We start from the raw sequence: 115,343 nt of genomic DNA, 5'->3' as shown, positions 1-115,343 counted from the left end.
ATAAAACACTTCGTGGGCAGGATGATGGGACCGTTTTGAAAAAAATGCTGCTTTATGAAGATCCAAAGGTATTTGTTTTTAATAAACCAGCTGGGTTGGCTGTACAAGGAGGCTCTGGTTTAACACGTCATATGGATAGTATGCTTGAGGTATGGCGCAATAAAAAAGGTGAAAAGCCGCGTTTGGTTCATCGTCTTGATCGTGAGACGTCGGGTGTGCTTATTGTTGCGCGATCAAGGGGAGCTGCTCAGTCCTTAACTGCTGCTTTTAGAGCGCGAGAAACAAAAAAGACTTATTGGGCGTTGGTTCGGGGCGTGCCTAAAAAAAAGCAGGACAAAATTTCAACGTGGATGGTTAAGGAAATGACTGCACAAGGTGACAAAATGCGTGTTTGTGAACATGGGGAGCCAGATTCACATCATGCGGTTTCTTACTATCGCGTTTTAGATACGCGAGGGCGGGCTCTTTCGTGGCTTGAAATGGAACCCTATACAGGGAGAACACATCAGCTTCGTGTGCATGCAGCCCATATGGATCATCCTATCATTGGCGATACAAAGTATTTTTTTTCTGATAGTAATTGGACATTACCAGGAGGAATTCAAAATCGTCTTCATCTTCATGCACGTCGTATTCGTATTCCGCATCCTTCAGGAGGAATATTGGACATTGTTGCACCTTTACCACCTCATATGGTCCAAAGTTTTAATCTTTTATCTTTTAATGAGAGTGATGCTGAAACCGACTAAACAAACTTCATTTGTTCTTTTTGATTGATACAAATTTTATCTATAAATTTGATAAGATGAATAGGGCATCATTTGAAGAAAGTTTTTGATAAGATAGCTATGAGAAAATTGTGTTTTTGAGTGATGAAATTTTCGAATATCATGGCTTTCTTTCTACAGCTCTTTATCCATATTGATTGTATTGTTATTTTGGATATGATGTATCGTTTAATAATCTGAGTTTATGAAGCTGCTCCTTTGAATTATCTACAGAGGTCATATATTGGGGAGGCGTGTCTGTTGAGGGAGATGAGTTAGATAAAATCTGAAAGATATTTACTAAAATAGTGAAAGCAATTTTAGTTTTTTCATGGGGAATAATGGAGGCATTTTATAGTAATGCTGAGGGAAAGTAGCCTCTCAAAAAATTCCTGTTGTCAAGGATTTTTGTTTTGTTATCAATGTGGTTTGATATGCTTATAGTATAGATTTATGCTTTGTATCTTTGCTTACACAATGAAGCCTTCTTAGCAAAGCTCTCCTTTCAATGACCAATTATTTTTCTACTTACTTAGTTTATCCAAAAGATTATCTTTCATAAAAGAAGAAATAAGTTTTTAGTATCTTAATGCTTCATTGAAGTGAACTCATCACATTGAAAAAATATCTAGACAAAAAATTGGAGATAAAACGTCAGGCGCGTTTTATTGCTCTAGGGAGGGCTTGAACACTTTTGTTTTTTCTAGTGAACAAAAACAGATATTTATTATGGGAACATTCAAAGGGGGGATAAATTGAAATGAGGAGTGACTGATGGGATCATTATTGATTGACGTTAATAACGTCTCAAAAATATATCGCAACATTGACAGAGGAATTGGTTTTAAAAACAAGATATTTTCTCTCCTCAAGCCGGTTTATACAAATCATCATGTGTTAAAAGATATGAGTTTCACCCTCTTTTCAGGGCAATCGTTAGCAATTCTTGGCCCTAACGGAGCGGGTAAATCGACACTGATTAAAATACTTTCTGGTATACAATACGCTGATGAGGGATGTGTTAAAGTCCTTGGTGTTGATCCTTATAAAGCGAAGAAAAATCTGTTCAAGTCTTTGGGTGTGGTCTTTGGTCATAAGAATTGTTTATGGTGGGATTTGCCCTTACGCTACAGTCTGGATATGGTTCAACCATTATATGGTCTTGAACGCGCCTCTTTTACCCGTGATCTTAAAGAGATCGCTGAGTTACTGGGTCTTGAGCATATTATGGATAAGCCAGTGCGGATGCTTAGTCTGGGTGAGAGAGTGAAAAGTGAATTGGCATTTAATCTCTCCTTTAGACCTAAACTGTTGTTTCTCGATGAGCCAAGTATTGGTCTTGATCTTACATCTAAGCATGAAATCAGGGAGCTTCTTAAAAAACTGAAAAGGGAGCGTGGCACTGGGTATATCATCACAAGTCATGATATGGGAGATATTGATGGATACGTTGATGATATTATTCTCTTGCATAAAGGAAAGAAACAGTTTCATGGTAATCTTCACGCGCTTAAAAATGTCATTCCTTCTTTGGTGAGAATAACGTTTTTTTGTGAACACATGGCTGTACCTTCAGCTGTTGTAGAAAAAATTGATGAGATTGCGTTGAAATTATCTACTTCTTTAAAAGATAAGCACTTTAACGCTGAAGAATGCTCGCTGGAGGTTTCGCTGCCCCGTGAGGATTTTGCGCGTTTTGTACGCGAAATTACAACCAAATTGAACTGTACGTTCTCTGTATCCACTCCCTCGCTTGAAGAGATGCTCCGTGTTAAATTTAAAGAATTTATCTAACCACTGCTTTGGTATGTTTCTTTTTGCCAAGAATGGATTACTCACTGTTCTAAGTGATAGAGCAATGTTTTTTACCGATATTATCATTGGGACACTTTCGCCATTTGTTATTCAACTTCTATTATGGAATGCACTTTTCTCTGATACGGGCAACACCATAAATGGCTTTAGCTTTTATGATATGATGTATTATTATGCTTTTGCTTTAGTCCTAGGTCGCTTAAATAATGGTTATAATGTGATTAAGTTTTTCTCTCATCATGTTAAAGAAGGCCAATTAGAAGTATATCTTACAAAGCCCTTTAGTTATATGACACAAATGCTTTTTACTTTTTTAGGGGAGAGTGTATTATATAGCATCCCATTATTGGCTCTTTTTATTGTTAAGCTTGTTTTATCCTATGAAAATATTCTGGGATTGGTCATCGCTTTTCTGTTCTTTTTTCTGGTTGTTATTCTATCACAATTGCTTTGTTTTTTAATCTCTTTTGGAATTGCTTTATTAAGCTTTTGGGTGATTGAGTACAATATATTACTCTCTTTTAGTATTCTTAGTTCAGCGCTTCTTGGGGGTGTTCTTTTACCACCATCTTTTTGGCCGGTGTGGCTTATTCCGCTTATGCAATTTAATCCTTATCGTTTCATGATATCCGCTCCTGCCGAGTTTTTCGCGACGCAAAATTTAGCGTTGTTTCAGCAGTTTATTTTCGGAAGTTTTACTTATATTTTGTGTTTTTTATTCTTAATTTATATCGCTTGGAATAAAGGGATGAAAGCATATAATGGAGCAGGTGGTTGAGATGAAAATCATCCTTCATTTTATCAGTCTGAATATCCGCCGACAGATTGTTTATGGTAAGAATTTGGCTGGGGAGTTTATTCTTTCTCTATGCTATTATTTTATTCAATTCATATTTATTGATAGAGTATCTTCTTTTTCAGGAAAGATCGGTAACTATAGCAGAGATGAAATCCATTTTATCTTTGTTGTCTTTGTTTTACTTGGAATATTTTTGAATATTTTTATTAATTCTATTGAAACGTTTTTTGAAAAAGTAGCGGATGGTAAAATTGAACCATACTTGATAAAGCCCGTTTCAATTTGGTTGTTGATGTTGTTTGGTTGGTGTAAACCTCTTAATTTGATCAAGCTCTTTGTCCTTTATGTTAGTGCCTATTTATTTGTATCATTACCGAATATTTCTGATCTTAAGCTAAGATGGATCTCTTTTGTTGTTGCAATATTTTGTGTTTTTATTGTCAATATTTGTTTTTTTCTGATGTTCAATTTTATAACATTTATTATTAGCCGTAAGATGCCTGTCGAATATTTTCATGAAATGATTTATGAGCTTTCATTTGTGCCAATAGAAATTTATCCTTTAAGCATCGTAAAATGGCTTTTGTTTATGCTTCCCATGGCTTTTTCTGCTTCCTTGCCTGTGTCATTGTTGCTTGGTAAAGGCGAATGGAATATTGGATATCTTCTGTTGAGCGCTTTTCTTTCCATGGTCATGACTTTCATAAGTTATAAGAAAACAATGCGTAAATTTAATGGATTAGGGGGATAATATAAAAGTCATCATGATTATAAAAATAAAAAATTGAGTAAAAATTCTATCGTACTGTAAAATATCGTTATTTATGCTGGCGGTATAAGTCATGTAAAATTTACACATGAGGATTTTTTATTAGACATATTCATGCATAAAATCGGTTGTATTTCTATAGCTATGAGCAAAGAATTTACAATAAAAATCAGAGAGTTAAATTTCTTGGTTTTAGATTAGTTTGAGTTTAGATGGCTGCTTGATGACACAAGCCAATGGTAAGATGGTGTACAATATTAGTAGTGCTTTCTTCTCCGAGCAAAATTTATTTTTGTTGCGTTTATAGTGCTAAAAAATTGTCAAAGATGGGTAATTTTTATATGTGCAGAATGTGGTTATTCGTGCGGATTTTGTTGGTGCATTCAATATATTATTACGTGGATGAGTTTTTGCTTAAACAATAAGAAAATTGACAGAATAAAGCTTTTAAGTTGCCCGATAGAAAGCTAAGAGCTTCGCCAAACAACATGATAGCAATTATCAAGACAACAATCACATAGAGATTTTTCAGCATGCTGAGCAGTCAAAATTCAGTTAATAATTGCTTGGAAATAAAAGGATTCACCAATCCAAGCAGGCAAAAACGATGGCAACGCAACTGAGTTCAATAACATAATTAAATATATTTCTTTGTTTTACTTGTTAACTAATGGAATTATACCTAATTTTATTGTGAATTTCTTATTTTATGTTATGATTTTATTTGATATAAAGATAATTATTATGTACTATTTTAGTGTTATTATAAATATTATTATTTAATTAAATATATACAATATAAACATAATATATTTATATTATTTTAAAAAGTAATTAAATAAGATATTATTTTTTAAAAAATTATTTTCTATTTTTTTAATATTAATAAGCTCATTTTTAAATTTTTCTTAACAATGACAAGAGAAAAATGGAGTTTTACATCCTCTTTACAATAAATAAAAATGATACTTTAATCTGGTTTTGCTCTCTAAGCTTAGAGCTATACAAATGTTATTGCTTATCATTAATAAAACTAATGTGATTGATGGCGTAGAGATTACAAAGGGCTAATTTTTTTTGCATGTAATTCATATCTTTTACAAGACTTTAAAAATAACACAGAAAAAATGAGAGAGGAAGGAATAGTGAACAAGAGTGATAAGCTTTTTCATTTTCTAGTGTTATGATTACTTTTGTATTTTACGGTTCATTCATTGTATGTATGATCAATTCCAAAATTTTTATTTTAAGCTTATAGTGAATCTATATTTTAGTCTGTTATTGAAGTGTTGTCGTGATTGAGATTACAATATCACAGTAGTGAACACTCTGATTTAATAGAGAAGATTGTTTGCTAGCAAATAATCTATCCATATCAACGTTATTTAAATTTTTTTCCAAAATATATATCTATGTTAATTTTCGTGATTGATATCTTTTCTAAGATGAAAAGGGGCATGAGCTGATTTGAATATCCATAAATTTTTCGTATTAACTCAAAAAATATACGATCACATCATTTTACGGCTATTCTAGATTATCATTTTGATAAACTGAATAAGTATAGCGATGCGTCTTACAAATATTTGCTAAAATGCTTTTATTGGACATTATTAAATTTTTATGATTCATATTTTTAATCATTTTATCTTGGTTAGAAAGAAGGTGTATTCATTTTTATTTCTCTATTTTATCTTAGAGTCGTGGAATTATATTAATGTTAGAAAGTTATAATTGTGGAAGACAATGAACTTTATTAAAATTATTCCACGTTCTTGTAGAAACGCATGGCTGTGAAATCGTTGAAATGTGTAATAGCTTATGGCATTAGATTTGGCGCATTCACCAAAGTTATCCCTTATCTTACCTAATTTAGCTTTTTCAATCAAAGAGTTAAGCTGGTGCTTACGCTAATTGTAGCTGGGGCAAATATTTTTTCTCAATCTATCCTAAGGAAAAATTATTTTATAAAAATATTTATTTTACTATATTATACAAAAAAATAAAAATATTATGTGTAACTAAAAAACAACATATTGATATTTTTATATATTATAAAATCATAATAATATTTATGATAATAAAGCTAAATTCATAATAAAAACAATAAAATAATTTTATTTTAATATATTTTTATCATTAAACTACATAATGTAAAGTACAAATAAAATAATTGACAATTATTAAATAAACATGTAACGGATATATTGTAAGTGTAATATAATATAAAAATAACAATTAAAATAAAATTATTAATTAAATTTTGTATTATATTTTTATTATCAGAAGATAAATATACTTTATCGATAGATAACGGAATGTTTTCTATTTAGAGGGGGCGGTAAAGAAAATTTATTTTACTAAATATTGTAATTAGGTGGTTATGATGAAAATATTCAAGCATTGTATAGTATGTTTTGTTGCAGTAGCGATTTTCTTTTCACAGATTTTAAGAGCCAATGCTGATTCTTTAAATGGCAGATTTCAAAATGCTGGTTTTATTTCTGTAATGACACAGGAAAATAGAGTTATTAAAGCTGTTGATATGATTATTAGCCAGTTTGGAGGACAAGGGGCTGAGAAAAATGTCCAAAAAGTTGCGGGTTTAATGGGGTTGGAGACAGCGATTTTTGGTCTCATCGCATATCTTGTATATTTCTTTACTAGAAAGCCACCGAGTCCTAACAGAGAGACAGGTGGAAGAACATTCGATGCTTTTGCTCATAGTTCATGGGCTTTGAATTAAAAGATATTATCCTTGATAAACTTTGAATTATGCTGTTATTGAATGTTTTATATTAAATAAACCGTGATATTTAATCACGGTTTATTTATTTTTTTTAATCTTAATGACCTTGATAAGTTTATCCTTTTATATCATTAAGATATTGTTTTGTGGATGCCTGTATATGGTGCATTAAATTCAGCTAATCAGTTGCTTTTTAAATTTACTTAAATTTTTTTCTCTTCAAAATGCGCATTTGAGCTAAGTTTGTGGTTGATATTTTTTTTATGATGAAAACGCGAATGCATTAATTGAGATATCCATAAACTTTGTATATCAACTCAAAAAATACAAGGTCACACAATCTTACGACTATTTGTGGGTTTTATGTTGATGAACTGAATAAGTATAGCGATGCGTCTTACAAATATTTGCAAAAATGCTTTTATTGGACTCTTTTAATCTCTTTGTGGTTTACAATTCATTTTATCATTTTATCTTAAGCAAAGAGAATGTGGATTCATTTCTATTTCTCTATTTTATCTGAGAAGGGTGGAGTTATACGAATGTCAAAAAAAGTCATGATCGTGGAAGATAATGAGCTTAATATGAAGTTATTTCGCGATCTTGTAGAAGCGAGTGGTTATGAAACCGTTGAAACACGTAATGGTCTTATGGCATTAGATTTGGCGCGTTCATCAATGCCATCTCTTATTCTTGTGGATATCCAGTTGCCAGAGGTCTCTGGAATAGATGTTATTAAACAATTAAAAGAAGATGAAGAACTTCGATCAATCCCCGTTGTTGCTGTAACAGCTTTTGCTATGAAAGGCGATGAGGAGCGAATTCGTGCCAGTGGATGTGAAGAATATATGTCAAAGCCTATTTCTGTTCCTCATTTTATTACAATGGTAAAGCATTTCTTGGACTAAAGCTTGTTAAGTGATGATAGAAAAAATATTGAAAAGCTTATAAGATTGCTAAAGTTGTCGCGTAAAGATTTTTGTGCTTTAGCACGTCGATATATTACAAGTTAGTAAAACAGATTTAAAAAATTGAAACTGAAGTTTTGAATTTTTTCGGTCTATTTTTCTTGCCTTTTATCTTAAGAGAAGAGGTTGTTTTGCATTCTTGTTTTTTCTAATCGGTATAGATTTGTTCCTACATTCATCTAAAAGTCTGTTTTAGCAGTTTTAAAAAGCCCCGTTTTTGTCCGAGGCTTTATGCATTGCAAAAATTGAAATTAACGCTTTGAGAATTGGAAAGAACGACGTGCTTTTGCTTTACCGTATTTTTTACGTTCAACAACACGACTATCACGGGTAAGAAACCCACCTTTTTTCAAGATTGAGCGAAGTTCTGGTTCGTAATAGGTTAAAGCTTTGGAAATGCCATGGCGCACTGCACCGGCTTGTCCAGAAAGACCACCGCCTGCAACGGTTGCAATAATATCAAACTGGGTATCCCTATTTGTTGCAACAATTGGTTGACGAAGAATCATTCTAAGAACAGGACGAGCAAAATATTTGTCAAATTCCTTATTGTTGATCGTGATTTTTCCAGAACCTGGTTTAATCCATACACGCGCAACAGCGTCTTTACGCTTTCCTGTTGCGTAAGCACGTCCTTGTGAATCAAGCTTCTGCACGTGAACAGGAACAACATTTTCATGTGTTTCTGTAATACTTGTTACTATGCTAAGCTCAGAAAGAGAATTAATTTCAGCCATAATCAAGCAATCCTTTTGTTTTTGCGGTTTAAAGCACCAACGTCAAGAGATTCAGGCTGTTGTGCTTCATGTGGATGTTGGCTTCCAGCGTAAACACGTAGATTCTTCAATTGACGGCGACCAAGAGGCCCTCGAGGAATCATGCGCTCTACTGCTTTTTCAATAACGCGTTCGGGAAAACGCCCCTCAAGAAGTTGACGTGCTGTACGTTGTTTGATTCCACCAATATAGCCGGTATGCCAATAATATTTTTTATCCGTATATTTTTTGCCAGTGAGAGCTATTTTATCTGCATTAATGACAATAACGTTGTCACCATCATCAACATGTGGAGTAAATGTAGCTTTATGTTTGCCACGTAAGCGGTTAGCAACAAATGTGGCAAGACGACCCAAAACAAGGTTTTCTGCGTCAATAATAACCCATTTTTTCACCACTTCAGTTGGCTTTTGTGAAAAAGTTGCCATAGAAGTATCCTTTATTAGAACCCTTTTAATATAAGGGAATTTTTACTGTTTTGCGTTGAAAATTGTTACCATAGCGAAATATTTAACGCATACTACTTGCTCTGATATAATGTCTTTTGATTGACGTCAAGAGAAAATAAAAACTTTATAAAACAACATGTTACAAGAAAGGTATTATAATACCCCATTAAAAGAAGTTTGTAGACCATTTAAACTTAAAATGAATGTTGCAAAAGACTATTTTATCTTTAACGCATGATTGTATTTTATCGTTCTTCATTATAAAATAAGAAATAATGCAGTGGTCTCGTTATTTTCTCAATGTTGAATCTTCTGCTTGTGGTCAAGCTTGGTTAGATGCCCTTGATGTTCAAGGGATAAATAACGCGCGCGCTATTTCTCAAAAATTTGGCTTTCCAGATCAGTTAGCTCGAGTACTTTCAGCAAGAGATGTGGATGAAGCTGAGGCTGTTGCTTTTATTAATCCAACATTGCGTACGCTTATGCCTGATCCAGAAAGTTTTAGGGATATGCAATGCGCTGCAGAGCGCATTGTTAAGGCTCTTCTCAATCAAGAACAGGTTGCTGTGTTTGGTGATTATGATGTTGATGGTGCTTGTTCATCGGCACTCATAGCACGTTTTTTTCGTTATTTTGGTATTGAAGTCAAAATTTATATTCCTGATCGTATTGTTGAAGGCTATGGTCCGAATGAACAAGCAATGAGGATGCTTGTGCAAGAAGGCGCTCGGTTAATTATCACTGTTGATTGTGGCGCAAACAGTCCTGATGCCGTAAAAGCAGCGAGGCTTGCTGGTGCTGATGTTGTGATTTTAGATCATCATCAAATGTCAGAGATTCATCAAGAAGCTGTTGCTCTTGTCAATCCTAATCGTCCTGATGATTTTTCTAAACAGGGGCATTTATGTGCAGCTGGCGTTGTTTTTGTTACGTTAGCTTGGGTTCATCATTTGCTGCGGAAAAAACAATTCCAAGGACCGCTGCCTGATCTTTTAAGTATGCTTGATCTTGTTGCATTGGCAACCATATGTGATGTCGTTCCATTACAGGGGGTTAACCGTGCTTTTGTGTTAAAAGGGCTTCAAGTTGCTCGTTCTATGCATAATCTAGGAATAACAGCTTTAACAAAGGTTGCACGAATAGGGGAGCCGCTTAATAGTTTTCATTTAGGTTTTTTATTAGGTCCTAGAATTAATGCAGGAGGGCGCATTGGTGATCAAGCTTTGGGAGCACGTTTGCTTAGCTGTGAGAATAAAGATGAAGCGGACAGAATAGCAGAACAATTAGATCGGCTTAATCAAGAACGCCAAGAAATGGAGAATATTCAATTAGCACAAGCGGAATCCTATATTGCTTCTCTTTATCAAGGTCAAGAAACACCATTGTCACTTGTCATTTCTCATAAAGAATGGCATCCGGGGATTATTGGTATTCTTGCTTCCCGCCTCAAAGAGCGTTTTTTTTGTCCTGTTTTTGCTATTGCTTTGAAAGAAGATGGAAATGGCGTAGGGTCGGGACGCTCAATTAATGGTATAGATTTAGGAGCAATCGTTCGTGAAGCTGTTACACTCAATTTATTAGAAAAAGGAGGGGGGCATAGTATGGCAGCAGGAATTACAATTCAATCAACAAAAATTGAAATTTTTCGAAAATGGCTAGAAGAAAAAGTTTCTTTAATGGTTTCACAGTTGCGTGCAAAAAAATCTCTTAGTATAGATGGTTCTCTTTCTGCTTCTGGTGTTAATGAAGCGCTGTTTGAATTGCTTGAAAAAGCAGGGCCATTTGGGGCAGGGAATGCAACACCTGTTTTTGTTCTTCCCTCTCATCGACTGGTGAATCTATCTGAAGTTGGTAAAGGACATCTTCGCCTCATTGTATCTAATGTTGAAGGAAAAAAACTACAAGGAATAGCTTTTCGTGCTGTAGGGACATCGCTAGGTGATTTTCTTTTTGAAAATATTGGTGAAATGATTCATTTAGCTGGTCATCTTAGTTTGAATTATTGGAATGGAACGATCAATCCGCAACTGCGCGTGATTGACGCAGCTGCAGTGGTTTGAAAGGGATATTTTTTATATTAGATGTCTAGATTAGAAGCAAAAGTAGAGTTTTCTTGTATGAAACGAAATCGTGCTTCTGGTTTTGTTCCCATGAGACTTTCTACAGTCTTTTTCGTTTCTTGCATTTCCACGGCATCAATAGAAACACGAAGCAATGTACGTTTTTGAGGATGCATAGTCGTTTCTTTAAGTTGTTCTGCGCGCATTTCACCCAGCCCTTTAAAACGCCCGATTTCGATTTTAGCTTTTCCAGTAAATTCAGTTTTGAGCAATTCATCCTTATGAATGTCGTCACGAGCATAAGCAACTTTTCCTCCTTGCGATATTCTATAAAGGGGAGGGACGGCAAGATATAAATGTCCCTGATGAATAAGGTCAGGCATTTCTTGAAAGAAGAAGGTAATGAGCAGTGACGCAATATGAGCACCATCAACATCAGCATCTGTCATGATGATAATACGTTCATATCTGAGATCTTTTTCACGATACTTGGAGCGTGTTCCACATCCAAGAGCAAGGATAAGATCGCTAATTGTTTGGCTTGAGTTCATTTTTTCATGTGCAGCACTGGCGACATTTAAGATTTTACCACGAAGAGGTAAAATTGCTTGGTTTGCTCTATTTCTTGCTTGTTTAGCAGATCCTCCTGCAGAATCCCCTTCAACAATGAATAGTTCAGCACCCAAAGCATGGTTCTGGCTACAATCTGCAAGTTTACCGGGCAGACGTAATTTACGGACAGCAGTTTTTCGACTTATTTCTCTATCTTGGCGTCGTCTAACACGTTCTTCAGCACGTTCGATAACCCAATCGAGAAGTTTTGTTGCTTCTTGTGGGGAATTTGCTAACCAATGATCAAAAGGATCGCGGATTGCATTCTCAACGATACGCTGTGCTTCAATGGTTGCTAATCGATCTTTTGTTTGTCCAACAAATTCAGGGTTACTGATAAAGACTGAAAGTATTGCGGCTGTTGAAATCATAATATCGTCAGACGTAATAATCGTTGCGCGCTTGTTTCCTATTAACTCAGCGTAGGATTTCAATCCACGCAAAAGAGCTTGACGTAATCCTATTTCATGTGTTCCGCCTTCTCCTGTAGGAATCGTATTGCAGTAAGATTGCACACAAGAATCACCACCATGCCAAGCGATAGCCCACTCAACGGAGCCATGGCCATTATTGTGTTGTGTTTTGCCAGAAAAAATTTCTGACGTTACTCGATATTCATCTTTTAGTGACGAAAGTAAATAGTCTTTAAGCCCATCGGGAAAATGAAAAACAGCTTTTTCAGGAATATTTTTTGCGCCTTCAAGTATGACGGGATCACAAGACCAGCGAATTTTTACGCCACCAAAAAGATAGGCTTTGGAGCATGTCATCTTATAGATTTTTTCTGGATCAAAAGCTGCTTTTTCACCAAAAATTTCATGATCAGGATGAAAACGAACGCGCGTACCACGACGATTATAAACATCTCCCAGATCTTCCAATCCAGATTGAGGAATACCGCGTGAGAAACGTTGGCGGTACAGTTTTCGTTCTCGGGCAACTTCAACTTCCATATCATCAGAAAGAGCATTGACGACAGAAATTCCTACTCCATGAAGTCCACCTGCAGTTTGATAAGCCTTTCCATCAAATTTTCCCCCTGAGTGGAGTTGTGTCATAATAACTTCAAGAGTCGATTTCTCAGGCATTTGAGGATGATTTTCAACAGGAATACCGCGTCCATTATCTGTAACGGTTATATAACCGTTCCTATCTAATGAGACCTCAATAGAATCTGCATAACCCGCAACAGCTTCATCCATCGCGTTATCAATAATTTCGGCAAATAAATGATGAAGTGCTTTACTGTCTGTTCCACCAATATACATTCCAGGGCGTAAACGTACCGGCTCTAAACCCTCAAGAACTCGAATAGAGAGGGCATTATAGTCATCTTCTTGCGTATCTTTTGCACTTTTTCTTGAAATCATCGCGTTTGATTTCATTGGAGACTGCAGAGTGTTTTCTTTTGTATTTACCCGAGATTGGGCTTTATTTAAAACACTAAAAAGATCCTTTTTGTTATCGCTCATAGCGTTTAACTATCCACCTCATAAAATCAAATATTTATTAAAATAATTTTATGCCTGTTTTTTATTTAAAAATCAATGCACTTAGGAAACATCGATTGTTGGACCAAAAATTTTTTCAAAAGCGTGTTTGAGAGCAATATCAATATCATGCATTGCTACAGGGCAACCTAGATCAAGAAAGCTTGTTACACCGTGGTTTGTAATTCCACAAGGAACAATTCCTGAATAATGGGCTAAATTAGGATTAACATTGATAGAAACTCCATGAAAACTTATCCATTTGCGCACTCGAATGCCAATAGCTGCAATTTTATCTTCGGAAGAAAGATCATTTTGTTTTGATGGGCAATGAGACTGTTTAACCCAGACACCAACGCGATCTTCTCTGCGTTCGCCTTTAATATTAAAGTTGGCAAGCATCTGTATGATCCATTCTTCTAATGCACTAATGAAAGCACGAATGTCTTGTTTTCGGCGTTTAAGATCAAGCATGATATAAGCAATACGCTGTCCTGGACCGTGATATGTAAATTCACCTCCACGTCCTGCTTCATAAACAGGGAATAAATTAGGTGCCAAAAGATCTTTTTTATTTGCACTCGTTCCCGCTGTATAAAGGGAAGGGTGTTCAAGAAGCCAAACTTGTTCATGCGCAGTTTTTGCAAGAATTTTTTCTACACGTTCTTGCATATAACGCAGAGCTTCAGGATACTCAATCAGATGATCGCTTATTTTCCATTCGACGGGTGGATTTTCTAGAATTGCATTAAAATGATGTGATAAGTGATTACGATCTGTATGTTTCAATTCACATGTCATGGGTAATATTTATCTTGATGTTTGAGTTTGTATTGTAATCAATAAAAGTGATTACAGAGTAAGGTATAGAATTGTTGAATAAAAGAGAATACGTTCATAAAATTTTATCTTAAGAAGATTTGCTACGCTTAAAAATCCACGTTCCTTTTACCATCTTCCTGTTGCACCACCACCACCTGATGATCCACCACCACCCCTAAATCCCCCTCCACCTCGAGGACCACCGAATCTTCCACCAGGATATCTGCCACCGGCACTTAAGTTAAGAAACCAAGGTGTGAAGATGATCCCCAGCCAGAGATACTTTTGTGGACCCACTTTTTTACCAAAAATCATTGCAAGAATGGGCAAACCAACGACTATAAAGAGAATGAGAAACATAATTGCATTGATTACCATTTCTTCTTTTTCAGCTTGTTTACGTTGTTCTTCAACGATTTTAGCTTTTTCTTTGATGCGAAAAGTAAAATCAGAATCACTTTCTGTAATAACTTTGATAATTGCATCAACTGCTTCAGCAATTCCTTTTTGATAATTTCCTTCGCGAAAATTAGGAATCATGAAGCTATTAATAATGACAGAGGAAAGAGCATCTGTTAGCTCTCCTTCCAAACCATATCCAACTTCGATACGTGCTGTGCGTTCATTCGGTGCAATGACCAGTAATACACCATTATTGATCTTCTTTTGGCCTAATCCCCATGTACGAAAAAGAGAATTGCTGTACGTTTCTATATCATTGCCCGAAAGAGTAGGGAGTGTTACAAGAACAATTTGATCTCCCGTTTTCTCTTCGAGTGCTGCCAGTTTTTTTGTTAAGTCTTCCTTGGTTGCATTATCGAGCAAATGAGCCACATCATTAACATAACCTGTTAAATGAGGAAATTTTATTTGCGAACAAGCGATACTTCCCAATGCAGCAACTAAATACAGAGAGCAGATAAAAGCCCATAATTTTGGAAATACAATACGTTGCAAAGAGTATCGAAATGATTTCATTAATTAAAATTAACCTTTGGTGTTTGTTGGCTATCAGTATCGATGGTAAAAGTTGGCATAGGTTTAGCATCATGAAACCATAATTTTGCCCAAATCATCGTCGGCATTGTTTTGAGTGCAGTATTGTAGGCACGTACTGTTTCAATATAATCGCGGCGCGCAACGGAAATACGGTTTTCTGTTCCTTCTAATTGTGATTGAAGAGCAAGAAAGTTTTGGTTTGCTTTAAGATCCGGATAGTTTTCAACAACAGCCATAAGTCGCGAAAGTGCACTTGATAAATTTGCTTGATTTTTGAGATATTGCTGCATAATTTCTGGATTATTCAACATATCTGCATTAATGTTGACTTGTGTTGCTTTAGCACGTGCTTCAATTACATTTGTGAAAACACTTTGTTCATGAGCTGCGTAAGCTTTAACTGTTTCTACAAGATTAGGGATGAGGTCTGTACGACGTTGATATTGATTGAGCACTTCACTCCATGCTGCATGTGCTTTTTCTTCATTTGTTGGTATCGCATTGAATCCGCAACCACTTAAAAATGGCACTAACCATACCAAAAAAATAATAATTGAAAATCGTTTTAATATTCTAAACATTGAAGAAGTTTGTACATTTAACATAAAGATGTCTCCACAGATATTTTATGTATTATATAGAGTTTTTTTTCTTGGTGGAAAGTATTTTGAAATTTATAAACAGGCGTATTTATCAATAAATTGATATCTCTCTGCGTTTTAGGTACGCTTAAGTGACTTGTTGATATTAAAATAATAATAGTAATATAGATGTCATCTTATAAAAGATCAATAATATTCATATTAATTATTATTACAGAAAATTATATTATTTTCGTAGGAGTTTTGGGTTTCAAAATGTGCAGATAATAACTGGAAAAGAGAAAAATGTAAGGATCAATTTTATAGAAAAATAGAAGGTCAGGGCAGTTCTTATTTTCCTCCTTTAGAAGTTATGCTTAACGTATTGGATAAAAAGACTTTTTAATTATGTATATCAGCAACTGTAAGGAGAGACAAAGTTCTATGATAGAAAGTGTCCAACAGCAAAGTGAAAAATTTGACGGATTGGCTGATGATTATAATCGCTATCGTCCTCGCTATCCCCTTACTTTATTTAAGACCATGCTCCATCCTTTTAAGAACAAAAAGAATTTGTCCATCGTGGATATAGGCGCTGGGACAGGCATCGCATTAGAGGGGATTGTTAAATTTTTAGGCAACGAGCACCAATATCATGCTATTGATGTATCGGCAGATATGATTAAGCAGGGACGAAGAAAATTTCCGAACGTGCGGTGGTATCAGGGCCGAGCCGAAGACCTATTGCCTCAAATTGGCGAGGTTGATCTTGTCATTGCAGCGCAAGCGTTTCAGTGGATGGATCGTCCCAAGTTGCTTTGTTCTGTTTCAGATCAACTTCGAGTCAATGGTGTCATGGCGGTTATTCAAAATAATCGTGATTTCAAGCATAGCGAATTTCTAGAGGCTTATGAGACATTGTTAGAGAAAATGAGTCCGAATTATTCCCGTTATTATCGTAATTTTGATTTTTTACAGGAAATGAGTGATGGCTTTGGGGTAGATCCAGAAAAGATTTCTTTTCATACGCACAATTGGACGATGATGATCCCATCTGAAGCTTTTATTGGAATGAGCCGCTCTTCAACGCAAGTGCAACGCGCTATTGCTTGCTATGGGGAAGAATATTTGCGGCAATTGGTCGCATTGATAAAGAAATATGAAGTGCAAGGCAATTTGGAGCTTTTGTATCAAAGTGAGCTCTATATGTATGCAGGATAATCCGATATCGATGATTGCTTTTGCTCTTTTAACACATCAGAGTGGGCGGTATTCAGAAAATTAACGCCTTATTAAGTCAGACTTTGAGAGAGAAAGGTTTTTTCTTCAGCATTCACATTGACATCTTATTACCGCTGATTTTCATTGTTCACTTGATATGAGAGAGTTTAAATAGAAAATTTATGCAGTGCATTATAGTATCGAAGCGCTTTTTTTACTGCAGTTTAACAACAGATTATTTTATAAAATAAGAAGAGGTAGATTGAATAGAAATATTTGATAATTCTTTGTTTTTATGATTGTTTTTTGTTATTAAATGAGAGTGTTTTTAATAAATTTTGACAAAAACAACTGAAAAAGTACAAAAAATTATCATAATCAGAAATTTGTAGTAAAAAAGGTAATGGCTTGGAAGCACCTTTAAAAAACAACTCATTTTGAAATTATCTCTAAATTCAGATTCAATATAACAAAAAAGTAAAATATAAATATGCTATATGAAGCATTTCTCTGTTTAAAAGATATAATATAAAACAATATATTAATTATTTTTTTTTGATATAAGAAAACTTCTTTTATTTTTATTTTAAATAACGAGTTAGGCCGATTCTTATGTGGTTTTATTGAAGATGTGTTTTTCAAGGTTTAATCTGGCGCTTTAAATACAATTTTAGAAGTCGCAAATAAGCTCAATTTCTTCTCTGTTGTGATGTGTTAAATAAGTTTTTTAATTTTCTATAGAGTTTGATTTTTGCAATCATGATAGATTGTGACAGCTATCTATTTAAGGTTTTTATAAGTTTAGTAAGAATAGCTTGATAATAAATCCATTGATTTTTTCATCTTTACGCTTCATAAAAGAATAAGCCTGCACCATCCACACTTTCATCTCCCAATGTTGCGACAGCCCTTGACACGGTTCATAAGAGGAGTTTTTAGTCCTTTTTTACAGTTTTATCCATACGCCAATCTCGCTTATGACGTGCAAGCGAATGGTTTTGATTTATTCAACATACACAGATGTGGAATGAGAGAGTTTTAAGATATTCAGCTCTCTCATTTAATATGAAGCATGCTAGATTATGATTATAAATTAAAGCTTTATCTATTTTTGAAATCCATGACTTGGTTGTGTTTGTCAATATTTCATTTTCATTTATCGTAAACTATTCTACTTTTGGATAATAACTCCATTGTAAGGAATACCTTTAAGAAAGCATTCTCGCTTTAAAGAGTCGTTATAGTTTTTTTTGTTTTATAGAAGGATCAATAATGCTAAACGTTATACTTTGATAAAAAAAAAGAAAGTAGATTATGACTATTATACTGAAACCGAGCGAGGTGACGCTTAGTGAGCTTGCAGCTATTTATTTTAATGGTGAAGTGAGTAAACTTCATAATGACACGCATTTAGCTATCGAGAAAGGGGCTCAGCGCATTGCTGAAATTGCTGCTGGAAGTGAGCCTGTGTACGGTATTAATACTGGTTTTGGGAAGTTGGCTTCCATTAAAATTGATGCGGACGATGTCGCTGTTTTACAGAGAAACCTTATTTTGTCCCATTGTTGTGGGGTAGGAGAGCCTTTAGCTGAAAATATTGTGCGTTTGATAATGAGCTTAAAGCTTATCTCTTTAGGAAGAGGGGCTTCAGGGGTTCGTCTAGAATTGATAAATTTGCTGGAAAATATGCTTGCAAAGGGCGTTATTCCTGTCATCCCTGAAAAAGGGTCTGTTGGTGCTTCAGGTGATTTAGCTCCACTTGCTCACATGGCGGCTGTTATGATGGGAGAAGGGGAAGCATTTTTTCAAAATATTCGTATGAGTGGGGCGGTTGCATTAGAGAAAGCGGGATTGTCCCCTATTATTTTAGAGGCAAAGGAAGGTCTAGCTCTTATTAATGGGACTCAAACATCAACAGCCCTTGCACTTGCTGGTCTTTTTCGGGGTTATCGGGCATTGTGTGGTGGATTGTTGGCAGGGGCTTTGACGACAGATGCTATCATGGGATCAACGGCGCCATTTCATCCTGATATCCATATTTTACGAGGACATTATGGGCAGATTGCCGTATCGAAAACATTAGAAAAGCTTGTAGAGGATTCAGAAATTCGTGCAGCACATTTACAGGGGGATGAGCGTGTACAAGATCCTTATTGTATACGTTGCCAGCCACAGGTGATGGGGGCATGTTTTGATATTTTGCTGGCAGCAGCAAAAACACTGATTATTGAAGCAAATGCTGTTACAGATAATCCATTGATTTTAAGGAATGGTGAAGTTGTATCAGGTGGGAATTTTCATGCTGAACCTGTAGCATTTGCTGCTGATCAGATTGCTCTTGCTTTATGTGAAATAGGATCTATTTCTCAACGGCGTATTGCTCTTATGGTTGATCCAGCAGTTTCTTATGGACTTCCAGCCTTTTTAGCACATAATGCGGGTCTTAATTCAGGTTTTATGATTGCTGAAGTAACAGCGGCAGCTTTAATGTCTGAAAATAAGCAAATGGCCCATCCTGCTTCCGTTGATTCAACCCCAACTTCTGCCAATCAAGAAGATCATGTTTCAATGGCTTGCCATGGAGCGCGTCGGTTATTGGTAATGAGCGAAAATCTTTTTACACTTATTGGTATTGAAACGCTTGTTGCAGCACAAGGAATTGAATATCGTGCACCTTTAAAAACAAGTACTTTTTTGCAATCTGTTATGGAATGTCTACGAAAAAATGTTGCTTCTCTTAAGGAAGATCGCTATCTGGCTCCAGATCTTCATCAAGCACATATACTTGTGCGTGAAGGGCACTTATTATCTGTTTTACCAGAAACAATTTTTCCTTCATTAAGTTTTCAATAGTATTTGTTTTAAGGTCAATGCTGAAGGGCGGATATTGAATTTTAAAACTTTCTCATATGAAAATATAGAGGAGCGATACAATATTTGAATTATTTAATAAATCATATATTTATTACTGTATATATCTGATTTTTGTAGTTAACTAGATATTATGTTATTTTATAGAAACTATAAACTTAAAGCACCTATATTTTCTGATTTATATCAGAAATTTTAATATAAGTTAAATAATATCCACGAATTATATATTCGTGATATTATATTTCTATAAATATAAATATAAATTATAATATATGTATTGTATCGAGTAAAAATAAAAGTTTTATTTTATATTATTCTTATTTGTTAATACTTTATGAATTTTATAGTTTATTTTTGATATTTAAAATAAAAAAGGAGAAAGGAATGTTTAAAAGTGCTAAATTATGTGTTTCAATAACAGTTCTTTTTTTCTCTCAAATTCTTGAGATTCATGCAAATTTTAGGAGAGGTAGCTTTCCAGAGGAAGTTTTCATTATGATAGTGGCCCAAGAGAAAGAGCCTCTTATTTCAGCGAAAAACAAAGATTTTATTGCTATATCAGGGCAAATTCCCAGAGGTAATGAGAACGCTATCATCGGACCAACAATCAAAGATGCTCTTTTTATCGTATATTTTTTTTTCATTGGAAAGCTTGTCGTTAAGGCAGCTGGAGTCCTTAAAAGATGGGTTGTAGATAAATTTTCTCATGCTTTTGAAGACTTGCGAGATTCGTATTATCATTGATTGAGCTATTCAATTGGCATAAAAAGTTTGTTTTATGGGCTTAAAGAAAGTTTGCTTAAAGTAACAAAAAATTAATTTTATGCGTAGTTAATGTGTTTGTTATGAATTTTTAGGCTTCTATTTCAGTGCACCGAAATAGAAGCCTAAAAGTTTAGCTTACATTAAGGTTAATTTTCTCTGTAAAAAACTATAGAATACGAAATGAATTAAATGACAATTGTGAAAAAATTCATTATCACTTTATTTGAATAAAATAATACGAAATTGTAGGCTATAAAAGCTGAATAATTCGCAATAAAAGTATTTTTTCATTGTTTAGAGCAAAGTGTTGGACTGGCTGGTCTTCGATGTTTTTTGAAATATATTTGTGAAAGAAACATGAGGCTTTATTTATCATAGAGCTGTTATCGTGGTGTGGATTGTCAGCATTTCAAAAAGTAAGGAAAGAAATGGCAATAAATGAACTGAAACGGGGTATGAGTAAGCGCCAAGTTATTTTTTTAGCTCTTGGTTCTGCTATTGGAACAGGTCTTTTTTATGGGTCTGCACAGGCAATTAAGCTTGCGGGTCCCAGTGTTTTGATTGCCTATTGTATTGCTGGTTTAGCTATTTTTATGGTTATGCGGGCTCTAGGAGAGATGATACTTCATAATCCATTGCCTGGTTCTTTTGCTCGTTATGCGGCAAATTACATATCACCATTAGCAGGTTTTTTAACGGGATGGACATATGTATTTGAGATGATTCTTGTTGGTTTGGCTGATATTACAGCTTTTGCGACTTATATGGGGTTTTGGTATCCTGATGTTGCTCCTTGGGTATGGGCACTGAGTATTACATTAATCATCACAGGCATTAATTTAGCTGCTGTAGAAGTCTATGGTGAACTAGAGTTTTGGCTCTCTTCTATTAAAGTTATCGCTATCATTGCGATGATTATTTTAGGAATAGCAATTATTTTTTGGGGGTGGGGTGAAGGTGCAGATTTTTCTACCGTTACTGTTCATAATTTATGGAAAAATGGTGGACTTTTTCCCAATGGTTGGTTTGGTTTTTTAGCTTGCTTTAGTGTTGTTGTTTTTGCTTTTGGTGGCATAGAAATCATTGGCATGGCAGTTATGGAAGTTCAAAACCCTCATCAAACGATTTCAAAGGCAATTAATTCTACTCCAGTTCGTATTTTGCTTTTTTACGTCATGACGTTAGCTATTTTAATGTCTCTTTATCCTTGGAATGAGATTGGTCTCATGGATAGCCCTTTTGTATCCATTTTTGAAAATCTTGGGATTTCGTATGCAGCAAATATTTTAAATATTGTTGTTGTTACAGCGGCTATTTCAGCAATGAATAGTGGAATGTATGGTGCTTGTCGTATGATCCATGGTTTATCGCAGGAAGGTTATGCTTTAAAAAAGTTTCAATATTTATCAAAAAATGGTATACCAGTTTTTGTTATTTTGATGATCTTCGGTATCTTTCTTCTTGGTGCTGTCCTTAATTATTTTTATCATGAAAAGCTTTTTTTTCTTATTGCCGCAATGGCAACATTTGCGACAGTTTTTGTTTGGATGATGATTCTACTTTCACAATTTTCTATGCGAATTAAGATGCCTAAAGAAGCACAGAATGGTTTAAAATTTCCCATTCCATTTTGGCCAATAGGGTCGATTTTTTCTATTTTATTTATGGTTTTTATTTTTATTCTCTTATGGTATTTTGATGAGACACGACCAGTTTTAATTATAGGTGTTATTTGGATTGCTTGGCTTGTTATTTGTTTCTATGCACTTAAACTTTATAATTTTAAGCAAAAGAAGCTGAATAAAATGTGAATAGAGAAAAAACTCAAAACAAATAGCTGATGTCATCAGGAGAACAGGTGTTTGATTGTTTTCTCTAAAGGTTAGAACAATCTAGATTGAAAAAATCTGCTCGTTATTATTTTGCTTTGGAAGTTTTTGTGAACCATTGTTTACGGTAACGACAAAATCATATAAATATTAGGCGTTTTTTTGATGGTGAGCTGTGCCATCAATATAAGTCTTTCAGGTTAAAATGCCTAACAGTGCAAATAGATTTTACCAGATACATGATTATAGGCAGATATCTTTTTCTAAACGTATTAATGAAGTTCTGTTTCACGAAAGAAGTTATTGTAAGAATTGTTTTTTAGCTCTTTAAAAAATTGGTTGTTTAAATTTTGTTGTTTAGAAAATTACTATTGCTTTTAGAAGCGAAGATAAAGTTCTTTATGTATTTTTTCTCAAAGAGGATTGGCGTTGGTAGAAAATAGTGGATAACAAAGTTACATGAGGCATTGTATCATTGTTTTTACAAAAACTTTAATAAACAGCAGCAAGGTATTACAATAAAATCTCATAGAAGAGTAAATTAAAGAGAACAATGAACGTGTGACAGTTTTACGATTCTTATTGCTCTCACAAGAGGAAGGATCAAACTTATTTTTTTAATATTGATACAAGAGTAATTTTTATCACAAGTGGAGGCGGACAAAATGCACTCCGCAACTGTATTTCGGTGCAAAATTATTCGATATTACCATAAAAGGCGCTCAAGAACACTACAACCAGCAAAAAAATCATCGGAAAGTGGCTTTTTACACGAGAAATCTTCCAATAGCTCTAAACACACACAACAACAATTCTCTCTATCCTTGAGGCAACAGGCAATGTTGATATGGATGTACAATGAGATGCTACGATTATTGCTTCTCATCTGATTTCTGGTCAAGATATCAATGTAATGGGGGAAAGTATGACGATTGTTGGCATGACAGACCATCATATCAGCCATTCACAGACGCATGAAACAGGTTTTGATGGGAATAAATTTGACTTTGTAAGCAGAATTATTGGCGGTAATGGCTATACCTACGAAACGATACCTGCTGGCAGTAACGTTTGGATAGAATGGTAGAGAGTGGCTACAAATCCCATAAATCCCCATACCTGTCTTGGAGATGCGGGTCCAAAATGCCAAAAATTTTATGGCACATCTCATTTAGAACAAAAGCCTTGAATTAGATCATGGAGTAAAAAATGAAACACATCGTAAAATTATTAAGTGCTGTAACTTTGTTAAGTATAGCTGGATGTCAGTTTAATAAGCCTCCTTCAGGATATTTGACTGCTTGGGAAAAACCAGGAGCAGATTTTACAGAGATAGGAAAAGGCTTGTTAGAATGTGGTATGCCAACTCCTTATGATGTCGATCCAGAAAACAGAAAGCAGAGCATCAATGCAAAAGCAACAACTTATGCTTGCATGCTTCAATCAGGTTTCCGCTATAAAGATGAAGAGGTAGCAAGAGCGGGTGGACCATGTTATACTTTTAGAGCCGAAAACTTGCCGATTTGTCGTTCAGGCGCTGTCATCCCGAGGCGCAGTGTCAAGAAGCGCTTGAACAGCCCTTTTTGTAAAAAATATAAAAATGCACCTGAATGCAAACCTTAAGTCTTGCTGTTTGTGACGATCACAATCCCTACCTTCATGTTTCTCATACCCGTACGCGGGGGGCTTAATTCAGCATGTCAATGCTATTTATTTATGGGTACCACAACTGTTGGCGCAATAATATGAAATATCTATTTTGGTTATAATCAAAATATTGATAATAATTATAAGCATATCGTTGATAGATAGATGATTTTAGTAATAATTTTACCGTATTTTTGATATAATAATTATGGCATAATCTTCGGAAAGATAAAAATAATATAGGTTGATAATGTTCATCATTGTTTTGGAAATAAAAAACAGCATGTAAAATAATTTATAGATTGTTTCGTAATATCAAAATTACTCAAGGATAGGAAAATGAAGCAGATTTTAAAATTATTAAGCGGGATAACCTTATTTGTTATGGCTGGATGCTACCCTGAGCAGCCTTCTCGAACAGCTGTAGATGCATGGGAAAAATCAGGTGCTGATCAGCTTGAGATCAAAAAAGCTCTGTTAGAATGTGGAATACAGCATCTTGATGGTCGTCTTGATACAGAAACAAGTACTGATGAGAAATTCAATGCTGAGGAGTCTGTGAATGCATGTATGATCCAAGCAGGTTTCCAAGATAAATTGGGAAGAATGAAGTGGTGTGAGAAATATAAAAATCTTCCAATTTGTCAGCCTGATGCAGTTATTCCTCAGCGAAGTGTAGAGAGGCGTTTGAATAGTCCTCATTGTGAAGAGCATAAAGAACAACCTGAATGTCAACCTTAAGTATTGAGGCTGCTGTAATCAAAAATCCTTCCATTCTTGTTTTTGCATGGGGGGTGGGATTGTTTCTTCAATATCTATATGCTAACAAAAGTCATCTTGCGTGTGAGAAAATATTAGAAGACTTATCAGTCTTTCTATCGTAAATATTGACGGAGGGGGAAATGAAAAAAACATTGAAATTATTGATTGCTATAATTTTATTAAGCTCTGCTGGGTGTATTAGCAAACCTCCCCCATCGACGTTAGAATTATGGGAAAAGTCTGGTGTCAGTAAGTCTATGGTCCAACAAGCACTGTCAAAATGTGGTTGGAAACCAATCTACGCTTCTTCTAAAAATATGGATTCGCGTGCAAGTGATTTTGCAGCAGTTTATGAGTGCATGACTAAAGCAGGTTATCGGTACAAATTACAAGATTCAAAGGGAATCTATTTTTCATCAACGCCGCGAAGTGATTCATTTTTAGTCAATTTAATGGTAGCAGGGTATCAGCAGGTTATGGACAATGATACTTTTGGTGTAACCAATTCGACACAACAAGAGCGAGATTTGATGTTACGTTTTGAAAATGATAAAAAGCGCCAGAAAATAAAAAAAGCTTTGCACAAGTGATCATCAACAGTAGAACGTTAATTTTTAAAGCAATAATTAAATAAAAATATTAAACGGGAGAAGAGAGAAATATAGCTCTTTTGTCTCTAATGTAGTTATATTCATCAGCTACGAGATTGGCAATAGTGTTGTTGTCAGATGATGCTAGCGGAGGATAGTGAGTTGTTGTTTAGAGAAATTTATTCAATATAAAGAATGGCAAATAATAGCTTTGCTAAAATATCTTCTTTAACGATAATAAACAGATAGCTTTCATAGAGCTAATTTTGATGAAATTTTATTTTGGTGTTTTTTAAGTTCAGAATGGTGAGTGTTTTACTGTATTTTAGATTTTATCAAAAGATCTAAAATATTACATTTATTAATTCAAATCATTGATGATAGGGTATTAGGAGAAGTTTTTTATTTATTCAAATTTCTTTGTTAGATATCTAGCATTTTTAATATAGAAATTGTGTACATTAGCTTATACATTAGTGTGCAATTTCTTGTTTTTTTGTTGTAGTTGAAGAGATGATGCGGTTATAGATTTCGTATACTGTATCTTTTTGTTCTGTGTTTTATTAAAACGTTTTAATCGTTTAATCTTAGAAGTTATTCTCATTTTGTTGTATTTTTATTTTTTGGTGGTGAGATAAATTGAATATTATATCTCTTCAAAATTCGCATTTTTTTACGTTTTTTTAAGATTGGTTTTTTGGCCTTTTGTAATTACAGTTTCCAGCGGTTTTTGAGATGCATTCTTTAAAGGGATTTTCATCCTAAATGGTATTTTTAAACTTTTTGTTCTTTCTTTACATAAAACACAAAACATATTATTGAATGCTATGATTTTATCATGAAAAATAAAATAATTTTGTTTGTTTTATTCTTGTTGTGTTTAATTTGTGGTTTATTTTTTTGCCAGCATTTTTTGTTTTTGTTGAAAAAAGAAAGTTTTGAAAAACAATGATAATCAAGGTATCTAACAATCACTTGTATTCGTGCGTTTTTACAGCAGCTATTTTTTCTTTTTTGTTAAATATAAATATTGAGGCACATTCTCATTCATATACATCACTGTCATGTGACAAAAACAAATTACCTTATGAATGCAGTGATGGTTCAAAGCATACAATTAGTGATAAAGTATATAAATTCACGGCGCCTGTTAAAGAAACGAATGGGGAGGATTGTTCTCTCATGTTACCTGCTGCTATAGTAGTGCAGGAGCCAAATACAGTTATTCAGGCAACGCGTGTAGAGGTTGAAGGGACTGCGGGTATAGAAGATATTTATGGTGTTTTTGTATCACGAGGGGGAAAAATTGTTTTGAGCGATTCAGCTTTTAAAAATGTATCAATAGGTCTTAAAGCTGATAATGGAATGATTGAGGTTGATCGTGGAACAATTGAGGCTTTTCAGATTGCTGCTTATGCAGAGAAGCGAGGAGCATCTGTTACGTTAACGAATACAAAAATTAAAGTGGAAGGTTTGGGTATCGGTCAAGAGAGTGCTCTTTTCGTTAGTGCTGATGCGGGTATTCAGATGAAAAGTGGATTTATTGATGTGAATGATGCTGCTGCGCTTTATGTGGGGAGAGGGGGGAGTGCGACTTTAGATGGTGTTACCATTGCTTCAAAATATCAAAAAACAGAAGACAAAGAAAATACAAATGAAAAAATTACACATACAGTTTTCAATGTAAAACATCAGGGTTCTGTTTATGTAAAAAATACGAATATTATTTCTACGGATGTTCATGTTTTAACAGTTGGACAAGATTCTAACACGCCATCCAATAACGGCAGGGAAGGAAATATTTTAATTTCGCGGGTTAATATTGAAGATTCAACAATTAAAGCAATAGGTAACAAACATGGTATGTATTTTGAGAGGGATGAGGAAAATGATGCGTATGAACAGGGGCTTGTCTTTTTGAAAAGGACGATTTTTGAGGTTCCAGATGGGACAGCTGTTCATAGTCATAACAGTCGTATTTATATTGGAGTAACAGAAGGTACAAAAATTTTTGGTGACTTATTATTAACAGCTGAAAAAGGGGGAAGTGTAGCGATTTTGGCTAATTCTTCTTCATTGATAGGAGGGACTCGTGTTGCCGATGATTCTATTGCTGAGCTTTATTTAACAGGGGGATCAAAATGGTTTTTGACAAAAAGAAGAGAGATCGATTTGCAAGTTGCAAACCGTACAAGTTCGTCTATTTCATTTGTGAAAGTTTCTGATAGTTTTATTGCTTTTGAGACTCCAATGTTTCAGGAGTATCAGACACTTCATATTGGGAAGGGAGAAAAAGAAGTTTATAGTGCGCAAGATAGGGCAGATATTTATCTCAATACGCATCTCAGTAGTGATGGTTTGCTCGATAATACAAAAACTGATCGGCTTTTAATACATGGTGATGTTTCTGGAAAAACAACAGTTTATGTGCAATTTTTTGCAGAAAATCAGGGTGAGATAGCAACCGGTGAAAATGCTCATAGTATTTCACTTATTCAGGTTTCTGGAAAAGCGGCAGAGGATTCTTTTCAGTTAAATCGTGCTTATATCGCATTAGAGGGTTTGCCTTACCAATATTATCTTCATGCTTATGGTCCAGCTTCTGCTCTTGGAAATGCACAAACTTCTCAAAGATTGGTTGAAGGAGATGGAGATTTTTGGGATTTCCGCCTTGAAAGTAAATATATTCAGCCTGCTTTAGAGGTGTCTGCTATTCCCCCTTCTGAGTTAAAGGTCAGAGAGGTTGTTCCACAAGTTCCGACCTATCTTTTGTTACCAAATGCGTTGTTTCATGTTGGGCTCATGGATATTAGTCATCAACAAAAGCAGTTGCAAGTTAGGCGGTCTATTCCTCGTAAATTATTAAAAGTTGAAGGGAACTTTGCTTTATCTGTCCACGGTTATGGTGGGAGTTATCGTTATGTCTCAGATCTTTCTACACTTAAATATGGGTACGATGGTCATGTTGATTATAACGCTATAAAAACAGATATTTTGCTCAAAACAATAGAGCGTGCATATAGTACGACATCTTTTGGGATTATGGGAACCTATGGAAAGCTTTCCTTACAACCTCATAACGTGGAACAAAGTCAAAAGAGTACATTTAATAAATGGTCATTTACGGCATATGCTAGTGTGAAACATTACACTGATTTTTATATAGATAGTTTTTTATCTTATGGTTTGTTTAAAGGGGATGTGCGTAGCCGTGTTTGGGGTAAGACGGCGACATTAAAAGCAAATCCTTTGAACGTGTCGTTTTCTGCTGGTAAAGTGTCTATGACAGGATATAAAGATCTTATTTTTGATCCGCAACTTCAGCTTATTTATCAACATCTTCAATTTGATAAGTTTCGTGATATTGATGGATTTGATGTTGAGATGAAAAAAATAGATCAATGGTTTATGCGTGTTGGTGGGCGTTTAAGTAAAACATTTACAGCCTCTGAAAAGGATCGTATCATTTCTTTTTATGGCAATATTCATCTTGCTCATTGTTTTGGTAAAGAACAATTTGTTCATTTTAAAGATGTTTTTCAGTTGAGTTCTTTTGGTTCTTCCTTAGAAGTTGGCTTGGGTGTCAATTCACAGTTTTCTTCTAAAGTTACACTTCACAGTGATCTTAGCTATCAGCATAGGTTAACCAAGGCTGGTTTTTCTGGAGTTCGTTTTTCTGGTGGATTGCGCTATCATTTTTAAGCAATCTTTTTAAAAATAATAAATGTGATTTTCGAAGTCTTGTTCTACTATCGGAATTAAAACCATTGTTTGTGCAGAATTTTTTAATAATGGTACCATGTGCTTTAATAAATATGAAAATATCATGTTGATTTATTTTTATCTACTATAGCATTTCTCAAATGTTTTAAAAAATTTGTCCATCTGATAAACAGATTAAAATGAGAAAATCCTACAATATCGGGGTTCTTATTCAATATGAATAAAGATAAATTATCATTATAAATCAATGTTTTGCCATATGATGCTTAAGGTGTCATCGAGCCATTTGTGGTAATTGCGTGCTTCTTCGTTTGAGTTATGAACAGAGAAAATAAAACCAGGATATCCACCAAATGCTGGTGGAGGTGGTGAAAGATGATTGGTTTCAAAGAAAATGATAGTTCTGGCGGTTTGAGGATGCTGTGCAACCTTATCGAGACCTAAAAATCCAGAAAACCGTCCATGACCACGAAGAGGAATAATATAATTTGCCGCCACTTTTTCAGCTGGGAGTATATCGGGAAGGTCTGGGGTTTGTTCAGCTAAAGCGGCATTCATACAGAGTTTTGCAAATGAAATTCCTGTACCTTGCTCAACAATAAAATGGGAGACACCCGATCCACCTATACGAGCGCCAATCTCAATGATATAAGGTAAATTATGAGCATCTAGGCGTAGCTCTACATGGGCAGCACCTATATTTATACCAAGAGCTTTAACTCCAGAGCATGCAGCCTCACATAAAGCAATAATTAAAGGATCATCTATATCACAGCGTTGACGATAAATTGTTTCTTCAAACCATGGTCCCTCAGGCTGTCCCTTGTCTCCAACGGACAGAACATGTACACCTGCTGTATCAACAAAGCATTCTACGACAAACTCTTTTCCTGGCAAATACTGTTCTACGATTAAACCTACAGGTTTACTTTTATCATTAAAACGTGCCATGTCTTTATGCTGAACATTCCATACGGCTTTAATGAGATCAGAAAGTTCAGCGGAATTTTTAGCTAACATGACGCCTGTACTTGCCCATCCAGAGACGGGTTTAATAACGAGCGGATAGTCTAAGGCATGTGTTTTTGATAGGTCTTCTGGATGATCTATATAAAAGAATCCTGGTGTTCTTAAGCCTGCTTTAGCAAAAGCTTGACGCATGAGATATTTATTTCGGGTTAATGCTGCTACTTCTGGTTCAATACTTGGAGTATTGATTTTTTTTGCAGCCAAAGCTGTCCATAGGATGGCTTCTTCGCGAAGGGTCATAATCCCAGAAATATTGCGTTCTTTTGCTCCCGTTGCAAAAGTGTCTAGAGCTGCCTCTGGGTTATCAAAAACAGGAAGTTGCCAAGTTGAAGTGACTGCTGCGGGGTGTTGAGTGGGAGCGCTTTCAGCGGTATCATAGATCATTATTAATTCGATATTAGCTGCTTGTGCTGCTTCAAATATAAATGGTAGTTTTGCATTGCGCTGGCAAACTAACGCGAGTTTTTTCATTTTGTTTCCTCATTAAATTTGGAATTTTGGGCACGACGTTTCTGTTGCCATGTAGATACCTTTGATGCATCTATAAATAAGAGTGTCATCCCTATAACAACTACAATCATAGCAATTATTTTGATCATATTGAGAGAAGGGCTCGAGCCGATTATCCATTCACATGCAACCACTGCAAAAGGGGATAATACGCCGATAGTATTGGCGTATAATACGCCTCCTTCGGCTAAAACTTTTTGATATAATACGTAAACTGGTGCCGAGCAAACAGTTCCTAAAATCAATATTTTAAATATATCTTCTAACTTAAGATATAAGAGTGGGGCAGGATCAAAAATAAATAATGGCATAAATGATGCGACAGAAATTGTTGTGATCCAAGCCAGTGAGGTGAGCAAAGGTAAATTTTTAAGATAACGTTTAGACAATAAGCCATAAGCAGAGTAAGAAAGTGCTGCTGTTAAAGCAAGAGCTATTCCTATTAGGTTATAATATCCACCTTCTCCACTGTTTATATTAAATGCTATAGCTGCTACACTGACAATTATCACTCCGCTAAACTTCAGCCATGAGAATTTAAGGACATTTGTCAATGCACCTAATATATAAGTAATCCCTGGAATAGTAGCGAGAACCATAGTTAAATCACTGGCTTTGAGCGATTTTAATGCACCAAAGCTGCATACAAAATACAGCGAAAATCCTAACACTGAGAGAATTAAAAAAGAAGGTATCATGGAAAGCAATGGTAGGGATCTGAAAACAGCTTTCTCACGAAATACTGCAATCAGCCATAAGGTGGCTGCGGTGGCAAACAACCTAAGTCCAACCGCATGCATGACGGGTATATTGCTAACCAAATTCTTAGATAATAACCAACTTATGGAAAACAATGCTAGAATAGCAAAGGTAAATAAGAATAACTGTCCTTTTAAGAAACTCAATGATTTAATCCCCTAATAATGTACTGTGCATAAGATGATGTTGAAAAATTAAATCGTGACTTTGAAGTCTGTGGTTTTCCAAGATTATTTTGGATATAATCCTTAGCTCCTGCCAAATAAGCGTCATCTAAATTTAATGCTTCAAGTGCTTCTATATCTGCTATCATCAATATTATTACTTTTTCAAGACGCTCCAAATCAAATTGAAGATAACCTTGATTTGTTTCAATCAATGCTTTGTTCCGCATCAATATTTCAAAAAGCAAGACACCTGTGCCAGCATCGAATGTCATATGCTGATCAGAACTTTTTGGCTAACGAAATATGCGTTCTAATAGAACAAATTCAGTTGTTTCTTTCCAAAATTTTGGATGATTTTGTAGCATAATACGCACTGTAATTAAATCAACTTTAGTTTCTTCTAGAAGACCTGTAAACCAATTTAATTTTATATACAGATTTTTATCCAATGGTCGCGGTCCGGTATGATGTGCATAGTCATGATAATAGCCTCACAAACAGCGAGCATCGTAAAGGTCTTCTTTAGATAAGTTACGATTATGCAATTGATCGAACAGGAATTTACTATCTCGACCGAGTAAACGTTCAGCTTCCACAATTGTTTGCTTATCAATTTTCTTAGCAGTTGCTACAGATTCTGGGAATAGAACAATGCAATTGTTGTCTATCTCCCTCTTGATGCTATTCCCATTTTTATACATTGAAAAGGTGATAGATAATTCTTTGTATATTTTGAGGCGTCAGCAAGATAGGCCGTTTCATGACGATATCCTGTAACTAATTCCAGCTGGAATCCTTCTGGATCAGGTCCATTTGTTGCACGCATTGGAGCCAAGAAAAACAAGGGCGCATCTGGTAATGGGGCTTTGAAAGCAGCCAAAGTGTTATCAAATTTAGGAGGGGTCGTTAAACCGCTGATCATCCACTGATGAAGATCATCAGAAGTGGTTGCTAAAAGTTTTGGAGATAATCCGTCAAGAATATTGGCATGGTGGTTCAGCAGAGTGATCAATTCATTGATCATATTATTATCTGCTGAAGTTGGTTCCTTAATGCTCTCATCTCGTTCTTGGCGCATACGGAATTTGTCAACTAAGTTAACAATGGAAAGAAGCGCTTCAGATTTTTTCATGTTTAGTTGACTTTAGTGAGTGGAGCAAAAAGGCCATTGGCACTTGTCCAAAATTTTCAACAATATTCAGCCTATAGCGATTTGCCGCAACCGATGTTGTGATACAAGCATCGGCTTTTTCAGCCTTACAAAGAACGGCTGCATCAGCATTGCTGTTGGCAAATACTTTGTCATATTGATGAGCTACCAGAGATTGCGGGGCAGGATGAGTCGCTACGGTTTTAATTTCATCAATGTTATTGCGTTTAGCTAAAACCATAAAGTGAGTAGGCATGATAAAGCTGTCAAATAATTGCATATCACTTAAACGGGTAAATATGAGTGTATGCAAATCAGGGTAAGCAGCACAGCTTAAGAGATATCCATCCTTTTTCGGAGAAAGTTCATTAAATGCTTCTTCAAGAGTTGCGTATAAGATAATACGGGATCTAGAGTCAGTGGACAAAATATTTTTATTGTGATTGTTAAGCCACCATTATTCTGCAGTTGCACAGTTAGTATCTGCAGGGACAAGTGTAAAAGCATTATTTTCAGATTACATGATCTCTATTCTTTATAATTATGTGCCTAAATTTAAACTAGTGTAATATGATAGAGTATATCAAGCACAATGCGTTAAGTAATTTAGTGCTTTAAAAATAATGTATATGTGAAAGCAAATTTACGATATAATTTTGTCTGTTCATTATTCTATCATGCCGTAAAACATCGTTGTTTAGGGGAGTGATTGAGCAGGAAAGTTCTATGCAGGGTATTTATTGGATATGTTAGAGAATTATTGGAATGGTTAAGCGAAGGTGAATGACACGTAAACCGCACTGCTCTATCATTTTTTAGATGAGCAGCGTTTTTGAATCTGTTCATATTGATAATACTATTGTAGGTGAATAATAAGCAAATTGGTAAGGCGTGAACATCTTTGCCATAAAACTCAATATATTTAACTTCTTAATTAAGATAATACTTTTAGAAATTGTTTTACTATTATGATTGTATTAAATATATAAAAGGCAATCATCATTGTCTTGTTTGTAAAAGAAACATGAAATATAACTCTTAAGTTAGATTGAGATTGGCAAGATTTTTTTCTTCTTTGGAATCGTTAAGAAGGTCAGATTAAACCTTATTCAAGCTACAGAACCTAAAGAAACAGTCGTTTTTTTTGAAAAGATCAGAGGTAAACAAATATGCGTGAGATTTTGGATCATGTTGATATGCCATTGAATAAGAAGAGTTCTGTTCAAAAGGTTCAAAATCTTTCATGCCAATCACACCCAAAACGGTTTTATAAGCAAGTGAAGATCGCGTTTGAGGAGGCCGGCTTTACGATTTTGTTGGATGAACGTCCCGTAAAAACGCCCGCAAGGCGTCATTTTCATGTGCCAACAGAAGTGTTTGCTGAATATGTTGCTCAGGAATTTGAGAACCAAAAGCACGTTGTTGATCCTGCAAAAATGCCGATGACGCGTTTGGTTAATACTGTTATTGATGGTATCGCTGATGATATGCAGGTGGTTTTTGAAGATTTATTGCGTTTCGTTGCATGTGATATGATCTTTTATCGTGCACAGACACCTAAAGAGTTGGTGCAAAAACAATCTGAACAATGGGATCCTTTATTAGATTGGGCTGAAAAAAAACTAGGTGCAAGGTTTTATTTGACAGAAGGGCTGATGCATGTGGAACAATCACCAGAAGCACTTCAAGCAGTCAGTAATTATTTACGTAGAGTTGAGTCTGCTTATATGCTTGCTGCACTTCATATGATGACAACATTAACGGGATCTGCTCTCATTGCTCTTGCTGTTGCAGCGGGAAACATTGATGCTGATCATGCTTGGTCTATTGCCTATTTAGATGAAGATTGGATGATGGAGCAATGGGGAACGGATAAAGAAACAATAGCACGCCGTTCTCATAAAAAAGTTGAATTTAATGCTGCTGCTACAATTGTTACAACTTGTTTATAGGGGAAAATCTTTTATTTACGTGCATTCTTTTCGCTCAGAGTATTTTTGTGACTTTTTGAGGATTGGTTTTTACTTTATCAAGTCCAGGAAATAGTTCATTGGTTATGGTTAAGAGCGCTTCGTCATTACCACGGATAAAATACCATTGGTTATCGTGAAGTAGGGCAATAATTTCAGTTTGAATAGAGCATTTTTTTCCAGCATTTGTTGTGGTTACAAGCTCCACGGGTATAACAAAATAAGGGGTACCATTATCAAGGGTACCTTCACGTTTTTGTTTTTGATCAATGTTGATCGTTTCAATCTTGTAACTTTCTGCCAACCGTTCTATTTGGCTTTTCATGATTTGTAGAAATTGTGATTGATTAAGATTTTTTTGGGCGGTTAAGCGGTTGATGACTTGGGGAGGAATAGCATTTAAGATGGCATTTGCATCGGCATTTTTAAGTGCTTTACTATAAGCAGATGTTGCTTTCTCAAGAGTTGTAAGTTTTTGGTTGGTTATTGTATGTGCTTTAGTTGTTGATGTGATAAAGACAATGCATAAAAGAACGGGAACGAGAAAACAAATTCGCGGCATTAGAAACCTTTGTTAATTCATTTGAAGAGATTCAATACATTATAAAAGAAAAGCGGGCGAGCAAAAAGCCTCTTGCGCTTTTGCATGAGAAGAATATCCACAAAAATGGAGGCTTTTGCCTCCACTTTAAAAATCAAAAGAATACGTATTAATTGTTTAAACAGAATAGTACATATCAAATTCAACAGGATGGGGTGTTGTTTCGTAACGCAAGACTTCTTGCATCTTTACTTGAATGAAGGAATTAATCTGATCATCATCAAAAACGTCGCCAGCTTTAAGAAAGCCACGATCTTTGTCAAGTGCTTCAAGCGCTTCACGCAGGCTTCCTGAAACAGTAGGGATTTCTTTAAGTTCCTTTAAGGGAAGATCATAAAGATCTTTATCCATAGCATGTCCGGGATGAATTTTGTTTTTGATACCGTCAAGACCAGCCATTAAAAGGGCTGCAAATGCCAAATAGGGATTTGCTGTTGGGTCTGGAAAACGAACTTCTACGCGTTTTGAATTTGGTGAGGAGCTCATAGGAATACGGCAAGATGCAGAACGATTACGTGCTGAATAGGCAAGAAGAACAGGAGCTTCATAACCAGGAACCAAACGTTTATAGGAGTTTGTGGATGGGTTGGTAAAAGCATTTATTGCTTTTGCGTGCTTAATAACACCACCGATAAAAAACAGACAGGTTTCTGATAGTCCAGCATATTCATTTCCTGCAAAAATGGGTTTGCCATCTTTCCAAATGGAAATGTGGACATGCATTCCAGAGCCGTTATCACCAAAAACTGGTTTTGGCATGAAGGTTGCTGTTTTCCCATAACTGTTTGCTATTTGATGTACAACATATTTAAAAATTTGCATCTTGTCAGCCTCGCGAACAAGTGTATCAAAACGAATACCCAATTCATGTTGGCCTGCTGCTACTTCGTGATGGTGTTTTTCGACCTGTACGCCCATATCCTTGAGTGCTGTGAGCATTTCAGAACGCATATCTTGGCAGGAATCAATCGGCGGAACAGGAAGGTAGCCTCCCTTTATTCGTGGGCGATGCCCTAGATTTCCTGTTTCATATTCCGTATCATCATTAGAGGGAAGTTCACTTGAATCGAGTTTAAACCCTGTGTTGTAAGGGTCCGTTTTATAGCGCACATCATCAAAGATAAAAAACTCTGCTTCTGGACCCACATTGATTGTATCTCCAATGTTTAAAGATTTCATATACACCTCAGCCCTTTTGGCGATAGAACGAGGATCTCTACGATAAAACTCACCAGAGACAGGATCAAGTACATCACAAAATATGACCAAAGTAGATTGAGCAAAAAAAGGATCAATATGTGCTGTTGCTGGATCTGGCATTAAAACCATGTCAGATTCATTAATTGTTTTCCAACCAGCAATTGAAGAACCATCAAACATGACACCATCACTAAAAGTATCCTCGCTGATCTCTGCGATATCCATTGTAATGTGATGCAATTTTCCTCGTGGATCAGTAAAACGTAAATCAACAAAACGGATTTCGTTGTCTGTAATCTGTTTGATAATATCTGATGCGGTTGTCATATTCAATTTCCTTAATATGGCGTTGAGGTGGATAAAAAAGTGAATTTTCCTGTTATTTATTAAAGGGCATCGATACCGGTTTCGTCTGTGCCTATACGAATTGCATCATCAATGGAAAAGACAAATATCTTTCCATCCCCTATATGTTTGGTTTGAGCTGCTTTACGTATTGCATCAACAGTTTGTTCCAGTTTTTCATCGGACACAACAATTTCAATCTTTACTTTAGGTAGAAAGTCAACAACATATTTCGTACCACGATAAAGTTCTGTATGTTCCCTTTGACGACCAAAACCTTTCGCTTCTGTTACTGTAATACCATGTAACCCAATTTTTTGAAGCGCTTCTTTCACTTCATCAAGTTTGAAAGGTTTTATAATGGCTTCAATTTTTTTCATGCTGAAATTATCTCCAACGTTATTTTGTCTTTTTAGACTGCATCACATTATATTGACAACTGTAAGATGTCCAACAGATACTTTGTGCACAAAAAGTCGAAAATAATGACACTCTATGCTCTGTTAGGAGAGTTTCTTTTGTAGAATACAGCCAAATACTGTTTTTTGGGAAAAAAACTTACAATTCTTATACAGAATTCAAATAATATAATAAAAGAGTTTTGTTTCTTTTTTATTAGATAATATCTTGACTTATAAGGATAATTAGACGCTCTCCACATTGAATGAGAAACTCTAATAGCGTAAGATTTTCTCATTTTAGATCTTTTTATCGTCAATCAATCAAAACGATACTTTTATATATCATAAATAGTTATGAGTGTGTGGATAACAACATTTGAAAAAAGAAATAAAATGCTTTTTATGAAAGCTTTCGATAATTAAAGGCTTTACAATATTAGGGAGTAGGGAAGACAAATATTGGAAAAGAGTGTGATGATGCCGATTCATAAATGTAAAGATGGTGGTGTATAATAATGAGTTTATCATTATAGCATTCATAGGAGCCGTTGTGAAATGGGCTTGAGAGCATTGAGAAATGTTTCTTTAAAACAGATGTGGGAATTGGCAACGCAAATATATTCCGTTTGGGGCGTTTTGTTCCTTCGTGAGGAATGTGATCTTCATTAAGGAACGCGATAAATAAAAGTGTGAAGCAATGGCAATCTTCATTATAAGATATTGCTGTGGATGCCTTGGAAAATCATAAAGATAAATTAAAAGGAAATGGAAATATAGAAATTTATTTATACCCTTAAAACTTCATATTCTTCCCAGTTTAGGTTGTCTGGTCGTTTCAGGTATAAACAAAACAGAGAATAAATACGCAATTATGTGCGCGTTCCTATTTGGCAATACGACAACTGAAACAGCTTATAAAGCGCTAAATTGTTTTTAGTCTTTGCTTCAAACGTGTTGCACCACTGGAATTAGGTGTTGGTTTACAGGTAATAATAAAAGTACAGGCTTTGTTAGTATGCTGTATTTTACAATAGAAAGCGTTTCTAAGAATTGGAATTATAGAGAGATGGGCGCAGTAAAACATGTTTTAGAAATTTTCCCGTATAGGAAGCGGGAACCTTAATGATGTCTTCAGGGCGTCCAATTGCAACAATTTCACCACCGCGATCTCCACCTTCTGGTCCTAAATCAATAATCCAGTCGGCTGTCTTTATAACATCAAGGTTATGTTCAATGACTATAACTGTGTTGCCTTGCTCGACTAGTTCGTGAAGCACTTCAAGAAGTTTGGAAATATCATGAAAATGTAAACCTGTTGTCGGTTCATCCAAAATATAGAGTGTACGTCCCGTTGTTTTACGAGAAAGTTCTTTCGCAAGTTTTACACGTTGTGCTTCCCCACCAGAAAGTGTGGTTGCTTGCTGTCCTACTTTTATGTAACCCAATCCTACTTTAATGAGAGTTTCCATTTTATTATGAATAGCGGGAATAGCTTGGAAAAATTCCTCTGCCTTTTCAATTGTCATATCCAAAATATCGGCTATAGACTGTCCTTTGAATTTTATTTCTAGTGTTTCTCGGTTATAGCGTTTTCCTTTACAGACATCGCAAGTAACATAGACATCAGGTAAAAAGTGCATTTCAATTTTGATGACTCCATCACCTTGACATGCTTCGCACCGTCCTCCTTTAACATTAAATGAAAAACGCCCAGCTTTGTAACCGCGGGCTTTTGATTCTGGAAGATCGGCAAACCACTCACGAATCGGTGTAAAAGCACCTGTATAGGTTGCGGGATTAGAGCGTGGGGTGCGTCCAATAGGAGACTGGTTGATATCGATGACTTTATCAAGAAATTCTAATCCTTCAATTTTGTCATAGCTGGCAGGGCTGTGATGAGAGCCCATGATATGATGTGATGCTGCTTTGAAAAGCGTTTCAATAAGAAATGTTGATTTTCCTCCTCCAGAAACACCAGTTATGCATGTGAAGGTTCCAAGAGGAATATTCGCATTGATATTTTTGAGGTTATTGCCTTTGGCGCCGATGATTTTAAGTGTTTTCGTTTTTGATATTTTGCGTCGCTCTGTCGGCATTTTAACAGCCATTTTTCCTGAAAGGTATTGGCCTGTGAGAGAGGCTGAATTTTCTATAATTTCCTGCGGTGTTCCTTGCGCTATGATTTCTCCACCATGAACGCCTGCGGCAGGCCCCATATCGACAACATAGTCTGCTGTGAGAATAGCATCTTCATCATGTTCAACAACAATAACTGTATTGCCAAGATTACGCAAATGGCGCAGCATTTCCAACAGGCGTTCATTATCGCGTTGGTGTAAACCGATAGATGGTTCATCTAAAATATAAAGAACGCCTGTAAGACCAGAACCAATTTGGGATGCCAACCGAATGCGTTGGCTTTCTCCCCCTGAAAGCGTTCCTGAATTTCGAGACAAGGTAAGATATTCCAATCCTACATGATTTAAAAAAGCCAAGCGTTCACGAATTTCTTTTAAAATACGTACGGCGATATTACGTTGTTTTTTTGTGAGATATTGATGAACATTGGCAAACCAATCATCTGCCTTTAGAATAGAAAGATCTGATATTTGCCCAATATGCATTCCGTTTATTTTTACAGCAAGTGCCTCTGGTTTTAAACGATAACCGTGACAAGCTGGGCAGGGTGAAGAAGACATATAACGTTCGATTTCTTCTCGAGACCAAGCAGAATCGGTTTCTTTCCAGCGTCTCTCCATATTAGGGATGATTCCTTCAAAGGGTTGGGTCGTTTTATGCGAACCAGAATTATTTTTATAGATAAAAGAAATTTCATCTCTTTTTGTACCGTAGAGAATAGCCTGTTGTGCTTCATTAGAGAGTTCACACCATTGATCTGTGAGTTTGAAACCGTAAGCTTTTCCTAATGCTTCTAAGGTTTGTTTATAGTAAAGTGAATCTGACTTAGCCCAAGGGGCAATGGCGCCATTCTTGAGGGTAAGATTTTTATTGGGCACAATTTTCAGTGGATCCATTGCTTTTTTTATGCCCAGTCCATCGCAGAGAGGACAGGCGCCAAAAGGATTATTGAACGAAAAAAGGCGTGGTTCAATTTCAGGAATAGAAAAACCCGATACAGGGCAGGAAAACTTTTCTGAAAAAATGAGCCGTTTGTGTGTATCATTTTTTGATTTATGAGCAGATTCCTTTGTTGTTTCTTTTTGTGCTAAGGGTTGGTCTGCCATTTCAGCAATGGCAAGCCCATTTGCTAGCTGTAAACAGGTTTCTATACTATCAGCCAAGCGAGAGGTGATATCCTTCTGTACAACAATGCGGTCTACCACGACATCGATGTCGTGTTTATATTTTTTATCCAGAGGTGGAATATCAGGGATTTCATAAAACTTGCCATCAACTTTAGCGCGTTGAAATCCTCTTTTTAAAAGTTCTGTTAGCTCTTTTTTATATTCTCCCTTTCGTCCTCGCACTAAGGGTGCCATAATAAAAATTCGCGTTCCTTCTGGTAAGGCCATAATTTGATCCACCATTTGGCTTACTGTCTGGCTTTCAATAGGAAGTCCTGTTGCAGGAGAATGAGGAATACCAATACGTGCAAAGAGAAGACGCATGTAATCGTGGATTTCAGTAACGGTACCTACCGTTGAACGAGGGTTGCGACTGGTTGTTTTTTGTTCAATGGAGATAGCTGGAGAGAGACCGTCTATGCGGTCGACATCGGGTTTTTGCATGACTTCCAAAAATTGGCGTGCATAGGCTGAAAGGCTTTCGACATAGCGGCGTTGTCCTTCAGCGTAAATTGTATCAAACGCTAAGGATGATTTCCCTGATCCAGAAAGTCCTGTTATAACAATGAGTTTATCACGAGGCAGATCGAGATCAATATTTTTAAGATTATGCTCACGTGCACCGCGAATGGAGATATATTTTTGATGAGTCATACTTTATCCTTGGCATATGTGGCAAAAATTGAGCACCTAAAATGGAATAAAACTGTTTTTTTAGAATTATAATGTGTTTAACTGCTTTAATGCAAAAGGAAGGTATAAGTTTTGTGAAAAAAATACAAATGAGCAGCTTTTTATTCTCTCGTGGTGGAATAAACTATGCGTTTTTATCATCTTTTGTTATAATTACACTGAATACAATATTGGTAAAGGATAGCAATACCCATATTGATGGTCAATTGCGACATGTAAATTGAAGGTCAAGAGGGTTATAACTGTTATAGAACAGAGTATTTTACAAATTAAAATTTTGGAGTTTATGCGATGGCTGGTAGCCTTAATAAAGTTATTTTGATTGGTAATCTTGGTGCGGATCCTGAAATCCGCCGTTTGAATTCTGGTGATCAAGTGGCAAATCTGCGTATTGCTACTTCAGAAAGTTGGCGCGATCGGAATACAAATGAGCGAAAAGAACGCACTGAGTGGCATAGTATTGTTATTTTTAATGAAAACCTTGTCAAAGTTGCAGAGCAATATTTAAAAAAAGGCAGCAAAATTTATATTGAGGGGCAGTTACAGACACGAAAATGGCAAGATCAAAATGGAAATGACCGTTATACAACAGAGATTGTTTTGCAAAAGTACCGTGGCGAATTACAAATGCTTGATGGGCGGGGAGCTGCGAGCGGGGAGCAAGGAGCAAGTCAAGGGGGGAGTTATAGTGGTGGCTTTGCCGATAGTCACTCAAATCAGAGAAATGCTTTTGGTCAAAATAATAATCAATTGGGAGAAAGTTTTTCACACAAATTAGATGATGACGTCCCTTTTTAAGAGTCTTTAAATTGCAGTATTATGATCATTTTATGGTTTGCTTGTTTCAGATTTTTGAAGTTTAGCGAAGTGAAAATTGTTAATTATTATTGGTAATTTAAAATATAAATTAATAACATCTTGAAAAATATTGTTAAATTTCTTTTTTGTCATGGGAGAGAAATTAGCATTTTTGTGTATTTTTCGCTATAAATAAAGTGAAATGATTCTTTTTTGAAAGTTTTGAAATTGTGACCGATCTTACTCCACACCCAGAACGTGATGTGCTAACCGGTATTGAACCAATCAGTATTATTGATGAAATGCAACGCTCCTATCTCGATTATGCGATGAGCGTGATTGTTTCACGTGCACTCCCTGATGTCCGTGATGGTCTTAAGCCTGTTCATCGACGTATCCTTCATGCTATGAATGAGATGGGGCTTTCTTTCAATAAGTCGTATCGTAAATCTGCTGGTGTTGTTGGTGAGGTTATGGGGAAATTTCATCCCCATGGTGATGCTTCAATTTACGATGCATTAGTGCGTATGGCGCAGGACTTTTCTTTAAGAAATCCATTAATTGATGGTCAGGGAAATTTTGGTTCCGTTGATGGTGATCCACCCGCGGCTATGCGCTATACTGAGTGTCGTTTAGAAAAAGTTTCAGAAGAACTTTTAGCTGATATTGATAAAGATACTGTTGATTTTCAGGATAATTACGATGGGCGTGAGCGTGAACCGGTTGTCTTACCAGCGCGTTTTCCCAATCTTTTGGTTAATGGGTCAGGGGGAATTGCTGTGGGAATGGCAACCAATATTCCTCCCCATAATCTTGGTGAAGTCGTTGATGGTTGTATCGCTTTGATTGATAATCCCGATATCACACTCGATAAAATAATTGAAATTATTCCTGGTCCGGATTTTCCTACAGGGGGTATTATCCTTGGCCACTCTGGTGTTCGTGCAGCTTATGAAACAGGGCGTGGCTCAATCATTATGCGTGCTAAAGTTGAGATCGAAGAAATTCGCAGTGGTCGACAAGCAATTATTGTGAGTGAGATCCCTTATCAAGTTAATAAGGCAACAATGATTGAGAAAATGGCTGAATTGGTGCGCGATAAACGCATTGAGGGAATCTCTGATTTGCGTGACGAATCTGATCGTGATGGATATCGGGTTGTTATTGAGCTGAAGAAAGATGTTGTTGCGGAAGTTGTTTTAAACCAATTATATCGGTATACGCCGCTACAAACTTCCTTTGGTTGTAATATGGTTGCTTTGAATGGGGGAAAACCCGAACAGATGACGTTGCTTGATATGCTTCGTGCATTTGTTTCTTTTCGGGAAGAAGTTGTCAGTCGGCGAACAAAATATCTTTTGCGTAAAGCGCGTGAGCGAGCACATGTTTTGGTTGGCCTTGCCCTTGCTGTTGCCAATATTGATGAAATTATAGCGCTTATTCGCAAAGCTCCTGATCCGCAGACAGCACGTGCACAGTTAATGGAGCGACGCTGGCCAGCGATGGATGTCGCGCCTTTGATTAAACTTATTGATGATCCTCGTCATATTATCCACGAGGATGGTACTTATAATCTCTCTGAAGAACAGGCACGTGCTATTTTAGAATTGCGTTTGCAACGATTGACAGCCCTTGGGCGTGATGAAATCGCTGATGAATTGAATAAAATTGGCGTGGATATCGCTGACTATCTTGAGATCTTGGCATCACGCGTACGCATTATGTCTATTGTTAAGGATGAGTTGAGTGCTCTTCGTGAGGAATTTGCAACGCCGCGACGTACCGTATTTGGTTTTGGTAGCGCTGAGATGGAGAGTGAAGATCTGATCGCACCAGAGGATATGGTGGTAACGGTAAGCCATAGTGGCTATATTAAGCGTGTGCCTCTTAATACCTATCGTGCACAGCGACGTGGTGGTAAGGGGCGTTCTGGTATGTCCACGAAGGATGAGGATTTTGTAACGCGGTTGTTTGTTGCCAATACGCATACTCCGGTTCTTTTCTTTTCATCACGTGGGATTGTTTATAAGGAAAAAGTTTGGCGGCTGCCGCTGGGGACACCCCAATCGCGTGGGCGGGCTTTGATCAATATGCTTCCTTTACAACAAGGTGAGCGTATTACAACGATTATGCCTTTGCCTGAAGATGAAGCGAGCTGGAGTGCATTAGATATTATGTTTGCGACAACACGTGGAACTGTGCGTCGTAATAAATTATCAGATTTCGTTCAGGTTAATCGTAATGGTAAAATTGCGATGAAACTTGATGAAGAAGATGAAATTCTTTCTGTTGAAACCTGTACAGAACATGATGATGTTGTTCTAACAACAGCCAAAGGACAATGTATCCGTTTTCCAGTTGTTGATGTTCGGGTCTTTGCTGGGCGTAATTCTGTGGGAGTTCGTGGTATCAATTTAGCTAAAGGCGATAAAGTCATTTCGATGACAATTTTAGAGCATGTCGAGGCGACGTCCATTGAGCGTTCTGCTTATATTAAACGTGTAATGAATGAACGGCGTGCTTCTGGTGCAGATGCTGATGTTGAAGATGTTATAACTTTTGATGAAGAAGATGGGGGTGCTGAAACAGAGTTAACAGATGAACGTTATGCAGAACTTCATGCACGTGAACAAATGCTTTTGACAGTGAGTGAGTTTGGTTATGGTAAACGTTCTTCTTCCTATGAGTTCCGGATTTCGGGACGTGGCGGAAAGGGGATTCGCGCAACAGATCCATCTAAAACAGCTGAAATTGGTAAATTAGTAGCGGCTTTTCCGGTGAAGGCGCAAGATCAAATTATGTTGGTATCAGATGGGGGGCAGCTTATTCGTGTCCCTGTTGAGGGAATTCGTACTGCTGGGCGCTCAACTAAGGGAGTCACAATTTTTAATACAGCCAAAGGTGAAAGAGTCGTATCGGTTGAACGTATTTCTGAACCTGAAGATGATACGAGTTCATTAGATGATGAAGGTGAGAAGCATTCTGATACAGTTGATATGAGCGAAGAAAAATAATTTTTAAGAGGAAGGAGTAAAGTCATGAAAATTGCTCTTTACGCGGGTTCTTTTGATCCTCTTACAAATGGTCATCTTGATGTTTTGAAAGGGTGTTTTGTGTTAGCTGATAAGGTGGTCGTCGCTATAGGGATACAGGCTGACAAAAAAACACTCTTTAGCTTCGAAGAGCGTGTTGATTTCATTACGCAGGTAGGGAAAGACTTATTTGGTGCAGATTCTAATCGATTGCAGGTTCTTTCATTTAGCAACCTTCTCATTGAGAAGGCGCGTGAAGTTGGTGCTTCATTTCTCATTCGTGGATTGCGTGATGGTACTGATCTTGATTATGAAATGCAAATGGCAGGAATGAATGGTGTTATGGCTCCTGAATTGCAAACTGTTTTTTTGCCGGCAAGTGTTTCTGGGCGCGCGATAACTTCTACATTGGTACGCCAAATTGCCTCTATGGGAGGTGATGTGACACCATTTGTACCGCCCAATGTTGCACAAGCTTTAAGCTCGAAATACCAATCTTTTAGGGGAGAATAAGTGTGTCTCGTAGAATTTTTGCTGTTTTGATATGTGTGTTTTGTTTTTTTTCATTGTCCGCTGTCGCTGGTAATCCTAGACCAGCAAGCGATGCAAGCCTTCTTGTTTTATCTCTCAAAGATGGTGATGTCATTATTCGTCTGCGTCCTGATTTGGCGCCAAAGCATGTTGCGCAAATCAAAAGATTAACAGAGGAGGGGGCCTATAATAATGTTGTGTTTCATCGCGTTATTCCTAATTTCATGGCACAAACTGGTGATGTAGAATTTGGAAAAAAAGGCAGTAGAGATTTTGATCTGAAACGCGTTGGTATGGGTGGCTCAAATTATCCCAATATACCGGCAGAGTTTTCAAAACAGCCGTTTAAGCGTGGTACAGTTGGGATGGCACGGTCACAAGATCCGGATTCCGCGAATTCTCAATTCTTCATTTGTTTTGATGATGCTGCTTTTTTAAACGGTCAGTATACGGTTGTTGGAGAGGTTATAAAGGGGATGGATGTTGTTGATAAAATAAAAAAAGGTACGACAAGTAATAATGGATCTGTAAAAAATCCTGATGTTATTAATGCTGCTACTTTACAAGTTGAGAAATGAATCAAGGGAGCTTTCCATATGGCTGAGAATAAAAATCCAGAGAATACTTTAATTCTTGAAACAACAAAGGGCAGAGTTGTTATTGAGCTTTTTGCTGATTTGGCACCTTGTCATGTTGCACGTATTAAAGAACTGGTACGGGAAGGTGCTTATGATAATGTTATTTTCCATCGCGTTATTGATGGTTTTATGGCGCAAACAGGGGATGTGCAATTTGGAAAGAAGGATAGTGAAAAATTCAATTTATCACGTGCTGGTATGGGGGGAGCAGAAAAACCAAATTTAACAGCAGAGTTTTCAAATCTTTCTCATAAGCGTGGTACAGTTTCTATGGCACGGAGTCAGAATCCAAATTCTGCTAACTCTCAGTTTTTTATTTGTTTTGCAGATGCTCCGTGGCTTGATCGTCAATATTCCATATGGGGGCAGGTTGTTGAAGGTATGGAAAATGTTGATAAAATTAAACGTGGTGAACCTGTTGCAGATCCAGATTCAATTACCAAAGCCATTATTGCTGCGGATGTAGAATAGTATAAACTATACTGATTTCAATTGTAAGTTTCTAAGAAAAAGTACTCTTTTCTGATCAATAAAGGCACACGAAACTCTTTTGTAGTATCACGCTTACCTTTTATAATTTCGAGCTAAGCATTGTCCATATATTTTCTTTAATCGGATCTTCCTGAAGAATATAACGCAACGGATTTGTACAAACACCTGTCAGAATAAGAAAACGCAAAGTCTGTTGTATTATGGTTGTTGTTTGGCAAAGTGTTTTATAAAAAATTCGGCATTTCTCTTCAATCCATTGTCGGTCTTAATGGTTTTATGATGTTACTTTCTTAAGAGAGCGTGTGCTTTTGTTTCTGCTCGTAAATCAACATCCAATCCTAATGCAGAAGCATGTTTGAAACACATATTAAGACGGATAAGAGCTTTACTCGCTCATCCAGTTTTCTTAGCAAGGTGGAAAACCAGCATTTATATATATATTGGCGTAATCTTTAAAATAAGAAGACAGTTTAATCTTAGAAGAATATAATAAAGGCGCAGAAGTGAAATAAATGGCTAGTCTTGCCATCTCCTTTTTAACTCAACTTTACTTTTTTAAAAGTATCTAATGCAATATCTTTTAAATAATGAAGATTATGCATGGACTTACGCTTTTATTTTTCTCGTTTTTTAATAGAGGAATGCTCCAAACGGAATACACTTGTGTTGCGTATTTACGTGTTTTTTAAGAAGCATTTCTTAGTACATATCAACGTTCACTTCCACGATGATATTCATGGCATGTATAGTTTTAAAGCTATAAATAGTATAAAATCTATTATGTACCACCTTCTTTAAAGCTTATGAAGGAGCAAGCGGGTACCATCATACGCTTTTTCAGCCTCTAATGTTACGATAGAGCTTTTGGTATTTGAGAATCTTTACAAAAAGCATTTTTAGTTTTTTAAAGTATTTTTATTTACACGTTAATTTCTTTTGTGAATTATCTCTAATGCCAAGAGCTATCTCAATATTGTGAGTGGATAAGTGATTATGCTCATTTGCGTTTTTATTAAGCGTGAGGATCGCTGTGCCCAGTAGATGAAAAATTTTTATCTGTAAAAGTTAAAGAATATGTAAGCTGTACAATGCGTTCAAAATTTTCTTCTATGGGTACAAAGTTACTGCTTATGGAAGTATGTGAAGATGAAATTATTGTGATAATAATGTTGCAGTTCTGTTAAGGATAAGCGTAGGTATTTTGAGGTATGATATTATAAGGATTTTACTATTTTTTGGGAGCTAGATTATCACTTTTATTATGGTGGTTTCTTAACAAGAAATGTTCTTTTATCTCGTTTAATTTTTGATGCTGATTACAATATTGAGCGAATCAAAAATTAATTCATAAAGCTTTTGACAATGCTCGTAAGGGGATATCTTTTTTCTTTCTATAGAGATATGCATTGATGGAATCAAAAAGACGAGAGTTATGATAAAGACATTTCATTATAGAAAAATTGCTCAAGATGGGTATGCACGTCGAGGCGAAATTATAACGGGGCGAGGATGTGTTCGTACACCCGCATTTATGCCTGTTGGGACGGCAGGAACCGTTAAGGCTATGTATATGGATCAAATTCGTGATCTTGGTGCAGATATCATTTTGGGGAATACTTATCATTTAATGTTACGTCCAGGAGCTGAACGTGTTGCGCGTTTAGGAGGATTACATGAATTTTCACGCTGGAGCGGACCTATTTTAACCGATTCTGGTGGCTTTCAGGTTATGTCATTGGCGGGAATCCGTAAAATTACTGAACAAGGTGTGATTTTTCGTTCTTACATTAATGGAGCCTACTATGAAATGAGTCCAGAGCGTTCTATCGAAATTCAAGAACTTCTTGGTGCGGATATCCAGATGCAGTTGGATCAATGTATTGCATTACCCGCAACTGAAAAAGAAATGGAAGAAGCTATGGAACTTTCATTGCGGTGGGCGCTGCGTTGTAAAACAGCTTTTGGAGAGCAGCCAGATAAAGCATTGTTTGGGATTGTTCAAGGTGGTGATAATATGAAACTGCGTGAACGTTCTGCTCAAGCATTAAAAGAAATAGATTTAAAAGGTTACGCTATTGGAGGGCTTGCTGTTGGTGAGCCGCAGAGTGTTATGACAGCAGTATTGGATACTACTTGTCCGATTTTACCAGAGGATAAACCACGCTATCTTATGGGAGTAGGGACACCTGATGATATTTTACAAAGTGTTGCTCGTGGTGTTGATATGTTTGATTGTGTTATGCCGACGCGTGCAGGACGTCATGGTTTAGCTTTTACCCGCTTTGGTAGAATTAATTTGCGTAATGCGCGTTATGCAGAAGATCCACTTCCTCTTGATCCACAGTCACTTTGTCCAGCAGCACATAATTATAGTTGTGCTTATTTGCATCATTTGATTAAATCTGGTGAATCTCTTGGGGGGATGTTGTTGACGTGGAATAATCTTTTTTATTATCAACAACTTATGCAGGGAATTCGTGATGCCATTGAGGAAGGCTGTTATGCTGATTTTTGCGCTGAAACGCGTGCTCTATGGGCACAAGGACGCTAAAATATTAATCGTAATATAGCACCTCATTTTTTTATTGAATTTATTCTCGCACTTACAAATTTAGCTAAAAATATGAAATTAGAAACATCTTCCAAAATTATAAAATTCCACTATCTTAAGATATAACAGTGCGGTTTTATAGGGTACATATTCTTTTCTAATTACTATATAAAACAGAAACTGTTACTCCGGTACGCGCTACCTGATCCGGAGAAAAACAGTTTTTCTGTTTCTGATGACTGTTTACAGCAACAATGTTAATGAGGCGTTAGCGAACTCTTAAAGAAGTATGAAAATTGTACTTTTATGAGCTACTTTGTGTTTTTTATTACTAAAGGTAAAGAATGGGTTATATACAATCGAACAGATAATTTTTTAGAAAAATTAAAATAAAACTAAAATAAAATTACAACATTTAAAATGTTATAATTTTATTTTTGAAGTTTTTATATATAAATTTAAATATTCTTTAAAATAGATTTATGTAATATTATTAATTATAATAAAACTATAGATATTATGTCATAATAAATTAAATATTAATCACGGTAATTGTCTTATTTATAAAATATCAATAAATATACTTATACAAAATTTGTTATATTTGTTTTTTGCTTTGTTTATAGAATTTATCTGAAAATAATCATAATATATTTACGTGAATATTTTAATTTACAGATAGTGAGTTAGATATCTGATGCGATTCCTCTGTTAGAAGAGGGAGGGGTAAAGATGTCTAAAAGAGGGTATTTAATAAATCTAGAAACCAAGCACTATTATCATGAGAATTTTTAAAAGACTCTATAATAATTTATAAGAATGGCCTAAAGTTGAAATTATAACTTATCGATTTGGGGGATCTGCATTTAGATAGCAAAAATAAAGCAACAATAATTGGGGGAGAGGTTTTATCTTTGTATCAAGATAATGATGAGATATTGTTCACTTGTTTGAAATGCATTATTCAGCAAATTTTAGAATTATTTATAGGGTATATTATATCGTTTTAAAATAAAGTTTTCACTGTAAATTTCAACGGCTAAAAAGAGGAGACAAAGTTTATTATCTGGTAGATCTGATAGAAATAGGTGAATACGTCTATGATCTTGAGGTTTTCAAAGATTTTCCATTAAAGAATCTTACTTAAAACTCCATAAAATGCTTTATATATCAAAATATTTCTAAAACTTTATTGGGGACTATTGGGCATGCGTATAACAATGTTTTGAATTTTTGTTTGTGTGTATTACAGATATTTACAGTTAAAACTCCTATTCAGAAGTGATGATATGAGGGATTCTTATCAACAAAAGGTTCTTGTATTGGGAATTGATTCGAGAATACGACGTTTAATAATTTTAGCTCTTGCCGTGGGCAGTTTTGCTATTGGTACTGCAGAGTTTGTTGCAATGGGGCTACTGCCAGAGATGGCACGAAGTTCCTATGTTGATATTCCTACCGCTGGTCAATATATTTCTGCTTATGCATTAGGAGTTGTGATTGGAGCACCTCTTTTAGCTGTGGCAACAGCTCAGGTATCACGCAAAACTGTTTTGATGGGATTAATGCTTTTTTATGCCTTAGCAAATATTGCTAGTGCCTTTGTTTCTGATTTTAGCATATTAGTAGTATTACGCTTTCTCAGTGGACTTCCTCATGGAATCTATTTTGGACTTGCGGCTATGGTTGCCTCTTCAATGGTAGAAATGAAAGAACGTTCTAAAGCTGTTGGATATGTTATGCTTGGCTTAACAATTGCAACCGTTTTGGGAGCACCCAGTGCTACTTGGATTGGTCAACTTATTGGTTGGCAGATTGCTTTTGTCCTTGTGGGGATGATCGCTTTATTATGTTGTTTGCTTATTTGGAATTTTTTTCCTTGTGATTCAAGTTTTCCAAAAACGAATCCTTTGCAAGAAATGGGTGCATTAAAGCAAAAGCAGGTGTGGCTTCTTTTGTTGATGGTGTCGGTGGGAGCGTCAGGATTATTTTCTGTTTTCACTTATATCAAGCCAACATTAATGCATATTTCTGGTGTTTCACTTGAGTTGGTACCATTTATCATGCCGTTAGTTGGATTGGGTATGGTGGTAGGAAATCTCTTGGGGCCTAAATTGGCCGTTAAAATTGGTATTTCGCCGATGATATTTTTTTCTATGCTTTGGAGCGTATTTGTTTTTTTTCTTTTTTTCTTTTTATCCTATGCTCCGTTAACAGCGGCAATAGGATGCTTTTTTGTTGGAACTTCTTTTGCTGCTATGCCTTCTATACAAACAAAAATTATGGATGTTGCACTACAGGGACAGATTTTGGCAGGAGCATTAATGCAGTCTGCTTTTAATATTGCCAACGCTCTTGGTGCAGAATCTGGAGCATTAGTTTTAAAATTGGGCTATAGTTATGAATATACAGCTGTTTTAGGAAGTGTTCTAACTTTGTGTGGATTAATGGTTTTTTGCATCTCATGGTATATGGAGAAGCATGCTTAATATTTTTCATTTTTTTAATGAAGAAGGAATTTTTATATTTATTTTTAGTTATTGGAATGTCCTGTTGGGTTTTTCAATATGAAGTAAGAAATGCGCAGTGCTAATGGAATAGCAAGACAAAATAAAAGACCCATGAGCACTATAAGAAGAGTTTTTGCTGCTAAGATCATTCCTATTGTTCCTCCAGGATTAAAGAGGCCTGCAAGATTGGTGATGACTCCTGCTAGAGTTGCACTTAAGGCTGCTGAAAATAGTTGTACAGAGGTAAGGGATTCACTGGCACGGAGAGCATCTTCATCATTTGCACATTGTAAGATCCTTGTGAGCAAATGTGGCCATGCTATGCCCGCACTGATTCCAATAGAAAACAGTGCTAAGCAAATAATAAAAATATATTCAAGCGCGGAAACTTCTGTTGGGATGAGCCATAAAAGAATCATTATGCCTAACAGTTTTAATAGGGGCGAGTATACAATGATGTTGCGAATTTTTTTTGTGGAGAGACCAGCACTTGAGATGGCTCCACATGTCCACCCTAGGCTCATAAGTGCTGCTATATAACCAGCAATAAGTGGAGCTTGCCCATGAAGCTCTTGAAGAAAAAGTGGAAAATAAAGTTCTATACTGTATACGACTGTTGTCATAACGAGTATCAATGCGTAAACAGAAAAGATTTCAGAAGAGAAAGAAAAGGATTTGCGGGGCAACATAGGATGAGGGGTAGATGATTCGATTTTTGCTAGAACAAAAAGAAGACTAAGTCCGATAACTAATCCGCAAATTTTTGCTATTGTAGACTCCATAGCCCCTCCAACAGAAATAATAAAAATCAATAAGGTGAGTGTGAAAAGCTGGAGAAGAGGAAGAGGGGGTGTTGGAACATCGTTTTCATTCTTTTTTGGTAAAAATTTAAAGGCGATGAGTGAGAAAAATATAGCTAATACGCCAATGATCAAAAAGGATGCTCGCCATAGCCCATAATATACAGAAAGCCCCCCGATTGCTGGTCCTAACAAGGTTGATATTCCCCACATTCCAGAGATAATACTTAATGCATGTGACCATAAAGATGGGCTGAAAACAATCCGTACCATGGAATAGGATAGGGATAACAAAGAACCACTTCCAAATCCTTGAATAAAGCGTCCTATTAAAAACAATGGCATAGATGAAGAAATGCTGCACATAAAAGTGCCTAGGGTGAAGATAAGTCCAGAAATAACATACGCATTGCGAGGACCTAATTTCCCTAATATTTTTGTTGCAAGTGAAGTACCCACGAGTGAAGCTGTAATAAAGACAGTAGCCACCCAAGAATAATATATTTCACTGCCAATATGATTCATAAGAGAGGGTAAAATAGTAATAACAATATAAACGTTGGTGGCGTGTAACACAACTCCACCTGTAAACGTTAAAAAGCAAAGACCATTTTTACCCAATAAAAGCGCAGACCAGCCCTGTTTTTTCACTGTTGTTTGCTATTTAATAAAAATCTATCCTCTTTTTACTTATAAGGTACTTCTTTGAATTTGCCAAGAGAAATTCAAAGCTCTGTTTAGAGCTTTGAATTTTAATTTAAGTAATAACTTAATTGCCCATTGCTTTTTTGAGATTCTCATCAATTTTATCGAGGAAACCTGTTGTAGAAAGCCACTTTTGTTTAGGCCCAATCAAAAGTGCGAGATCTTTGGTCATAAAACCTTCTTCGACGGTTTTAATACAAACTTCTTCCAATGTCGTGGAAAAGTTTTTTAACTTCTCATTGTTATCTAGTTTAGCACGGTGCGCTAGTCCACGCGTCCATGCAAAAATAGATGCAATAGAGTTCGTTGATGTTTCTTCATTCTTTTGATGCTGACGATAATGGCGTGTTACAGTGCCGTGTGCTGCCTCTGCTTCAACAATTTTGCCGTCAGGTGTCATGAGAACAGAAGTCATGAGACCCAGAGAACCAAAGCCTTGGGCAACAATATCAGATTGGACATCACCATCATAGTTTTTACATGCCCATACGTATCCACCTGACCACTTTAATGCAGAAGCAACCATATCATCAATAAGACGGTGTTCGTAATATAATTTACGGTTTTCAAATTCAGTTTTAAATTCCGTATCGAATATTTCTTGAAAGATATCTTTAAAACGACCATCGTAAGTTTTTAGAATGGTATTTTTTGTTGAAAGATAAACTGGAACATTCCGTTGTAGTCCATAATTAAAGGATGCGCGGGCAAAATCACGAATTGACTCATCAAGGTTATACATAGCCATGGCAACCCCTGCGCTTGGAGCATCAAAAACATCATGTTCAATAACTTGATTATCATCACCGACAAATTTAATACTTAATTTCCCTTTTCCTGGAAATTTAAAATCTGTTGCCTTGTATTGATCACCAAAAGCGTGACGTCCGATAATAATTGGCTTTGTCCAGTTAGGAACAAGGCGAGGGACATTTTTACAGATAATGGGTTCGCGAAAAATGACTCCTCCTAAAATATTGCGGATTGTGCCATTAGGTGATTTCCACATTTTTTTTAGGTTAAATTCTTTAACGCGTGCCTCATCAGGTGTGATGGTTGCGCATTTTATACCAACCCCATATTTTTTGATAGCATTGGCAGAATCGATAGTTACCTGATCATTGGTTGCATCACGATTTACGACGGAAAGATCATAATATTTTAGATCAATGTCGAGGTAGGGATGGATTAATTTATCTTTGATATATTTCCAGATGATGCGGGTCATCTCATCCCCATCAAGTTCAACAACGGGGTTTTCTACTTTGATCTTTACCATTAGAAATCCTTTTTCTTTTAAGCGATACTACTTGTATAACACTTTCAAGTTTATAATGAAAAGTAAAAACAAGGGAAAAAAGCATTCAAATATGAGCTTTTAGAATATATTATCAATAGAGTGTAAAATTTTGTTGGAGGGTTTAATTTTTGAAAAGAAGTGATGTGTTTGCAAATCTATAATTATTCTATGATTGATGAAGAATCTGTTTAATAGATAAGGTAGTTAGATCACCGAGGGACGGGGATTATGCGTTTTTATTATCAGAGATTCCATTTAATAAGTTGATCGTATTCTGAATTATAGTTTCTTGATTTGTTGTGTTAGGTGAATAAGAAACTATTTTTATATTGCTATTTCAATTCTAAGCTTACGGTCTGTTTGTTTATAAAAAGTTTAATGTGATAACAAAGGCACTGTAATTAGAAATGCTTCATATAAAATGCGTTTGAGATAAACTTCAATTTTGAAGGTTGAAAAAAACGTATAAATGATGCGGCTGGTTTTAATTTAAAAATTAACAGCATACGCAAGAATATGACTTATAAAATTACCGTATCGCGAGCTAGAATCTTCTAATTCTTATGTTTTATCGATTCTTATTGTTATTAACTATGCGCAGTAAAGCACTATCCTCGAAATGCAACAAAGAAATTAATCACCTAATGATTCTTGTATCCTTTTTACGAAGAGATTCCTTTTAAAATCTTATTCCCTCATTTTTATTTATGCATCCCTCATTTTTAAAAACACAAATAAAATGAATATATTACACATAGAAAAAAGAAACATGGTACGCCCAAGGGGAATCGAACCCCTGTTTCCGCCGTGAAAGGGCGATGTCCTAACCGCTAGACGATGGGCGCAAACCAATGATGAGGCTTATAGAGAGGATCTTTTTACTTCGCAAGCCCTCTGTGTCATTTTTTTTGAAAAAAGTGTGTTTTATTGAATAATTTTTGAGCGATTCCTGTTTAGATCATTTTATTTTCTAAGATTTTTTGTAGAAAAAATATAAAGTTATCATGATTGATAGAAAATTTTGATGTGGGTATCATCTCAGGGAATGATATTTTCAGTTTTGAGGAGTAGGCAAAAATGATCAAAAACAGCATTTTTAATGTATTTATTTTTTGCATATTTTATCGCTTGTTATCTTTGCTCACCACATGAGAATATTATTTAACTTGCTTGAAAGAGCCTTTATACAGAAGATTTCTCATTTGAGTTTATCATAAAGCAAAAACTGTATAATTTATGAAGTAGAAAGAAAATATTTATTACCAAATTAACAAATAATACAAAAGTTTTTCTATGAACAATCCATAGATTATTTGCAGTTTAACAAAATATAAATAGATATCTGTATGCTAAAAATGAAAATATTAAATCAATTTTTATAGAATATATGAAGAAAATATTTTTTTATATTTACTTTTACATGTCTGTAAAATTTTTAAAATTAAAAACCATTCATTTGCTCTTTTACATATTGAGAAGGTTCTTGATTTGAAAATGAATTAGTGTGGATAAAGGGTAGATTGAGTTTTTTCTCATTTCAATTCGCTAGTTTTTTAAAGAGGTGCAATAAGTTGAGATAAAATATTCGAATTTTGCAAATTTATTCTCCATATTTATAATATTTCAGAATTAGGGTGTGCGCATATTAAGTCTTGTTTTTTACTTTAATGTAAGGTTCTATTTTGATATATGAGTGCGTTAAGATTTTTGCATTAAAGATTTATAGTTAAAGCTATGGAATGGTAGGAAGGAATGTGTTATCATTTACTGATCTACTTTCATTTTATCCATTCCCTAAGTTATCATATGAAAGAATGTTTTTTGTTCCATACTTGTTGATTTAGAAGAGATGTTTTTATTCTTTCTTACCAAGTCTTCAATATTCTTTAACTTGTTATTGATTATTTTTTAGAACTTTTTTTATGGAAACTTGCATTTATCTGTTTTACAGATTTTCATTCTGAATTAGATATTTTATAAAGATTCTGAAATCTTTGAAGACAATAAATATTATATTTTTAGGAATGTTGATTGAACAAGCGGGGATAATTCTATTAGAGAAAATGAAATAAATAGAGCAGGGTATTTCTTTTGTTCTTATGAACATAAGTACTTTTTGTGTTGATTGGCACATCATTTAAACGATTTTTCAATGAAGATAGGGATCAGTGGTTAATAATGGCAGAAGCTTTAAAGGTTGGTGTTGCGGGACTTGGTACAGTTGGTACTTCAGTTGTTCGAACTCTATGTGAAAAAGCGAATAGTTTAGCTTGTCAATGTGGGCGATTCATCAAAGTTGTTGCTGTTAGTGCGCGTGATAAAGGTCGCAATCGTGGAATTGATCTTAGTGGTATAAAATGGTTTGATTCACCTGTGGAGTTGGCTGCTTCTGATGAGATTGATGTTTTTGTAGAGTTAATTGGTGGTGAATTGGATGTGGTGTATACCGCTGTTAAGAGAGCGCTTGAGGCGGGACATCATGTTGTAACAGCCAATAAAGCTCTTCTTGCTCGACATGGAGTAGAGCTGGCTATAATTGCAGAAAAAAAAGGTGTTTTTCTTCATTTTGAAGCAGCTGTTGCAGGGGGGATTCCTGTTATCAAAGCGATGAGAGAATCACTTGTTAGTAATCGCATATCGCGAATTTATGGTATTCTCAATGGAACCTGTAATTATATATTAACACGTATGTTTACGGAAGGTCTTTCATTTAAAGATTGTTTAGCAGATGCACAGAGACTTGGGTATGCTGAAGCAGATCCAAGTTTTGATATTGAGGGAAATGATACTGCTCATAAATTAGCTTTGTTGACAAGCTTGGCATTTGGAACTGCTGTTTCGTTAGATGATGTTTATGTTGAAGGAATTCATAATATTTCGCAAATTGATATTCGAGCAGCTGATGAATTGGGGTATCGGATTAAGCTTTTAGGGGTTGCATTAAAAACGGATTCTGGAATAGAGCAACGCGTTCATCCAACAATGGTACCAACATCCTCAATGATTGCACAGATAAATGGTGTAACCAATGCTCTTTCTATTCAAAGTGATTTATTAGGTGAATTACTGTTTTCTGGTCCTGGCGCCGGAGGAAAGGCAACAGCATCAGCCGTTATTGGTGATTTGGCTGATATAGCAAAAGCACGTTCTGGTTTTCAGTATGCACCTGTTTTAAGACGTCCAGCATTAGAACTTGCTCCTCATAAAAAAGCACGTATTTCGCATCATGCAGGTGGTTATTTTATTCGTTTAAATGTTCATGATCGTACTGGCGTTTTTGCCGAGGTCGCAAGGCATATGGCTGATAATCACATCTCATTGGAGTCGATTGTTCAAAGATCTTTTGTAGAAGATCAAATTGAAAAAACAATTATTTTAATTACGCACGAAACAACAGAGGTGAATGTACGACAGGCACTTGCAGAAATTGAAAAAGATGGACATCTTGTTGCAAAATCTCAATTTATTCGTATTGAACCTATGGCAAAGAATTGATAACTTTCTTGATAATAAAAAAAGCACGCTTGAGTTCTTTTATCTCTTGTGGAAAATTTTCATCTTTGCCAAAAAACTTTATTCTTAGTATTTAATAAGGACTCATATTTTTTCTGGTATTCATTCGGTAGGATTTTTTCATATGCCCACAACTCAGAAGATTTTAAATGGACTTGATCGTATTTTGACGCTTGAATTGGTACGTGTTACTGAACGTGCTGCTGTTGCTGCTGCACGCTGGCGCGGACGTGGCGATGAAAAGGCAGCGGATCAAGCTGCTGTAGATGCAATGCGGCAGGAACTTAATCGATTGCCTATTGATGGTACAGTGGTGATTGGTGAAGGTGAGCGGGATGAAGCGCCTATGCTTTATATTGGAGAAAAAGTAGGTCTTCAAAGTGGATTGGCGATCGATATTGCACTTGATCCACTAGAGGGTACAACACTTTGTGCTAAAAATATTGCCAATTCTTTGGCAGTAGTTGCAATTGCTGAAAAGGGTAATCTCCTTTATGCCCCTGATGTTTATATGAACAAAATTGCTATTGGTCCTGGTTATCCAAAGGGAGTAGTCGATATAGATGCTTGTCCTACCGATAATATACATGCTCTTGCGAAGGCTAAAGGAGTGACTGTTAATCAGATTGTTGTTTGTATTATGGATAGACCTCGTCATGAAAAATTGGTTAATGAAGTACGAGCGACAGGGGCGTCGATTCGCTTGATTGGGGATGGAGATGTGGCTGCTGTTATTGATACAACTGATCCAGAAGAAACAGGTATTGATATCTATATGGGGATTGGTGGAGCACCTGAAGGTGTCTTAGCTTCTGCTGCTTTGCGCTGCATTGGAGGACAGATGCAAGGTCGTTTGCTGCTTGATACAGAAGAGAAAATTGCTCGTGCAGCTAAAATGGGGATTAGTGATCCCAATAAGGTTTATACAATGGAAGAAATGGCAAAGGGTGATGTTTTGTTTTCAGCAACAGGGGTGACAGATGGCAATATGCTTTCTGGTGTTAAATTTACATCTCGTTACATTCAAACGGAAACTCTCGTAATGCGCTCCCATACGGGTACAGTCCGTAATATTAAAGCAAAGCATAGAAATCATTCGAAATTTGATTAATGCTTTCTTTTTTGTCACTAAAAATAGAGGGAGTTTTTCTAGGAAAAACGCTTCCATGAATCTACTTTCATGGAAGCGTTTATAGATATGAGAATACCTTAAATATTATGAGATCTGGACAGAATGTACCCAGCCATTTTTATCTTCTATGTTCCCTTTTTGAATGCCAACCAATTGTGTACGAAGCTGCTTTGTAACTTCTCCAACTGTTTCATTTCCAATAATAAATTCTCCCCCTTTATATCTAAAACGACCAATTGATGTGATAACGGCAGCTGTACCACAAGCAAAGGCTTCTTTAAGGTGTCCACTCTTTGCATCTTCTTGAAGCGCTGTAAAAGAATAAGGACGCTCTTCTATTTTTAATCCCATTTGTTGAGCTAACCTTAAGATTGAATCACGGGTTATCCCTGGAAGGATAGTTCCATTAAGTGGGGGGGTTACAAGTGTATTATTGTCCATAATAAAGCAGACATTCATACCACCAAGTTCTTCAATCCATTTATGTTCAATCATATCAAGGAAGAGTACTTGGCTACAATTATTTTCAGTTGCAGTTTTTTGTGCCAGTAAGCTTGCTGCATAGTTTCCACCACATTTGGCAGCCCCTGTTCCTCTTGGACCGGCACGACTATAATCTGTTTCAATCCAGACGCTGACAGATTTTTCTTCTCCTTTGAAATAGGATTCAACTGGAGAGGCTATGACACAAAAAAGATATTCTTGAGAAGGGCGGACTCCCAAAAAGTTTTCATTGCCAAACATAAATGGACGGATATAGAGGCTAGCGTTGGGCTGATCAGAAACCCATTTTTGATCAATCTTTACTAATTGATGAACGGCATCCAGAAAAATATCTTTTGGCAATTCTGGCATAGCTAAACGCCTCGCTGATTCTATAAAGCGTTGTGCATTGGCATCAGGACGGAAGAGCAAGATGCGTCCATCTTTTGCACGATATGCTTTTAAACCCTCAAAAATTTCCTGTCCGTAATGTAAAACGGTACTTGCAGGGTTAATTTCTAAAGCTTTGTATTGAGAAATGACGGCATTGTGCCAGCCTTTGTCTTCAGTCCATTGAATAGTACACATGTGGTCTGTAAAAAATTGACCAAAACCGGGACTTTTTAAAATTTCTTCATATTTTTCTTCTGACAGAGGAGATGGGTGTTTTTCTATTTTAAAGGGAAGCGATGATATGGGAGATTTCATAAAAAACCTTTTGAGTATGTTTCATTTTTATTAATAAAAATAATGAAATATTTTGATTATAACTCTATTATTAACAAAACCTTTGTGTCAATGTTTTATTATAGAATACAAAGGGGTTTATTATAGAATTCAAAGGCTAGAGTAGGGTAGATATTTTAATTCTATCCTCGCTTCTTTTTCTCAACTTTATGAAGTAAACTGGAACTTTTGTTTATAATTATCGTTTTCTCACAATAAGTATCTGAATAATTGCATATATGCATATTTTCTAGAAATTTAAAGGTAAGGGAATTGAGAAAAGGAATCCACTATGATTGATAAAAATTATCACACATATGAAGAACGTATGGCCGCAGAAAGAAGAGGTCGTGAACAACCTGTTTCAATCGCTAAGGGTATTTTTGCTATTCTTCTTGCGATGGTTATTATCTGGTTTATTTTTGGTTTTTTAGGATCTTTTTTTGCAAAATCTCCTGAACATAGTTCGCGTTATAATACCCCAGAAACAAGCCAAAGTGTAACAACGCCCAAAAAAGATTTAAATTCGCTTCCTCCTGTACCTTATACCTATAAGGGTACGGAGTAATTTTTTCGTAAATATAATCTTTTAGATAGGGCGAAAATCGACGTAGATTAAGGAATAAAGTCAGCACAAAGACATAAAAAAGAGAGGAATGATTTTAATTTCTGAAGTTTTTGATAAGTAATTAAATGGTATGGAAATAAATAATGCAACGGTTGTTAAAACCGTTGCATTATTGGTTTAGCGTGTGATGAAGCAGCTTCCACCAGAACTTTTAATGGATTCACAAAGGATTATGGCTTCATTACGGTCTTGCGCTTGAATCCGAACACGGTAATAAGTACCTTTTCCTGGTATAAAAGCGGATTGAATATTTAAAGAACGGGCACCGATAAGGAATCCAAATTTAGATTTCATATTTTTTAAAGAATTTCTAGCGAGCTCATACGTTGGTTGAGATGCAAGTTGTACGTAATAACTTTCTGAATTTTGTGCTGCGACTCTGTTTGGTGATATGGGGCGAGACGCGGCTGGTGTTTCAACTTGTGTATTTCTTTCTGCATGGGAAGGGATAGGGATAAATTTTTCTTCAATATTTGAGCTAGAATTATTTTCTGCGATTATTTTATCAATATTATTTTTGAGATCATGATCTCTTTCTTGGTCGTTTATATCAGAATCATGCGACGAAACAAGGGACGAATCTTGAAGTTCATTAGAAGTTTGATCAATGCTTTCTTCAGATTGAGCAGCAGTTTTGCTGTTTGTTTGATGCGCGGGGGCTAGTGTAACTGTACCATCTTGATTGACAATAACAGTTTGTACTTCTCGCATTGGAATAGTATGATTTATGGCTTCTGTGACTGCATCTTCAACATCAGATTCATTTAAAGACGATGAGGAAACGCTTGAAGATTCTTCAGGGTTTAATTCTTTTAAATTTTCAGGTTGTTCAGAGTTATCAATAAGAAATTGTTGTGTATTTTCTTGTTTCTCATTTTGTTCAGTTGTTTGTTTATAAATATCTAAATTATGTGCAACATCATTTTTCGTTTCAGTTGTTTCTGGTTTGAATTTAAAAGGCGTATTATCAGCGTGGATAATGACCGTTTCTTCATTTTTTTGTGATGGCATAAAAAAATGAGAATAACCAGCAAACCCAAGTCCTATTAAAATAAGTATAAAAAAACCTTTAATGAAAGTTTTACCAAAAATAAAACTTTTTAAGGGAGGAGGAGCTGATGGAGGTGTGGGAACCTCATCTGAGTTTGTGTATGATGAATTCTCGCTAAAAGAGGGAAAATTATATTCCATATTGGCAGAAGAAAAATAGTCGGAATTTTGTTCTTTAGAGTTTATATAAACACCTTCTTTTGAATTTTGCATAGACTGATGAAAAACTTCACTAAAAACCTCGTTTTTCTGTTTTTTTTGAGAAAAATTATCCGTTGGGACATTCCCTACATTGAGTACATCAGCAAATTCTTCTTCTAAACCACCATTAGTTGGCACATCATATTCTGGCGCTTCATACGGGACTTCTGGAACCATAATAGGACCAGTTTTTTCTACGATTTCCTCTGAAAATTTATAAGTATCAACATTGGGAGGGGGAGTATCTCTGTGCGTATAGTTATGGGCAAAAAAGCCATCCGTTTGTTTTGTATTTAAAGAGGGGGATGAGGAAAGAAACTCATCTAAATTATTTTCATTATATGAAATTTCTCTATTTGGGTTAGAGGCACCTTCGGCGTTATTGATGTATTGGGCTCGAGCCTCATCATATATCGGAACTTTTTCGCCATAAGTTTCTTGTTGTGAGGGGGGGGCTGCAAAAAAATGGGGATAATTGGTTGTATGATCTTCTTGTGAAGCTCCCTTTAAATAAGATTGTCTATCAACTGGTGGAGAATCTAAAGGTGAGGAGAAGGTACTTGTTGTTTGATTTCTTGCAGTGTTTTGTCTTTCTGACACAAGATTAGAAGATGAGAAAAACTCATTTTCCTCTGTAGAAGAGGAGACATCAGGATAATCTTTTTTAATCCAATTTTCTTGATCAGCTGAAATTTTATAGGGATGGTTTATAGGAGTGTCATAGAGGTTTTGATTGTCCTCATAAGTTTTTTGTATATTCGTAGTCTCAGGTTGTTGTGAATTTATTTGTGAAAAACGATTGGTTTGTTCAACATCTTCTGGCGTCTCTCTCTTATTTTCGTGCCTTTCAGATTTATCAAAAAAGAAATTTTCTGATTCTGATTGTGACATAAGATTACTTTTTTCAAGAAAAGGATCAGCATTGGTTGCTGTTTTTTTCTGTTGATGTGATTGATTCTTTGGGATTGGTAATGGAGAAAGCTCATCTAAAATTTGTTCTTCATCATGACTGCTAGGTGAAGAATATTTCTCTTCAGATAAATTATTTTGTTTTGAATGGTTGAAAGAAGAAGATTGTGCAATATCTGAGGCTGTTGCGTTGCTGGTTGCATGCAAGTCCCATTGTTTTTTTTGATCATCAAACGGTAAGTCATGTGCTAAATTTTTTTCAAGTTCCTCTTCTAGAAAGGAGAAATCAAAATCATCATCATGGGATGATGTTTCGGGGTGAGATGTTGATCGTTCTGTTTTTAAAGACGATTGCTCATTTTGGTTTCCGCTTTGTTTGTGCGGATTAAAAATGCGCGTAAGCCTTTCTAAAGGATCATGGTGTTCATGATCGTGTTTTGTTTCGTGTAGATTTTTGCGATCGTTATCGCTCATAGCTTTTCTCACATGATGGTTTGCACTTACGTGCAATCAATGGTTGATTTTGATTTGTTATATTAAAATTATAAATTTTCCCCCTCTCATGCAAGGATACATGAAAAAGTTTATCAATAGAGTACCTATTGTATGTATTTATAGAACTTTTTCAACGCATTTCTATGGGTGCTTCGACTCCTATGATGGTAAGCCCTGATGATAAAATATTGATAACAGCTTGTATCAATCCTAATCTTGCAAAGGATAACTCTTTATCATCAGGTTGAATAAAGCGTAAATTGAGATTTTCACTCCCTTTATTCCAATGGGTGTGAAAGCTGGAGGCAAGGTCATAAAGGTAAAACGCTAATCGATGCGGTTCTTTATGAATTACGGCCTGTTCAATGATACGTGGATATTCAGAAAGTTTGCGTATTAACAATATTTCATGGTCATCTGTTAATCGATGAAGATGGGCAATCAATGTATTATTTGAAAAGCTTTTAATATGAAGCGCTTCTTGTGCTTGACGAAAGACTGAGTGACAACGTGCACTTGCATATTGTACGTAAAAGATGGGGTTATCTTTTGATTGTTCTGTTACTTTTGCAAAATCAAAATCAAGAGGTGCTTCACACTTACGGTATAGCATCATAAAACGCACAGGATCACGCCCAACCTCTTCGACAACATCCCGTAGAGTGACAAAAGATCCTGCTCTTTTTGACATGCGTACAGGATGACCGTTGCGAAAAAGTTTTACCAATTGACACAAGAAGACACTTAATTTAGCTTTATCCCCAGAAATTGCTTTTGCCATTGCCTCTAGCCGCTTTACATAGCCCGCATGGTCTGCGCCTAGAATATAAATCATTTCATCAAAATGACGATTAAATTTATCCCGAAAATAAGCAACATCAGCAGCAAAATAAGTGTAAGAACCGTCAGATTTGACTAAAACACGGTCTTGGTCATCACCGACATTTGTTGAACGGAACAAAGTTTGTTCGCTTGGTTCCCAGTCTTCTGTATTTTGTCCTTTGGGAGGGGGGAGTTTTCCTTTGTAGATATAACCATTTAAAGTGAGGTCGTTGATGGTGTTACGAATGGCGCGTGCATTATCTGCATAAAGCATTCGCTCAGAGAAAAAGATATCATGATAAATATTAAGAGCAGCCAAATCTTCGCGAATCATGGACATCATTGCATGAATTGCACGTTCTTTCACAAGAGATAAGGCTTCATCTTTATCCATCGTGAGGAGTTGGTCACCAAACTCTTGAGCAAGCGATTGACCCAATGGTATCAAGTATTCTCCAGGATAGAGTCCTTCTGGAATTTCATTAATTTCTTGCCCAAGAGCTTCACGATAGCGCAATAGTACCGAATGGGCGAGGACTTCGATTTGTTGACCCGCATCATTGATATAATACTCTTTTGTAATGTTATAGCCCGTAAATTGTAGCAAATTGGAGAGAACATCCCCAACAACTGCTCCGCGGCAGTGTCCTACATGCATTGGTCCAGTGGGATTTGCTGAGACATATTCAACATTGACGCATTTTCCTTGTCCCATTGGAATACGACCATAAGAAGTGCCTAATTCAAGCATAGATTTTATAGCATCTTGCCAAAATAATTTTGTAAGCTTTATGTTTATAAAACCAGGACCGGCAACATCTATATTTTCGATAGAGGAATCATTTTTAAGAAGTTCTATGATTTTATCTGCAAGTGCACGTGGATTGATTCCAATAGATTTTGCAAGCACCATAGCAGCATTGGTTGATAAATGACCGTGGGAGGAATCACGCGGAGGATCAACAGTGATTTTTGATAAATCTAGATCTTCTCCATTTTTTCCTTTTATATCAGATAATTCAATTGATCTCTTAATTTTTTTTTCGAAGTTTTTAAAGATATTCATATTTAGCTTCCATGATGATGCCAAAAGCCATTAAACGAAATTATCTGTATGGTCAAATAAACGCTGATATTCACGTAGAGCGTAGTGATCCGTCATGCCTGAAAGAAAGTCAGCAATCAAACGTGCTAACTCTTGATTTTTTAAGTGCACTGTTTTGCTCTGCCAACTTTCAGGCATTGTATTTGGATTTTCATAATAACAATTGAATAATTTTTGTACAATGCATTTTGCTGCATTGCGACGACTAAGAACTTGTTCATGGTAGTAAAGATTTTTAAATAAAAAGTTTTTTAGTTCTTTTTCATAAACGGTCATTGTCGGTGAAAAGGTGACAATGGTTTGTTTTGCTTGGTGAATATCGTTTATGCTTGTTGGTTTGATGCGTGCTAAATTTTCTTGTGATTGTTTGATAACATCTTCAACCATGGTTGTTATTTGTCTTCGTACAAGTGTGTAACCGCGACGCGCTTGGTCGAGGTGGGGATGCTCATCTGTTATATCTTTTAATATTGCTGCTGTTAGTGGAACATGTTCAAATTGATCGAGTGTTAAAAATTGCGAACGTAGACCATCATCAATATCATGCGCATTGTATGCGATATCATCTGCAATAGCAGCACATTGCGCTTCTAGCCCTGCAAAACAATCGAGTGCAAGGTCTTGCTTTGCATTGTATTGTAAAATATCGATAGGAACCTCCTTATTCTTTGCGTGAGGACCTAAAAGGGGACCATTATGCTTTACAAGTCCTTCGAGGGTTTCCCATGTAAGGTTAAGTCCATCAAAATTTGCATAGCGCTGTTCTAGTTTTGTTACAATGCGTAATGCTTGTGCATTATGATCAAAGCCGCCATAAAGTACCATGGCTTCATTAAGAGCATCTTCTCCTGCATGGCCAAAGGGTGTGTGTCCAAAGTCGTGAACAAGGGCAATGGCTTCGGCAAGGTCTTCATCAAGACACAGGGCACGGGCTAATGTTCTTGCAATTTGAGAAACCTCTATGGAATGGGTTAGGCGAGTACGGTAATGATCGCTTTCATCAGCAATAAACACTTGCGTTTTATGTTTAAGACGTCGAAATGCATTAGAATGGATAATACGATCTCTATCTCGTTGAAAAGGTGAGCGTGTGGTGCTCATCGTTTCATGGTATAATCGACCACGGCTTGTTTGTGGATGAGCACTGTATACTGCTCGAGATTGGTAATTGAAGTTGATATTGCCTATATCCATTGCAAGCTGTCTATTATCATCTTAAAATTGAGAGTGGTTTATGAGAAATAAACTGCTCTTTGAGTGTAGGATACTCTTTCTTGATGGTTTAATGCAAGGATATATAAAATGAATGTGAAAATTTCAGATGTTGCTGCCAAAAAAATTGCACAGATACTTTTGCGTGAACCCGATAAAATAGCATTACGTATTTCTGTTGAAGGTGGTGGGTGTTCTGGTTTTTCTTATAAATATGACTTGGTTTCTGAAATGTGTGAAGATGACCTCGTTCTCAAAAAAGACGGGGCAGTTGTGTTTATTGATTTACTATCACTTCCTTTTATGGAAGGAGCTGAGATTGATTTTGTTGATGATCTTATGGGGCAGTCTTTTCAAATCCACAATCCCAATGCTGTTTCATCATGTGGTTGTGGTGTAAGTTTCTCAATTTAAAATGATGGCTGTGTGATATTGTTTCTTGAAAAAAAGATCATGTTGATCAACAATGCAAAAATGGGTATTCTTATAAAAATAGTGCACCGATGTGTATGGTTGTGCGTGGCGCTTTCTTTATTGACTTGGAGCCACTGTGCTTTTTCTGAAGCAGGAGAAGGGCAAGATCAGCAGCAGAGACAATCAAGGAGTTTTATTGTAAAGACTCAAAAGCAGGAGAACGAAAACTTAGCATCTCAAACACAACTCATTTTGAATGCTCGATTAACAAATAGTCATCCGGATATTGAAAAAGGGCTTGTCTGGCGGGTTTATGCTCCTATTCTAGGGATTGATAATAAGTTACCATTAGTGGCAACCTATAAGGGGGGAAGTGCACGTTTTGATCTCGAACCAGGAAATTATCTTGTTCATGTCTCATTTGGTCATATGAGTGCTGTGCGCCATATTCGTTTAGAAAATGGGCAGAGTCTTGTAAAAAACTTTAATCTTGAGGCTGGTGGTGTCATTTTAAATGCAACACTGCTCAATGGCGTAATGAATGAAAAGGAACTCCGTTTTACCATTTATGAGGATGAAAAAGAAAATGATGATACGGGAGTAATTATATCAAATGTTAAACCCCAATCAGTTGTGCGTTTAAAAGCTGGCCGCTACCATGTTGCTTCCCATTATGGTTCTATTAATGCGACGGCTCGTTCGGATATTCAAGTGGATGCGGGTAAAATAACAGAAGTTACTCTTGAACATCAGGCCGCTCAGATTGTCTTAAAGCTGGTGCGACAAGAAAGAGGAGAAGCGCTTGCAGATACAAGTTGGTCTCTTGCCAATGATTCTGGTGATATCGTTTATGAAACAGTAGGTGCGTATGTTTCACTCGTGTTAGCGGAGGGAGAGTATATTGCAATTGCTAAAAATAAAGATAAAATCTATCAAAAAGTTTTTTCAGTCGTTTCTGGTCATGATGAAGATATAAGTGTGATAGCGAATGAAGAAAATATGCAGCGAGTTGATGAAGATGTGGATTGATTGTTGTTCATGGGGGGGTAAACTACGATGAAAGACGGGGTATGAATTTTGATTGAAATTTCAACAGTTGGTGTGTTTTTTGCTGGGGCACTCTCTTTTTTGTCACCATGCGTTTTGCCGTTAGTTCCTCCTTATTTGTGCTATATGGCAGGGGTTGGTATTGATGATTTTCGTTCAGAAAAGCCTGATGAGAAAGTCTTTATCCGGTGGGCTTTATTATCTTCTGTTATTGCTTTTGTTCTTGGGTTTACGACTGTTTTTGTTGCTTTAGGTGCCAGTGCTAGTACAATTGGGAAATTCATCGGTTATTATCGTGATTGGTTTGCTCTTGCTGCTGGAATTGTCATTATTATTTTTGGTTTAAATTTTTTGGGGATTTTCAAGATCGCTTTTTTATTTCGTGAGGCGCGTTTTCAGACCCAAAAAACACCTGCTGGTCCTTTAGGCGCGTATATTATCGGTTTAGCTTTTGCCTTTGGTTGGACACCGTGTATTGGCCCTATTTTAGGTCCTATTATAACGCTTGCTGGAACAAAAGAAACTGTGGGAGAGGGAGCTGTTCTCTTAGCGGTTTATGCATTAGGTCTTGCTATTCCTTTTATGTTAGCAGCTTTATTTTCGAGCAGTTTTATGCGATTTTTAGGAGCTTTTCGTATTCATTTAGGAAAAGTTGAAAAAATCATTGGTGTTTTTCTTATTCTTACAGGGATTTTGTTTTTAACAGGTTCTATGCAGGATCTTTCATTTTGGCTTTTAGAACATTATCCTTCGTTGAGTTATATTGAAGATATTCGTTGGCACAATATTATGATTTTTTTTGGATTTTCTCGTTAGTCTTATGTGTTTTTATGGTTAGAAGTTGTCTTTCTATTGTTCTTGCCGCAGGTGAGGGGACGCGCATGAAATCGTCTCTGCCTAAGGTACTTCATAAAATTGCTGGATTGCCTCTTATATGCCATGTTCTAAAAAAAATAGAATTGGCAGGCTCTTCACAATTAGCGGTTGTTGTGGGATATGGTGCTAAGGAGGTTACGCACGTTGTTCAGTCATTTGTAAAAGATGTAATGATTTTTGAACAAAAAGAGCGTTTAGGAACTGCTCATGCTGTTTTGTCTGCTCGTTTAGCTTTGCAAAAGGAGGTGGATGATGTGCTCATTGTTTTTGGGGATACTCCTCTCATTCAGCAAGATTCATTGCACCAAATGCGTGCACAGCTTGCTGATGGAGCAGATGTTGTTTTTGCAGGTTTTCATACCAAACATCCAACAGGTTATGGGCGTCTTCTCGAGAAAAATGGTCAATTGATTGCAATTGTAGAAGAAAAAGACGCTAGCGATGAAGAAAAAAAGATTTCTTTTTGTAACGGTGGAATACTCGCTATGCGTGGAAAACATGCACTTTCTCTTTTAGAGAAAGTTGGTAATAATAATGTGAAAAAAGAATATTACTTAACAGATATTGCTTCTCTTGCAACACGCGAAGGATTAGATGTGCGTGTTGTTGAAGTTCCTTTTGAAGATATTGTAGGAATTAACAACGGTCTTGAGCTTTCTGAGGCTGATTCTTTGTGGCAAAAACGTAAAGCGCGCGATTTAATGTTATCGGGTGTTACACTCTTAAAGCCAGAAACACTCTATTTTTCTTATGATACAGAAATTGCACCAGGGGTGGTGATAGAACCAAATGTTTATTTTGGGTTAAACGTAAAAGTACAATCTGGTGCGGTTATTCATGCATTTAGTTATCTCGAAGGTGCTGTGGTTGGTAGAGATGCACAGATTGGTCCCTATGCACGTTTGCGTCCTGGAACAGAGTTGGCAAAGTCCGTAAAGATTGGAAATTTTTGTGAAGTCAAACAAGCTAAGGTAGGAGAATCTTCTAAAATCAATCATTTAAGTTATATTGGTGATGCCGAAATTGGTGCACATACCAATATTGGAGCCGGTACGATTACTTGCAATTATGATGGATTTAACAAATATAAAACCATGATTGGTGATCATGCTTTTGTTGGGTCTAATACGGCACTTGTTTCCCCATTGGTAATAGGGGATGGCTCTTATGTTGCTTCAGGAAGTGTTATTACTGAAAATATTCCTATGAACAGTATGGCTTTTGGGCGTGCACGACAGGTTATAAAAGAGGGCTATGCGACAAAATTTCGAGAGCGTTTGTTAGAAAAAAAACAGAAAAAATGATTATTTTCAGCTTATTCTTTTGTTTCGTGTTAATCTAACGATGGATGGAAGATTTATTCTTAAAGATTGCCGTATTCCATGTTTGAATTATTTTTATTATTTATAGTTTTAAATAAAGGCTGTTGGATTGTTTTGTAAAATTTGAATCTTAAGATGTGGGTTGGAGCTTTTTAATGTGTGGAATTATTGGAGTTCTTGGAAAGAGGTGTGTTACGTCCTCTTTGGTTGAGGGGTTAAAACGTCTTGAATATAGAGGGTATGATTCATCTGGGGTGGCAACGGTCCATAATGGGCATCTTTATCGTGTACGTGCTGAGGGGAAGCTTGTTCATTTAGAAGAAAAATTAAAAAAAACACCTCTGGAGGGAAGTTTAGGGATTGGTCATACCCGTTGGGCTACGCATGGAATTGCTGTTGAACGCAATGCGCATCCCCATGTGACTGAAAAGCTTGCGATTGTTCATAATGGTATTATTGAAAATTTTGTAGAACTGCAAAAGGAACTCATAGAGGATGGTTGTATCTTTGAAACAGAGACGGATACGGAAGTTATTGCACATTTAATAACGCGTGCATTAAAAGATGGTCTTTCTCCGCAAGAAGCCATACGTACCAGTTGGAAAAGGCTGCAGGGGGCTTTTGCTATTGCTCTTATTTTCGAAGGTGAAGATAACCTTATGATTGCGGCTTGTTCTGGTCCACCTCTGGCAATTGGTTATGGAAAAGATGAATTTTTTGTGGGGTCAGATGCCATAGCTTTGGCACCATTCGTTGATTATATTAGCTATATGGAAGATGGGGATTGGGCTGTTCTCACACGGGAAGGTGTTACAATTTATGATGCTAATAATCAACCGGTAAAACGTCCTGTGACGACATTACTTGAAGGGGCTTTATTGATTTCTAAGGGTAATCATCGTCATTTTATGCACAAGGAAATGTTTGAACAACCTGAAGTGATTTCTCATAATTTGGCGCATTATCTTGATCTTGGAAATTATGCGGTTCGACCGCTTGAGAATTTGATTGATTGGAAAAATATTCATCGGCTTCTTTTTGCGAGTTGTGGAACGGCATATTATTCAACCTTAGTTGCGCGCTATTGGTTTGAGAAATTTGCCGCTTTAAGTGTTGATAATGATGTTGCTTCCGAGTTTCGTTATCGTGAACCTCCTATAACGTCTGATGTGTTATCGCTGTTTGTTTCTCAATCTGGTGAGACAGCTGATACATTGGCTTCTTTGCGTTATTGTCGTGAGCGGGGTGTAAAAACAGCAACAATTGTGAATGTAGAGCAATCAACAATGGCAAGGGAGGCTGATTTTATTCTCCCAACACTTGCCGGACCGGAAATAGGTGTTGCTTCAACAAAAGCTTTTACCTGTCAATTGGCAACGCTTGCTTCACTCGCTCTTAGTGCGGCTAAACAACGTGGCTATCTCTCGGCTCAAATAGAAAAGCAACTGGTTCGACAGTTGGCAGAAGTTCCACGTATTTTAAATGAGGTCTTAAAATTAGAGAGAAAAATTGAATGTATTTGTCGTGATTTGGTGAATGCAAAAAGTGTTCTTTATCTGGGACGTGGAACTTCTTATCCGATTGCTTTGGAGGGAGCTCTTAAACTGAAAGAGCTTTCTTATATTCATGCTGAAGGTTATGCGGCAGGTGAATTAAAGCATGGACCAATTGCTCTGGTGGATGAGACAATACCCGTTATTGTTGTTGCACCTTATGATCGGTGGTTTGAAAAAACTTTTTCTAATATGCAAGAAGTGGTAGCGCGTAATGGTCGTATTATTTTAATAACCGATAAAAAGGGAGCAGAAGTAGCTTGTCTTAAGACTTTATCAACGATCACTTTGCCAGATGTTCCAGAATTTATTTCTCCTATTATTTATGCACTCCCTGTTCAGTTAATCGCTTATCATACGGCTGTTTTATTAGGAACAGATGTTGATCAACCCCGTAATTTAGCAAAATCAGTCACGGTTGAATAAAAGTATATTTCTGAATCTTTTGGAGAATAATCAAGTGTAAGAAATTGATTTATAATGAAACTTATTTTTTCATTTTTCTCTGTTGAACGAGAATACTGAAGAAAGGTTTTTTATTCCTAAATCCTTTACGATAAAACGAAAAATATTTTCTTACCTATCAAAAAATAGATCAGTTATGTGAATATAATGGTAAAAAAAGACGCAATATTGCTTCTACTGTTTTAATGCAGTTGATTTGTTATTCGTTCATGAAGCATAAAGATGGTAAGAGACTGCGTAGATCATTTATGGGTAATTCTAAGAGAAAATCATATTTGAACAGAGAGGTATTTAAGTTTTTTATTAGAGGGTTTTTGTTATCCTGCTCGTAAGAGGCGTGCAGCATCGTTGTGTCCGAAAAGATAAAGGAGCAACCGTAAAGCTTGTCCTTGCTCAGAAGAAAGATGAGGATCGCGTTGTAAAAATAAACGAGCATCTTTTCTTGCCATTGACAAAAGATCGCTATGAACTGCAAGGTTTGCTATATGAAATTCAGGGACTCCGGATTGTTTTGTACCTAAAAGTTCTCCTTCGCCTCGTAGGCGCCAATCTTCTTCAGCAATTTCAAAACCATCTTCTGTATTGCGGATAATATTAAGGCGTGTTGCTGCTGTTTTAGTCAGTGGATCTTTATAGAGCAAAATGCAGGAAGATTTTTTATCGCCTCGTCCTACACGTCCACGTAATTGGTGCAATTGTGAAAGGCCAAAATGTTCCGCGTGTTCGATGATAATGATCGAAGCATCTGGAATATCTACTCCCACTTCAATGACGGTGGTTGCAACTAAAATACGTGTATTTCCACATTTAAAAGATGCCATAGCGGCTTCTTTTTCTGCTGTAGACATTTTTCCATGGATCATACCAACGTGTGCTCCAAAGCGCTCATGGAGAAATGCAAAGCGGTTTTCAATTGAAGTGAGATCAAGAGCTGTCGATTCCTCTACTAAAGGACAAATCCAATAGAGCTTTTCTCCTTTTTCTAATGCAATTGCGATTCTCGCTATAAGCTCATGAAGACGTTTCAAAGAAAGCGTTGCTGTTGTAATGGGTTGTCGTCCCATTGGTTTTTCGGTAATTTTAGAGACATCCATATCACCAAAAGCTGTTAAGACAAGTGTGCGCGGAATGGGCGTGGCGGTCATAACCAGCATATCAGCTTTATTGCCTTTTTCTGTAAGAGCGATACGTTGATGGACACCAAAACGGTGTTGTTCATCGATAATGGTTAAAGCGAGATTATTATAAGTAACGCTGTTTTGTATGAGAGCATGAGTTCCGATAACAATAGAAACTTGACCTGACAGAATATCATTCACGATATTTGTCCGCAATTTTCCTTTTTCTCGTCCTGTTAAAAGCGTTGTTTGTAATCCGACCTTTTCGGCAAGAGGAGCGATGGTGGCAAAATGTTGCCTAGCAAGCACTTCAGTTGGTGCCATTAAAGCTGATTGTCCTGAATTTTCAGCAATTTGTGCCATTGCCATCAATGCAACAACAGTTTTTCCTGTGCCTACATCACCTTGAAGTAGTCTTAGCATTGGTTCTGGTGAAGCAAGATCATTTGCGATATCTTCTACTGCTTTTTTTTGTCCGGTTGTGAGTTGAAAGGGGAGGATATTAAGCAATTTTTTAGTATAAATTCCTGTTGATGGTCGAGAAGTGCCAACAAGAGATTTAGTTTTCAAACGCACGAGTCCTAGTGCCAATTGACAAGCGAGCAATTCATCATAGGCAAGACGTTTGCGTGCTGTACTTTCTAAGGATAGATCATTGGGGTTAATGGGCGCATGGATACGGCGTAAAGCAACAGAAAAAGAAGGAAAATTTTGTTGCTTTTTTACATTTTCATCTATCCATTCTGGGAGGAGAGGAATAAAATCAAGAGTGTTTTGTATGGCGCGTCTTAGTGTCTTTACAGTTAGTCCTGCAGTAGAGGGATAGACAGGTTCGATGAGAGGTATCTGATTTGATTGTTCGCTTGGGGCAATATAGTCTGGATGCGCCATTGAAAGCTGTCCATTAAACCATTCAACTTTTCCTGATATAATGACTTTTTTTCCTTCGGGGAGTTGTTTTTTTAGCCAAAGAGGTTGAGCATGAAAAAAGACTAAATTTATTTTTCCTGTGTGATCATGGGCAATAACACGATAGGGAATTCGGTTGTGACCACGGGGTGGTGGTTGATGCTGATCGATGATAATTTCGAGCGTAACAGTATCTCCTTCTTTTGCACAAGTAATGTTGGGACGCATTCTGCGGTCTATAACGGAATGGGGCATTAATTGAAGAAGGTCAATAAGGGTTGCTTCGCGTTGTGTGGGATTAACATCTAAGAGTTTGGTCAATAAACCATAGACTTTAGGTGTAATACCAGAAAGAGTTCGGATAGAATTAAAAAGTGGGGTAAGAAGACTTGGAGGCATGAGCAAATTTAACCTGCCCTTTTTGTTTTTTCTAGACCTTTAGAAGAGCTTTTTGGGGATAAAGTCATAAAGACAAGGTTGCTTTATTTACACATTGAACTTTAGGAAGAGAAATTAATATTTAAAGAAAAATACAATTAAATGGTCAAAAATTAAAGTACTTAGATGAGGTATATTGTTTTTCTTTTTATTTTAGGTGTTTATTTGCTGTGAATAGAAGCATTTTCTTGATAGAACTCTCTTATAAATATTAATAAAATTGGGATATTGCTCCTATGTAGGATGATGAATTTATAGCTTTAAAGTTTGATGATGAACAGAAGTTTTTTCTTTTATAAGGGGTGCTGTTTAGCATTTATTTTGTAGTGGGAAATTGTGAGAGTGGTAAAAAATAAAATGCAAATGCAAGAGAACAAAAATTCTCTTCCTCGCTTTATTCATTTGAGAGTGCATTCAGCTTATTCCTTGCTCGAAGGGGCTTTAAAAATCCCCCAAATTATTCAACAGACGATTTTAGATCATGCACCAGCGGTTGCTATTACCGATACCAATAATTTATTTGGTGCTTTGGAATTTTCACAGCATTGTCTTTCTCATGGGGTCCAACCTATTATTGGTTGTCAGCTTACTGTTGATTTTTGTGATGAAAATGATCATTCACGTTTGGCTAAATGGCGTAATCCTTCTGATTTTTGCTCTATTGTTCTTTTGGCTGCTAGCGAAACCGGTTATGCTCATTTGGTTCGTCTTGTGAGCCGTGCTTATCTTGATAAGTGTGATACTGATCCTCCTCATATTAAAGCTGATTGGTTGTCAGAACACAGTGAAGGCATAATCGCTTTAACGGGTGGAAAGGGAGGACCTATTAATCTTTCTTTGGCAGAAGAGAAAAAAGAACATGCTGTTGAGCGCTTAATTTATTTGAAAAAATCTTTTGCTGATCGTCTTTATGTGGAGTTACAACGGCATGGCTCTTATGACCGGAGAGTAGAAGCTGATCTTATTGAATTGGCTTATGCGCATGAAATTCCTCTTGTAGCAACGAATGAAGCTTTTTTTCTGCAAAGAGAAGGGTATGAAGCGCATGATGCGCTGATGGCTGTTTCAGAAGGACAAATTGTCTCTAATCCAGATCGCAAACGTGTGACACCAGATCATTATTTGAAGTCACAAGATGAAATGGTTACACTGTTTTCTGATCTTCCAGAAGCTTTGGAAAATAGTGTTGAAATTGCATTGCGTTGTCATATTGCCTCGCCTCTTCGAAAACCGATATTGCCTCGTTTTATAGAACAATCTGTTAATTCAGAAACTACTTTAGAAATAGAAGATAGTGAGTTATTAAATCAGGCTAAAGATGGTTTGAAGATTCGGCTTGAAACAATAGGGTTGGCTGAAGGGTATACGATTGCAGATTATGAACAGCGGCTTGATTATGAAATTTCAGTTATTACGCGTATGCAATTTTCTGGATATTTTCTTATCGTTTCAGATTTCATAAAATGGGCAAAGGTTCATGACATTCCCGTTGGACCAGGCCGGGGTTCTGGTGCTGGTTCACTTGTTGCTTATGCATTGACGATTACTGATGTGGATCCCTTGCGGTTTTCTCTTCTCTTTGAACGTTTTCTGAATCCAGATCGTGTTTCGATGCCAGATTTTGATATCGACTTTTGTCAAGAGCGGCGCGAAGAAGTTATTCAATATGTTCAAAAAAAATATGGACGTGATCAAGTTGCTCAAATTATTACTTTTGGTAAGTTACAGGCACGTGCAGTTTTGCGTGATGTGGGGCGTGTTTTAGAAGTTCCTTATCGTCAGGTGGATTATCTTACAAAATTAATTCCTGCCACCCCAGGAAGTCAGGTAGAATTAGCAGATGCTATTAAGGATGAACCTAAATTTGAAGAAGAAAAGAAAAAAGATCCCGTTGTTGGACGCGCATTAGATATAGCGCTTCAGTTGGAGGGACTTTATCGTCATGCTTCAACTCATGCTGCTGGGATTGTTATCGGAGATCGTCCACTTTGGGAGCTTGTCCCGATGTATCGTGATCCTCGTTCTGATATGCCTGTTACACAATTTAACATGAAATATGTTGAACAAGCGGGGCTGGTAAAATTTGATTTTCTTGGATTAAAAACGCTTACTGTTTTGAAAATGGCAGTCGATTTTGTTGCCAGAAAGGGGATTAAAATAGATTTATCAAATATTCCTCTGAATGATGAAGCAACCTACGCTATGATGGCACGTGGTGAAACGGTTGGCGTGTTTCAGGTGGAAAGTTCTGGTATGCGCAAGGCGTTGATTGGAATGAAGCCAGACCGTATTGAAGATATTATTGCGCTGGTTGCACTTTATCGTCCAGGTCCAATGGAGAATATTCCAACCTATAATGCACGCAAACATGGGGAAGAGGAAATTGCTTCTATTCATCCTAAGATAGATCATCTGATCAAAGAAACACAAGGTGTTATTGTCTATCAAGAACAGGTGATGCAGATTGCTCAGGTTCTTGCTGGCTATTCGCTTGGAGAAGCTGATTTACTACGTCGTGCTATGGGGAAAAAAATTCATGCTGAAATGCAAAAACAGCGTACGCGTTTTGTCAATGGAGCTGTTGCAGGTGGCGTGGATAAAGATCAAGCTGATATTATCTTTGATCTTTTAGCAAAATTTGCCGATTATGGTTTTAATAAATCGCACGCTGCTGCTTATGCAATTGTTTCTTACCAAACGGCTTATATGAAAGCAAACTATCCCGTTGAGTTTTTAGCTGCTTCAATGACATATGACATGACGAATACAGATAAGCTCAATGATTTTCGGCGTGAAGCATTAAGGTTGGGTATTGAAGTTATTGCACCTTCTATACAAACATCTCATCGTGTTTTTGAGGTTGGTGATAATTGTATTTATTATTCTCTTGCTGCCATTAAAGGTGTGGGAGAAACTGTTGTAGATCATATTGTTTCTTGTCGTGGGAGTAAGATTTTTAAGGATTTGGAAGATTTTTGTGCGCGTGTTGATCCTCGTATTGTTAATAAGCGTGCGATGGAAAGTTTAGTTTGTGCTGGTGCTTTTGATTGTTTTAACATTGCACGTGAGGTTTTATTAGCCAATCTTGGAACCCTTCATGCGCGTGCACTTCGTATTCTCGATGACAATTCTAGCGGGCAGGTTGATATATTTGGAATGGCAGGCGGATTAAAAGAACCATTGATTTTATCGCAAACAACCCCTTGGTTGCCGGCTGAGAAACTTTATCGAGAATTTCAAGCTATAGGTTTTTACTTTTCTGCGCATCCTTTGGAGGAGTATCAAGCTATTCTGAACAAAAAACGCATTCAGACTTGGGGTAATTTTGCCAATGCCGTTAAAGGGGGAGCAACGGCTGCACGGCTTGCTGGAACTGTTGTGGCAAAAAACGTGCGCAAAACAAAATCTGGTAAAAAAATGGGAATTATTCATTTTTCTGATACAAGTGGACAATATGAAGCAGTTCTCTTTTCTGAGGCACTCTCGGATTATGAAGAGATGCTAGAACCCGGAAAATCTTTTATTATTACGGTGAGCGCTGAAAATCGTTCTGAAGGAGTTAGTTTGCGAATTGAAACAATTCAGTCTTTGGAAAATGAATCATTACAACAGCATAAAATGATGCGTCTCTTTATAAAAACAGTTGATATGCTTCCACAAATTGAACAAAATTTAAATCTTGGGGGGAATGGAGAGGTTGGGCTTATTTTAATTCAAGAGGATGGATTGCGAGAAGTCGAAATTGCACTTCCTAAGCGATATAAGGTAAATTCACATGTCGCAAATGCTATGAAATTAATTCAGGGTGTTGTTGATGTAGAATTGAGTTAAAGAAAGATTAAAGATGGGAGCTGATTTTGAGTGGTGTTTTTGCTTTTAGGAGAGCTAAAAATGGAGCTTTTAAAATCGGATTGTAGGTTTCGAAAAATATTGCTTTTATTAGAGTAAATTATGATATTTTTTAGTGTCATAAAATTAAAAAAATCTCGTTCTTTCGTAATATTCAAAGTGCCGGAAGAATTTTATAAGTTTTTATCATTATTTTTTATAGAATTCATCGCATCATACATGTAAAGCCAATTGAGATCTGACATAATGCTCTCTGGTGTACGAATTTTCATCATGAGATTGCGTGCAATTGCTATGGGACCGGTTGCGTGATAGGCTAATCTATTGAAATCTCCGCGTTTTTTTACTGCTGCAATACGCGGGGTGCGTGTTGTTTCGTAAAGCGAAAGTGCTTTCGTTAATGAAAAATCTTTCAATGAAAGTGCTTTTGCTAATGTGGCGGCATCTTCGATTGCCATAGCGGCACCTTGTGCTGCAAAAGGTAAGGCAGCATGTGCGCAATCGCCAACAAATACTTGTCTCTCTAAACCGATAAAACGATTTTGTTTCATTTGAAAAAGTGGCCAATAACTCCATTCATCAATATGATCGAAGATTTGTAAGATTTTTGAATTCCAATCTTTAAAAAGAGATTTGAGTTTTTCTTTATCTCCTTTATGGGCCCATCCTTCTTTTGAACTTTCTCCATGCGTAATGGCGACAAAATTAAAAATTTTTTCTGACGATTGAATGGGGTAGACAACAAGATGATTTTTTGGTCCCATCCAAGCCGTAATTGTCTTCATATTTTGCAATGAAGAACGAAAGTTTTGAGGAAGATTATCAGATGTTGTTGTTGCACGCCAAGCAATAAAGCCACTAAAATTTGCTTTTTCATGAAAAGGAGATTGTTGCCGTAATGTTGACCAAACGCCATCACATCCGATCAAGAGGGGCGTTGAATAAAGCTGTTCTGTTGCCGTATCTGTTTTTATTGTCGTGATTTTAATGTTGGTTGCCGATTGGGTAGAAGATACAATCGTTTCGCCTGCTTTGTATTTGATCAAAGGATTTTCAATCACTGCATTATATAAAATTTTTTGTAAAGCCGCGCGGTGAATCGTCATATAAGGGGCTTTCCAATATTTTTCTGTTAGATTAATAAGATGAGCCCGTAGATGTATTTTTAAAGATAATCCATCTTTTAACTCAAGAAAATATGGGATTGTCGCGACTTCAGTGAGTTTGTTAAGAAGTTTCCAGCGAGCAAGAATAGATGTTGCATTTGGTGTCAGTTGAATACCAGCGCCTATCGTTTCAAGTTGCTTACACTTTTCGATAATGGTGCTTGCAATTCCTTTATGAGCGAGTGCTAAAGCAGTGCTTAAACCAGCAATTCCTCCTCCAACGATGATGGGTGATTGTTCCACAAATGATTTCATATTAAACAAGCAGAATTAAAAGAGGGGTTATTAAGAAAGCCAAAAAACGCAATTATAATAGCTTTTCTGGATGATATAAGCATCCTGTTGGGTTTGTTTGATCGTATGATAGCGAGGGAACATAACGATAAAGGGTTGAGCAGTAAGGGCAAATTTTCTCATCTGCTGCTCCCATATCGATAAAGATATGAGGATGATCGAATGGGTGTGTAGCGCCTACACACATAAATTCTTTCACACCAATTTCGATTGTTTTATATCCAAGGTCATTTTGGAAATGAGGAATATTGTGATCAGCCATGGCATACAAACTCCAGAATAAATTTTCTCATCAGCTATGATTGGGCTCTTCTATTTTATAGGCGTGAGTTTGTAATAAAGCGTATAATAATGCAAGATGCTTTTTAAGACAAATTTCTCTTCTTTTATGCTATATTAGAATAGTTGTCTTACTTTTAGTGCTTTGCGCATAGCAATAATTCCAAGTACTTTTAAATATTAAATGGAAAAATGATGAGGGAAGTTAGGCATTGATATATTATTATGATGATAACATATTATCAAATGTTATGTGAGATATTTCGTCAAGGATTTTAGAAAATATAAAAGAAAATTATTTAGGATATATGGAACAGAGGGTGGTAGATAAAATTTCTATATCGAATATAACAATGAAAAATCCGGTACGATTTATTAATCGAGAGTTTTCATGGCTACAATTTAATAATCGTGTTTTGATGGAAGCGGCTAATTCGAAACATCCTTTATTAGAACGTCTACAATTTCTTTCTATTTCAGCTGCAAATCTTGATGAGTTTTTTATGGTTCGTGTTGCAGGACTAGCAGCTCAAATTCGTGCTCGCGTTACAGCGTGCAGTGCAGATGGGCACACTCCACAGGAACAACTTGATATTGTATTAGCTGAGATTTCAAAGCTGCAGGCTCACCAACTACGAGAATTGAATGTTTTACGTGATGAATTAAAAAAGAATGATATTGAAATTATTTGTTCTGATGATCTTTCAGAAATTGAAAAATCATGGCTTGAAAAATATTTTCTTGAGACAATTTTTCCTGTTTTAAAACCTTTACCTGTTGATTCTACTCATCCTTTTCCATTTATTCCTAATTTAGGGCTTTCTATTGGGCTTCAATTGTCTGGAGAAACTGATCAGAATTCACACACAGTGTTGTTATCTATTTCAATGCTTTTAAGGCGTTTTATTCTTCTTCCTCAAGAAGGCAATCATTTTCGTTTTATTGCATCTGAAGATGTTATTTGCCTTTTTATTAAATATGTATTTCCTAACTATGAGGTTAAAGAAATTGGTATATTTAGAATAATCCGAGATAGTGATATTGAAGTAGAAGAAGAAGCTGAGGATCTTGTTCATTTTTTTGAAACTGCTCTTAAAAGGCGGCGCCGTGGGCAGGTTATTCGAGTTGAGTTTGACGCAAAAATGCCAGAGAGTTTACGCCAATTTATAGCGAATAGTCTCGCTGTTCCTGATAATTGTATTAATGTCCTTGACGGATTTTTAGCGCTTAATACGGTATCAGAAATTGTTTCTATTCCCCGCGATGATCTTAAATTTATTCCTTATATTTCTCGTGTTCCAGAATGTATTCGTAAACATAAAGGGGATTGTTTTGCGGCTATTCGTGAAAATGATATTGTGATTCATCACCCCTATGAGACATTTGATGTTGTTGTCCAATTTTTACGTCAAGCTGCTTGCGATCCTGATGTTGTAGAAATAAAACAAACACTTTATCGTACATCAAATGATAGTCCAATTGTTGGCGCTTTGATTAAAGCAGCTGAACAGGGAAAGTCTGTGACTGCTTTGGTAGAACTTAAAGCACGTTTTGATGAGGAAGCAAATATTCGTTGGGCCAGGGATCTTGAATGTGCTGGGGTTCAAGTTATTTTTGGTTTTATTGCATTAAAAACGCATGCTAAGATGTCATTAGTTGTGAGACGTGAGGGAAAACGTCTTCGCTCTTATGTTCATCTTGGAACAGGAAATTATCATCCCATTAATGCTAAAACTTATACCGATCTTTCTTTTTTTTCCACGGATGATGATATCGCTCATGATGTTGCGTTATTATTCAATTATATTGCGCAATATGAGCGTCCAAATGAAACAATGAAGATTGCTTTTTCACCCTTAACACTGCGTGGTCGTATCTTAGAGCATATTGAGGGAGAAATTGTTCATGCACAACAGGGAAGGTTTGCTGCTATTTGGATGAAAGTTAATGCATTGGTTGATCCTGAAATTATTGATGCTTTATATCGTGCCAGTCAAGCAGGGGTGCAAATTGATTTGGTTGTGCGGGGGATATGTTGTTTACGTCCTGGTATTCTAGGAATTTCGGATAATATTCGTGTAAAATCAATTGTCGGGCGTTTTCTTGAACATAGTCGCATTTTTTGTTTTGGGAATGGTCAAGATTTGCCTAATGAAAATGCACTCGTTTACTTAGGCTCTGCTGATATGATGCCTCGTAATTTGGACTATCGTATTGAAATATTGGTTCCGGTTTTTAATAAAATAGTGCGTCAAAAAATTCTTTTACAGATTATGTTAGCTAATATCATTGATAATCAACAAAGCTTTGATATACTTAAGGATGGAACATCAAAACGTATTACACCGCAGATAGGTGAAAGTCTATTTAATGCGCAGGAGTATTTTATGGCCAATACAAGTTTTGCGGGGGAAAATGAGTCTTTTGAGTCTTCTGTTTCGCGCTTGGTTGCGTTGCATCGGCAACAAGCCGAAATACATAAAGACTAAAATCCAATGACATATAGAGATGCTCAAGGTCGGTTAAAAGGGCGTAAGCCTGTTGCTGTTATTGACATTGGCTCAAATTCTGTTCGGTTGGTTATTTATGAGGGGCTTGTTCGATCACCAACAGTTTTATTTAATGAAAAGATTCTTTGTGGTCTCGGTCATGGTGTGGCGAAAACAGGATTTTTAGAAGAAAAATCGATGAAAATGGCGTTGCAAACACTGAAACGGTTTCGTACGCTTTGTCGACAGATTGGGGCAGATGAGGTCTATACTTTAGCAACAGCAGCAGCACGAGATGCACAGAATGGCGTAGCATTTATTCAGCATGCTGAAGATATTTTGCAAAATAAAATATATCTTCTTTCAGGAAGTGAAGAAGCTATGTATTCAGCATATGGAGTTGTGTCTACTTTTTATCAACCAAAAGGTATTTCTGGGGATCTTGGTGGTGGAAGTCTTGAGCTGATTGATATTGATCATTCTGATGTTGGTGAAGGGATAACGCTCCCATTGGGTGGTTTAAGGCTACAGTATATGTCAAATAATGATAGTGCTGTAGCTACAAAAATTGTACATGAGCAATTTTATAAATCGTCTGTTGTTCGTACTCGTAAAGGTATAGCACGTTATTTTTATGCAGTAGGGGGGACATGGCGTAATTTGGCAAAACTCCATATGGCAATGAAACACTATCGGCTCCCTGTTATGCATGGCTATGAAGTTGATGCCGTTGAAATGGAGAACTTTTTACGTCTTGTAGCACGTGGCAATATTGATAATATGAGAGGGATTGCAGCGGTTTCTCAGAATCGTCGAAAACTTTTATCTTATGGGGCAATAGTTCTTATTGAACTCATTCAGTGTATGGAGTTTGAAAAGATAATCTTTTCTGGTGCTGGCGTTCGTGAAGGTTTTCTTTATTCACGTTTGCCGCAGGCGATTCGGCTTTCAGATCCTCTCATTGCAGCATGCACAGAAATGGCTATTTTACGGGCACGTTCACCAAAACAAGCAGAAGAACTCATTGATTTTACGACGAATGCTTTTGAAGTTTTTGGAATTTCAGAAACCGAAAATGAATGCCGTTATCGTCAAGCCGCTTGTCTTCTTGCGGATATTGGTTGGCGTATACATCCAGATTATCGAGGCAATGAAGCAGCAAATCAAATAGCTTTAGGATCTTATCCAGGAATTTCTCATGAAGGGCGCCTTTATGCGGCACTTGCTGTTTTTTTTCGCAATACGAGTTTATTGGTTGATAAAGAATCTCTTCCCATTTTTCAATTAGCAACTCAAAATATAATTGAAAAAGCACGTATTCTTGGCGAAACTATGCGTATTGCTCATCTTTTTAGTGCTTCTGTTGCAGGAATTTTACCTCATTTATTGTGGCATAAAAAAGCAGATCATATTATCCTGCAGATCCCAAAGAATTACGCTGGGTTATTAGGAGAACGTCCTCTTGGACGATTACAGAAGTTATCAAAAATAATAAAACAACCTCTCGCTTTTGAAATTTTTTGATTTTTTTCCTAATTTATTCGTGTTTTATGTCTTAATAATAGGGCCATTGACGAGGGATAAACTAGGTAGCCTATCATCATGAGCTGGACAATAGGACTTGTTCCATAACGCCCATGCTAGACACCACGCAAAGCATTTGTAATGCCTGAGCATTCATAAAAGAAAACATAATTTTTTATTCTGTTACTTGCATCACAGGATGGATTTTTCACTTCATAAGCTTCATGTGAAAATGAAAAGTTTTGTCCATTTTTACGTGAAAAGGTTTTCTTTTTATGCTGTGTCGTTATAACGTTTCTGTTTAGCTTGCTCGATTATCTTCATAAGATTACGATTGTAACCAACGCGATAAAAAACAAGTTTTAAAGATTTTGGGAGAGATCCATTGGTTACATGACGCTGGAATGTTGAAATACTCATATGAAACAGTTTTGCACTTTCACGGTCTGTCAAAAGAATATCATTTCAGTCATTATAAAATCCTTTCACTATAAAAAATAGAAATAAATCACAACTATTTATTAACCATGATTTTTGAATCCTTTGAAAGGTATTTAATTTATAAAAAAACAGCGCCTTATCATATAATTCTTATGTGAAACTTTATGAGTCTTATTGAGATGGAGTGAGAGAATCTTACGATATTCGGAGGTCTAATTCAATATAAATAACGCTAGATTATTTTTAGAAATCAATATATTGCTTTTGTTAGGTATTTTAGTTGTTATGCTGGCTCGTTTTTGATTGTTAGATTGCAATCTCGGTAGTTTTTTAATACGATATGGTGACGTGAGGCATTATATCTTTGTTTGTTCCTATTTCTAGGCTGCTATTTTTGTAATGAATGCGCTTTTATTATCAGAACTTTTTCTTTTCAAAACTTTTAAATAAGGAGCTGTTTGTTTTTTTAGATTATTTTTAATGGGATTGCTATTTGATTGACCTGATAAAGATTTAGCTATCATTTTAATAAGAGTTTACTATTTAATTTTTTAACTTTGTCAGAAGTAGGCTTTATTTATCCTGTTTGCGTTGGCCTATAAGGCATACCAATTGATGTAGATAATGAGTAGTGTAATGGATTTTTCAAAATGAAAATGTAAATTAAAGCTGTTTTGTGCTTATTTTTCCATCGTTAAAGTAAAACCCTATCTGGCCCTTTAGAAGTTGTTCGGCTTTTTGTCCAAATATTTCATAGCGCCAGCCATTCATAGCGGGAATATTTTTCTTTATTCCTCCATTGGCAATTTTTTCTAAATCATTAGATGTTGCAATAATTTTAGGGGCAATGCTGTTTTCATTTGCAACAATTTTTAATAACACTTTGAGCAGATCGATAACAGCGGCTGTCGTATCATTGAGTGGATTATGTTTAGGAATGGGGGGTAAAGTAGAAAGATCCACTTCTAAGCCTTCGTGGACAGCTTTGATTAATGATTGAGCAATTGAGAGTTTATCCCAATTCTTATTAAGACTGCGCAACCGTTTTAATGCAGATTCATCTTTTGGTTGTTGGGTTGCTATTTCTATAAGACATTCATCTTTTATGATATGACGACGTGGCATATTGTATTTTCGTGCTTCACGTTCCCGCCAAGCTGCTATCTTTTGTAATACAGCAAGTTCACGTGGCTTTTTAATTTTTCCTTTCACTTTTTTCCATGCTTCATCTTCTGGCATATCATAGGTTTTAGGATTTAAAAGGATTGTTATTTCATCATCCATCCAGTGAGCTCGTTGATTTTTCTCTAACCTTTTTTTCAATAACAAGTAAACATCTCTTAAGTAAGTTACATCGGAAAGTGCATAGAGCAGTTGTTTTTCAGACAAAGGGCGGAAACTCCAGTCTGTAAAGCGGGAGGATTTATCAAGATGATGCCCTGTACAGCGTTGTACAATTTGATCATAGGAGATAGAATCACCAAATCCACAAATTGATCCTGCTATTTGCGTATCAAAGAGAGGGGAAGGAATAACACCTCCAAGATGATAAATTGTTTCAATATCTTGGCGCGCAGCATGAAAAACTTTTACAACTTTTTTATCGATCATAAGGTCAAAAAAAGGTTGTAAATCAATATCTGGTGCTAGGGGATCAATCAAAACTGTGACATCTGGTGATGCAAGCTGGATTAAACACAGTTGAGGCCAAAAAGTTGTTTCGCGGATAAACTCAGTATCGACTGTTACAAAATCAGAGGTACGTAGAGCGTTAAGTGCAATTTCAAGATCTGTTGTTTGTGTAATAAGATTCATCATTTTATTATAATTCGATAAATTAAATTTGTGCTTTATTGACTTTATTTTTGAGTTTTTATTCTCATATCTTGACAAATGGTTATTAAAAAGCGTTTGTAGCGCATGTGAATATTATAATCAAAGGCAAAAAACATGCACCGTTATCGCAGTCATCATTGTGCGGCTCTTCGTAGATGTGATGTAGGAACACAAGTTCGTCTTTCGGGGTGGGTTCATCGTGTTCGTGATCATGGAGGGATTCTTTTTGTGGATTTACGTGATCATTTTGGAATCACACAAATTGTTGCTGACCCTGCTTCACCAGCTTTTAAAGTTATTGAAAAAGTGCGTTCTGAATGGGTTATTCGTGTGGATGGGGAGGTATGTGCTCGTTCTGATGAGGTTATTAATGCAACGCTTCCAACAGGTGAGATTGAAATTTTTGCACAAGAGGTAGAAATTCTTTCAAAATCTGATGAGCTTCCTTTACCGGTTTTTGGTGAGCCTGATTATCCAGAAGATATTCGATTAAAATATCGTTTTCTTGATTTGCGTCGGGAGACTATGCACAAAAATATCATGCGTCGGACTGAAATTATTGCGGCTATGAGACGAGCTATGCAAAATAATGGTTTTACGGAATTTACGACGCCACTTTTGACAGCTTCATCGCCGGAAGGCGCACGTGATTTTTTGGTTCCAAGTCGTGTTCATCAGGGAAAATTTTATGCGTTACCGCAAGCGCCACAGCAATATAAACAGTTGTTGATGATGTCAGGTTTTGATCGTTATTTTCAGATTGCTCCATGTTTTAGAGATGAAGATCCAAGGGCCGACCGTCTTCCTGGTGAATTTTATCAATTAGATGTTGAAATGAGTTTTGTTGAGCAAGAAGATGTTTTAGCAACTATGGAACCTATTATGCGTTCTATTTTTGAAGAATTTGCAGATGGAAAGACTGTGACACAAAGCTTTCCTCGCATTTCTTATGATGAAGCAATGCGAAAATATGGTTCTGATAAGCCTGATCTGCGTAATCCGATCATTATGGAAGATGTTTCTCAGCATTTTTATAATTCTGGTTTCAAAGTCTTTGCTCAAATTTTAGCGAATGATGAGAATGCACAAGTGTGGGCTATTCCAGCTAAAACGGGTGGAAGTCGTGCTTTTTGTGATCGTATGAATGTATGGGCACAAGGCGAGGGGCAACCAGGGCTCGGCTATATTTTCTGGCGTGAAGAAGAAGGAAAATTTGAAGGAGCAGGGCCTATCGCCAAAAATATTGGTGAACAGAGGACTGAAGCAATCCGTATACAGCTTGGTCTTGAAAGTGGGGATGCCTGTTTTTTTGTAGCTGGCGATCCAAAAAAGTTTTCATCTTTTGCCGGAGCAGCACGCACAAGGGTAGGGGAAGAATTAGATCTTCTTGATAGAGATAGTTTCTCTATGGCGTGGATTGTTGATTTTCCATTTTTTGAATGGAATGAAGATGAAAAAAAGATTGATTTTGGACATAATCCTTTTTCCATGCCTCAAGGGGGAGAAAATGCCCTTGCCTGCCAAGATCCTCTTACTATTAAAGCTTTTCAATATGATCTTGTTTGCAATGGTTATGAAATTGCATCAGGTGGAATTCGTAATCACTTACCAGAAATGATGCTTAAAGTTTTTGAACTTGTAGGACTTTCTAAGGAAGTTGTGAAAGATCGTTTCGGTGGTCTTTATCGTGCATTCCATTATGGGGCTCCGCCACATGGTGGCATGGCTGCAGGAATTGACCGCATTATTATGCTGTTACAAGGTGTTAAAAATTTGCGTGAAGTTGCTTTATTCCCTATGAACCAACAGGCGCTTGATCTTTTAATGAGCGCTCCGTCTGATGTTTCTCCTACACAATTACGTGATTTAGGAATCCGCATGGCTCCTACTCACAAAAATAGCTCATAAAGTTGATAATGGATTGGTTTCATCTTTTTCTACGTAGAGTGAAGTTTTGATGCCTTTCAAGAGTCAACGGTGTGTGCGTGTACTGTTTGTGAAATTTAGATAGGCAAAACGCTATTGTGTTGATTCTTTATGAGGCATTTTTATTCCTTGTTTCTATAGTGGCTTTTCCCCTTGTGATAGGTGAGGAAATAATTATAATTGCTTGATCATGAATAAATTAGAAATAAAAGAATTCTATAATATTCGGGAGCCTCATTTTAGTTGAAAAAAATTAATTATCTTTATATGTCAATATATTATTTATTTTTTATTGAAGTTTTTACAACGTTGTAGCAGAGAATTGTGTCTCTTCGTTTTTATGAGAATAATGTGGTTTTCCATTCTATGGACTTACTCTGAAAAGTTTAAATTTCATAAGCTTTGAACATTTTTTTGGTTTTTCGTAGAAAAACTGAATGGGGTTGTTATACAATTTATCTTTATAATAAAAGATGATGTTTGAAAGGTGCTTTTGTCATTTCAGAAAAGATGAAATAACTCTTTGTGGGCAGTTAAATTATCGTCGAATTTGACAAAGCTTTCAATAAATTACTTAAGACAAGGGGGGAAGGACATGTATAAATTTTTCAAATTGATATAATTTTCTGTTCATGTTCTAATTGCAGCGTTTGTTTTTATGTAATTGACTTTTAATAAAAAAGTCGACTCATAGAAGATTTCATTAAATAAATCCTATAAAATAATTTCTTATTATTGTGGGAATTGTTGTTTTAATACTATGTCTGATAAAATGAATTTACCTTTTGATAAAGAACATATTGAACCAATAGAATTACGTTCTGCTTTACAGGAACGTTATTTGGCTTATGCACTTTCTACGATTACACACCGTGCATTGCCTGATGTACGTGATGGATTGAAGCCGGTCCACCGGCGGATTGTTCATGCGATGCGTCTTCTCAAACTAAATCCTGGACAGTCTTATGCGAAATGTGCGCGGATTGTTGGTGATGTCATGGGAAAATTTCATCCTCATGGGGATGCGTCTATTTATGATGCCTTGGTGCGCTTGGCTCAAAGTTTTGCTGTTCGTTATCCGTTGGTTGATGGGCAAGGCAATTTTGGTAATATTGATGGTGATAATGCTGCTGCCATGCGTTATACGGAAGCACGTATGACTGAAGTGGCTGCATTGTTACTTGAAGGAATTAATGAGAATGCTATTGATTTTCGTTTAACCTATAATGAGGAAGATGAAGAGCCTGTTGTTTTACCAGGAGCTTTCCCTAATCTTTTAGCAAATGGTTCTTCTGGTATTGCTGTTGGTATGGCAACATCTATTCCCCCCCATAATGTTGCTGAGCTTTGTGATGCAGCACTCCATTTGATTGCGCATCCCGATGTAAATGATGAGGAATTAAATCAATTTGTTCTTGGTCCTGATTTTCCGACGGGGGGAATTTTAGTTGAACCTAAAAAAAGTATTGAGGAATCCTATCGTGTTGGGCGTGGATTCTTTCGCTTGCGTTCACGTTGGCATCAGGAATCTGGTAGCCGTGGTTCTTATGTGATTGTTGTAACTGAAATTCCCTATCAGATTCAAAAGTCACGTCTTATTGAAAAAACAGCAGAGTTATTGCTTGCACGCCGATTGCCAATGCTTGAGGATATCCAAGATGAATCAGCAGAAGATATCAGAATCGTGCTGGTTCCTAAAAATCGGTCGGTTGATCCGGAGCTCCTTATGGAGTCTCTTTTTAAATTGACTGACTTTGAAGTAAGATTTCCCCTTAATCTGAATGTTTTGTCTTTGGGAAAAATACCCAATGTCCTTTCTTTGCGAGAAAGTTTGCAGCAATGGCTTGAACATCGTCAAGAAGTGCTTATTCGTCGCTCTCATTATCGGCTTGATCAAATTGATAGCCGATTGGAAATTCTTCATGGATATCTTATTGCCTATTTAAATCTCGATGAGGTCATTCAGATTATTCGTGAAGAGGATGAACCGAAAAAGAAGCTGATTAATCGGTTTGAATTAACAGAAAATCAAGCTGAAGCTATTCTTAATATGCGCTTGCGTTCTTTGCGTAAGCTTGAGGAATTTGAAATTCGTAAAGAATTTGAAAGTTTGAAAGCTGAAAAAGAAAAGCTACAGAATTTGTTAGCTTCTCCTATAAAACAGTGGAAAATAATTTCAGAAGAAATCAAAAAAGTTCGAAACACTTTTGGGCCTGAAACACTCTTGGGGAAAAGACGTACTACGTTTGAAGAGGCACCAAGACATGATCTTGATGATATTCAACAAGCAATGATCGAAAAAGAACCGATTACTATTGTTATTTCTGAAAAGGGGTGGATGCGTGCTTTGAAGGGACACTTGAACGATTATAAAGCACTTTCTTTTAAAGAAGGAGACAGTTTAAAGTTAGCCTTTCCAGCATTTACGACCGACAAGATTGTGCTGATCAGTACGGGGGGGAAGTTTTTTGCTATTGGTGCAAATAATTTACCTGGAGGGCGGGGACATGGTGAACCTATTCGTCTCTTAGTTGATATGGATGATGAGCACGATGTTCTCACAGCTTTTGTGCATCACGCCGAGGAAAAATTTCTCTTGGTTTCATCTCACGGTAATGGTTTTATTGTTTCTTCTGCAGAAGTGATCGCCAATACACGAAAAGGAAAGCAAGTGATGAATGTGAAAGCTCCTGATAAGGTAAAGCTTTGTGTTCCGGTAAATGGTGATCATGTTGCTGTAGTCGGTGAAAACCGTAAAATGCTTATTTTTTCTATTGAACAAATACCAGAAATGAATCGCGGTAAAGGTGTTCGTTTACAGCGTTATAAAGAAGGTGGTGTTGTTGATGCCAAGACTTTTAATTTATCAGAAGGCTTAAGTTGGCAAGATACAGCTGAACGAATCTTTAACCGTCAAGCTGATGATCTCATTGAATGGATGGGAATGCGTGCGGGCGTCGGGCGTTTGGTTCCAAGAGGATTTCCAAAATCAGGAAAATTTATCAATTAAATGTATTTTATAAATGGGAAAATTCCCTATGGTTTTATGATTATGTAAGATATTAATTTATAAAGATAATTTATTATTTTTTATATTGAACGAAAGACCTAAAGCGTAAGTTTTTCTCTTATTTCGATCTTGTTCAGGTTAAATCAATCAAAACTGTTTGTTTGCCTATCATGAGATGAGAGACCAGCCCGTCTTCATAAAAACTATTGAAGAAAAGAATAAAAATATTTTTTAATAAACCGTTTCACAGACAAGAGTTGTTGCAACAATAGTATGTTTGTTTTTTTACATTATACCATTTATGGGTGCTGTCGTGAAATGATTTGATATTTCGAGAGCTGTACCTTTAAACAAACAATGTGAATGTTTAACACAAGAATGTTCTATTTGGAGATGTTTTATTTTGTCTGATAGGTTTATTTTCTTATTGTTCAAGAGAGATGTTATTAATCTTTCGTAGTAATATTTATTCGTTAGGATTACTATGATATTGTCTAAAAAGATGACCACGTTCAGCCCATAAGACGAGAAGTATGGCAGTGAGACTCAGAAAGAAAAATCCTGCTGAGTTTGGGATGGTTGTTTCATCAAATTGTTGGGCAATAAAAAAGCTAAGTCCTGCACCGATAGATGTTTGAAGAAAGCCGGATACAGAAGAAGCTGTTCCAGCTATTTCTCCTACAGGTTCAAGAGCGAGTGTATTGAAATTGGCCATAATACCACCGCAGGTAAACATTAATATACAATATAACGTCATATAAAAAGGAAAAGGGATAACACCACCTGCTAAGATGGACCCAATAAACCAAATGCATGAAGTGGCACAAAAGAGCAAAAGCATAGTATGAGCAATACGCCGCATTCCAAGGCGTCCAACGAGTTGAGAGTTAAAGAATGATGATAGAGCTTGAAATGCAGCACCAACTGCAAAAGCAATAGGGAACCAAAGTCCTAGATTATAGATCCCTTCATATGTTTGTTGTGATGTATTAACGGCGGTAAAGATACAGCCTAAAATAATGGAAGTTGCAAGTGTATAGCAAAGTGTTGTACGATTGGTTATTACAATCCATAAGTTGTGTTTAACTGAAGAAAAGGAAAGAGAGCGTTGCGCATAAAGAGTTTCAGGCAAGCGCAGTTGAATCCAAATCATCAGTCCTAAACCAATCATTGCCATGAAAATAAAAATATATTGCCAATGTCCAAGCAGTAAAATGATCTGTCCTGTTGCGGGACCAACCATTGGTGCAACAAGAAAAACCATCATAACAATAGACATAACTTCTGCCATTTTTCGACCACTGTAGAGATCACGTACGACGGAAACTGTAAGAACTCGCATAGCAGCCCCTCCAATTCCTTGCAAGATACGTAAAATAAGTAAGAGAGAAAAATCAGTTACAAAGGCACAGCCAATCGCCGTAAATGAATAAAAAGCAAGCCCGAGAAGAATAAGTTTACGTCGTCCATACCTATCGCTTATTGGACCGAAAAATATTTGAGCAATACCATAGCTAATAAGATAACTCGAAATGATATAATGTTGATCATTTTCATTGAGAACATTTAAGCCGTCTAAAATATCGGGCATAGCTGGCAGCATAATATCAACAGCTATAGCGTTAATAGCCATGAGCGAAGCAATAAGAATAACAAATTCTTTATAGCCAATTTTGTTTCTAATCGCATCTCTATGCGTTTGTTCATCGACTGAATATGACATATGGCATCCTTGAAATAAAAATTTCGTCTGAAAACAGCTCTTTTTAAGAGTCTGAATAAAATGAAAGATACCTATGATTGATTACATGGAATATTTTTTTCTTTCAAAAGTTCCTGTAACTCATTGTTTTGAAACATCTCTTTAACAATATCACAGCCTCCGATAAATTCACCTTTGATATAAAGCTGTGGAATTGTTGGCCAATTTGAGTAATCTTTAATCCCTTGACGCAATTCGTTAGAAGTTAAGATATTAATCCCTTTATAATTCAATCCTAAATAATCAAGAATTTGAACAACTTGTCCTGAAAACCCGCATTGCGGAGCGTCAGGTGTTCCTTTCATGAATAAAATGACGTCGTTTGTTTTAATTTCGTTGTCAATAAAATTATGAACAGTGGTCATTTTTATCCCTCGATATTTCAGATTTTTATCAGTGTGTAATTTATATTCATACTGCTTTTAATCGTATTAAATGTGTGAATGCAAGAAGAAATTTTAGATTATTTTGGGACATTTGTTTGCAACATTAAGGCGTGAAGGTCATTTCCCATATTGCCTTTAAGGGCATCATAGACCATTTTATGTTGTTGAACACGGGTTTTACCACGAAAACTTTCAGAAATAACTTCTGCAGCATAATGTTCCCCATCTCCAGCAAGATCACGAATTCTTACAGTAGCATCAGGAATGCCTTCACGAATAAGCGTTTCAATTGCATGGGCACTCATTGCCATCATTATTCTCCTATGTTGTTCATTTTTTATAAAGGCTGTTTAAGAGAAAAAACAATTTTTATTCTTCACCCATAAATTGTGGAAACCAGTTTTCATAGGCTTTTGTGAGTTTGTCTACTGAAAGTGTTAATATCCCATCTATATTAAGAGAAGTACCCTCGACTTGACCTAGCTCTGTTAAAGAAACTGTATTGATTTGTGCACGCTCTTTAAGACTATTAAGAGAGTGAGGTTTGACGGCTAAAAGATAACGTCCTTGGTCTTCTCCAAAAAGTTCTGCATGATGGGGTGATTTATTGCTTAATTTTACTTTGATTCCTTTACCTGCTTTAATGACCATTTCAGCAAGTGCTATCGCTAATCCTCCGTCAGAAAGGTCATGGGCGGCGTGAATAAAACCACGATGTATGACATCTCGAACAAATTGACCATGCTTTTTTTCAAGTTGTAAATCTACAGGGGGGGGGGGGCCTGCATCAATATTTAAAATGTTACGTGCATAGATTGATTGTCCTAAATGGGAGCCGCAATTTCCTACTAAAACAAGAATATCTCCATTTTGCATACCACTTATTGTTACCATTTTAGACCAATCATTAAGAAGGCCTACCCCAGCAATTGTGGGGGTTGGAAGAATGGCTTCTCCATTTGTTTCGTTGTAAAGAGAAACATTGCCTGAAACGATAGGAAAATCAAGGATTCTACAAGCTTCTCCTATACCTTTAATAGCAAAAACCAGCTGTCCCATAATTTCAGGTTTTTCAGGGTTACCAAAATTGAGATTATCTGTAGCAGCCAGTGGTGTTGCACCTGTCGTACTAATGTTTCGCCAGCATTCTGCGACAGCTTGTTTCCCCCCTTCATAAGGGTCTGCTTCACAATAGCGAGGTGTTACATCAGAAGAAAAAGCAAGAGCACGTTTGCTGTTGTTTCCTACACGGATAACGCCTGCATCACCTCCTGGACAAACAAGGCTATTTCCTTGGATAAGGGTATCATATTGTTCATAAACCCATCGCCGAGAACTTTGATCAGCAGAATTCAATAAGCTCAGAAGCGCATCACCAAGATTTTCAACTTTTTTGACGTCTTCTGCTTTCAAGGGTGTTTTTTTTGCCGGCTCACTCCAAGGACGATCATAAACAGGCGCTTCATCACCAAGCTCTTTGATGGGAAGATTGACAACTTCTTCCCCTTGATGAAATACACGAAAACGTAAATCATCGGTTGTTTTTCCAATGATAGAAAAATGTAGTCCCCACTTATGAAAAATTGCTTCTGCTTGCTTTTCTAGTTCTGGTTTAAGGACCATGAGCATACGCTCTTGACTTTCAGAAAGCATCATTTCATAGGCTGTCATGTTTTCTTCTCGAACAGGAACTGTATCAAGATTAAGCTGTATCCCCAGATTTCCTTTTGCTCCCATTTCAACGGCAGAAGAGGTGAGTCCTGCTGCCCCCATATCTTGAATAGCAACCACGGCTCCAAGTTTCATGAGCTCTAAACATGCTTCAAGGAGACATTTTTCTGTAAAAGGATCACCGACTTGAACAGTTGGGCGTTTTTCACTGATTGAAGAATCAAATTCAGCAGAAGCCATTGTTGCTCCACCGACACCATCACGTCCTGTTTTTGCACCCAGATAAACAACAGGGAGTCCAATACCTTGTGCTTTAGAATAAAAAAGGGCGTCTGTCTTTGCAATACCGGCGACAAAAGCGTTAACAAGGATATTGCCATTATAACGCTCATCAAAATTTACTTCTCCACCAACCGTTGGAACACCAAAAGAATTGCTGTAACCACCTATTCCAGAAACAACACCAGAAACAAGATGGCGTGTTCGTGGGTGATCAGGAGCACCAAATCGCAATGCATTCATAGCAGCAACAGGACGGGCTCCCATTGTAAAGACATCACGTAAAATACCACCAACACCTGTCGCTGCACCTTGATAAGGTTCAATATAAGAAGGGTGGTTATGGCTTTCCATTTTGAAAACAACACATTGTCCTTCGCCAATATCGACAACACCAGCATTTTCACCAGGTCCTTGGATGACACATTTTCCTTCTGTCGGAAGAGTTTTTAGCCATTTTTTAGATGATTTATAGGAACAATGTTCGTTCCACATTGCAGAAAAAATTCCTAGTTCAGTAAATGTTGGTTCTCTACCAATTAACGTTAGGATACGTTGATATTCATCTTCTTTTAGCCCGTGTTGTGCAATGAGTTCTGATGTAATAGTGATGTTATTGCAAGGCTTCATGAGTATTTATCCGTCAAATTAATCGAAATTTAGTATTTTTATTTTTTTAACCTAGCAGCTTATATTATAAACAATAATGTTGTTTAATAATAAAAATATTTATAGACAGTAAGCTGAAGATTTTGTCCGTTTGTTTGGTGGGATTTAAGACTAAAAATGGTCTTAAATAATTATGTGTTTAGAAAATAATATCCATTGTTGTTTGTGAAGAGCTTTGTTGATAGATTTACGATGCGAGAAATGGTATAAATCCTTGTTTTTTTAAATTATGGAGCGCGAGTATTTTTGCAGCATTATCCATTTACTAACTCTAAAGCACTTTGAAAAAGTAAACGACCGTCAGTACCTCCGTGGGCGGGTTCAATAAAGTTTTCAGGATGGGGCATCATACCAAGAATATTACCAGCTTTATTAACAATACCAGCAATATCTTTCATTGAGCCGTTCGGGTTTGTATTTTCTGCATAGCGAAAAACAATTTGTTCATTGTCTTCCATTTGTTTCAATGTTTCACTATCAACAAAATAATTTCCGTCATGATGGGCAACAGGACAACGAATAATTTGTCCTTTAGAATAATATCGAGAAAATTTTGTCTTGGCGTTGACGACTTCAAGCTTGATTTCACGACAAACAAATTTTAAAGAAGCGTTACGCATTAAAGTACCGGGTAATAATCCTGCTTCCAACAAAATTTGAAATCCATTACAGATACCTATAATTGTCGTACCTTCTTGTGCTTTTTCACGAATGGCTTTTAAGACGGGAGTTCGCGCTCCAATCGCACCACATCTTAAGTAGTCGCCATAGGAAAAACCACCAGGAATAATAATAACATCTACATCTGGAATTGTTGTTTCTGTTTGCCAAATTTTTAGTGGCTCAACTCCCGTTATATGATGTAATGCTGCAACCATATCTCGATCACGATTTAATCCAGGAAGTTGAATGATGGCAGTTTTCATGAGCATTTCACTTACAGAAGTTCGATTGTATAATTTTCAATGACAGTATTTGCGAGTAACTCTTCACACATTTGTTCAAGTTTTTTCTTTGCAGTTTCAGAAGGTAGTTCATCAAGAACAATATCAAAAACCTTTCCTTGACGAATAGATTGAATGCCTTCGAAAGCCAAACTTTTTAAAGCACCGACAATTGCTTCTCCTTGTGGATCAAGAACGCTTTCTCTTAAAGTAACCGTAATGCGTGCTTTCATTTTTTGCTTCCTGCTTGTTAAAAGAACCTCTCCTTTGAAGAGGGGTGTTTGTATAAGGTGATGTTTTTTACCTTGTTTTTACTTTACGAGAACGGGACCACTTGGTCGTGTTGGTTCGTTTTCATTCATAATACCAAGACGTTTGGCAACTTCTTGATAGGCATTAATAAGCCCTCCCATATCACGACGAAAACGGTCTTTATCCATTTTTTCTTGTGTGTGCATATCCCATAGTCGTGCAGAATCAGGAGAGATTTCATCAGCAAGAACAATGCGCATTGTTTCATCTTCCCACAGGCGACCAAATTCCATTTTAAAATCAATTAATTGGATGTTAACACCGGCAAAAAGCCCAGAAAGAAAATCATTAATACGAATTGAAAGTTGCATCATATCTTCTATCTCTTGTGGGACAGCCCACCCAAAAGCTGTGATATGTTCTTCCGTTACCATAGGATCATCGAGAGAATCATTTTTATAGTAGAATTCAATGATGGATTGCGGAAGCGGGGTTCCTTCTTCCAGTCCTAAACGTTTAGCAAGAGAGCCGGCAGCAACATTGCGAACAACAACTTCCAACGGAATGATTTCCACCGCTTTAATAAGCTGTTCGCGCATGTTTATACGTTTGATAAAATGTGTTGGGATGCCCAAACGTCCAAGATGGCTAAAAATATGTTCCGAAATTCGGTTGTTTAAAACCCCCTTTCCGTCGATAATTTCATGTTTTTTTGCATTAAAGGCAGTTGCATCATCTTTAAAAAATTGAATGTAAGTCCCTGGTTCAGGTCCTTCATATAAAATTTTAGCCTTGCCTTCATAAATACGGTGGCGACGATTCATCATGATTCTCTATTTATCTTGAGAGGTTTTTAATAACATTGATAAATGATACTATCCTAATTGATAGAATTTCTCAATGATATTGCTATGATACTTTTATAATTTTTATCATTACACGTTTACCCAAAGGTGAAGATACATAAGCGATGAGAAAGAAGATCACCTCTTTTGGATCAAATTTTTGCAAGAAAGTGAGAGAGGACCATAAGCCCTTCAGGCCAAGGTCCGTGTCCGGATTCTGCGTTAATATGGCCAGAATACCCAGCATCAACAAAGAGTGATCCCCAATCATTGGCAATTTTTTCTGCTACTGAAAATTGACAAAACTCATCGTTGCGACTGGCTATGACAATAGAAGGAAAAGGAAGCTTTTGGCGATGATAGGGGCCAAATGTCATTAAATGTTTGGGACGTATTTTTTCATTGGCGACATCTGGAGGTGCAACAAAGAAAGCGCCACAAATTTTTTCTGTATTTTGTACAGTTGCATGAATAACACTGGGAACTCCTAATGAATGAGCAATAAGCATAACAGGCCTTTGAGCTTTTGCGATGGCGGTTTTAACTTTGTTAACCCACTCTTCACAAACAGGCTTTGACCAATGGAGTTGTTCAATGCGGCTGGCTGTCGACAATTTTTTTTCCCAGCGTGTTTGCCAATGATCTGGACCAGATCCTTTGTAGCCAGGAACAATAAGAATATCGAGTTGATTTGCTTTCATGAATTGTTTTCTTTGTTACAACAGATTTTTGATCATAGGTTGAATGGATTTTGGTTTTCTATGTCGCTTTATTGTTCTTCAAAAACACGTTTAAAAATCGTATTGATATGTTTGGTGTGGTAAGAAAGATCAAATTTTTCGCGAAGTTCTTCTTCACTTAAAGCTTTGGTAACATCTTTGTCGTTGAGGAGTTCTTCTAAAAAATCTTTTCCTTGTTCCCAAACTTTCATCGCATTTCGTTGTACAATCCGATAAGAATCTTCACGACTAATCCCTGCTTGTGTGAGTGCTAAAAGAACCCGTTGTGAGTGAACAAGACCGCGGAATTTATTGAGATTTTTTTGCATATTTTCTGGATAGACAATGAGATTTTCAATGACAGATGTGAGGCGAGAAAGAGCAAAATCAAGTGTAATCGTCGCATCTGGAGCAATATAACGCTCAACAGATGAATGGGAAATATCACGTTCATGCCAAAGAGCTACATTTTCCATGGCTGGGAGTGCAAATGCACGTACCATACGGGCTAATCCAGTTAAATTTTCTGTTAAAACTGGATTACGTTTATGAGGCATTGCCGATGAACCTTTTTGCCCAGGTGAGAAATGTTCCTCTGCTTCAAGAACTTCTGTTCGTTGTAAGTGGCGTATTTCTATTGCTAGCCTTTCAATAGAGGAAGCAATAACACCAAGTGTTGCAAAAAACATAGCATGACGATCTCTTGGTATTACTTGGGTGGAAACCGGTTCAGTACGCATCTTCAAGGCTTTTGCTACATGTTCTTCAACGCGTGGATCGATATTAGCAAAAGTTCCTACAGCTCCTGAAATCGCGCAAGTAGAAATTTCTTCTCGTGCAGCAAGAAGACGTTTGCGACAACGGGAAAATTCAGCGTATGCAAGAGCAAACTTGATTCCAAATGTTGTCGGTTCAGCATGAATGCCATGACTCCGCCCAATGGTGATTGTCTCTTTATGCTCAAAAGCACGTCTTTTTAATGCTTCAAGAAGTTGATCTATATCCTCTAGCAAAATATCACTCGCACGCATCAATTGAATGTTCAGCGTTGTATCGAGAACATCAGATGATGTCATGCCTTGGTGGATAAAACGTGCCTCTGGTCCAATGAATTCAGCTAGGTGGGTTAGAAATGCGATAACATCATGTTTGGTAATTGCTTCAATTTCATCAATGCGATTGACATCAAATTTAGCTGCTGCCCCTTTTTCCCAAATGACTTTGGCGGCTTCTTTCGGAATAATCCCTAAGTGAGCAAGGGCATCACAGGCATGGGCTTCAATTTCAAACCAAATACGATATTTTGTTTCGGGAGACCAAATTGTTACCATTGCAGGGCGGGAATAACGTGCGATCATCATTTTTTTCCTTGTTGTGAGAGGATTGCGGCTTGGCGCAATGCACTAATACGTGTTTTGTAAAGCTCTTTATTTCCATCTTTATAAATTGCAGAGCCTGCGACAAATACATTTGCACCAGCTTTTGCAGCTATCTCAATTGTATCAACGGTGATACCACCATCAACTTCAAGATCAATAGGGCGGTTTGCAATCATGCTTTTAACGCGCTTAATTTTATTTTTTATTTCTGGAATAAAACTTTGTCCACCAAAACCGGGATTGACCGTCATGATGAGAATGAGATCTAATTGATCAAGCAAATATTCAAGTACATGTTCAGGGGTGCTTGGATTGAGTGCGATTCCTGCTTTTTTCCCCATTTTTTTGATTGTTTGTAATGAACGATGAAGATGTGGACCTGCTTCAGCATGAATAGTTATAATATCTGAACCTGCTTTTGCAAAAGCTTCTAAATAAGGGTCTACTGGTGCGATCATCAGGTGGACATCAAATATTGCTTTTGTTAATGGGCGCAGAGCTTTGACGATTTCAGGACCAAAGGTGATGTTAGGAACAAAGTGCCCATCCATAATATCAAGATGAAGCCAATCTGCACCAGCATCAACAACATCTAACATTTCTTGTCCAAGTTTAGAAAAATCAGAAGCCAAGAGAGAAGGCGAAATGAGATGAAAATGAGGCATTAAAATCTCCTTAGATTGGCAGTTTTTATCATATCGCTGTGTATACACAAATATTTTTTGTGTTATGACGGAAAAGAAAAAATATGTATTATAGGTCTTTTTATGGAAAGATTGCTTGAAATTTTAAAGCTTTATAAGTGAAAGATATGTCGAATCATAAAACATATTTGATGCCTGAACTTCAACATAAACATACTATTGCGGTTTCTTCTCAAGAATATCGAGATGCCATGAGTCTTTTTGCAGGAGCTGTGCATATTGTGACAACAAATGGTATTAAGGGAAGACGTGGGGTGACTGTTTCGGCGTGTTGTTCTTTATCTGATGATCCTCCAACCCTTCTTGTTTGTCTCATGCGCCATAATTTAAAGAATCAGGTGTTTATGGAGAATGGAAATTTTTGTGTTAATAGCTTGGCAGGAAAACATCGCTCATTAGCGGATGTTTTTTCGAGGCGTTGCAATTCTACACAAAATGAGCGTTTTGATGTTGCTCAATGGGGAGCTTTGCAAACGGGGGCGCCTAGTCTTTCAGACGCTCTAGCGTCGTTTGATTGTCGTTTGATTTGTTGGCACGAACACGCAACCCATTGTGTTTTGATTGGTGAGGTTGTTGCAATCAACTGTAATAAAGAAAAAGATGCTTTGATGTATTTGAAACGTGAATATCACACTTTGCCTTTATAAAGATTTTATTTTTTTGCATTGATGAAATGATTTATTGTTGCTTCATTTAGATTTTAAACAATGTAGAGAGTAGGGGAGGGATGGCTCTGATATCTGATATTAGATTTCCTTCTTTTTAAAGTTTTTCAATAAGCGAAAAAAATGATTCTGGATGAGATTTGATCAAGAATTCAATCTACATAAAAAAGCGATCAAACCTAAACAGTGCATTTAGATATATTCGTCGATTGTTATGAAAAAACATTTTACTCTTGTGTTGATGGGTATTGCACAATATATAGACCGCACATAGCATATGTGGAGGTTTTTTATTGCATGAGCGAAGAGATTGATGGTCAATATCGCCCTAGTGAAGATGAGCCTTTTATGAATGAGCGGCAAAAGGCGTATTTTCGTGCTAAATTGGTTTCTTGGAAGAATGATATATTAAAAGAAGCTCGTGAGACTTTGGAAAATTTGCAGGAAGAGAATGTTGGTCAGCCCGATTTGACTGATCGGGCTTCTTGTGAAACTGATCGTACAATCGAATTACGTGCTCGTGATCGTCAGAGGAAACTTATTTCAAAAATAGATGCTGCTTTAGAGCGCATTGATAATGGGACATACGGTTTTTGTGAAGAAACCGGCGAACCCATTAGTATCAAGCGTCTTGAGGCTCGGCCGATAGCCGTTTTGTCATTGGAAGCGCAAGAACGTCACGAACGACGTGAAAGAGTTTATCGCGATGATTAAGGTTATTGAGATGATAAACAAACGAAATTCGTGGTGATGAAATTGTATATTTTTATTTTTGAGGGGTAGGAATGAATAAAGATGGTTCTTGCCGCCCCTCAATTTCGGCGGTGATGGCTGAATCTTTTACCGCTTGATTCGTAAAAGGAGAGGGACTTTTATCCGATACATCGTTTCTTTCTGGAGGGGCGGAATTTAGATGTGTGTGTGTTTCTCTTTTTTGTATTTTTGATGTACCAGTAATATCGGATTCTACAACCACATCTGTTAATCCGCCAATAAGGAGCAAATGTTCTTTATTATCGCAACGGACTAAAACAAGGCGGCGTGCTCGATCTATAGAAATTACTTCACATAATGCTAATCGTGATAGACTTTTTTTTCTATTAATGCTGTATCTTCCTGTACTTAAGCGACGTAAAAACACGATAATTACGGTAATAGCTGCGATTGTTATTATAAAAAGCAAAAAGCTTATCGTTATGTTTGCAGCAGATACACCTATCTGCTCTGATAACCAGATATACATAGATTTTCTCCCATTTTGGATGGAAATATTATTTTTTATTGAGATAAATTTATAAACATACCCTCAAAAGGTTCACTTATAATGTAAGAAATAAACTTTTGAATATTAAGCGAGCTTATCTTAGATAATATCATAGTATATACTTTATAACAACATAACAACGAATATAAAGGAAGTTTTGTGACATAAGAAATAGCTATAAGCTAAGGCAAAGAGAGATGGATAAAGATTTTGAGAATAATGAAAGATCAGCGTCTTCGTTTCATCGGAGAGTTGTGATTTTTGGTGTTGTTTTTGTATTAGGTTTTCTTTTCATTGTGGGTATTTTAGGTTTTTTTTATCCACAAAACTATTTGCAACAGGCGATATCAATATCTTTTTTGATTCTAGCAATGATCGGTGTTGCAACACTCGTTTTGTGTGGAATGGGAATTTTAAGATATCATGTGTGGTCGCATGAAGATTTTGATTTTAGCATCTTTAATAGGAGCGATGATGCAATTGTAATCTCTGATCTTTCTGGTTTTGTTTATTATTCTAATCAAAACTATCGAAAAATTCTGACCTATAAGCCTGAAGTGTCTTGTTATAGGGTTATTGCGGATCTTCCAGGAGCTGGTGCACTCTCGTACCGCTTAAAGGTTGCAGCCTGTAATAATCTTGCAGCGCAAGAGGAATTGAGAGTAGAACAACCAATTTTTACCGATTCTACACCAAAAAAATCTGTTTGGTATAATATTTCCGTTCAACCTATCACAAAACAGAAAAAAAAGCTTTTATTTTGGCGTATTACTGATATTTCGCACTTACAACAAACGCGAGAAGTTTTTTTCTCGAACCTTCAAGAGGCTATCAATCACTTGGATCAAGCTTCTATTGGTTTTGTATCCGTTAATAGACAAGGAACTATTCTTTATGCCAATGCGACTTTTGCCGAATGGTTTTCAATTGATTTAGCGAATTTCTCAATTGGTCAATATAATTTTGATTCGTTATTTGATAGCGTTGGCGCTAAGAGCTCATGGAGTGATATCTGTTTACAAACCAACAGATATCAAAGTTCAGGTTACTTTTTACCTTATAGGTTTTCGTTATGTTTAAATTCACACACGACTTGTGAGAAAATATTCCATTGTCTTATATCTGTTTCTTCTCTCTTAGAAGAGGAAGCCATTTATCGTGTTGTGATCATTCCACAACAAATACAAAAAGAAGAGGATGATCAATTAAAATTACCCAGCATATTAGGAGAATATTTTGATGCAAGTCCTTTTGCAATAGCCGTGGTGGATCATGCAGGGCAATTGGTTCATATGAATAATGCTTTTTCATCACTCACGGGATGCATGGATAAAACGATCAATTTTTATGATGTTATTTCTCGTCGTGATTGTGTGCAGTTAGAGCGTGCCTTTCAGAAAATTGCGACAAATAAAAATTATTTTGTTTCTCTAGAAACTGTTTTAGAAAAAAATGAAGAACGCCATTTACGTCTCCATGTTATGTCTGTACCACCATATCATGGTGATGCATTGCAAGATTTGGTCATTCTCTCTGTCATTGAAACAACAGAACAAAAAACGCTTGAAGATAAAATGATGCAAAGTCAGAAGATGCAAGCTGTTGGACAATTGGCAGGCGGTATTGCTCATGATTTTAATAATGTTTTAACAGCAATTTTAATGTCATGTGATCTTCTTTTAAATACCCATCGTAGTTCTGATCCTGCTCATGCTGATCTTATCAATATTAAAAATAATGCTAATCGTGCAGCGGCTCTTGTACAACAATTATTAGCTTTTTCTAGAAAGCAAACACTTCGACCTGAAGAAGTTGATTTTACAGAGTTTTTATCAGACATTCGCAATCTTATTTTACCACTTTTGGGGAATAATATTCAGTTAAAAATTATCCATGGAAGAGATTTGTGGAGCGTTGAAGTTGATCAAGCATCTTTTCAGCGTGTTATTATGAATTTGGTTATTAATGCGCGTGATGCCATGTTAGATGGAGGTATTGTTACGATTGCGACAAATAATATTACAAAGCAACAAAGTGCTGAATTTAATCATCTTGGATTAGCAATTGGTGAGTATGTGCAATTGACTATCTCAGATACAGGGGCTGGTATATCTGCTGCTATACAAGAAAAAATGTTTGAGCCATTTTTTACAACAAAAGAAGTTGGAAAAGGAACAGGACTTGGTTTATCAATGGTTTATGGAATTATCAAGCAGAGCGGTGGGTATATTTATTGTGAAAGTAAAGAAGGTGAAGGAGCAACATTTCATATTTTTCTTCCCCGTTATATCCCCAATATAAAAGGAGAAATTTCTCAAAAGATTGAAAAAGATGAAGAGAAAGATAAAAATATAGACTTAACAGGATCTGCGACTGTTTTATTAGTTGAAGATGAAGATGCGGTCAGAATGGGGGGGGTAAGAGCTCTTCAAATGAGAGGATATACGGTTTTAGAGGCAGCAAGTGGGGTGGAAGCACTCTCTATTCTTGAGGAACAAAAAGGAGAAGTTGATATTATTGTTTCCGATGTGGTGATGCCAGAAATGGATGGGCCAACTTTATTGAAGGAAGTCCGTAAAAACTATCCTGATATCAAATTTCTTTTCGTTTCTGGATATGCAAAAGATGCCTTTGCTAAAAATCTTCCACAAGATGCTGTTTTTGGTTTTTTATCTAAGCCTTTTACACTCAAACAGTTAGCTGTAACAGTTAAAGAAACACTTTCGTCATAAACAAAAATTTATGCAATAGAAAATTGCGTATTTTAAGATTTTTTAGGCGAAATACGAGAGTATTTTGATAAATAGAGCTTATGATAATGTCATAGAATTGAATAAAGAAGAAAAATTTTAAAAATGAACTAAAATTCAAAAAATTACATATTTTGTGCAAAAATTTATGAAGAGATGGACTCTATTATGTCAATATTTCATAGAGATTTTCAATTGTAGATACTGAGCAAAAACTATGTGTAAAGCATTGAAATATGCTGATTAATAGATTGTTGATACACTCAAAAAGATAAAAGCTGTTGTTGCGTATCGACCATTTTGCTCTTCCCTTCAATAAATGCTTTTAAGGCTTCGGGATAGAGTTTATGCTCTGCTTTAAGAACTCTTTGTGCTAAGCACTCAGCAGTATCATGGGGATAGACTGGAACGGCTGCTTGGGCAAGGATTTTTCCTGCATCCATGTCTTCTGTAACAAGGTGAACAGTGCAACCCGTGATTTTTACACCTGCTTGTAAAGCTTTTTCATGTGTGTTTAAGCCTTTAAATGAAGGCAAAAGAGAAGGATGAATATTTAGAATTCGTCCTTCATAAAGTTTTACAAAACGTGGTGAGATAAGGCGCATATACCCTGCAAAGCAGAGAAAATCCGGTTTATATTGATTTAAAATTGTAAAAATATTTTCTTCATGCTCTTCTTTTGTTTTGTAAATTTTACGATCAACAATATGAATAGGTAAGTTATGGTTTTGCGCTTTTTCAATACCGTTGGCACGCGGATTATCGCAAATAACCGCGACGATTTCAGCAGGATATGCCGTTTGTTGGCTAGCTTGAGCAAGGGCGACCATATTGGATCCATTACCAGAAATGAAAACGACGATTTGTTTTTTCATAAATGCAGTACCCCTTTATAAAGTATTCCTTTATTTTGATCTTGGCATTTTGTTAAAATGCCAAGGGGAGTTACAGTCTCTCCTTTTCTTTCAAGAGCTTGTGTAATTGTTTCAGCTGCATGCTGTGCTACGATAATGATCATGCCAATACCACAATTAAATGTTCTTAACATTTCTGTTTCTTCTATTTTACCTTGTTTGGCAATCCATGAAAATACTGCTGGAACATTGATGCTAGAAAGATTAATTTCAGCGCAGAGAGAGGATGGAAGGACACGTGGAATATTTTCAGGAAAACCTCCACCCGTAATATGAGCAAGAGCTTTAATCCCTTCATATTTTCGCATGATGGGAAGAAGCGATTTTACATAAATGCGTGTTGGTGTAAGAAGTGCTATACCAAGGCTGCTTTCGGGGGAAAAAGGGGCAGGGTCATTCCATTTGAGATAATTTTGCTGGATGATTCGTCGAACAAGCGAAAAGCCATTGGAATGAATTCCAGAGGCGCTTAGACCTAATATAATATCACCTTCTGTCAAATCTTTTGAAGGGAGTAGCTTGCTACGTTCGCATGCTCCAACAGCAAAACCAGCTAGATCATAATCTCCCTCTGCATACATTCCTGGCATTTCTGCAGTTTCTCCTCCAATAAGGGCAGCACCGGCTTGTTTACATCCTTCTGCAATACCGGAAACAATCGCAGTTCCTTGTTCAGGGTCAAGCTTTCCAGTTGCAAAATAATCCAGAAAAAAGAGAGGTTCAGCCCCTTGTACGAGTAAATCATTGACACACATAGCTACAAGATCAATACCTACAGTGTTATGGTGACCTACTTCAATGGCAATTTTTAATTTTGTTCCCACACCATCATTGGCTGCTACTAGGATAGGATCCGTAAAGCCTGCTGCTTTTAAATCAAAAAGTCCACCAAAACCGCCAATTTCTGCATCTGTTCCGGCTCGTTTTGTTGCGCGTATAAAGGGTTTAATTTTTTCTACCATGGCATTACCCATATCGATGTTTACACCGGCTTTTGCGTAGGTAAGACCAGCTTTGGATTTATCCCCAGCCTTGGATTTATTATTTGTAAGATCTTGATTGCTCATTGGAGCCTTCCTTTAATGGAAAATCAGGTTTTGATATTATGCAATGCCATGATAGAGTTCTCTCTGCAAGAGATATTGATAAGAAAATAAGCAACTTTTCTTGTACCTTATTTTGAAGTTGTTTATAATTTTTTGTGAAGAATTTTTTAGGATATTTTATGAGCAAGATATCAGATAATCACGGACAGTCCTCTTGGCAGCTTATGAGAAAGAAAGTGAGTGAGAATACATCTCGTGATCGTTATAAGACTTATGTGCCAGCGTATACTCAATTACCTTTGCCGAATAATATGAAAAGACAAATCTTTTTTTGGCTTGGTACGCTGATTTTTTTCATTCTTTTTATGTTTGTTTTTGGATCAATTTTGCTTCCTTTTGTGGCAGGGATTGTGTTGGCTTATTTTCTCAATCCCATTGTTCAATTACTTGAAAAATTTGGTATTCGTCGTGTGTTTGGGACTGTCCTTATCACCCTATTTATTGTTATTACCTTTGTTGCTGCTTTAATTATTTTGATTCCTGTTATTAGTTGGCAAATACAGCAATTTATGAGTGATGGTTTACCTGTTTACATTAATCGTATTCAAACCTTTTTTGTTGAGCATGATTTTGATTGGTTAAGGCGCTATTTTGGAAGTGATCCAAATGAATTACGGAATAATATTAAAGGATTTTTGGGAGAAGGTTCGGATTTTATTACGTCTCTTTTGAATTCACTTTTAAAGTCAGGAAAATCAATCGTTAATATCGTTAGCCTATTTGTTGTGGCACCTGTGGTGGCATTTTATATGTTATTAGATTGGCCACGTATGGTAACAGCAATCGATTCGTTAATACCGCGTGATCATCTTGAAACTGTTCGTAGTATTTTTCATGAAATGGATAGAGCTATTGCAGGCTTTGTTCGTGGACAAGGAACAGTTTGTCTCATATTGGGAGGCTATTATGCTATTGGTTTAACGATTGCAGGACTCAATTTTAGTCTTTTGATTGGTATGTTTATTGGTCTTATTAGCTTTGTTCCTTATATCGGCACAATGAGTGGCTTGGTCCTTTCTGTTGGTATTGCATGGGTCCAGTTTTATCCCAATAATTGGGGGGGAATCATCGTTGTGATGGCACTTTTTTTAATTGGTCAGTTTATTGAAGGTTATATCCTTCAACCCAAGCTTGTAGGTTCATCAGTGGGATTACATCCCGTATGGTTGATGTTTTCACTTTTTGCTTTTTCTTCACTCTTTGGTTTTACTGGTATGCTTGTTGCTGTTCCTGCGGCAGCGGCTGTTGGCGTTTTAGTTCGTTTTGCTCTTCATACTTATCTGAGTTCTCAGATGTATTCGAGAAGCGGAAATTCGGAGCCGCTAAAATGAATGGGCGTGAAACGCAATTATCTTTAAATTTTCCTTATGATCCGATTTTTCAATTTGAGGATTTAGTGGTAACGGAAAGCAATCGTATGGCTTTTCAGCTTATTGATCACTGGCCCAATTGGAGCTTACCTATTGCAGTTTTGGTTGGTAAAGAAGGCTCTGGAAAAACGCACTTTTCTAATATATGGCTCCAAAAAGCAGATGCTTTCAGGATTCAGCACAATGAAATTGATCAGGCTATTACTATGGCTTCTTTAGGCAGATCATTTTTAATAGAGGATATTGATGCAGGTGAAATCAATGAGACAGAACTTTTTCATTTAATTAACAGTATTAAGCAAGCAAATCTTGATGCACGACAAGCTACTTTATTGATGACGGCACGAACACTTCCTTCCGCTTGGAATTTAATGTTAAATGATCTAAAAAGTCGTCTTAATTCGGTAATGTTCGTTGAAATTAATCAGCCTGATGATGCATTGTTAACAGCTGTTGCATTTAAGCTTTTTTCAGATAGGCAACTTATTGTACATCCAGATACGGTTTATTATCTTGTAAGTCGTTGTGAACGTTCTTTATTTTCATTGAAGCGTGTTATTGATTCTGTTGATCAGTTGGCATTACAAAGAAAAAGAAAAATAACACGTGCTGTTATTGCTGAAGTTTTAAATAGAAGAAATCCGTAAATACTCCTTATCATGGCTTAATTATTCTGTCCTTCTATTATCGTTTCAATATGTGGAAGACAAGTCATTTAAATTTTCTTCTTTTTGGATATCTATATAAGAGTAAAAAATAATATTTTTTACTTTTGTCATGTGTTTATTTTAAATAGCTTTGAGATTTTATTGTATGATGTTGAATTCTTTCCATCTTCGCATTTGAAAATTTTTCTAAAAAGAGCGCTTTATTTTATTTATAATGAAATCTTTGTGCTTTGAAAAAATGTTTGTTGTTTATGGATTTGGATTGTAGAAGATTCTAGAATTTTTAATAAAAGAGTCCTTGGGAAGATAGAAAAAGAGAGGAAAAAGCTTAATACAGCTGAATTTTTTGGCTTATGTGCTCTTTGGAAAAGTTTTTCTATGATATTTAAGTCGTTTTTTTCTAAAATTGTATCTGTGGAATGCATTTTGATACAGTGAGAGCTTGCTTAAAAAAGGACAAAAATTATGAAGTCCTTATAGAGAAATTCATTCTTTTTTAATATAGATTGGATTTTCTACGGAGGTTATTTTCTACTACTTGTTAATAAATCTGTTATTGAGTAGGGAAAAAAATTTAAAAATGTGCTTTTTTGTAAAGAAATGCAACAAAATTAAAAAAAAGTGTGTTTTTCTCTTGCACTTCTGTTGTGAAAATTTTAGGAAATGTGCATCAAGTAAATGTAAATGGCGGAGCGTAGCGCAGCCTGGTAGCGCACCTGATTTGGGATCAGGGGGTCGTAGGTTCGAATCCTATCGCTCCGACCATATTTGATTGAGTATGTGAGAATGACCCAATTGGGTACGTGTGGTGAGAAACTATCATTCAAGCGTTGTGTAATCTGAAGGAAAAAGGCATGATCGCACGTATTTATAGTCCTGCTAAGACAGCTATGCAGTCAGGTAAGGCGAATACAGGTTTTTGGATTCTAGAGTATGAGCCGGTGAAAGCGAAAATGCTTGAACCTCTTATGGGGTACACGGCAACGTCTGATATGAATAATCAGGTAAGAATCCGATTTAATAGGAAGGAAGAAGCGATTGCTTTTGCGCGTAAGAATGCTATCTCTTACCGTGTAGAAAAGAAACATACGTCGATTCGACGTGCTATTTCTTATTCTGATAATTTTCGCAGTGATCGGCAGCATTCTTGGACACATTGAATTAAAGATGCTATTTTGAATTGAGAAAATAATCAGTTGGGTCCCGTAGCTCAGCTGGATAGAGCAACGGCCTTCTAAGCCGTGGGTCACAGGTTCGAATCCTGTCGGGATCACCATGTTTAAATGATATTAATAGGCTATAAAAAGTTAGAGAGTTTTCCTTTTATTCTATTAGCTTATTTTTCTGTAAACTCCCGAACCTTTTTGATGTTTTTTGGTTGATTTTGTTGCTAAACGTTTTCTGTTGACTGTTTTAGTATAAAATGATGCTGTTTTCTCTTTTTTCAGTAAAAATTGCTTTTGATTGCTGAAACTTTAGCATTGCATATTCTTGCCGCGTGTTGCTACTATATCACATGCTTTAGGAAACAGATTACAAAAACTCTTTTTTATGAGCTTCTTTTCATCTTTCTGAAAATGAATATTTTATTTCTTAGATTAGATTTAAGCATTGCGGCTAGTGCTGGTGAAATTGCCAAAAAACATCTATTGTGATTTTTTTATTTTTTATGAATAATATTATTACGTTTTTTAGCATGATCTTTGGTAAGATCGATTTTGATTAGATACAAGGCATGATGGATTCGATTTAGAACAGTTTATGAAACATTGAAGAATAAAAACGATATCTGTTTATGATGAGAATTTACAGATGGCACAAGAGGTGGAAAATATCTTCTTGTCTTGGAAGCTGTGATTCATAACGAATTACTTCTTTATAGTTTTTTCGTATAAAAAGATGTTATATGTGCCGTCCAGATAAGATATTGTTTTTTCAATGAGAGACACTTGCGGACAATTTGATTTAACATGATTGTCACTGTTTCTCAGGTAGGGTTATAGGTTTCATCAATGTTTAGGTTTTCTTAGTCTTATAGGTTTAAGAATGTATACTGTATATTTATATGAATGAAGATAGATTGTATCTTAGAGTTAAATTTTTAGATTTCATATTTACATTTTCAAATGTTTTTTCTTATTTCTTTATAGTTTATACATCATGTGAAAAGTATTTTAATATTGGATAACAATCACATTAAAATGTTATGCAGATGAGCTCTGAAGATCTAAACTCATACGGTTCAAGGTGATCATTATTTCAATAAGAATACAGTGTGAGGAGAATGCCATTTTACAGGCTTTGTTTTAAGAGATATCTCTTAAAGCTCACTTCACGCTGGCGCTCATAAATGGTATAATGATAAATCCATTGAGCTCCATCATATTTACATTTATGAAGAAACAAACTGACATTATCATACACTTTGCCTATTTTCCAGCCCCCGATGTTGCGATAGATCTTAGCACTTGAGGTAGTTATCGGCATTTTTGTGCTTTTTTATACAATTTTTACTTAATACTAATTCCTCTTATGACGTGTAAGAGAGACGGCTTTGTTTAATTCAATATAAATAGGTTTGAAATGAGAAAACATTGCGATATTCGGATTTCTCATTCAACATGGCAAACAATAAAACATGATTATAAATCAAATGTATTTTTAGAATGAAAAAATTTGCTTTTATCGTGTTTTTTACTCTTTTTAATATTTTATTATAATCTGTAATTGGTAAACTCAAAATACAGCTCTAAGGTTAAGTGTTTTATATCTATCGAAGTGACTGTGGTTATATCTAACTGTTTGGACAACAAGTTGTATACCAATAGACATGAAAGAATTAAGAAAAACAGGGGATAGATCAGGAAACAAACAATATTTTTTAGAACGGAAGCCTATGCTTGTGGAAAGAATTTTAAAATCAAACTTCTAATCTGTTGCAAAATGAGGCTGTTATTACGTTTGTGATACTTTTAGATGGCTTCCCCTAAGAGGCGCTATCAGAACGTAAAAAATATTAGAAACACTCCGTAAAGTATGCCCTTTGTAGAGGCATATTGCAAAATCTTATTTCCGAATCTTTATTTACGCATCCCGTACCTTGGAAGAATACGATAATTCGATAATTTATTTATACTATAAAGTTGAATGGTGGGCGTGACAGGGATTGAACCTGTGACCCCTACGATGTCAACGTAGTGCTCTCCCGCTGAGCTACACGCCCATTCATTGATGTTGCATACACCATATAGAATGCCAAACGTCAATGCCTAATTTCATTTTCTCTTTCAACAGATGCAAATAACTTTAAAAAATACTTTTTAAGCAGCAATAAGGATTTTTTCAACCTCATTGACGAGTTCACGTAAGTGAAATGGCTTAGAGAGAACCTTTGCATCAGGAGGGGTATCACTATTTGAATTGAGTGCTACTGCTGCAAAACCCGTAATGAACATTACTCGTAAATCAGGGTCAATCTCAGTAGCACGTCGTGCGAGTTCGATTCCGTCCATCTCTGGCATCACAATATCAGTCAGGAGAAGGGAAAATGGCTCTTCTTGTAAACGTTCATATGCGCTAATACCATTATCGAAATCGGCGACTTCGTAGCCTGCACGTTCTAGGGCTTTTACGAGAAAGCGACGCATATCGTTATCATCTTCTGCGAGCAGGATTCGTTTCATGATTATGTTCCAATGGCTCCATTTGTCAGAGTTTTGCCGCATCAATTATACAATATAGAGTATTTAGAAAAAAGATGGTAAAATGCTCATAATTGAAATGAATGGCAAAATGGTTAATTCTTACATTCTTATTCAGAATACAGCATATTCGTTGTGAGTTGGTTAAATTCGAAATATATGTGATTTTGAAAAAAGAAGGGGGGCTCTAAAACTTCTAAGATGATTCATTGCTATCTTTTCTTTTAAATTTGCTGATTATTATCAGAATTCCATTAAAAAACTTATGAAAACCATTATTGTAGGGACTTCCTATATCGAGAAATTAAAAGAATATTATGTTAATTTATTGTTTTTAAAAAGTTCTCCTAAGAAATAGAAATTTTATAGTTATTTGTTTTTATAGAGATTTGTAATAAATATTATAAATGCGCTTTATTTCCAGTTTTTTTCCTTAAATAGATGAAAAATATTGTTTTCCTAGATATAATATTAAATTATCACTTAATAACAGATCAAAAATAGTATTTTGATGCTTTATTTATAAATATGTATCATGTTATATTAAGATAGATTTATTATTTTTATTTATATAAATAGTTTTTTATTAAGTTATTTTTTATGATGTAAAATAATATTGTTTAATGTAATGATATACTTTGTATATTAGTTTTTTTATTAGAATGCATGGTGAATATTTAGGTCATGGCTTGTCTGTAGAGGCTAGAAAACGAATCATATGAGTGGTTGGAAAGAAAAATCTATTATATTTAAAAGTTTTTGTAGATCCAATGCTCGTAGAAAAATTCTTTTTTGATGGGGCGGAGCGGAAATTAAGGTTTAGTGCTATTTTACAGATACATTATCGGGAATAAATGCATCGAATGCAGCCCAAAATTGCTTTTTATAATCTTCGTTAACCATAATTGTATCCAGTTTAGCGCCTGTAATAGTAATACTTTCTGTTAGACGTGTGTGTTGGCATAATTGCCGCACTTCAATGTTGTTTGCAATATTGTTTTGATTGGCAAGAATAAAGAGTGTTGGGATTCGTAAATCTCCATGAAGTACATTTCTCTTCATAGAATCAATCGCATTAAATACTGAAGCCATCCATTGGGATGTTGGGGGCTTAATGGAAGGGAGCGGCACTTTATCTATGTATCCCAATTGTATATTTTTTTGTTTTGTCTTGTTTAATTTTTTCCCATCTTTCACTGGTATAAAGCCAAGACCTATATCAGAAAGAAATTGTGTTAATTTATGTTGAAAACTATTCGTTTTATTGCCGAATGGAGCAAAAAGGGGAGAAACACAGAGCAATCTATTAAACTGATGATTAATGAGATCTAATCCGCTAAGTGCTATCAATCCACCTATGCCATAGGCGAGCATAGAATAAGGCGGCGGACAATTAGGATAAACAATACTTTTAAGAAATTTATATAAGTCATTAATATCATTATTTATATCAAAACAATGATGTCGGCTTTGTTTTCTTATCTTGAAGGATGTTTTTTCTTGATCAAA

At 36.3% G+C, this 115,343-nt stretch carries 83 protein-coding genes, 4 tRNA genes and 1 pseudogene (2 of these 88 only partly in view); 45 read left to right on the top strand and 43 right to left on the bottom strand.

What is annotated here, in order from left to right:
• From ACFINK_RS03150 to ACFINK_RS03125, 6 genes are all read left to right on the top strand, one after another.
• On the top strand, positions 1-749 hold the 3' portion of the coding sequence (locus ACFINK_RS03150) for an RluA family pseudouridine synthase (protein ID WP_375632409.1). Its footprint begins 235 nt before the window's first position; only the last 749 of its 984 coding nucleotides appear in the window; its start codon lies beyond the left edge, outside the window; the stop codon is at positions 747-749.
• Positions 750-1,541: 792 nt separating this feature from the next.
• On the top strand, positions 1,542-2,561 hold the full coding sequence (locus tag ACFINK_RS03145) for an ATP-binding cassette domain-containing protein (protein WP_375638236.1): 1,020 nt from the start codon (positions 1,542-1,544) through the stop codon (positions 2,559-2,561).
• A complete protein-coding gene (locus tag ACFINK_RS03140) occupies positions 2,536-3,360 on the top strand; it encodes an ABC-2 family transporter protein (RefSeq protein ID WP_375629019.1) in 825 nt (274 codons plus the stop codon). The genes ACFINK_RS03145 and ACFINK_RS03140 overlap by 26 nt, the downstream gene beginning before the upstream one ends.
• Positions 3,344-4,132 (top strand): ABC-2 family transporter protein, encoded by a 789-nt coding sequence (locus ACFINK_RS03135; protein ID WP_375638235.1) that lies wholly within the window; start codon positions 3,344-3,346, stop codon positions 4,130-4,132. The genes ACFINK_RS03140 and ACFINK_RS03135 overlap by 17 nt, the downstream gene beginning before the upstream one ends.
• Before the next feature lie 2,404 nt (positions 4,133-6,536).
• Positions 6,537-6,896: a hypothetical protein gene (locus ACFINK_RS03130; RefSeq protein ID WP_375613153.1), complete on the top strand. Its 360-nt coding sequence runs from the start codon at positions 6,537-6,539 to the stop codon at positions 6,894-6,896.
• Positions 6,897-7,441: 545 nt separating this feature from the next.
• Positions 7,442-7,807, top strand: coding sequence for a response regulator (locus ACFINK_RS03125; protein ID WP_273724078.1), 366 nt, complete (start codon positions 7,442-7,444; stop codon positions 7,805-7,807).
• 311 nt (positions 7,808-8,118) lie between these two features.
• On the opposite strand, the gene rpsI is transcribed toward ACFINK_RS03125, so the two are convergent.
• Both rpsI and rplM read right to left on the bottom strand, forming a co-directional pair.
• Positions 8,119-8,604, bottom strand: coding sequence for a 30S ribosomal protein S9 (gene rpsI / locus ACFINK_RS03120; protein ID WP_015856545.1), 486 nt, complete (start codon positions 8,602-8,604; stop codon positions 8,119-8,121).
• 2 nt (positions 8,605-8,606) lie between these two features.
• Positions 8,607-9,071, bottom strand: coding sequence for a 50S ribosomal protein L13 (gene rplM / locus ACFINK_RS03115; protein WP_015856544.1), 465 nt, complete (start codon positions 9,069-9,071; stop codon positions 8,607-8,609).
• 296 nt (positions 9,072-9,367) lie between these two features.
• Between rplM and recJ the strand changes: the two genes are divergently transcribed.
• Positions 9,368-11,152, top strand: coding sequence for a single-stranded-DNA-specific exonuclease RecJ (gene recJ / locus ACFINK_RS03110; protein ID WP_375629022.1), 1,785 nt, complete (start codon positions 9,368-9,370; stop codon positions 11,150-11,152).
• 17 nt (positions 11,153-11,169) lie between these two features.
• On the opposite strand, the gene parE is transcribed toward recJ, so the two are convergent.
• The 4 genes from parE to ACFINK_RS03090 all read right to left on the bottom strand — a co-directional run bounded on the left by parE (position 11,170) and on the right by ACFINK_RS03090 (position 15,680).
• The gene (gene parE, locus ACFINK_RS03105) at positions 11,170-13,236 is read right to left on the bottom strand and encodes a DNA topoisomerase IV subunit B (RefSeq protein WP_375632404.1); all 2,067 of its coding nucleotides are present in this window, start codon (positions 13,234-13,236) and stop codon (positions 11,170-11,172) included.
• A gap of 81 nt (positions 13,237-13,317) precedes the next feature.
• Entirely contained in the window at positions 13,318-14,055 is a 738-nt protein-coding gene (lipB, locus tag ACFINK_RS03100) for a lipoyl(octanoyl) transferase LipB (RefSeq protein ID WP_375629025.1), read from the bottom strand.
• Positions 14,056-14,202: 147 nt separating this feature from the next.
• On the bottom strand, positions 14,203-15,054 hold the full coding sequence (locus ACFINK_RS03095; RefSeq protein WP_375621421.1) for a TPM domain-containing protein: 852 nt from the start codon (positions 15,052-15,054) through the stop codon (positions 14,203-14,205).
• Complete coding sequence (locus ACFINK_RS03090; RefSeq protein WP_375611498.1) at positions 15,054-15,680, bottom strand: LemA family protein; 627 nt, start codon at positions 15,678-15,680, stop codon at positions 15,054-15,056. Before ACFINK_RS03090 ends, ACFINK_RS03095 begins: the two co-directional genes overlap by 1 nt.
• Before the next feature lie 420 nt (positions 15,681-16,100).
• Here ACFINK_RS03090 and ACFINK_RS03085 point away from each other — a divergent pair, with 420 nt between their 5' ends.
• The 9 genes from ACFINK_RS03085 (at position 16,101) to ACFINK_RS03045 (ending at position 29,046) form a co-directional block, all read left to right on the top strand.
• Positions 16,101-16,877, top strand: a complete 777-nt coding sequence (locus ACFINK_RS03085) for a class I SAM-dependent methyltransferase (protein ID WP_375638234.1) — start codon at positions 16,101-16,103, stop codon at positions 16,875-16,877.
• Between the two features lie 1,314 nt (positions 16,878-18,191).
• The gene (gene hutH, locus ACFINK_RS03080; RefSeq protein ID WP_375638233.1) at positions 18,192-19,730 is read left to right on the top strand and encodes a histidine ammonia-lyase; all 1,539 of its coding nucleotides are present in this window, start codon (positions 18,192-18,194) and stop codon (positions 19,728-19,730) included.
• 405 nt (positions 19,731-20,135) lie between these two features.
• Entirely contained in the window at positions 20,136-20,495 is a 360-nt protein-coding gene (locus ACFINK_RS03075) for a hypothetical protein (protein WP_375638232.1), read from the top strand.
• A 449-nt stretch (positions 20,496-20,944) separates the two neighbouring features.
• Positions 20,945-22,327 carry an amino acid permease gene (locus ACFINK_RS03070; RefSeq protein ID WP_375638231.1) on the top strand — a complete coding sequence of 461 codons (1,383 nt, stop codon included), beginning with the start codon at positions 20,945-20,947 and terminating at the stop codon, positions 22,325-22,327.
• A gap of 931 nt (positions 22,328-23,258) precedes the next feature.
• Positions 23,259-23,432, top strand: coding sequence for a hypothetical protein (locus ACFINK_RS03065; protein WP_375638230.1), 174 nt, complete (start codon positions 23,259-23,261; stop codon positions 23,430-23,432).
• 122 nt (positions 23,433-23,554) lie between these two features.
• Positions 23,555-23,968, top strand: coding sequence for a hypothetical protein (locus ACFINK_RS03060; RefSeq protein ID WP_375613122.1), 414 nt, complete (start codon positions 23,555-23,557; stop codon positions 23,966-23,968).
• A gap of 363 nt (positions 23,969-24,331) precedes the next feature.
• A complete protein-coding gene (locus tag ACFINK_RS03055; RefSeq protein WP_375613121.1) occupies positions 24,332-24,733 on the top strand; it encodes a hypothetical protein in 402 nt (133 codons plus the stop codon).
• A gap of 161 nt (positions 24,734-24,894) precedes the next feature.
• The gene (locus tag ACFINK_RS03050) at positions 24,895-25,344 is read left to right on the top strand and encodes a hypothetical protein (RefSeq protein ID WP_375611505.1); all 450 of its coding nucleotides are present in this window, start codon (positions 24,895-24,897) and stop codon (positions 25,342-25,344) included.
• Positions 25,345-26,292: 948 nt separating this feature from the next.
• Positions 26,293-29,046 (top strand): autotransporter family protein, encoded by a 2,754-nt coding sequence (locus ACFINK_RS03045; protein ID WP_375638229.1) that lies wholly within the window; start codon positions 26,293-26,295, stop codon positions 29,044-29,046.
• A gap of 258 nt (positions 29,047-29,304) precedes the next feature.
• Here ACFINK_RS03045 and ACFINK_RS03040 read toward each other — a convergent pair whose 3' ends face one another.
• From ACFINK_RS03040 to ACFINK_RS03020, 5 genes are all read right to left on the bottom strand, one after another.
• Positions 29,305-30,567, bottom strand: coding sequence for an ATP-grasp domain-containing protein (locus tag ACFINK_RS03040; RefSeq protein WP_375638228.1), 1,263 nt, complete (start codon positions 30,565-30,567; stop codon positions 29,305-29,307).
• Positions 30,564-31,511 carry a DMT family transporter gene (locus ACFINK_RS03035; RefSeq protein WP_375622372.1) on the bottom strand — a complete coding sequence of 316 codons (948 nt, stop codon included), beginning with the start codon at positions 31,509-31,511 and terminating at the stop codon, positions 30,564-30,566. The genes ACFINK_RS03040 and ACFINK_RS03035 overlap by 4 nt, the downstream gene beginning before the upstream one ends.
• Entirely contained in the window at positions 31,508-31,804 is a 297-nt protein-coding gene (locus ACFINK_RS03030) for a hypothetical protein (protein WP_375638227.1), read from the bottom strand. The genes ACFINK_RS03035 and ACFINK_RS03030 overlap by 4 nt, the downstream gene beginning before the upstream one ends.
• Positions 31,805-32,196: 392 nt before the next feature.
• Entirely contained in the window at positions 32,197-32,664 is a 468-nt protein-coding gene (locus ACFINK_RS03025; protein WP_375638226.1) for a hypothetical protein, read from the bottom strand.
• Complete coding sequence (locus ACFINK_RS03020; RefSeq protein ID WP_375638240.1) at positions 32,651-32,995, bottom strand: prephenate dehydratase domain-containing protein; 345 nt, start codon at positions 32,993-32,995, stop codon at positions 32,651-32,653. Before ACFINK_RS03020 ends, ACFINK_RS03025 begins: the two co-directional genes overlap by 14 nt.
• Positions 32,996-33,851: 856 nt before the next feature.
• Here ACFINK_RS03020 and ACFINK_RS03015 point away from each other — a divergent pair.
• Complete coding sequence (locus ACFINK_RS03015) at positions 33,852-34,634, top strand: ATP12 family chaperone protein (protein ID WP_375638225.1); 783 nt, start codon at positions 33,852-33,854, stop codon at positions 34,632-34,634.
• Positions 34,635-34,668: 34 nt separating this feature from the next.
• On the opposite strand, the gene ACFINK_RS03010 is transcribed toward ACFINK_RS03015, so the two are convergent.
• The 4 genes from ACFINK_RS03010 to uvrA all read right to left on the bottom strand — a co-directional run bounded on the left by ACFINK_RS03010 (position 34,669) and on the right by uvrA (position 41,158).
• Positions 34,669-35,214 carry a hypothetical protein gene (locus ACFINK_RS03010; RefSeq protein ID WP_375629043.1) on the bottom strand — a complete coding sequence of 182 codons (546 nt, stop codon included), beginning with the start codon at positions 35,212-35,214 and terminating at the stop codon, positions 34,669-34,671.
• A gap of 156 nt (positions 35,215-35,370) precedes the next feature.
• A complete protein-coding gene (glnA, locus tag ACFINK_RS03005; RefSeq protein ID WP_375611514.1) occupies positions 35,371-36,780 on the bottom strand; it encodes a type I glutamate--ammonia ligase in 1,410 nt (469 codons plus the stop codon).
• Between the two features lie 59 nt (positions 36,781-36,839).
• On the bottom strand, positions 36,840-37,178 hold the full coding sequence (locus tag ACFINK_RS03000; protein ID WP_015856528.1) for a P-II family nitrogen regulator: 339 nt from the start codon (positions 37,176-37,178) through the stop codon (positions 36,840-36,842).
• 1,064 nt (positions 37,179-38,242) lie between these two features.
• Positions 38,243-41,158, bottom strand: coding sequence for an excinuclease ABC subunit UvrA (gene uvrA / locus ACFINK_RS02995; protein ID WP_375638224.1), 2,916 nt, complete (start codon positions 41,156-41,158; stop codon positions 38,243-38,245).
• Between the two features lie 330 nt (positions 41,159-41,488).
• On the opposite strand from uvrA, the gene ssb reads away from it, so the two are divergent.
• The 7 genes from ssb to ACFINK_RS02960 all read left to right on the top strand — a co-directional run bounded on the left by ssb (position 41,489) and on the right by ACFINK_RS02960 (position 51,728).
• Positions 41,489-41,995: a single-stranded DNA-binding protein gene (gene ssb, locus ACFINK_RS02990; protein ID WP_375611516.1), complete on the top strand. Its 507-nt coding sequence runs from the start codon at positions 41,489-41,491 to the stop codon at positions 41,993-41,995.
• A gap of 230 nt (positions 41,996-42,225) precedes the next feature.
• Positions 42,226-45,009 carry a DNA gyrase subunit A gene (gene gyrA / locus ACFINK_RS02985; protein WP_375629047.1) on the top strand — a complete coding sequence of 928 codons (2,784 nt, stop codon included), beginning with the start codon at positions 42,226-42,228 and terminating at the stop codon, positions 45,007-45,009.
• 24 nt (positions 45,010-45,033) lie between these two features.
• Positions 45,034-45,540, top strand: a complete 507-nt coding sequence (coaD, locus tag ACFINK_RS02980; RefSeq protein WP_375611518.1) for a pantetheine-phosphate adenylyltransferase — start codon at positions 45,034-45,036, stop codon at positions 45,538-45,540.
• A 2-nt stretch (positions 45,541-45,542) separates the two neighbouring features.
• The gene (locus tag ACFINK_RS02975; RefSeq protein WP_375638223.1) at positions 45,543-46,136 is read left to right on the top strand and encodes a peptidylprolyl isomerase; all 594 of its coding nucleotides are present in this window, start codon (positions 45,543-45,545) and stop codon (positions 46,134-46,136) included.
• 18 nt (positions 46,137-46,154) lie between these two features.
• Positions 46,155-46,667, top strand: a complete 513-nt coding sequence (locus ACFINK_RS02970; protein WP_375611520.1) for a peptidylprolyl isomerase — start codon at positions 46,155-46,157, stop codon at positions 46,665-46,667.
• Between the two features lie 1,453 nt (positions 46,668-48,120).
• Positions 48,121-49,239, top strand: a complete 1,119-nt coding sequence (gene tgt / locus ACFINK_RS02965) for a tRNA guanosine(34) transglycosylase Tgt (RefSeq protein ID WP_375638222.1) — start codon at positions 48,121-48,123, stop codon at positions 49,237-49,239.
• A gap of 1,289 nt (positions 49,240-50,528) precedes the next feature.
• Positions 50,529-51,728: an MFS transporter gene (locus tag ACFINK_RS02960; RefSeq protein ID WP_375638221.1), complete on the top strand. Its 1,200-nt coding sequence runs from the start codon at positions 50,529-50,531 to the stop codon at positions 51,726-51,728.
• A 44-nt stretch (positions 51,729-51,772) separates the two neighbouring features.
• Here the strand turns inward: ACFINK_RS02960 and ACFINK_RS02955 are convergent, their stop codons facing one another.
• The 3 genes from ACFINK_RS02955 to ACFINK_RS02945 form a co-directional block, all read right to left on the bottom strand.
• Positions 51,773-53,200 carry an MFS transporter gene (locus ACFINK_RS02955; RefSeq protein WP_375629058.1) on the bottom strand — a complete coding sequence of 476 codons (1,428 nt, stop codon included), beginning with the start codon at positions 53,198-53,200 and terminating at the stop codon, positions 51,773-51,775.
• A gap of 118 nt (positions 53,201-53,318) precedes the next feature.
• A complete protein-coding gene (locus ACFINK_RS02950; protein WP_375613103.1) occupies positions 53,319-54,533 on the bottom strand; it encodes an NADP-dependent isocitrate dehydrogenase in 1,215 nt (404 codons plus the stop codon).
• Positions 54,534-55,324: 791 nt separating this feature from the next.
• A tRNA-Glu gene (locus tag ACFINK_RS02945) sits at positions 55,325-55,399 on the bottom strand.
• 1,333 nt (positions 55,400-56,732) lie between these two features.
• Between ACFINK_RS02945 and ACFINK_RS02940 the strand changes: the two genes are divergently transcribed.
• Complete coding sequence (locus tag ACFINK_RS02940) at positions 56,733-58,049, top strand: homoserine dehydrogenase (protein ID WP_375627802.1); 1,317 nt, start codon at positions 56,733-56,735, stop codon at positions 58,047-58,049.
• A 142-nt stretch (positions 58,050-58,191) separates the two neighbouring features.
• A complete protein-coding gene (gene glpX, locus ACFINK_RS02935) occupies positions 58,192-59,178 on the top strand; it encodes a class II fructose-bisphosphatase (RefSeq protein ID WP_375617770.1) in 987 nt (328 codons plus the stop codon).
• Between the two features lie 105 nt (positions 59,179-59,283).
• On the opposite strand, the gene ACFINK_RS02930 is transcribed toward glpX, so the two are convergent.
• The gene (locus tag ACFINK_RS02930; protein ID WP_375638220.1) at positions 59,284-60,390 is read right to left on the bottom strand and encodes a branched-chain amino acid aminotransferase; all 1,107 of its coding nucleotides are present in this window, start codon (positions 60,388-60,390) and stop codon (positions 59,284-59,286) included.
• Between the two features lie 310 nt (positions 60,391-60,700).
• Here ACFINK_RS02930 and ACFINK_RS02925 point away from each other — a divergent pair, with 310 nt between their 5' ends.
• Entirely contained in the window at positions 60,701-60,976 is a 276-nt protein-coding gene (locus ACFINK_RS02925) for a hypothetical protein (RefSeq protein WP_375611528.1), read from the top strand.
• A 177-nt stretch (positions 60,977-61,153) separates the two neighbouring features.
• On the opposite strand, the gene ACFINK_RS02920 is transcribed toward ACFINK_RS02925, so the two are convergent.
• The 3 genes from ACFINK_RS02920 to ACFINK_RS02910 all read right to left on the bottom strand — a co-directional run bounded on the left by ACFINK_RS02920 (position 61,154) and on the right by ACFINK_RS02910 (position 66,812).
• Complete coding sequence (locus ACFINK_RS02920; RefSeq protein ID WP_375627799.1) at positions 61,154-63,670, bottom strand: SPOR domain-containing protein; 2,517 nt, start codon at positions 63,668-63,670, stop codon at positions 61,154-61,156.
• A gap of 151 nt (positions 63,671-63,821) precedes the next feature.
• On the bottom strand, positions 63,822-65,579 hold the full coding sequence (gene argS, locus ACFINK_RS02915) for an arginine--tRNA ligase (RefSeq protein ID WP_375627798.1): 1,758 nt from the start codon (positions 65,577-65,579) through the stop codon (positions 63,822-63,824).
• A 30-nt stretch (positions 65,580-65,609) separates the two neighbouring features.
• A complete protein-coding gene (locus tag ACFINK_RS02910; RefSeq protein WP_375638219.1) occupies positions 65,610-66,812 on the bottom strand; it encodes a deoxyguanosinetriphosphate triphosphohydrolase in 1,203 nt (400 codons plus the stop codon).
• A 108-nt stretch (positions 66,813-66,920) separates the two neighbouring features.
• On the opposite strand from ACFINK_RS02910, the gene ACFINK_RS02905 reads away from it, so the two are divergent.
• The 5 genes from ACFINK_RS02905 (at position 66,921) to glmS (ending at position 72,468) form a co-directional block, all read left to right on the top strand.
• Positions 66,921-67,244 carry a HesB/IscA family protein gene (locus tag ACFINK_RS02905; RefSeq protein ID WP_273791197.1) on the top strand — a complete coding sequence of 108 codons (324 nt, stop codon included), beginning with the start codon at positions 66,921-66,923 and terminating at the stop codon, positions 67,242-67,244.
• Between the two features lie 12 nt (positions 67,245-67,256).
• A complete protein-coding gene (locus ACFINK_RS02900) occupies positions 67,257-68,273 on the top strand; it encodes an RgsD C-terminal domain-containing protein (RefSeq protein ID WP_522729906.1) in 1,017 nt (338 codons plus the stop codon).
• Positions 68,274-68,318: 45 nt separating this feature from the next.
• Positions 68,319-69,107 (top strand): cytochrome c biogenesis CcdA family protein, encoded by a 789-nt coding sequence (locus ACFINK_RS02895; RefSeq protein WP_375611585.1) that lies wholly within the window; start codon positions 68,319-68,321, stop codon positions 69,105-69,107.
• Between the two features lie 14 nt (positions 69,108-69,121).
• Positions 69,122-70,471 carry a bifunctional UDP-N-acetylglucosamine diphosphorylase/glucosamine-1-phosphate N-acetyltransferase GlmU gene (gene glmU, locus ACFINK_RS02890; RefSeq protein ID WP_375638217.1) on the top strand — a complete coding sequence of 450 codons (1,350 nt, stop codon included), beginning with the start codon at positions 69,122-69,124 and terminating at the stop codon, positions 70,469-70,471.
• A 173-nt stretch (positions 70,472-70,644) separates the two neighbouring features.
• A complete protein-coding gene (gene glmS / locus ACFINK_RS02885; RefSeq protein WP_375638216.1) occupies positions 70,645-72,468 on the top strand; it encodes a glutamine--fructose-6-phosphate transaminase (isomerizing) in 1,824 nt (607 codons plus the stop codon).
• A 356-nt stretch (positions 72,469-72,824) separates the two neighbouring features.
• Here glmS and recG read toward each other — a convergent pair whose 3' ends face one another.
• On the bottom strand, positions 72,825-74,933 hold the full coding sequence (gene recG, locus ACFINK_RS02880) for an ATP-dependent DNA helicase RecG (RefSeq protein WP_375638215.1): 2,109 nt from the start codon (positions 74,931-74,933) through the stop codon (positions 72,825-72,827).
• 402 nt (positions 74,934-75,335) lie between these two features.
• Between recG and dnaE the strand changes: the two genes are divergently transcribed.
• A complete protein-coding gene (gene dnaE / locus ACFINK_RS02875) occupies positions 75,336-78,803 on the top strand; it encodes a DNA polymerase III subunit alpha (RefSeq protein ID WP_375611586.1) in 3,468 nt (1,155 codons plus the stop codon).
• A 191-nt stretch (positions 78,804-78,994) separates the two neighbouring features.
• On the opposite strand, the gene ACFINK_RS02870 is transcribed toward dnaE, so the two are convergent.
• Both ACFINK_RS02870 and ACFINK_RS02865 read right to left on the bottom strand, forming a co-directional pair.
• Positions 78,995-80,242 (bottom strand): FAD-binding protein, encoded by a 1,248-nt coding sequence (locus ACFINK_RS02870; protein WP_375636833.1) that lies wholly within the window; start codon positions 80,240-80,242, stop codon positions 78,995-78,997.
• Between the two features lie 52 nt (positions 80,243-80,294).
• Positions 80,295-80,543, bottom strand: coding sequence for a zinc-finger domain-containing protein (locus ACFINK_RS02865; RefSeq protein WP_375611536.1), 249 nt, complete (start codon positions 80,541-80,543; stop codon positions 80,295-80,297).
• A gap of 325 nt (positions 80,544-80,868) precedes the next feature.
• Here ACFINK_RS02865 and ACFINK_RS02860 point away from each other — a divergent pair, with 325 nt between their 5' ends.
• Both ACFINK_RS02860 and ppx read left to right on the top strand, forming a co-directional pair.
• A complete protein-coding gene (locus ACFINK_RS02860) occupies positions 80,869-83,049 on the top strand; it encodes an RNA degradosome polyphosphate kinase (protein ID WP_375638214.1) in 2,181 nt (726 codons plus the stop codon).
• 6 nt (positions 83,050-83,055) lie between these two features.
• Entirely contained in the window at positions 83,056-84,573 is a 1,518-nt protein-coding gene (gene ppx, locus ACFINK_RS02855; RefSeq protein ID WP_375638213.1) for an exopolyphosphatase, read from the top strand.
• Positions 84,574-84,846: 273 nt separating this feature from the next.
• On the opposite strand, the pseudogene ACFINK_RS02850 reads toward ppx, so the two are convergent.
• A pseudogene (locus tag ACFINK_RS02850) lies at positions 84,847-85,032 on the bottom strand (helix-turn-helix transcriptional regulator).
• 645 nt (positions 85,033-85,677) lie between these two features.
• A complete protein-coding gene (gene rnd / locus ACFINK_RS02845; protein ID WP_375638212.1) occupies positions 85,678-86,832 on the bottom strand; it encodes a ribonuclease D in 1,155 nt (384 codons plus the stop codon).
• A gap of 132 nt (positions 86,833-86,964) precedes the next feature.
• On the opposite strand from rnd, the gene aspS reads away from it, so the two are divergent.
• Together aspS and parC are read left to right on the top strand one after the other, a co-directional pair.
• Positions 86,965-88,758: an aspartate--tRNA ligase gene (gene aspS / locus ACFINK_RS02840; protein WP_375611540.1), complete on the top strand. Its 1,794-nt coding sequence runs from the start codon at positions 86,965-86,967 to the stop codon at positions 88,756-88,758.
• A gap of 778 nt (positions 88,759-89,536) precedes the next feature.
• Positions 89,537-91,786 (top strand): DNA topoisomerase IV subunit A, encoded by a 2,250-nt coding sequence (gene parC / locus ACFINK_RS02835; protein ID WP_375627792.1) that lies wholly within the window; start codon positions 89,537-89,539, stop codon positions 91,784-91,786.
• A gap of 466 nt (positions 91,787-92,252) precedes the next feature.
• On the opposite strand, the gene ACFINK_RS02830 is transcribed toward parC, so the two are convergent.
• The 10 genes from ACFINK_RS02830 to rpe all read right to left on the bottom strand — a co-directional run bounded on the left by ACFINK_RS02830 (position 92,253) and on the right by rpe (position 101,357).
• Positions 92,253-93,509, bottom strand: coding sequence for a multidrug effflux MFS transporter (locus tag ACFINK_RS02830; RefSeq protein ID WP_375611542.1), 1,257 nt, complete (start codon positions 93,507-93,509; stop codon positions 92,253-92,255).
• Between the two features lie 71 nt (positions 93,510-93,580).
• Positions 93,581-93,913 (bottom strand): Grx4 family monothiol glutaredoxin, encoded by a 333-nt coding sequence (gene grxD / locus ACFINK_RS02825; protein ID WP_375638211.1) that lies wholly within the window; start codon positions 93,911-93,913, stop codon positions 93,581-93,583.
• A gap of 98 nt (positions 93,914-94,011) precedes the next feature.
• Positions 94,012-94,245 carry a BolA/IbaG family iron-sulfur metabolism protein gene (locus ACFINK_RS02820; protein WP_375611543.1) on the bottom strand — a complete coding sequence of 78 codons (234 nt, stop codon included), beginning with the start codon at positions 94,243-94,245 and terminating at the stop codon, positions 94,012-94,014.
• Positions 94,246-94,303: 58 nt separating this feature from the next.
• The gene (purL, locus tag ACFINK_RS02815; RefSeq protein WP_375638210.1) at positions 94,304-96,514 is read right to left on the bottom strand and encodes a phosphoribosylformylglycinamidine synthase subunit PurL; all 2,211 of its coding nucleotides are present in this window, start codon (positions 96,512-96,514) and stop codon (positions 94,304-94,306) included.
• Between the two features lie 293 nt (positions 96,515-96,807).
• Positions 96,808-97,479 (bottom strand): phosphoribosylformylglycinamidine synthase subunit PurQ, encoded by a 672-nt coding sequence (gene purQ / locus ACFINK_RS02810; protein WP_375613086.1) that lies wholly within the window; start codon positions 97,477-97,479, stop codon positions 96,808-96,810.
• 11 nt (positions 97,480-97,490) lie between these two features.
• Positions 97,491-97,730, bottom strand: coding sequence for a phosphoribosylformylglycinamidine synthase subunit PurS (gene purS, locus ACFINK_RS02805; RefSeq protein WP_375613085.1), 240 nt, complete (start codon positions 97,728-97,730; stop codon positions 97,491-97,493).
• A 78-nt stretch (positions 97,731-97,808) separates the two neighbouring features.
• A complete protein-coding gene (gene purC, locus ACFINK_RS02800; protein ID WP_375613149.1) occupies positions 97,809-98,573 on the bottom strand; it encodes a phosphoribosylaminoimidazolesuccinocarboxamide synthase in 765 nt (254 codons plus the stop codon).
• 173 nt (positions 98,574-98,746) lie between these two features.
• On the bottom strand, positions 98,747-99,295 hold the full coding sequence (locus ACFINK_RS02795; RefSeq protein WP_375611547.1) for an RBBP9/YdeN family alpha/beta hydrolase: 549 nt from the start codon (positions 99,293-99,295) through the stop codon (positions 98,747-98,749).
• Positions 99,296-99,363: 68 nt separating this feature from the next.
• Positions 99,364-100,671, bottom strand: coding sequence for an adenylosuccinate lyase (purB, locus tag ACFINK_RS02790; protein ID WP_375613148.1), 1,308 nt, complete (start codon positions 100,669-100,671; stop codon positions 99,364-99,366).
• On the bottom strand, positions 100,671-101,357 hold the full coding sequence (rpe, locus tag ACFINK_RS02785) for a ribulose-phosphate 3-epimerase (RefSeq protein WP_375638209.1): 687 nt from the start codon (positions 101,355-101,357) through the stop codon (positions 100,671-100,673). The genes purB and rpe overlap by 1 nt, the downstream gene beginning before the upstream one ends.
• A 146-nt stretch (positions 101,358-101,503) precedes the next feature.
• Here rpe and ACFINK_RS02780 point away from each other — a divergent pair, with 146 nt between their 5' ends.
• Both ACFINK_RS02780 and dksA read left to right on the top strand, forming a co-directional pair.
• The gene (locus ACFINK_RS02780; protein WP_375611549.1) at positions 101,504-102,043 is read left to right on the top strand and encodes a flavin reductase; all 540 of its coding nucleotides are present in this window, start codon (positions 101,504-101,506) and stop codon (positions 102,041-102,043) included.
• 315 nt (positions 102,044-102,358) lie between these two features.
• Entirely contained in the window at positions 102,359-102,775 is a 417-nt protein-coding gene (gene dksA, locus ACFINK_RS02775) for an RNA polymerase-binding protein DksA (RefSeq protein ID WP_015856486.1), read from the top strand.
• A 52-nt stretch (positions 102,776-102,827) separates the two neighbouring features.
• Here the strand turns inward: dksA and ACFINK_RS02770 are convergent, their stop codons facing one another.
• A complete protein-coding gene (locus tag ACFINK_RS02770) occupies positions 102,828-103,304 on the bottom strand; it encodes a hypothetical protein (protein WP_375611550.1) in 477 nt (158 codons plus the stop codon).
• 218 nt (positions 103,305-103,522) lie between these two features.
• Between ACFINK_RS02770 and ACFINK_RS02765 the strand changes: the two genes are divergently transcribed.
• The gene (locus tag ACFINK_RS02765; RefSeq protein WP_375638208.1) at positions 103,523-106,057 is read left to right on the top strand and encodes a response regulator; all 2,535 of its coding nucleotides are present in this window, start codon (positions 103,523-103,525) and stop codon (positions 106,055-106,057) included.
• A 281-nt stretch (positions 106,058-106,338) separates the two neighbouring features.
• On the opposite strand, the gene purN is transcribed toward ACFINK_RS02765, so the two are convergent.
• Positions 106,339-106,950 carry a phosphoribosylglycinamide formyltransferase gene (gene purN / locus ACFINK_RS02760; protein WP_375613082.1) on the bottom strand — a complete coding sequence of 204 codons (612 nt, stop codon included), beginning with the start codon at positions 106,948-106,950 and terminating at the stop codon, positions 106,339-106,341.
• A complete protein-coding gene (purM, locus tag ACFINK_RS02755; protein WP_375638207.1) occupies positions 106,947-108,056 on the bottom strand; it encodes a phosphoribosylformylglycinamidine cyclo-ligase in 1,110 nt (369 codons plus the stop codon). Before purM ends, purN begins: the two co-directional genes overlap by 4 nt.
• 158 nt (positions 108,057-108,214) lie before the next feature.
• Between purM and ACFINK_RS02750 the strand changes: the two genes are divergently transcribed.
• From ACFINK_RS02750 to ACFINK_RS02730, 5 genes are all read left to right on the top strand, one after another.
• Positions 108,215-109,426 carry an AI-2E family transporter gene (locus tag ACFINK_RS02750; protein WP_375630182.1) on the top strand — a complete coding sequence of 404 codons (1,212 nt, stop codon included), beginning with the start codon at positions 108,215-108,217 and terminating at the stop codon, positions 109,424-109,426.
• The gene (gene hdaA / locus ACFINK_RS02745) at positions 109,423-110,112 is read left to right on the top strand and encodes a DnaA regulatory inactivator HdaA (RefSeq protein ID WP_375638206.1); all 690 of its coding nucleotides are present in this window, start codon (positions 109,423-109,425) and stop codon (positions 110,110-110,112) included. The genes ACFINK_RS02750 and hdaA overlap by 4 nt, the downstream gene beginning before the upstream one ends.
• Positions 110,113-110,821: 709 nt before the next feature.
• Positions 110,822-110,898 (top strand) — tRNA-Pro (locus ACFINK_RS02740).
• Between the two features lie 89 nt (positions 110,899-110,987).
• Positions 110,988-111,293 (top strand): ETC complex I subunit, encoded by a 306-nt coding sequence (locus ACFINK_RS02735; protein WP_375613078.1) that lies wholly within the window; start codon positions 110,988-110,990, stop codon positions 111,291-111,293.
• Between the two features lie 39 nt (positions 111,294-111,332).
• Positions 111,333-111,409 (top strand) — tRNA-Arg (locus ACFINK_RS02730).
• Positions 111,410-113,281: 1,872 nt separating this feature from the next.
• On the opposite strand, the gene ACFINK_RS02725 is transcribed toward ACFINK_RS02730, so the two are convergent.
• The 3 genes from ACFINK_RS02725 to ACFINK_RS02715 form a co-directional block, all read right to left on the bottom strand.
• Positions 113,282-113,356 (bottom strand) — tRNA-Val (locus ACFINK_RS02725).
• A 97-nt stretch (positions 113,357-113,453) separates the two neighbouring features.
• Positions 113,454-113,816 carry a cell cycle two-component system response regulator CpdR gene (cpdR, locus tag ACFINK_RS02720; protein WP_375613077.1) on the bottom strand — a complete coding sequence of 121 codons (363 nt, stop codon included), beginning with the start codon at positions 113,814-113,816 and terminating at the stop codon, positions 113,454-113,456.
• A gap of 843 nt (positions 113,817-114,659) precedes the next feature.
• Positions 114,660-115,343, bottom strand: the 3' portion of a protein-coding gene (locus tag ACFINK_RS02715; protein WP_375613076.1) for a serine aminopeptidase domain-containing protein. 234 nt of this gene lie beyond the right edge of the window; only the last 684 of its 918 coding nucleotides appear in the window; the start codon falls outside the window, past its right edge — the gene reads right to left on this strand; it ends in the stop codon at positions 114,660-114,662.

Source organism: Bartonella sp. AA16NXGY (assembly GCF_042197325.1).
Taxonomy (GTDB): Bacteria; Pseudomonadota; Alphaproteobacteria; order Rhizobiales; family Rhizobiaceae; genus Bartonella.
Note: the sequence above shows the minus strand (reverse complement) of the source record. Positions and strands in the feature narration are given on the sequence as shown.

What these genes read in the sequence shown, in the direction of transcription:
- ACFINK_RS03145 (WP_375638236.1), top strand. Translation starts at nt 1,542, where the DNA reads ATGGGATCATTATTGATTGACGTTAATAACGTCTCAAAAATATATCGC.
- ACFINK_RS03135 (WP_375638235.1), top strand. Translation starts at nt 3,344, where the DNA reads ATGGAGCAGGTGGTTGAGATGAAAATCATCCTTCATTTTATCAGTCTG.
- ACFINK_RS03130 (WP_375613153.1), top strand. Translation starts at nt 6,537, where the DNA reads ATGAAAATATTCAAGCATTGTATAGTATGTTTTGTTGCAGTAGCGATT.
- ACFINK_RS03125 (WP_273724078.1), top strand. Translation starts at nt 7,442, where the DNA reads ATGTCAAAAAAAGTCATGATCGTGGAAGATAATGAGCTTAATATGAAG.
- rpsI (WP_015856545.1), bottom strand. Translation starts at nt 8,604, where the DNA reads ATGGCTGAAATTAATTCTCTTTCTGAGCTTAGCATAGTAACAAGTATT.
- rplM (WP_015856544.1), bottom strand. Translation starts at nt 9,071, where the DNA reads ATGGCAACTTTTTCACAAAAGCCAACTGAAGTGGTGAAAAAATGGGTT.
- recJ (WP_375629022.1), top strand. Translation starts at nt 9,368, where the DNA reads ATGCAGTGGTCTCGTTATTTTCTCAATGTTGAATCTTCTGCTTGTGGT.
- parE (WP_375632404.1), bottom strand. Translation starts at nt 13,236, where the DNA reads ATGAGCGATAACAAAAAGGATCTTTTTAGTGTTTTAAATAAAGCCCAA.
- lipB (WP_375629025.1), bottom strand. Translation starts at nt 14,055, where the DNA reads ATGACATGTGAATTGAAACATACAGATCGTAATCACTTATCACATCAT.
- ACFINK_RS03095 (WP_375621421.1), bottom strand. Translation starts at nt 15,054, where the DNA reads ATGAAATCATTTCGATACTCTTTGCAACGTATTGTATTTCCAAAATTA.
- ACFINK_RS03090 (WP_375611498.1), bottom strand. Translation starts at nt 15,680, where the DNA reads ATGTTAAATGTACAAACTTCTTCAATGTTTAGAATATTAAAACGATTT.
- ACFINK_RS03085 (WP_375638234.1), top strand. Translation starts at nt 16,101, where the DNA reads ATGATAGAAAGTGTCCAACAGCAAAGTGAAAAATTTGACGGATTGGCT.
- hutH (WP_375638233.1), top strand. Translation starts at nt 18,192, where the DNA reads ATGACTATTATACTGAAACCGAGCGAGGTGACGCTTAGTGAGCTTGCA.
- ACFINK_RS03075 (WP_375638232.1), top strand. Translation starts at nt 20,136, where the DNA reads ATGTTTAAAAGTGCTAAATTATGTGTTTCAATAACAGTTCTTTTTTTC.
- ACFINK_RS03070 (WP_375638231.1), top strand. Translation starts at nt 20,945, where the DNA reads ATGGCAATAAATGAACTGAAACGGGGTATGAGTAAGCGCCAAGTTATT.
- ACFINK_RS03065 (WP_375638230.1), top strand. Translation starts at nt 23,259, where the DNA reads ATGGGGGAAAGTATGACGATTGTTGGCATGACAGACCATCATATCAGC.
- ACFINK_RS03060 (WP_375613122.1), top strand. Translation starts at nt 23,555, where the DNA reads ATGAAACACATCGTAAAATTATTAAGTGCTGTAACTTTGTTAAGTATA.
- ACFINK_RS03055 (WP_375613121.1), top strand. Translation starts at nt 24,332, where the DNA reads ATGAAGCAGATTTTAAAATTATTAAGCGGGATAACCTTATTTGTTATG.
- ACFINK_RS03050 (WP_375611505.1), top strand. Translation starts at nt 24,895, where the DNA reads ATGAAAAAAACATTGAAATTATTGATTGCTATAATTTTATTAAGCTCT.
- ACFINK_RS03045 (WP_375638229.1), top strand. Translation starts at nt 26,293, where the DNA reads ATGATAATCAAGGTATCTAACAATCACTTGTATTCGTGCGTTTTTACA.
- ACFINK_RS03040 (WP_375638228.1), bottom strand. Translation starts at nt 30,567, where the DNA reads ATGAAAAAACTCGCGTTAGTTTGCCAGCGCAATGCAAAACTACCATTT.
- ACFINK_RS03030 (WP_375638227.1), bottom strand. Translation starts at nt 31,804, where the DNA reads ATGACATTCGATGCTGGCACAGGTGTCTTGCTTTTTGAAATATTGATG.
- ACFINK_RS03025 (WP_375638226.1), bottom strand. Translation starts at nt 32,664, where the DNA reads ATGAAAAAATCTGAAGCGCTTCTTTCCATTGTTAACTTAGTTGACAAA.
- ACFINK_RS03015 (WP_375638225.1), top strand. Translation starts at nt 33,852, where the DNA reads ATGCGTGAGATTTTGGATCATGTTGATATGCCATTGAATAAGAAGAGT.
- ACFINK_RS03010 (WP_375629043.1), bottom strand. Translation starts at nt 35,214, where the DNA reads ATGCCGCGAATTTGTTTTCTCGTTCCCGTTCTTTTATGCATTGTCTTT.
- glnA (WP_375611514.1), bottom strand. Translation starts at nt 36,780, where the DNA reads ATGACAACCGCATCAGATATTATCAAACAGATTACAGACAACGAAATC.
- ACFINK_RS03000 (WP_015856528.1), bottom strand. Translation starts at nt 37,178, where the DNA reads ATGAAAAAAATTGAAGCCATTATAAAACCTTTCAAACTTGATGAAGTG.
- uvrA (WP_375638224.1), bottom strand. Translation starts at nt 41,158, where the DNA reads ATGACTCATCAAAAATATATCTCCATTCGCGGTGCACGTGAGCATAAT.
- ssb (WP_375611516.1), top strand. Translation starts at nt 41,489, where the DNA reads ATGGCTGGTAGCCTTAATAAAGTTATTTTGATTGGTAATCTTGGTGCG.
- coaD (WP_375611518.1), top strand. Translation starts at nt 45,034, where the DNA reads ATGAAAATTGCTCTTTACGCGGGTTCTTTTGATCCTCTTACAAATGGT.
- ACFINK_RS02970 (WP_375611520.1), top strand. Translation starts at nt 46,155, where the DNA reads ATGGCTGAGAATAAAAATCCAGAGAATACTTTAATTCTTGAAACAACA.
- tgt (WP_375638222.1), top strand. Translation starts at nt 48,121, where the DNA reads ATGATAAAGACATTTCATTATAGAAAAATTGCTCAAGATGGGTATGCA.
- ACFINK_RS02960 (WP_375638221.1), top strand. Translation starts at nt 50,529, where the DNA reads ATGAGGGATTCTTATCAACAAAAGGTTCTTGTATTGGGAATTGATTCG.
- ACFINK_RS02950 (WP_375613103.1), bottom strand. Translation starts at nt 54,533, where the DNA reads ATGGTAAAGATCAAAGTAGAAAACCCCGTTGTTGAACTTGATGGGGAT.
- ACFINK_RS02940 (WP_375627802.1), top strand. Translation starts at nt 56,733, where the DNA reads ATGGCAGAAGCTTTAAAGGTTGGTGTTGCGGGACTTGGTACAGTTGGT.
- glpX (WP_375617770.1), top strand. Translation starts at nt 58,192, where the DNA reads ATGCCCACAACTCAGAAGATTTTAAATGGACTTGATCGTATTTTGACG.
- ACFINK_RS02930 (WP_375638220.1), bottom strand. Translation starts at nt 60,390, where the DNA reads ATGAAATCTCCCATATCATCGCTTCCCTTTAAAATAGAAAAACACCCA.
- ACFINK_RS02925 (WP_375611528.1), top strand. Translation starts at nt 60,701, where the DNA reads ATGATTGATAAAAATTATCACACATATGAAGAACGTATGGCCGCAGAA.
- ACFINK_RS02920 (WP_375627799.1), bottom strand. Translation starts at nt 63,670, where the DNA reads ATGAGCGATAACGATCGCAAAAATCTACACGAAACAAAACACGATCAT.
- argS (WP_375627798.1), bottom strand. Translation starts at nt 65,579, where the DNA reads ATGAATATCTTTAAAAACTTCGAAAAAAAAATTAAGAGATCAATTGAA.
- ACFINK_RS02910 (WP_375638219.1), bottom strand. Translation starts at nt 66,812, where the DNA reads ATGGATATAGGCAATATCAACTTCAATTACCAATCTCGAGCAGTATAC.
- ACFINK_RS02905 (WP_273791197.1), top strand. Translation starts at nt 66,921, where the DNA reads ATGAATGTGAAAATTTCAGATGTTGCTGCCAAAAAAATTGCACAGATA.
- glmU (WP_375638217.1), top strand. Translation starts at nt 69,122, where the DNA reads ATGGTTAGAAGTTGTCTTTCTATTGTTCTTGCCGCAGGTGAGGGGACG.
- glmS (WP_375638216.1), top strand. Translation starts at nt 70,645, where the DNA reads ATGTGTGGAATTATTGGAGTTCTTGGAAAGAGGTGTGTTACGTCCTCT.
- recG (WP_375638215.1), bottom strand. Translation starts at nt 74,933, where the DNA reads ATGCCTCCAAGTCTTCTTACCCCACTTTTTAATTCTATCCGAACTCTT.
- dnaE (WP_375611586.1), top strand. Translation starts at nt 75,336, where the DNA reads ATGCAAGAGAACAAAAATTCTCTTCCTCGCTTTATTCATTTGAGAGTG.
- ACFINK_RS02870 (WP_375636833.1), bottom strand. Translation starts at nt 80,242, where the DNA reads ATGAAATCATTTGTGGAACAATCACCCATCATCGTTGGAGGAGGAATT.
- ACFINK_RS02865 (WP_375611536.1), bottom strand. Translation starts at nt 80,543, where the DNA reads ATGGCTGATCACAATATTCCTCATTTCCAAAATGACCTTGGATATAAA.
- ACFINK_RS02860 (WP_375638214.1), top strand. Translation starts at nt 80,869, where the DNA reads ATGGAACAGAGGGTGGTAGATAAAATTTCTATATCGAATATAACAATG.
- ppx (WP_375638213.1), top strand. Translation starts at nt 83,056, where the DNA reads ATGACATATAGAGATGCTCAAGGTCGGTTAAAAGGGCGTAAGCCTGTT.
- rnd (WP_375638212.1), bottom strand. Translation starts at nt 86,832, where the DNA reads ATGATGAATCTTATTACACAAACAACAGATCTTGAAATTGCACTTAAC.
- aspS (WP_375611540.1), top strand. Translation starts at nt 86,965, where the DNA reads ATGCACCGTTATCGCAGTCATCATTGTGCGGCTCTTCGTAGATGTGAT.
- parC (WP_375627792.1), top strand. Translation starts at nt 89,537, where the DNA reads ATGTCTGATAAAATGAATTTACCTTTTGATAAAGAACATATTGAACCA.
- ACFINK_RS02830 (WP_375611542.1), bottom strand. Translation starts at nt 93,509, where the DNA reads ATGTCATATTCAGTCGATGAACAAACGCATAGAGATGCGATTAGAAAC.
- grxD (WP_375638211.1), bottom strand. Translation starts at nt 93,913, where the DNA reads ATGACCACTGTTCATAATTTTATTGACAACGAAATTAAAACAAACGAC.
- ACFINK_RS02820 (WP_375611543.1), bottom strand. Translation starts at nt 94,245, where the DNA reads ATGGCAATGAGTGCCCATGCAATTGAAACGCTTATTCGTGAAGGCATT.
- purL (WP_375638210.1), bottom strand. Translation starts at nt 96,514, where the DNA reads ATGAAGCCTTGCAATAACATCACTATTACATCAGAACTCATTGCACAA.
- purQ (WP_375613086.1), bottom strand. Translation starts at nt 97,479, where the DNA reads ATGAAAACTGCCATCATTCAACTTCCTGGATTAAATCGTGATCGAGAT.
- purS (WP_375613085.1), bottom strand. Translation starts at nt 97,730, where the DNA reads ATGAAAGCACGCATTACGGTTACTTTAAGAGAAAGCGTTCTTGATCCA.
- purC (WP_375613149.1), bottom strand. Translation starts at nt 98,573, where the DNA reads ATGAATCGTCGCCACCGTATTTATGAAGGCAAGGCTAAAATTTTATAT.
- ACFINK_RS02795 (WP_375611547.1), bottom strand. Translation starts at nt 99,295, where the DNA reads ATGAAAGCAAATCAACTCGATATTCTTATTGTTCCTGGCTACAAAGGA.
- purB (WP_375613148.1), bottom strand. Translation starts at nt 100,671, where the DNA reads ATGATCGCACGTTATTCCCGCCCTGCAATGGTAACAATTTGGTCTCCC.
- rpe (WP_375638209.1), bottom strand. Translation starts at nt 101,357, where the DNA reads ATGCCTCATTTTCATCTCATTTCGCCTTCTCTCTTGGCTTCTGATTTT.
- ACFINK_RS02780 (WP_375611549.1), top strand. Translation starts at nt 101,504, where the DNA reads ATGTCGAATCATAAAACATATTTGATGCCTGAACTTCAACATAAACAT.
- dksA (WP_015856486.1), top strand. Translation starts at nt 102,359, where the DNA reads ATGAGCGAAGAGATTGATGGTCAATATCGCCCTAGTGAAGATGAGCCT.
- ACFINK_RS02770 (WP_375611550.1), bottom strand. Translation starts at nt 103,304, where the DNA reads ATGTATATCTGGTTATCAGAGCAGATAGGTGTATCTGCTGCAAACATA.
- ACFINK_RS02765 (WP_375638208.1), top strand. Translation starts at nt 103,523, where the DNA reads ATGGATAAAGATTTTGAGAATAATGAAAGATCAGCGTCTTCGTTTCAT.
- purN (WP_375613082.1), bottom strand. Translation starts at nt 106,950, where the DNA reads ATGAAAAAACAAATCGTCGTTTTCATTTCTGGTAATGGATCCAATATG.
- purM (WP_375638207.1), bottom strand. Translation starts at nt 108,056, where the DNA reads ATGAGCAATCAAGATCTTACAAATAATAAATCCAAGGCTGGGGATAAA.
- ACFINK_RS02750 (WP_375630182.1), top strand. Translation starts at nt 108,215, where the DNA reads ATGAGCAAGATATCAGATAATCACGGACAGTCCTCTTGGCAGCTTATG.
- hdaA (WP_375638206.1), top strand. Translation starts at nt 109,423, where the DNA reads ATGAATGGGCGTGAAACGCAATTATCTTTAAATTTTCCTTATGATCCG.
- ACFINK_RS02735 (WP_375613078.1), top strand. Translation starts at nt 110,988, where the DNA reads ATGATCGCACGTATTTATAGTCCTGCTAAGACAGCTATGCAGTCAGGT.
- cpdR (WP_375613077.1), bottom strand. Translation starts at nt 113,816, where the DNA reads ATGAAACGAATCCTGCTCGCAGAAGATGATAACGATATGCGTCGCTTT.